The following is a 97,693-nucleotide window of genomic DNA, read 5'->3' as shown; positions in this document are numbered from 1 at the left end:
TTGAAGATGTCCATGACCACGGAGGCCTTGCGCTTCGCGGTCCATCGCTTGATGGGGTTGTCGTCAGTCATTCTGTCCTCCTGATGGCTGCACTATAGCCTGTGCAGCTCGGGAGGGGGTCACTTCACCCGAGCGGTAATCAGCCGCTGGATCCGTTACTACAACGAAGAGCGGCCACATCAGTCTCTAGGCTATGTGGCACCCCGAGCACACCCGGCATTAGCGGCGTAGGGTGTGCAGAAACCAGGGGGTCATTACACATCGGGCGAGCCGTTTCGACGTATTTCTGGACTCATCGCCAACGGAGTGCACAGGAGAACAGCCGCCATCTTCCAGCTGCTTAAGCATTGTTCGACGCGCGGTCTTCCATAAAAAGTTCGGAGTAGGCCATAAATACAACACCTTACCGATTAGGGCAGGTGTTTCACTCAGAATTTGCGGCTAAGGGGTCATTTCACAAATGTATAGTGAAAATTCCACGCGTTGCGAACCACTCTTAAAAAGATTATTAGCCGTTGTAATATGGGAACACTATATTTTCTGCATCACTCGATAATGGTTTTGAAAAAAGAAAGTCCACATGGGGAATTTCAACCTCCTTCTTACCCATGCAGCATACTTCAAAAATTTTATCACTTTTGCAAGGGCATTTATCTTTCTTAGAAACTTTGCTAAATCTTGCAATAGGGAATTTCATTTTTGTCCACCGTACATCCCAATCTTCAAATGCATTATCTAAGCAACTAGATAAACGTTCCAAAAGCATGAAGTCTAAGCTTGAGTCATCGTGCATAACTGAAGATTTTTGAACAGGCTTTGTTACGATCGAAACTTCAAGTACCTCCATATCGTGTGCTTCATGTACACACAACTGCCCACTATATACCTTGCCTTTCTTATGTTCACACCGAGATCTAGGCCTTACTTTATGACCACAGATACTGCAAGAATAATAGCCAACTTTAAACCCTGGACTAAAAAATAAACAATATGGATAGAGAGATTGCCATTTAGACACCTTGCTCTTAATAAAATCCAACCTTGAAGCGACGATATGATCTTTGTATGAATTTTCTCGAATATAGCTCTCTTTTATTTCACACTGCTCTAGCTCATACCACGCTTGCCTATAGTTTTTAAGCTTTATGTTATTGAACGCTCTAATAAATAGTATATTCAAATCCAGAGATTCTAGGTGTAGCCAACAGTTATTAGCCTTATCTTCATCACCGTTAGCAATAGCAGATTTTTTCTCCGCCTCAAGATACTCTATAACTTTTTTTAATTCTCTATTTTCAGTGTCGCCTATGGTTATTAGTTCAATCTTCATCACTCAAACTCTTCACTGCATCTATAGCTTTCTTTAAATTTTCTACCTTACCATTAAACTCTATAGCGGTGGTTTTTCCTTCTTTGTTTTCTACAAGAAATTTTAATGCAATTTTGTCATCATCTTTAGCTTTTAATTTTTCGTGGATATATGAAGAAATCACACCGCAAAATACTGGAACTACAATACTTTGGATTATGAATGTACCAAGCCAAAAATCTGCCCCGTGTAATCCTAGTTCTCTATATTCTTCATCAGAAGCATATACATCTGTGTTGATTCCATTTTCATTTAAGAAGTCCAATGTATCTAATGTGCCCGCGTAAAACACATCATCATGACCATGTGAAGGGAGAATTACAACACTTTTCTCCTTCAAGCCATAGGATATCTCAGGAGCTGCTTCCTTAACTAATTGATCAAATGTCAAACTAGATTCTTCTACACGAAATATCTCTTTTTTATCCAATGTACTCATATAAACCTCCTTTTTACTATGCTCAATCATCCGTAGACGGCTAACGCGCGCGCCGACTTGGAGCCGCGAAGCGGCGGAAAATCGGTCGCAGTGGAGCCGACTGTCAGCGTTAAAAACGGTCAAGCGAAAGCTCTGCACTGTCAAGAGCCGAAAGAGTTTTTCCAAAAGAGGGATTATATTTTCGAGCGCACTCCAGAGAAACCATCGGAACTTTGAACTTCTTTGTGTGCGTTTTTCCAAAGGTATCTGAGAGCTTTACCTTAACCATGACTTGCCCATTCTTCGCTTTAGGAAAGCACCCGCCCCAACTATCAGGCTGTTCAAAATAAATCACCCCATTTGTCGATTGCCCTATATCAAGATACGTTTCCGTTTTATTTAGACCCAATCCTGAACATTGAAATAGAAACGGATATATCTTTATGGAATCGCCAATTTTTGATTGAAAATTTTCCAAAGCTACAGCCTGGCCATTTAACCAAAACCATCCTACAGAATTCTTTAACCATAGCAGACTGAGCGGCTTAATATTCCAATGATAGCCGACTGACACGGACTCAATACTAGATGGAGAGGAGCCCACATTTGATACACTGAGATAAAGAGCTATACAGGTACGGTGGATCTCAAATTGCCCTTTCGACCTACCTGTTAGAAATGTGCATGCACAGGTCGGCCCGTCGATAACCCTTACGCTGAACTTTGGTTTTCGCCTCAGCGCTGTAAATATTCCGCTAACCCAACCCAAAAAGATAGTAGCTAAGAATATAGTTAGCGTCAGCACACCCTGATTGTTGTTCAGCCAGCCCGCAAAATCTGAATATGTGATCATAAGAATCTAACGCCTCAAACAGCGGCGCTCGTTTTATCGGCGTCCGCCTGCTTTGATTTGTTAGGGCGGGATTTAGCAATGTATTTCTTATACTTGAATGCATAGCTTGTACCACAGCCATAGAGGAATGCCCCGAACCCGAAAACAGCAGAAAGCCCAAGCCAAAACTCAGGAGCAGGATTATCTTTGGTAGGATTTAGATTGGAATAAAGCGCTACCGCTAAAATAGAACCAGTTACACTGCTGCCAAAAAAGTATATTGTTCTTGAAATTGAGGCCAAAATATCATCCGATAGTTCTTCGAGCCAACGTGACGTGGGTGAAACTTTAACAATCATTAAAACTATGCCAAATGTGATGATTGTGGCAAGAATTACATGCCCGACCTCAGAAAGAGAATTGTCGTGAATTTTTGAATCCAAAAATCTTACAAGCTTCTCTTCATTTGTGAGCGACCCAGAAACTAAAAAAGCTACCCAAAAGAAGACCATGATTTGCGACAAGTAAACTAAAGCTTCACTTAAGACAAACTGGATAGTTGTCTTTTTTTGTAGAAATACAACATCATCTACTTCTGTATCAATATGTATCTTCATTTTTTCCTAATGATCTTATTTTGCTAAGAAAGTAATCATAACATTTTTAATCGTATGCGTGCTGAAATTGTCGCTGCGCGAACCGGCCCACACACCTCATATCTTCTTCATATTTTTAAAAGTTCCACTCTATTCCCTTGCGTGCCAGTACGGGCATGCTCGAATTCCTGAGAAGGTATGCACGACATTCCATTCCGTTGATCTCATAAATTCTGGATCAACCGTATTTTTTGTTGACTCTGTGCAGACAAGTCTTGCCTTCTTCTGTTGCTTTCCAGGCACGGTGGCTGGACGCTTCTCAATATACTGTACGAATGAATAGTTATCGTATTCGGGAGGTTGCACATGAGCAAGAGCCCATTTCTGGAGGCAATCCGCCGAGATCTACGCTTGCGTGGCTACAGTATTCGAACAGAGAAAACCTATCTGCACTGGATCAAGCGGTTCATCCTGTATCACCAGCGTCGACACCCTACTGAGATGGGTGCAGCCGAGGTGCGCGCCTTCCTGACATCGCTCGCCAATAATCATGGTGTCTCGGTCAACACGCAGAAGATTGCGTTGAATGCTCTCGCATTTTTGTACCACAAGTTTCTTGGTGTCGAGCTGGGCCCCCTCGATTTTAAGCATGCTCGCCAACATCGCAGGCTTTCCACGGTACTGACGCGTGCCGAGGTCGCGGCGATCCTGTCATGTTTGTCGGGACGAAACTGGCTGGTCTTCTCTTTCCTTTATGGCAGTGGGCTACATATCGCGGAATGTCTACGGCTTCGTGTCAAGGACATCGATTTCGATACAAAAGCCTTGACCGTCGTCAGCGGCAAGGATCGCAGGACCTTGCTGAGCACGTCCCTGACGTCTGCACTGACCCAGCAGATGCAGATGGCCTTGTCCCTGCAACGCGAGGATGTCGCAAGGGCGTAGGCCCATCGCTCAGCCCATTGGGTCTGCTATAGCGTCGAAACGGGCCCTGAGTGGATATGCTGGTTGCCGATTACCCTTCAGCCAGGCTACCGCAGGAGAATGTCATACAGACACGCCCCTCCTGGCGACGGACGTCACCTTCTTTCTCGACATCAACATGACGTCGACTCGCGTGAACGAGGTGTCCTGAATGCCCTGCCTTTCCGGCTAAGTTTAGTTGTTGCTTTTCAGCTTATACCGACGGGATCGCGGATTCGAGCCCTGTCTTCACCTCTGTCGGCAGCGGTTGCCCTTTTCAAGCTAGGGGCACAAGGCGCCATTGCACCGAAATACGTCATCTTCACAAACGACGACACCCCGGCGGGCGTTGCCCGTCGGGGTGTCGTGGTGTTGGCGTTGTGCCTGGTAGCGTGTTACGCCACCAGCCTGCCCTGGCGGTCTATCGGTAGGATCTTTCCTATCGTATTGCCTTGGCTTTCATCTGCGGGTTGTCGCTTCACGCCGCGTAGCGAGACACGGCCAGCCCGTTGGGGTCGATGGCGGGTGCACGACCGTCGATCAGGTCAGACAACAGCTGAGCGCTGCCGCAACTCATGGTCCAGCCCAGGGTGCCGTGGCCGGTATTGAGCCACAGGTTGTCGTACTTGGTGGCACCGATGATCGGAGTGGAGTCCGGGGTCATGGGGCGCAGTCCCGTCCAGAATTCGGCCTTGGCCAGATCACCACCTTCCGGGAACACGTCGCGCACCACCATGGAGATCGTCGCACGACGCTTTTCCGCCAGGCTGAGGTCATAGGAGGCAAGCTCCGCGGTGCCGCCAACGCGAATACGGTTGTCGAAGCGCGAAATGGCTACCTTGAAGGTCTCATCCATCACCGTGGACTGGGGCGCACCGCCATCATCGAGCACTGGCAAGGTCAGGCTGTAGCCCTTGACCGGATAGATGGGCAGGCGGATGTCCAAGTCCCGCGCCAGGAACGGCGAGTAGCTACCCAACGCCATGACGTAGGCATCTGCGGTCAACTCTCCGGCACTGGTGTGCACTGCCTCGACCTTGCCAGACACGCGAGTCAGCCGCTCAATGGTGGTGTTGAACATAAACTCGACGCCGAGTTTCTCGCGGCAGTAGTCCGCCAGACGATTGGTGAACAGGTGACAATCACCGGTCTGGTCATCGGGCAGGTGAAGACCACCCACGAACTTGCCGGGCACCCGCGCCAGCGCCGGCTCGACGTCAGCGATGCGACTGGCATCCAGCAACTCATGACGCACACCGCACTGCTCGAGTACCTTCATGTCCTTGCCGACGGCCTCGACCTGCTTTTCACTGCGGAACAGCTGCAACAGCCCCTTCTGGCGGTCTTCATAACGAAGGCCAGTCTCATCACGCAGGGCATTGATGCAGGCACGGCTGTGTTCGGCGACGCGTACCATGCGTTCCTTGTTGATGGCGTAGCGCTCGGGGTTGCAGTTGCTGAGCATCTGCATCATGAAGCGACCCATGGTCGGGTCCATCTTGGGCTGGATCTTGAGCGGAGCGTGCTCCTGAAACATCCACTTCACGGCCTTCTGTGGAATGCCCGGCGCTGCCCAGGGAGAAGAGAAGCCGAAGGACACCTGGCCCGCATTGCCATAGCTGGTCTCCATGGCAACGGAAGGCTGGCGGTCCACGACCCGGACCTCATGACCCTGACGTGCCAGATAGTAGGCCGTTGTTACACCCACCACACCTGCGCCCAGAACCAATACCTTCATGTCGCCGCTCCTCTATTCTCATTGTTGGTGCCACGCCCGTCAGGGGCGCTGTCATGCCAGCCGTTGATGCAATGAGCCGCAGCTACGGGCTGCGGCTCGACATGACGCGAGTATAGAGGGGCAAAACCAGTGTTTTATTCTTTTTTCACCCTAATGTGCGAGACAGTAAAACGTTTTTTACCTAGCTAGCAGAAGCATCAATCGATTAACGACATAAAAAAAGCAATATCCACTACCCCTTCAAACAGCAGTGCCGCAGCGCTTGGGTCGCGACAGGGTGCGGCGCAACAGCAGGTAAGCGGCAAGGCCCGCCAGCAAGTTACCCAGCGCGGCTCCCATGCCGAGACCGCTGACCCCGCCTATCAGGGTCACCCCGAGCCACAGACAGGGTAGATAACACACAAACAGCCTGGCCGCGGACAGCAGCATCGCCCGCATCGGCCAGCCAAGCGCATTACCGGCGGACACTACCAGCATGCAGACTCCCAAGGCGGCGTAGCTGGGTGGCATGAAATGCATCAAGGTCGCCAGTGATTGGCTGACATCCTCCGTCCCGGCCAGCATGCCGGCCAACCATGGCGCGGCCAACGCCAGGACGATACCAAGGGCCAGTTGCCACCCCACGACTACCTTCAATGCCAGCCGCATCAGGCGGTGAACTTGAGACCAGTCCCCCGCCCCATAGCAGCGTCCGAGCCAAGGTGGCAGCGACATGGTCAGCGCCAGCACCACCATCAGCGACACGGTTTCCAGGCGGCTGGCCAGGCCCCAGGCCGCCACTGCCGCATCACCCAGCCCCGACACGGTCGAGATGGCGAGCATGGCCGCAAGCGGCGGCATAAGCTGGCTGATCATGGCGGGACAGGCAACACTGGCAAAGGCCTTGCCAGAGGTTCGCCACTCCTCGCCGAGGCCTTTTAACGCGAGCCACTCGCGCCCCTTCAGCTGCCAGGCCAAGACGCCAAGGCCGCTGCCGAAGGCCAGTACCGTTGCCCAGGCAGCGCCGGGCAGCCCCAGCCCCTGCCAGTCACCGATACCAAAGATCAGCACAGGGTCGAGGGCGAGGTTCACCAGGCTGGTCAGGACCATCATGCTGCCAGGCAGGCTGGTATTGCCGTGGGCACGAAACAGGCTATAGCCAAAGTACACCAGGGCGCCTAGCCAGGCCGCGATCAGCTGTGGCGCCCAGTAGGCACGAATCAGCGCTCGTGCATCGCTGTCCGCCCCCAGGGCACTGAAGATCGGGGTCTGCAGGACCCACAGCAGCAGTGCCAACGCCCCGATGGCGAGCGTACCCATCATCAGCGACAGGCTTCCCAGGCGCTGTGCTCTCACCGCCTCGCCCGCCCCCAGCGCGCGCGATATCAGGGCGGCAATGGCGATCCCCATGCCAACCTGGACACCAATCACCAGAAACGACAGGGGAAAGGTATAGGACTGCGCCGCCAGGGGAGCTGTCCCCAGGCGCGCCACAAATGCAGAGTCGACGAGTTGAAAGCCGAGCAGCGATAGCACCCCGATCGCCATCGGCCAGGTCTTGCGCCACAGGGTTGGCCCTAAGGCGCTGGAGTCGGAACTTAGGTGCACGGTATCTCCGATTGGTAGGTCTGGCCGCGTATGGTATAGCAACGCCGCAGCGCGCTCACCCTATCCCGCAACCACAGACCCCGGGCCTGGGCCCGGGGTCGTCGTACAGCCTGCGTGACGCCGCGTGTTACTGGCGAATGCCTTCGAACGTCACGTAAAGCTCAAGGCTGCGCATCGCTTCGGGGAACTTGCTCATGTCGATGTCGTAGTCGCCCAGCGCGAGCTCGGTCGAGCCCTCGAAACCTGCGCGGTAGCCACCCCAGGGATCTTCACCCTCGCCCAGCAAGGTCACCGGCATTTCGATGGTATTGGTCACGCCATGCAGGGTCAGGTCGCCGGTCAACACGCCTTCTCCATCGCCGGTGGACTCAAACCCGGTTGAGGTGAAGGTGGCCGTCGGATACTCGTCGGCGTTGAGGAAGTCGCCGCTCAGGATATGCTTGTCGCGTTCAGCGTGATTGGTCGTCAGGCTGGTCACGTCGACCTCGAGCTGCGCCGAGGCGCTGGCAGTGTCTTCACCATCGTAGCTGAAGGTGCCGTCAAACGACTCGAAGCTGCCGAGAATGTAGGAGTAGCCGAGGTGGCTGATCTTGAACTGGATAAAGGCGTGCTGCCCCTCCGAATCAATGGCGTAATCAGCGGCCTGAGCTTGCGCCAGGGGCAATAGAGAGCCAGCGGCCAGTGCGGCAATAGCGGTCTTCTTGAGCATGTCTTTCTCCTTGTGATGACGTCAGTCGTGCTTGAGTGACGTAACGCGTTCAACGACCTTTCGATTCGGCCGCATGTCGTCCTTGCTGAGACAGCCGAGGATCGAGCATACGCCGCAATGTGTCCTGACGGTCGACATAGTGGTGCTTGAAGGCCGCCAGTGCATGTCCCGCCGACAGAATGATCAGCACCACAGCGCTGTACCAGTGCACCACCCCAGCCCGTGACGCCTGCTCAGGCAAGTCACTGATCACCGCGGGAAGCGTGAACATGCCGAGCACCTCGATGCCCTTGCCATCCGCGGTAGAGATCAAGTACCCGCTGATCAGCACCGCCAACATCAGTACATAAAGCGCCAGATGCCCCCAGGAGGCCGCCCGACGTTCCAGCCGCGACCCGTGGGCGGCAGGCGTCGGCTGTGCCAGGCGCCAGGCTATCCTGCCCAGAATCACCAGCATGACCAGAACGCCGATGCCGCGGTGCCACCAAGGTGCCAGGTGATACCACTCACTGTAGTAGTCGAGTCCCGTCATCCACCAGCCCAGGGCGAACAGCCCGACGATGGCTACCGCACTGCTCCAGTGCAACACAATGGCGAGAAGCCCCCAGCCCCTTGGTGAATTGCGCCACATGACGGCGTCCTCTGATTCATCGATGAAATCGAGCTTAACTCATGTTGAGGCGCCAATCCGTGGAAAAATTCCGAATGATTGGTTCAATAAAACTGAGTCTGTCGTGGGGCTGAGCCCTCACGCTGCGTCGGCGTTATCGCTTGCGCAAAGATCGGACAGCTACACAGAAACGCTGCGAGCACCATCGGCTCTCCGCATGGCTGTCAGACCAGGCCCCAGCTCCGACGTTGGAGCCAGAGATGGTACGGACGGAGTGCCAGTAGGCGCGATGGGGTTCGTCTGGATAGAACGACGCTAGATAGAGTACGGCTGAACAAGGACGGCTGAACAAGGACGGCAGAGCCGTGAACACCGCTCAACGAATAGCATTGGAAAACACGGACGGTGACGCAGACAGGAAGGAAGCATCAGCGGTCCACGAGACGGAAGTGGATCTGCTCTTACGGGGGCCAGGCGACCCCCGCAAGAGCGAAAACGATCAGCGCAGCGCGTCCAGGCCGCGAGCCAGATCAGCCTTGATATCGTCAAGATGTTCGAGCCCGACCGCAATGCGAATCAGATTCTCGGAAATCCCGGCGATGGCTTTCTGCTCATCGGACAGCCGCCCATGCGTGGTGGTGGCCGGGTGAGTGATGGTGGTCTTGGCATCGCCAAGGTTGCCGGTGATCGATAGCATGCGGGTCGCATCGATCACTGACCAAGCCTGCTCGCGGCCCCCTTTCACCTCGACCCCAAGCACCGCGCCAAAGCCCTGCTGCTGCTCACGCGCGACCTCATGCTGGGGATGGCTTTCCAATCCACTGTAGTGCACGCGCTCCACTGCAGGGTGGGCTTCGAGCCACTGTGCCAGTGCCAGAGCAGAAGCTGCGTGGGCCTGCATGCGAAGACTCAAGGTCTCAAGGCCCTTGGTAAAGATCCAGGCGTTGAAGGGGCTAAGGCACGGCCCACAGGTCCTGACCACGCCAAAGACTTCCTCGAGCTCCTTGTCACGGCCCACCACAGCCCCACCAATCGCTCGCCCCTGACCGTCCAGATACTTGGTGGCAGAATGCACCACCAAGTCCGCACCTAGTGCGAGTGGACGCTGCAGCGCAGGGGTCAGGAAGCAGTTATCGATGGCCAGCAATGCATCGTGACGATGGGCCAGGTCTGCCAGTGCACGAATGTCCGCCACCTCGGAGAGAGGGTTTGACGGAGTCTCGGCAAACAGCAGGCGAGTCGCCGGCGTAATGGCCGCTTCCCAGGCAGACAGATCCGACAGCTCGACGTAGCGGGTCTTGATGCCGAACTTGCCCAGATACTTGTCGAACAGGCTGACCGTCGACCCGAACAAGGAGCGTGAGGCCACGATCTCATCGCCTGAGGACAGCAATGCCAGCGCCGTGGAAAGAATAGCTGCCATGCCAGAACTGGTCGCGACACAGCGCTCGCCGCCTTCCATCGCGGCCAGGCGGCGCTCGAAGGTGCGCACCGTAGGGTTGGTGAAGCGCGAGTAGATATTCCCCGGCTCCTCACCACCAAACTTGCGCGCCGCTTCGGCTGCACTGCCGTAGACAAAGCTCGAGGTGGTGAAAATCGGCTCACCATGCTCCTGCTCGTGGGTGCGATCGTGCCCTGAGCGAATCGCCAGGGTGTCGATGTTCCACGTATCCTGCGTCGAATCCTGCATCTTGCTCTCCCTGACTGACGGCCGACGACCCCGACACCGGGCCTGGTCAGGAATCGACCCGGCCCGCTGCGCTGGCTATCAGTCTATATCGTCCTGATTGTGCATGCCGACCAGTGCGTGATCTCCGGCACTTTGTTCCTGCTTGGCACCGTCATTACGCGACGCTTCCAACTCGGCCAGGTACGCCTCGTCGATGTCTCCGGTAATGTACTTGCCATCAAACACCGAGCAGTCGAACTCGTCCAGAGCAGGATTGACTTCACGGCAGGCTGCCTTGAGGTCCTCGAGATCCTGGTAGACGATGCGATCGGCACCGATCAGCTCGCCCACTTCGGCCTCGCTGCGCCCGTGGGCAATCAGCTCGTTGGCCGCCGGCATATCGATGCCGTACACGTTGGGATAACGCACGGGCGGTGCGGCAGAGGCAAAGTAGACCTTGTTGGCCCCGGCGTCGCGGGCCATCTGAATGATCTGCTTGCAGGTGGTCCCGCGCACGATGGAGTCATCGACCAGCAGTACGTTCTTGCCCTTGAACTCGACATCGATGGCATTGAGCTTCTGGCGCACGGACTTCTTGCGCTGGGTCTGCCCCGGCATGATGAAGGTACGACCGATATAGCGGTTCTTCATGAACCCTTCACGGTAGGTCACGCCCAGGTGCTGTGCCATCTCCAGCGCCGAGGTGCGGGAGGTGTCGGGAATCGGAATGACCACGTCGATATCGTGTTCTGGCCATTCGCTCTTGATGCGATCAGCCAGCTTACGGCCCATCTGCAGGCGCGTGCCATAGACGTAGGCACCGTCCAGCAGAGAGTCGGGGCGAGCCAGATACACATGCTCGAAGATACAAGGCGCCAGCACCGGACGGTCCGCACACAGCTGGGTGTGATAGTTGCCGTCCATGTCCACAAAGATGGCCTCGCCCGGCGCCAGGTCACGCTCAAGCTCAAAGCCACCCACGTCCAACGCAACAGACTCGGACGCAATCATGACTTCCTGGCCGTCACCCTGGTCACGGGTACCAAATACGACGGGGCGAATACCTTGAGGATCACGGAAGGCTACCAGGCCAACGCCGTTGATGACCGCCACCGCGGCATAACCACCGCGGCAACGCCGATGCACGCGACGCACCGCGTCAAAGATATCGCCAGGTTCCAGGTGCGGCCCCTGCTTGCCCAGCTCATGGGCGAACACGTTGAGCAGAACCTCGGAATCGGAGCTGGTGTTGATATGGCGCAGGTCCGACGAGAACAGCTCTTTCTTGAGCTGCTCGGAGTTGGTCAGATTACCGTTGTGAGCGAGCGCCAGCCCGTAAGGAGAGTTGACGTAGAACGGCTGGGACTCGGCCTCGCTGGAAGAACCGGCGGTGGGGTAACGGACATGGCCAATACCCAGATTGCCCTTGAGCCGCGCCATGTGGCGAGTGTGAAACACATCACGAACCAGACCATTGCTCTTGCGCAGCAGGAAACGGCCTTCGTTCCAGGTCATCATGCCCGCCGCGTCCTGACCGCGATGCTGTAGCACCGTCAGAGCGTCGTAGATTGCCTGGTTAACCGCCTGCTTGGCCATCAGGCCGACGATACCGCACATTCAACTTACCTCATTTGCCGTGAAACGCCGGCCGCAAGGCCAGCGCAAGAGTCGTCTGTCACTGCCGAAGTCAGAGCGCCGTACCGTTTGCTCTGCTCGCATCGTCGATGGCAGGTCCTTCTGCCTCACCGCCCGAAGACGGCGAAGATGGTACCGGGGATTGTCCTTGAGAGTGCCCTTGAGACTGGCCTTGAGACGGCGTCTGCATGTCTGGCTGCGGAAGCTCGCGCAGAGACTCGGGGAAGTCCGGCAAGCGCCCGTCAAAGTCACTCAGCTGCCCCAGCCCCCAGTCACGCAATTGCTCGAAATGGGGGCGCACGCTGGCATCTTGCCAGGCCTTCAATTGATCCAGCGGAGTAAATCCGATCAGCAGCGTCACCAGGGTCAGCACGGCTGTCGCCTTCACCCCGCCAAACACTGCGCCGGTGAGTCGGTTGAGAAACCCCGCCCCGACCCACTCCACCGCTGCCTGCACCATGCGGATCAGAATACCCCCGACCAGGATGGTAACGATGATGATCAACACGAAGGCGACGATCAGGCGGCCGTCCGGGCTCTCTATCCAATTGCCCAACAGATCGGCAACGGGCTCGGAAAACATCCGCGCCGCCAACAGGGCCACGATCCAGCTCGCCAAGCCAAGCGCTTCCCTGACCAAGCCTCGCACGAAGCCCGCGCCCACTGCCAAGGCCAGTGCCGCCACAAATACCCAGTCCACCCAGGTCGCAAGCATCAGCTATCCACCTTGACCAGCAGGCCCTGAAGGTTCTCACGAGACTTGAGCTCGCCCATGACCCCCTCGGCATCTTCCGAGGCCGCAAAAGGCCCCACGTAGACGGTTGTCAGCGAGTTGCTGCGGGCACGCGAGTAAGCAGGATAACCTTGATCGCGCAGCTTGTTCATCAGTCGATCAGCATTGGCGGACTCACCGAAACTGCCCACCTGAACGGCCCATTCACCGCCCTGCACCGCGGACGTGGCGGCGCGACCCTCTCGCTGATCCGCCTGGCGCGCCAAGGCAGCGATGGGGTCTTCAGCAGGTTCCTGACGCGGCGAGTCGGTGGAGGAAGACGAGGTGGAAGCAGAGGACGAAGCGCCCTGGCCTGCCCCATTCTGGCGATCGGTGTCGGCGTTGGTGCCGGCAGTCACCTGCTCTGCGGGCCCCGGGTCAACCTGTGACTGGGTGGACGCATTGGCGCTGTTCTGCTGCTCACCCGATGAGGCTGACTCGTTGGCCCCCAGCGTGCTGGGCGGCGTGGGGTCCGCCACATCACGGCGCTCTACGTCCACTGGAGGGTCAATGGTCAGCACCGGCTCGGGCCGCTGCTGCTCTGACTCCGGCTCATCGAACAACAGGGGAATAAAGATGACACCCAAGGCCACCACGATGATGATTCCGCTAACGCGCTCGCGCATTCCGTATTTCATGTCGCTCCCTCGCAGGCATTGCCGGTTCCGGTCTGTCGGTCGCTCTGACGCTCCCCCTGACATTCCCTCTGACGTTCCCACCTCGCCAGTATGGCAGCAACGGTGAAGAAGGAACCGGTGACCAGAATGTCATCCGCATCGCCGAAGCGCGATTCAAGCCAGTCCGCCCCTGCGTCAGGAGTGTCAGCCTGGTGCATCACGACGCCTCCCAGCTGTTCAATGCGCGCGGCCAGGTCCTGGCTGGGGCGACCTCGCGCCCCCTCGAGAGTCACCGGGACCCAACCATCGACCACCGGCGCCAGCTCAGCCAGGACGCCATCGGCGTCCTTGTCCTCCAGCATACCGATCAGGCACCACAGGCGCCCGCTTGGCTCGTCACCCTCTAAGGCGTGTCGACGGCTGTGGAGACGAGTGGCCAGGTAGGCGGCGGCATGAGGGTTGTGGCCGACATCCAGACACCAGCGACCCTGCCACTGCATGCGCCCCGGTAGCGATACCTGGGCAAACGCGGTGCGGCAGGCCGATGCCTCCAGACTGCCCCGTGCCAGCCACAGCGCCTGGAGCGCACTAGCGGCATTATCCCGCGGCAAGCCCGGGTCGGGCAGACCTCCCACGCGAACCGTCGCGCCGTCCAACGCAGTGCCCTGCCAGGACCAGCTGGCATCGCTGTCCTGCTGGGTGACTGAACCAGAGGGCGACTGGGGAGCCGACAGATACGAGGCGTGCTGGAACGCCTGGCCAAGGGCGAAGACTGTCGCACCAATGCGGGCAGCATGCCCCGCCACGCTGTCGGGTAGAGCGGTACTACCGAGCACAGCGGGCTTGCCGGAACGCATGATCCCAGCCTTCTCGCGGCCAATCACGGTGATATCGTTGCCGAGAAACGCGGCATGGTCCTGGGCCACGGTGGTGACCACGGCCACATCCGGGTCAACCACATTGACGGCATCCAGCCGCCCTCCCAGACCCACCTCAAGAACGGCCAGCTGAGGCTTGGCTTGGGCGATGGTCCACAGCGCCGCCAGGGTTCCCACTTCAAAATAGGTGAGGCTGACCGGCGTTGGCGACAGCCGGGCCTGCTCGACCCGAGCAAACCCCTCCATCAACACCGCATCGCTGGCCTCACGCCCGTCGAGGCGCAGGCGCTCGTTGTACCGCACCAGATGCGGCGAGGTGTACGCCGCCGTCGTCATCCCGTGGGCCCGCCCCAAGGCTTCCAGCATGGCCACAGTGGACCCCTTGCCGTTGGTGCCGGCCACGGTGATCACCGCCTCGGCGATGGGCTCCGCGGTCAGCCCAAGCCTGCCGGCGACCGCGGCAACGCGCTCGAGACCGAGGTCGATGCCCACAGGGTGGGCAGCTTCCAGCCGAGCCAGCCAAGCGTCCAGAGTGGTGGGAAGGGCGTGCTCGTCCATGAATCAGCGCGGAGCGTCCTGGGGACGGTCAGCGTGGCTGTCCTCCGACGCAGACCCGACATCCTCATCGTCCACTGCACGCAGGGCCTCTGACTGTGGCGCGTCGGCCATGGCCAGGTTGTGCTCGGCTGCCTCGGCGGCATCCACCAGGTCGGGCGCATCCTCGTCCGGCAAGCCTGCCGCCGGTTGATGGGTCAGCTTGCGCAGTACTCCACCAATACGGGCCCGCATGTCATGGCGATGGATAATCATGTCGACGGTGCCGTGCTCGAGCAGAAACTCGCTGCGCTGGAAGCCTTCAGGCAGCTTTTCGCGCACGGTCTGTTCGATAACGCGGGGCCCGGCAAAGCCGATCAGCGCGTTCGGCTCGGCCACGTTCAGGTCGCCCAGCATGGCCAGGGAGGCAGACACGCCACCGAAGACCGGATCGGTCAGCACCGAAATGTAAGGCACACCCGCCTGCTTCAGGCGCTCCAGAGCGGCAGAGGTCTTGGCCATCTGCATCAACGAGAACAGCGCTTCCTGCATGCGCGCACCGCCGGAGGCAGAAAAACATACCAGCGGCTGGCCCTGTTCCAGGGCAATGGTCGCGGCACGCACGAACTTTTCACCCACCACGGCGCCCATGGACCCGCCCATGAAGGTGAACTCGAAGGCCACCGCCACCACCGGGATGCCATCCAACGAACCGCGCATGGCGATCAGGGCGTCATTTTCGCCGGTATCCTTCTGGGCCGCCGCCAGGCGGTCCTTGTACTTCTTGGAGTCACGAAACTTGAGACGATCTACCGGCTCCAGGTCAGCGGCAATCTCTTCGCGACCTTCCTTGTCGAGGAACCAGTCCAGGCGCTTGCGTGCCGTCAGGCGCAGATGATGGTCACACTTCGGGCACACATTGTGATGCTTTTCGAGTTCGGGCAAGTACAGTACCGACTCGCACTTGGGGCACTTGCGCCACAAGCCATCCGGCACGCTCGCCCGACGATCCTTGCGCTGAATGCGGCCCACCGAGGGCACAATCTTGTCTAGCCAGCTCATGTCAGAAGTCTTCCGTTGCAACGGCCGCCGGCCATGGCCGACGACAGGGTCGAATCTCTACCCTGGATGCCTGTCAGGCGTCCAGGGCATGGCGTATCTCTGTCATCACCGCCTTAATCTCGGCGATGGCGTCATGAGGAGCGTCACAGTGTTCAGCAATGCGCGATACCAGGGCGCTGCCGACGATCACACCATCGGCGACCTTGGCCACCTCTGCTGCAGAGGCCCCATCCCGAATGCCGAAGCCGACGCACAGCGGCAGATCGGTCAGCTGCCGCAGGGGCGCCAGATGCGCTGCTACGTCGTCAGCATTGAGTCGCGCCGAACCAGTCACTCCCTTGAGCGACACATAGTAGAGATACCCATGCGCGTGGGCGCATATTGTAGCGGCACGCTCAGGTGAAGTGGTAGGGGCGACGAGAAAGATTGGCGACAAATCCTCAGCTTCCAGCAGCGGGCCAAGCTCGTCTGCCTCTTCCGGAGGCATGTCGACCACCAACACGCCATCGACACCGGCGGCACGTGCCTCCCGTGCGAAGCGCTCGATCCCGAGGCGCTCGATAGGATTGAGATACCCCATCAATACCACCGGCGTCTCCTGGTCACGCTGGCGGAAGGTAGCGACCATCTCCAGCAGGTCCACCAGGCGGGTACCATGCTTCAACGCCCGCTCACAGGCCTTCTGAATCACCGGACCATCGGCCATGGGGTCGCTGAATGGGACGCCGAGCTCAATGACATCGGCACCCGACTCCACCAGTGCGTGCATATAGTCCACGGTCACGCCAGGCACCGGGTCGCCCCCGGTAATATAGGGCACCAGCGCCTTGCGGCCCTGCTCGGCGAGAGAACGAAACCGCTGTTCGATTCGAGACATGGGATCCCCTTGTGCTTCCTTAAAGGTCGATACCGTCGATCTTGGCGACAGTGAGGATATCCTTGTCACCGCGTCCGGACAGGTTGACCACAATATTCTGGTCGGGTGACATGGTCGGCGCCAACACCTTGGCATGGGCCAGGGCGTGGGCCGACTCAAGCGCTGGCATGATGCCTTCCACATGGGTCAGTTCACGAAAGGCCTCGAGCACCGCGTCGTCATTGGCGGCTACATAGTTGACCCTGCCCACGTCCTTCCACAGTGCGTGCTCGGGACCGACACCGGGGTAATCCAGCCCTGCCGAAATCGAATGCGTGTCGCTGACCTGGCCTCCTTCATCGGACATCAGGTAGGTACGATTGCCGTGGAGTACGCCGCGAGGTGCGCCGGATGCCAGGGGCGCCGCATGACGGCCGCTCTCCAGGCCATCGCCACCCGCCTCGACGCCGTACATCTGCACGCCATCATCCTCGACGAAGGGATAAAACAGGCCCATCGCATTGGAGCCACCGCCTACACAGGCCACCAGGGCGTCGGGCAGACGGCCAAATTCGTCCAGCGACTGCTGCCTGGCTTCCCGTCCAACCACGGCGTTGAAGTCGCGCACCAGCTGCGGATAAGGGTGAGGGCCTGCCACGGTGCCGATGATGTAGAAGGTATCGTCGACGTTGGTGACCCAGTCTCTCAACGCTTCGTTCATGGCGTCCTTGAGCGTGCGCGTGCCCGACGTCACCGGGATCACGTTGGCCCCCAGCAGACGCATGCGATAGACGTTGAGCTTTTGCCGCTCCGTATCAGCCTCGCCCATATAGACATCACAGCGCAGCCCAAGCCGCGCCGCCACGGTAGCGGTCGCCACGCCATGCTGGCCTGCCCCGGTCTCCGCAATCACCCTTGGCTTGCCGCTTTTCTTGGCCAGCAGCGCCTGGCCGATGGTGTTATTCACCTTATGGGCGCCGGTATGGTTCAAGTCTTCGCGCTTCAACCAGATCTGTGCGCCACCCAGTTGCTGCGACCAGCGACGGGCGTGATACAGCGGCGACGGCCGCCCCACGTAATGGGCGAGGTCATGATCGAACTCAGCCTGAAAATCAGGGTCGTTCTTGAGGCTCTGATAGGTGCGGTCCAGCTCATCCAGGGCGAAGCTCAAGGTCTCGGATACGAAACGCCCGCCGTAGGCCCCGTAATGGCCCCTGGCATCTGGCCAGCGGGACAGCTCACTGAACTTGCTCATGTCGGACTCCTTCAGAGTTGTCTATTGGGCTCTGCGTCTTTGGCATGTAGCAACGCCCCCGCCCCTTCGGCGACGACTGTTGCCCCCAAGCAAGCGCCCGTCTTGAGCCCCTTCCTAGACGCTTGTCTGGTTCGCGACCCTGTCGCCCAATGCCACCGCATTGACGAAGGCACGCATCCGCCCAGCATCCTTGATCGCGGCAGCACTTTCGATGCCCCCCGACACATCCACCGCATGGGGCCTCACCTGGCGGATCGCCTGGCTGACGTTGTCGTCGGACAAACCGCCCGCGAGGATAACAGCTTTACCCAGCCCTGGTGGAATTCGGCTCCAGTCGAAAGTATCACCGGTACCACCCGGCACACCTGGGCGGTAAGCATCGAGCAGCAGCCCCCGGGCGCTGTCGTAGCAGCGTGCGGCGGCGTGAACATCCAGCCCGTCACGCATTCTCAGGGCCTTGATATAGGCACGATCATAGCGCTCGCACTCGGCGGCGGACTCATCACCGTGAAATTGCAGCAGGTCCAGCCATGGCAGGGCCCGACTCACCTCTTCCGGGGCGGCATCGACAAACAGCCCCACCCGCGCAATGAACGCCGGCACCCGAGCCGCCAAGCGCGCCAGCTGATCCACGTCGACGGCCCGCTTGCTGCCCGCCCACAGTACGAAACCGATGGCATCAGCACCCAACGCCACGGCGGCGTCGACGTCCTGTTCCCGGGTGAGGCCGCAGAACTTGACCCGAGTACGCTGCATTGGTGCTGTCATGACCTTTCCTCAGACGTCTTGGACGGTGCTCCATCCAGCTCCTCGGCGCGAACGGCTCGGCGTGTCTCGGCAATCGGGCGGCCACGTCGAAACTCGACCATCGGACAGTCCGGCAAGGGACGCTCACCGGTCCACTCACCCAGGAAGGCCAGTAGGTTGGGCCCCAGAGGCTCCGCCGGCAGCTGCCACTGCTCATCATACAGGGTGTCGACAAAGTGCAAGCCGCAGCCGGGGGCGGTGACGTCGCTCTTCTGGCGGTCGCGCAACGCCAACAGCCGCTGAATATAATCGGTGCCCTGCTCGCCACGTCCAACGGTGACCAGCGCGCCAACGATGTTACGGACCATGTGATGCAGGAACGCATTGGCCTGCAGGTCGACCACCACCAGCGGGCCATGCCGATGGACTTCTATGAAGTGCAAGTGCCGCCAGGGCGTCTTGGATTGGCAGCCTGCCGCGCGAAAGCTTGAGAAGTCATGCTCGCCCACCAGAGCCTGAGCGGCCACGTGCATGGCGTCCGCATCCAGAGGGTCGCGGCACCAGGTAGCATTGGCACGCTCCAGCACCGGCCGACTGGGCTGATTCAAGATCACGTACCGGTAGCGACGGGCCAGCGCCTTGAACCGGGAATGAAACTCATCCGGCACCTGACGAATCCAGCGGATGGCGATATCGCGAGGAAGGTTGGCGTTACCGCCAAACACCCAGGCCTTTTCCGAACGCTGCACAGGCGGATCGAAGTGGGCGATCTGCCGCGTGGCATGCACGCCAGAATCAGTGCGGCCGCTGCAGTGCAAGGTGATCGGTGCGCCCGCCACCTTGGCCAGCGCCGCCTCTACTGCGCCCTGAACAGAGGGCGCGTGCTTGAGCCGCTGCCAGCCACAGTAATGGGTTCCATCGTACTCAACGCTGAGCGCGAGCCGACCCTCCATGGGAGTACGTTCGTCAAGGTGATGAAAGAAGGACATACGACCTGCAAGCCGAAGAAAGCGGTGGCCACGCAGGAATCTGCGCGAGTGAGAGGTGCATTATCCCTTAACCGCTCGGTGACGACCAGCCTTGCCACAGGCAGGCGCTGCGACCAGCGCATCTTGCTCGAGGAGCGTCCGTCTGGTCGACCAACCAGGGCACTCCAGACCGTGACGATGCAGCCGAGAAACGACATCGGGGCACCCTGAGGTGCCCCGATACTTGTCACTACCTTGTTCACTGCCTTGACGCCAGTCTTAGCGTTCGCGCAGCACCTTGAGCATCCGCTTGAGCGGCTCGGCGGCCCCCCACAGCAGCTGGTCACCCACGCTGAAGGCGCTAAGATACTCGCCGCCCATGTTCAGCTTGCGCAGACGTCCCACCGGGATGTTCAACGTGCCGGTTGCCGCGGTCGGCGTCAGTCCGTCGATGGTGGCGTCCTTGTCATTGGGAATGACACTGACCCACTCGTTGTGGGCGGCAATGCGCTCTTCGATCTCATCCAGCGGCACATCCTGGCGCAGCTTGATGGTGAACGCCTGGCTGTGGGAGCGCATGGCACCGATACGGACGCACAGGCCATCGATCGGCACCGGCGCGTCCTGGCGACCGAGAATCTTGTTGGTCTCGACGAAGCCCTTCCACTCCTCGCGGCTCTGACCGTTGTCGAGCTTGGAGTCGATCCACGGCAACAGGCTACCGGCCAGCGGTGCACCAAAGTTGTCCGTCGGAATCTCGCCGGAGCGCATGGCCGCAGTGACCTTGCGATCGATATCCAGAATCGCGCTGGCGGGATCGGCCAGCTCGCTGGCCACGCTGTCACGCAATCCGCCCATCTGGTTGAGCAGTTCGCGCATGTGCTTGGCACCGGAGCCTGACGCCGCCTGATAGGTCATGGACGTCATCCATTCGATCATATCGGCTTCGAACAGACCGCCAAGGCCCATCAGCATCAAGCTGACGGTACAGTTACCGCCGACAAAGGTCTTCGCGCCAGCATCAAGCTGAGCGTCAATCACCTTGCGGTTGACCGGATCAAGCACGATGGTGGCATCATCGCTCATGCGCAGGGTGCTGGCAGCGTCAATCCAGTAGCCCTTCCAGCCACCGCCACGCAGGTCCTCATAGACCTTCTTGGTGTAGTCACCGCCCTGACAGGTGATGATCACGTCCAGCGCCTTCAACGCCTCGATATCGAAGGCGTCTTTCAGCGGAGGCACGTCCACACCTACGTCGGGGCCGGCCTGACCAACCTGGGAGGTGGTGAAGAACACCGGCTCGATGCCGTTGAAATCCCCATCTTCCACCATCCGCTGCATGAGCACGGAACCCACCATGCCACGCCAACCGACGAAACCGACTTTCAACATGTGAAGTCCTCTAGAAATCGAGTGAGACAATCATTATACAGAAACCGGCAGCACCTTTCAGATGCTGCCGGTAGGCTTTCCGCTTCACCTTCGCGAGACGCCGATGGCCCCTCGCTCAGCGTTGTGTTCCGCTCTCGCTCAGTCCAGTGCGGCGAGCACCGCGTCACCCATCTCGGCGGTGCTGACCTGGCGGGTGCCCGGATAGGCGATATCCGCCGTGCGAAGCCCCTGATCCAGCACCTTGCCCACCGCCGCCTCGATGCGCTCAGCCATGGCTGGCTCATTGAGAGAGTAGCGCAACATCATCGCCACCGACAGAATCGTGGCGAGCGGGTTGGCGATGCCCTTGCCGGCGATATCCGGGGCACTACCGTGACAAGGCTCGTACATGCCCTGACCAGATTCATTGAGAGACGCTGAAGGCAGCATGCCGATGGATCCCGTCAGCATGGCGGCGGCGTCCGACAGAATATCGCCGAACATGTTGCCGGTTACCACCACATCAAACTGCTTGGGCGCACGCACCAGCTGCATGGCCGCGTTGTCCACGTACATGTGGGACAGCTCGACATCGGGATACTCTGGTGCCAGACGCTCCATGACCTCACGCCACAGAATGGTGACTTCCAGCACGTTGGCCTTGTCCACGCTGCACAGTTTCTTGCCGCGCTTCTGAGCCATCTCGAACGCGACACGCCCGATGCGCTCGATCTCGCTTTCGCTGTACACATAGGTATTGAAACCGACCCGCTCACCGCCACGTTCTTCGACACCACGGGGCTGACCGAAGTAGATCCCGCCCGTCAGTTCACGCACGATCATGATGTCGAGCCCAGACACAACGTCAGGCTTGAGCGTTGAGGCTTCTGCCAGCTGCGGATACAGGATCGCGGGGCGCAGGTTGCCGAACAGGCCCAGCTCCTTGCGCAGGCCCAAGAGCCCCTTCTCCGGGCGCTTGCTGAGGTCCTCGATGGTATCCCACTGAGGGCCTCCCACCGCCCCCAGCAGAATGGCGTCGGCCTGTCGCGCCTTGGACAGCGTCTCGTCAGGCAGCGGCACCCCATGCACGTCATAGGCACCACCACCCACCAGCCCCTGCTCGACCTCGACGTCCAGCCCTTTCGCCTTCAGGGCGTCCAGCACGCGAGTGGCCTGGGCGGTAATTTCCGGTCCGATGCCATCACCGGGAAGGACAAGAATCTTGCGGGTCATAACCATGTATTCCTGAGACAGTGCAAACAGTCACCCGGCCTGCTCCAGGCCGGGCGGTAAATCGCCTAGGCCTTGGCGGGCTCGCGGAACAGCCACGGACGAGCGGCCCGATGGCGAGACTCAAAGGCCGCGATGGCGTCTTCATCCTGGAGGGTGATGCCAATGTCATCCAGCCCTTCAAGCAGACAGTGCTTACGGAACGCATCTACCTCGAACTCGAGAATCTCGCCACTGGGTGTCGTCACCCGCTGGTGCTCAAGATCCACATCGAGGCAGTACCCCTCGTTGGCGTGCACTTCAGCAAACAGACGATCCACCTGATCTTCACCCAACGTGATCAACAGGATGCCGTTCTTGAAGGCATTGTTGTAGAAGATATCGGCAAAGCTCGGCGCGATGACAACGCGGAAGCCGAAGTCCTCCAGCGCCCAGGGCGCATGCTCGCGCGAACTCCCGCAACCAAAGTTACGGCGCGCAAGCAACACCTTGGCCCCCTGGTAGCGCGGCTGATTGAGCACGAAGTCCGGATTCAAGGGACGCTGACTGACGTCCTGACCCGGCTGCCCTTCGTCCAGGTAGCGCAGTTCGTCAAACAGGTTGACGCCAAAGCCGGTGCGCTTGATCGACTTGAGAAACTGCTTGGGAATAATCAGGTCGGTGTCGACATTGGCGCGATCCATTGGCGCCACCAGACCTTCGAGGCGTTCGAACTTTTGCATGGCTCAGGCCTCCTGGCGAGCGGTAGTGGAATCAAAGCTGCGCACGTCGACAAAGTGTCCGGCGATCGCAGCGGCGGCGGCCATAGCCGGGCTCACCAGGTGGGTGCGACCGCCATACCCTTGGCGACCTTCGAAGTTACGGTTGGAGGTGGAGGCACAATGCTCTCCCGCACCCAGCTTGTCGGCATTCATCGCCAGGCACATGGAACAGCCGGGCTCGCGCCACTCAAAGCCCGCCTCGATAAATACCTTGTCGAGACCTTCCTGTTCGGCCTGACGCTTCACCAGACCGGAGCCGGGCACGACCATGGCCAGCTGAACGCTGTCCGCTACCTTGCGGCCACGGGCCACCTTGGCCGCTTCGCGCAAGTCCTCGATGCGCGAGTTGGTGCAGGAGCCGATGAACACCTTGTCGAGCCGGATATCGGTAATCTTCTGACGCGGCGCAAGGCCCATGTATTCCAGCGCACGGGTGATGCCGGTGCGTGCGGTGTCGTCTGCCGCCTGAGCAGGATCCGGCACCTCGCCACTGACTCCGGTCACCATTTCCGGGCTGGTACCCCAGCTGACCTGAGGCTCGATACTCTCGGCGGCGATGGTCACTACCTTGTCGAAGGCGGCATCGGCATCAGACACCAGCTGGCGCCAGTCAGCCACCGCTGCCTCCCACTGCTCGGCGGTAGGTGCGAAGGGACGTCCGGCGAGATAGTCGATGGTGGTATCGTCGACGGCAATCAGCCCAACCCGTGCTCCTGCCTCGATGGCCATGTTGCAGACCGTCATACGCCCTTCCATGGTCAGGCTCTGGATCGCACTACCCGCAAACTCGATCGCATACCCGGTACCGCCAGCGGTGCCGATCTCGCCGATGATGGCAAGCACCACGTCCTTGGCGGTGACGCCCTGACCCAAGGTGCCCTCGACACGCACCTGCATGTTCTTCATCTTCTGCGCCAGCAGACACTGGGTCGCCAGCACGTGCTCGACCTCAGAGGTGCCGATCCCGTGGGCGAGCGCGGCAAAGGCGCCATGGGTGGCAGTGTGAGAGTCACCACACACCACGGTCATGCCGGGCAGGGTTGCACCCTGCTCAGGGCCGACCACATGCACGATGCCTTGACGCGGATCATTGATGCGGAATTCCTCGATGCCAAACGCATCGCAGTTGTCATCCAGCGTCTGGACCTGGATCAACGACACCGGATCCTTGATCCCGGTATTGCCCTCGGCCCGTTCTTTTACGGTCGTTGGCACGTTGTGATCGGGGGTTGCCAGGTTGGCATCCAGGCGCCAGGGCTGGCGACCGGCGATCCTGAGCCCCTCGAACGCCTGGGGCGAGGTCACCTCGTGGAGCAGCTGCCGATCAATGTAGATCAGCGCCGTGCCGTCGTCGCGCTCTTTCACCAAGTGCTGCTGCCACAACTTGTCGTAAAGCGTCTGGCCTGCCATGCGGAATCTCCTGCCTCAAGTCCTGCCTCGAGCGTTTGCGTCAAGGTCTGTCTAAGCGTTGCGGAGGCTTGCCACGGACCGCCATGTCGGCTGTCTCAGTATCCGTGTGTCATGCCTCTCTGCGTGCTGCCACGGTGTAAGGGTATCGCTGATCTTTTCAGTGCCACTGCCCAGTGGCTTGTGCTGTGACCGGGTCGGGTCATCACAACCAGGTGCCCTGTCGGGTCATGCTGCCGGGTCATTCTACCGGGTCATTCTGCTGGGCTAGCCGGGCACGTCGCGCTGGCGATAGAACGAGTCTCGCGCCACTCGCCAATAAAATCAATTCATGTTATTTATTCAAACGATTCCTGTATGGAATACATCTTTTCTGGAGCCCGTCATGGATACGCAAAGTCTGCAGGCGTTCCTGGCGGTGGCGGACAGCGGCAGCTTCTCTCGCGCCGCGGAACAGCTGCATCTGACGCAGCCGGCTGTCAGCAAGCGCATCGCCACCCTGGAAACCCTGACCCGTGCGCGCCTGTTCGACCGTATCGGCAGGCGCGTCAGCCTGACCGAAGCGGGACGCCTGCTATTGCCCAGGGCGCGCCAGATCCTGGTCATGGTCGACGACAGTCGCCGGGCGCTTGGCAATCTTACCGGCGATGTCTCGGGCGCCCTGATTCTAGCGACCAGCCATCACATTGGCCTTCACCGCTTGCCGCCTATTCTGGAGGACTACGTCAGGCGTTTTCCCAAGGTGAGGCTGGACCTGCGCTTTCTGGACTCGGAACAGGCCTATCAGGGCGTGCTGGACGGCGACATCGAGGTCGCACTGGTCACGCTGTCTGCCGCGCCAGACAGCCAGCTGCATGCTCGCCAACTGTGGACGGACGAGCTGAGCTTTGTCGCGTCTCCTGAACATCCGCTGTCTCGAGAGCACCCGCTGGACCTGGCGTCCCTGGCACGCCACGACGCACTTCTGCCGGGCCCGCTGACCTTCACCCGGCAGCTGATCCTCGAGCGGCTGGCCGCCCATGGCCTGGTGCCTACCGTAGGACAGTCGACCAACTATCTGGAAACGCTGAAAATGATGGCTACCGCTGGGCTAGGCTGGACCCTCTTGCCGGACTCCATGGTCAGGCGCGAGATTGTCGATGGACGGCTCGTTAGACTGATGCCAGACGCCCAGCCTATCCATCGTCCCCTCGGCTACCTGACCCACCGGGACCGGACGCTCTCCAATGCGGCCCGCTCACTGCTGGAGCTGTTCGACACGCATGCAGAAACGCCTGCTGCCGCTGCCGATTGACACCTGATCGTCGTAAGGTGCCTCGCTTCATGACAGCGCACCTTGCCAACAGACCTAACTCGCCAGCAGACCGAACTCGTCACTCGACCCACTTCGCCACTCGACCCAACAGGACCACCAACGCCAAAGGGACTCAGGCATGCACACCTCATCCGCCGCGAACACGCCTCCGCTGCCCCCCTTGCGCCATCGCCTGGCGGCGCTACTGCTGCTTACCGGCTTGGCCATGCAGGTTGCGAGCATGCTGGCGCCATGGCTGCCGAGCGTGAGCGTCAGCCTCCCGTTCTGGCTCGCCAGCGCCCTGCTATGGCCGGATATCCCTCGGCGAAACCAGTGGCAGGCGGGTGTTCTGGCGCTACTCGGCGTCCTCTTTCTGGCCGTGGCAATGACGCTGTTCGATGCGCGCCCAGCGCTGATGACGTTGCTGGACGGTAACGCCTTCGTGGTGGCCATGTTGACCGGCGTCAGCTTCATCGCGCTGATCGGACGCCCGCCAACGCGCGAGCCCACAAGTCAGCCCGTCACGGGTCGCAGGGGGTTGATCGGGACCTGGCTAGGGGTCCATCTGCTCGGTGGCATCCTCAATCTGTCCACCGTCTTCATGGTCGGTGATCGCCTTGAGCGGCGCGGCCCTTTGTCGGAGCCTCAACTGCTTGGGCTCAACCGTGGATTGTCCAGTGCAGCGCTGTGGTCACCCTTCTTCGCCGCCATGGGTGTCGTGCTGTCCCTGGCGCCGTCACTCCAGTACACCACCCTGCTCAGCGTTGGCCTTCCGCTGGCCTTCGCTGGAGGGCTCTACAGCGTGATTGAACTGTCACGTCGCTTCGACGTGTCGACGGTGCCAGGCTTCTCACTATCCCCTGCTAGCCTGTTGATGCCGGCCGTCATCGCCGCCCTGGTCATGTTGTTCCACTTCGTCGTGACACCGTCACTGACGATCGTCAGCATCATCACCTTTCTTATGCCTCTACTGGCTATCGTGACGAATCTTGCACGGGGTCTGAGCGTGGCCCGCGAACGCATGGTCCGGCACTTCCACTACCGACTGCCGGGCATGCGCGGGGAGATCACCCTGTTTCTCTGTGCCGGTCTGTTGACCAAGGGACTGTCGGTGCTGGTGGATGCGGCAACGGCGGGCGACTGGACGCTCTTCCCGGAGTTTGGCGCGCTCGCCGCGGCCTCAAGCTACCTGGCCATCGTCATCAGCGCGATCGCTGGCCTGCACCCGATCATTGGCGTGTCGGTACTGGCCTCCATGCTGGAACTGGACGGCCCCCACCAGACCCTATTTGGCTTTGTCGCGCTTGCCTCCTGGGCCGTAGGCACCAGCGTCGGCCCACTGTCGGGCATCAACCTCTCGCTGCAGGGACGCTACGGGGTCAGCGGTTACTGCATGATGCGACACAACTTGCGTTACGCGCTGGTCATGTCACTGCTGGTGCTGGCCGCCATCGCCTGGCTCGGCCACGCTGTGGCGGCCTGAGCCCGGTCCAGGTCGCAAGGGCGCGCATTCACTCAGCGAAGGGGCCGACGCCCCTTCGCCTCAGCATCGTCACCCGACACCCGTACGCCTCAGGCAGCGCGCACGAAATAGCGATGCCCGCATTGGTGGCATGGTTCAATGCGCGTGACGCCGTGCAGCTCGACCGCCGCATCGCAGTGCACGCAGGACATCCGTCCCGGCGCGGCAAGTTCGCCCGCCGTATAGTCGGCACGGGACGCCTCCAGGTCGTCTTCAAGCCTCTCGCGCTCGATGACGCTGCGGTCGGCAATGGACAACAGCGAATCCACCACCTTTCTCGACAGAATCGTCAGGTCAATCCCCAACCAGCTGGCGACCCCCTCTCCCCCGGCGGCCAGGTAGCGGCGCATGTCTCTCAAGTCACGCTCGACCCAGGCTCGCAGCAGCGCCAGCTCATCCTTGGTGTATTCCTCAAGCTCTGCCTCGAACTCGACCGCGTCGTCCAGATCCTTCTGCAGGTTGTCCCAGGTCAGGTCCTCGGCGCCTTCCTTGAGGCGCGCAAGCATCCGCTCATAGCCGTCCCTCAGCCGATGCTCTCCTGGATTGGAATGCTGTTCACTCATGACCGTATCCTCCTTGAGATGAACGTTGCTGCCCGGGCTTACCAGGCGCAACACAAGCGGCCCACCATAGCCGGACCCCAGGCAGCTGGGGTATCCTTGCGTGCATCATTGCCGCGCCGGTGGTCGCCGCGCTAACTGTTGATTCTGCACAACCCTGCCACCGGACGATACCCACACCCTGCGCGCCGCCTTGGGCGCGCCTTGATTGCAAGGTACTCGAAGACCGCGATGGACGCCCAGTACAAGCCCCACGAAATCGAACGCGACGCTCAGACATTCTGGAACGACAATCAGTGCTTCAAGGCACTAGAGGACGCGAACCGGGAAAAGTTCTACTGCCTGTCGATGTTCCCCTACCCCAGCGGCAAGCTGCACATGGGGCATGTACGCAACTACACCATCGGCGACGTGGTAACACGCTTCCAGCGCATGCAAGGCAAGAATGTGATGCAGCCGATGGGCTGGGACGCCTTTGGCATGCCCGCCGAAAACGCCGCGATCAAGAACCAGGTCCCCCCCGCCAAGTGGACCTACGAGAACATCGACTATATGCGGGCACAGCTCAAGGCGCTGGGCTTCGCCTACGACTGGGACCGCGAGTTCGCCACCTGCGACAGCGACTACTATCGCTGGGAGCAGTGGTTCTTCACCAAGCTGGTCGAGAAGGGCCTGGTCTACAAGAAGATGTCCACCGTCAACTGGGATCCGGTCGATCAGACGGTCCTGGCCAACGAACAGGTCATCGATGGCTGCGGTTGGCGCTCCGGCGCGCCGGTCGAGCGCAAGGAAATCCCGCTGTGGTTCCTCAAGATCACCGACTACGCAGATGAATTGCTGGCAGACCTCGACAAGGTCGAGTGGCCTGAGCAGGTCAAGACCATGCAGCGCAACTGGATCGGCAAGTCCCGCGGCGTGGAGCTGGCCTTCGATGTGGCTGGCGACGACCCGCTGCGCGTCTACACCACCCGTCCTGACACGCTGATGGGAGTGACCTACGTGGCCGTGGCCGCCGGTCACCCGCTGGCCATCAAGGCAGCCAGCGACAAGCCCGAACTGGCCGCCTTTATCGAAGAGTGTGCCCAAGGGGGAACGTCCGAGGCCGAGCTTGCCACCATGGAAAAGCGTGGCATGGCCACAGGCTACGAGGCGATTCATCCGCTGACCGGCGATCGCGTGCCGGTATACGTGGCCAACTTTGTGCTGATGGAGTACGGCACCGGCGCCGTCATGGCCGTGCCTGGCCACGACCAGCGCGACTGGGAGTTCGCGACCAAGTACCAGCTGCCGATCCGCGCGGTGATTGCCGACGCTGACGGCAACGCCCCCGACCTGTCCGCAGGCGCCTGGGTCGAGCACGGCCCCCTGATCAACTCTGGTGAGTTCGATGGCCTCGACTTCCAGGCCGCCTTCGATGCCATCGCCGCTCGCCTCGAGCAGGAGGGTCGTGGCAACGTCAAGACCAACTACCGCCTGCGCGACTGGGGCGTCGCTCGTCAGCGCTACTGGGGCGCCCCGATTCCGGTCAAGTACGGCCCTGAAGGCCAGACCGTGCCGCTCACCGATGACGAACTGCCGGTCGCCCTGCCGCTGGAAGTCACCGTGGACGCGTCAGGCTCGCCGCTCAAGAAGATGCCCGCCTTCAGCGACCTGGGCGACGGCTGGACCCGGGAAACCGACACCTTCGACACCTTCATGGAGTCGTCCTGGTACTACGCCCGTTTCTGCTGTGCCGACAACACCGAGGCCATGCTGGATGAACGGGCCAATTACTGGCTGCCTGTCGATCTCTACATCGGCGGCATCGAACACGCCATCCTGCACCTGCTGTACGCGCGCTTCTTCCATAAGCTGATGCGCGACTTTGGCCTGGTCGACTCAGACGAGCCGTTCCAGCGCCTGCTGACCCAGGGCATGGTCATCGCAGAAACCTTCTATCGGCCCCAGTCCAACGGTGGCAAGGAATGGTTCAACCCGGCCGACGTCGAGGTCAAGCGTGACGACAAGGGCCGTCCGCTTAGCGCCACCCTGATCAGCGACGGCCAGCCGGTAGAGATGGGCGGCATCGAAAAGATGTCCAAATCGAAGAACAATGGTGTCGATCCCCAGGCCATGATCGATCGCTTTGGGGCCGACACGGTGCGCCTGTTCATGATGTTCGCCGCACCACCGGAGCAGTCGCTGGAGTGGTCCGACTCTGGCGTTGAGGGCGCACACCGCTTCCTCAAGCGCCTGTGGCGCCAGGTCTCCGAACACCTGGACGCCGGTGCGCCAGGCACGCTTGACCAGGCCACTCTTGAGACGCTCGATGACACCCAGCGGGAACTGCGTCGCAAGACCCACGAAACGATCAAGAAGGCCGGTGACGACATCGGTCGTCGCACCACCTTCAACACCGCCATCGCCGCGGTCATGGAGCTGAGCAACGCGCTCGCCAAGTTCAACGACACCTCCCCGGCCGGCCTGGCTGTAGAGCGGGAGGCCATCGAGGCCTGTGTGTTGCTGCTGGCGCCGATCACCCCCCATGCCTGCCACGCCCTGTGGCAGACACTGGGCCACGAAGGCGCCGTCATCGACGCCAGCTGGCCTGAAGTGGACGACAGCGCCCTCGCTCGCGACAGTATCGAGCTGGTGGTACAGGTCAACGGAAAGCTGCGAGCGCGCCTGGAAGTGCCCGCAGACGCCGACAAGGCCCAGGTTGAAGCCCTGGCGCTGGCCAACGACAACGTGCAGCGTCACGTGGATGGGAAGACGTTGCGCAAGGTCATCGTCGTGCCTGGCAAGCTGGTGAATATCGTTGCCAATTGAATGCACTGGCTCCGTCCTGCACGGGGCTCAACGCTAAATGCAGACCGCCGGGGCATCCGCCCCGGCTTCTCCGTATCGCGACAAGGAGTTCACATGCAACGACGCGACTTCCTCGGCCTGGCTCTGGCCTCAGGCGCAGGACTTTTGTTGGCCGGTTGCGGTTTTCACCTCAGGGGCGTCGGCGGCGAGGTGCTGGCACTCGACAGCCTGGCGCTGGAAGGTGCCGACACTGACTTTGCCAAGCAGTTGGCCTCGCGCCTTGAAAACCTCGGCACTCGCATCGACGCCGATGCCCCGCTGCGCCTCAACCTGGGTGGGGAAGATATCATCACCCGTCAGGTGGGTGTGCTGGATACCGGCTCACAGGACCAGGAGCTTGTCCTGCGAGTGCCATACTCCATCCAGCGAGCCAGCGACGGCGCCTACGTGGCGGACCGCCAGGCGGTGGAAGTGATCCAGGAATTCTCGATCACCGACGACAACCTGCTGTCCCAGGACGAACTGCGTAACGATGCTCTCGAGGATGCCCGCCGCGAGGCCGTGCGTCAGATGATTGATCGCCTGCGCGCCATCCAGGAAATCTGAGTCGTTCATGAAGGTTTTCGCCGACAAGCTGCCTGACGCCCTGGCAAAATCCATTCCGCCGGTGATCATCGTCGCCGGTGATGAACCTCTGCAGCATATGGAGGCCTGTGACCTGGTACGAGCCAAGGCCAAGGACAGCGGCGTCGAGGAACGCGACGTGCTCCACGTGGAAGCCAACTTCGCCTGGGGGCGGCTGATCGAATCTGCTGCCAGCATGTCGCTGTTTGCCTCGCGCAAGCTGATCGAGTTGCGTCTCGGCAGCGCCAAGCCCGGTCAGGAAGGTGGCAAGGCGCTGAAGGAGTACGCGGAGCAGGCCCAGGGCAGTGACAACATACTGTTGGTCAGCTGTGCCAAGCTCGATGCCAGAGAGCAGAAAAGCGCCTGGTTCAAGGCCCTCGACAAGCTGGGTCTGTTTGTACCGGTGTGGCCGGTCGATGCCTCCCGTCTAGGTTTCTGGCTCAGGGACCGCGCCCAGCGACACGGCCTGTCCATGTCGATGGACGCCGCCCGGCTGCTGGGCGAGCGCACCGAAGGTAACTTGCTGGCAGCAGACCAGGAGCTGCAGAAGCTCGCCCTGATCCTGCCCGCCGGCACGCAGGTATCGCCACGGGAGGTGGCTGGAGGGGTCGAAAGCAGCGCCCGCTACGACGTATTCACCCTGGTGGATGCCTGTCTCAAGGCAGAACGTGAACGCGTGCTGCGGATCCTGGCAGGCCTGGCGGCCGAGGGCACTGAACCTCCCATCATCCTGTGGGCCCTGACCCGGGAAATTCGCACGCTCCTCTCCCTGCATCAGCACCTCGATCAGGGCCAGAGCTTCGAACACGCCTGCAAGGCGCAGAAGCCCCCCATCTTTGACCGTCGACGACCCGCCTATCAGGAAGCGATTCGACGATTGCCGCTGAAACGTCTTCACAAGCTGCTGATGTTCGCTCAGCGCCTTGACCTGGCCATCAAGGGCGCCGCGGACCTGCCCCTGGAGCAAGGCATTCAGGACCTTACCCTGACGCTGGCCGGCGGACGTGGCCTGCTGGCCGAAATGCCCTGGGCCTACCGGGTAGCGCAGTAGTCGACTACGAGCGCCTCGACGCTGCCAGACGACTGTCAGATCGTCTGACCTGTCTGCTGGCAGATCTATTGACCGTTCTGTTGTCAGCGTCGTCGATGCTGGCATCGGGCCTGCCCGCTGCATCAGTGCTGGTGGTAGCGACTGTGATGGGTACTGACGTCGCCGCTGGGGGCTACAGGTTCAGGCCCAGAAGAGGTAGTGGCCCGCAGCGTGGCACAGAAGGCGTAGACTGAGGCAATTCCCGCTTCCCTCTTGCCCACTGAACAGCGGTCCGCCAGCGTATGAACTCTCCCGCCCCCTCCCTCAAGCGGGCCGTCATCATGCCCCTGACCATCGCCGCCACCCTGGTCCTGGCGATGGCGGCTCTGCTGCTGATCTGGCACCTCGGCGAAAATCGACAGCTGCTGGGGGCCAACCACAATGCCTTGATGGTCGACGTCGCCAGGGCCCAGGAAGAAGCGATCCGACTACGGGCGTTGCTCAACATTCGTGATAGTGACGACGTCAGCTACTTCGAGGAAATGCAAAAGGTAGTGGTCCTGGTTGGCCATCGGCTGCATCGACTCGGTGACTCCATGTCCATGGTCGCCGCCCCCCAGGATGACGACTTCTCCCTCCACGTCTCGAGCTTGAGCGATCAACTCAGTGAGGCCGATGGGCTACAGCAACGCCTGGCCCAGGCGCTGTCTCATCCGCCGGAGCCGCTGACACCAGATACCCTCAAGGCACACACCCTGACGCCGGAAACCCTGATGCTGGCCGAGCGCCTGGAGCTGGCGCTGGAAGATATCTACACCGAGCTGGACAAACGCCTGCACGAGAGTGGCGCCCACCTGATCGAAACCAATCGCGACCTGGCGCTGGCCGTCATTTTACTGGTCTGCATGGTGCTGGCGGTTAGCATGGGACTCCTCATCACCTGCCTGCGGCTGCGACGCTACAGCCACTCGCTGCGCCAGCTGGCCATGACCGACGAACTAACGCAGCTCAGCAATCGCCGCCAGTGGTTGGGTCAGGTGCACCGGCAGCTCGCCATGCGCCAACCACCGGATAGCCCCGTGGCGCTGCTGCTGCTTGACCTCGACCACTTCAAGCAGGTCAACGACACCTTCGGACACCCCACGGGGGACAATGTTCTGGCGGCCTTTGGCATCATGCTCAAACGCCTGGCTCGCCGCGGGGACCTGGCGGCGCGTCTTGGTGGCGAGGAATTTGGCCTGCTGCTCGCCAACAGCAATGCCCACAGCGCCGAGGTAGTGGCTGAACGCATTCGCTGCGAGACCGAACGATTTACCCTGCCCGAACCTGCCCACCGCATGCAGCTGACCGTCAGCGTCGGGATTGCGGTGTCTGGCCATCGCGACGACGACTTCGGCACCTTGTATCGACGTGCTGATCAAGCCCTGTACAGCGCCAAACAGGAAGGCAGAAACTGCGTTCGCCTGGGCTAGCGTGCCGCCGCTGTCAGCAACGACGACCGCTTTAGCTTGACGGGGGCATGACGGACTCCGCTTTGCCACGCTGAGCACAGACTGGCGTTGCCTGGGCGTGGAATTCATCCTTCCTAGCCACATGAAAAAACTGGTGCATCTTGGTTATACTCCCCCTGTCGCGCGATATCGACGCACAGGAGGTTCGTCGCTATCGGTCGCCATCACAGAACGCTCAACAAGACACCCAGCCCTACAAGGAAGCCGCTATGACCCTTACACTTCGCCGACTGCTGTGTACTGCCCTGATGGTCTGCCTGACCCTTGGCACCGCCAGCGCCAGTGCCGCCACTGCCGTCTCAATGGCCTCGACCAGCGACGTGCTGGCAAGCCAGCAGACACAAGATGCCCGCGAGCGCATCCACAGCGTGCTGGCCCGTGACGATGTCCGCCAGCAGCTGGAGCTGCAGGGTGTCGATCCTGCCGATGTCGAACAGCGTGTCGCCGCCCTGTCCGATCAGGAAGCCCAGCAAATGGCTGACCAGCTTGACCAGATGCCTGCCGGCGCCAGCGTTATCGGTGTGCTGTTTGCGGTTTTCGTGATCTTGCTGGTCACTGACATCCTCGGCCTGACAGACGTCTATCCGTTCACGCGGTAAGCCCATGTCTGTCTCGCACGTGATCATGTCGAGCGCCCGCCTGGCGGGCGCTCTTGCGTTGTTGGCTGTGCTCTCAGGCTGTGCCGCTGCACCCGACCTGGATACCAGCCGCACGCAATCACTGTCGGCCCAGCGACTGCTGGACGACGTTCCCTTTCACCCCCAGCGTGACTACCAGTGCGGACCGGCGACCCTGGCCATGTCGCTCAACCATACTGGCGTCGATGTCAGCGTCGACGATCTGATCCCGGATATCTACGTTCCGGCTCGCAAGGGCAGCTACCAGCCGGAAATGCTGGCCGCAACGCGGCGCCATGGGCGCATCCCCTTTGTGCTGGCACCGCGCCTGGAGTCTCTGCTTGAGGAAGTCGACGCCGGGCGTCCCGTGGTGGTGCTCCAGAACCTGTCACTACCCGCCTTTCCTCTGTGGCACTTCGCCATCGTCAATGGCTACGATCTGAATCAGCAGGTGCTGCGACTACGCACGGGCGTAACGCGCCAGGACAGTACCGAGTTTGGGCGTTTTGACGCCACCTGGCAGCGTTCCGATCGCTGGGCCTTCGTTGCCCTGCCGCCAGGCCAGCTGCCGGTTTCCCTCTCGGCCAGCGAGGCGATCCAGGCCACCTCCGATTTTGAACGTGTGCAGGGCGCTGGCAATGCGTTACCGGCCTGGGAGGCCGTCGTGGAGCGTTTCCCGGACGCGGCCATGGCGCGCTTTGGCCAAGCGAACGCCTATCACGCGCAAGGCCGGTTGGAAGATGCCGTCGATGCCTGGAGGGCTGCGACGCAATACGACCCGGAGCTCGCCCCCGCCTGGCTCAACCTGGGTCTCACCCTGGCCTCTCAAGATGAACCTCAGGAGGCGGTACAGGCGCTGCAGCGGGCGGCAGCATTGCCAGGACCCTGGCAGGCCAGCGCACAGGAGGCACTGATCGAGCTGGAGGGCACACCATGATGCGCTACGACATCGTCATCAAGCGCGTCTACCAGTCCCCGGCGGAAAACGACGGCGCGCGGGTATTGGTCGACCGGCTCTGGCCCCGAGGATGTCGACGGGAGTCACTGGCGCTGACCGACTGGTATCGAGAGGCCTCCCCCAGCCAGGCTCTGCGACGCCAGTACCATCAAGGCGAGATCAGCCGTGCGGTGTTCGAGATCCGCTATCGCGGCGAGCTACGGGACCACCCGCATAAACTGCTGCCGCTGATGCGACTGGCACGCCGCGGGCGCCTGACGCTGCTGACGGCCACCCGTGAACTCGACGCTTCCTATCTGGCGCAGCTGCGCGAGCGCCTGCTGGAAGCCCTGCAGCAGGAAGACCGGGATGACCTCGAGCCAGCGTCGCCGCCATGCATGGCCCACTTGCTTGGCGACAACGACTAGCCGGCACCCGCTCAGCCCATGCGGGGCGAACCCCGCCTGCAGGCGCATCCCGTAGACCCAAAAAAAGGTGCCTGTTGGCACCTTTTCTGGTCATGGCCGCTGGTGTCAGAAGACTCGGTTCAAACCATTCTGAGCCGCCACCCGGTAGGCCTCGGCCATCGTCGGGTAGTTGAACGTGGTGCTGACGAAGTACTTCAGCGTGTTCGCCTCGCCTTCCTGCTGCATGATGGCCTGGCCAATGTGCACGATCTCCGACGCCTGGTCACCAAAGCAATGAATGCCGTAGATCTCGAGCGTGTCCTGATCGAACAGGATCTTCAACATCCCCACCGTATCTCCGGTGATCTGCGCACGAGCGGTATCCTTGAAAAAGGCGTGTCCCACCTCGTAGGGCACCTTGGCTTCTGTCAGCTCTCGCTCGGAACGGCCAAAGGAGCTTATTTCAGGGATGGTATAGATACCGGTAGGCACCTCGGTCACATAGCGGAAATCCCGATCCAGCAGCTCGTCGCAGGCATTCAGCCCCTGGTCGTAAGCCGCGCTGGCCAGACTCGGCCAGCCCACCACGTCGCCCGCTGCATAGATGTGCGGTAGGGCCGTGCGGTAGTGTTCATCGACCTGCAACTGTCCACGACCATTCGCGGTGAGGCCAATGTTCTCAAGCCCCAGCTGGTCGGTATTCCCGGTGCGTCCGTTGGCCCACAGGAACGCGTCCGCGCGCAACCGCTTGCCTGACTTCAGGTGAACGGTGACCCCATGCTCGTCGCCCTCGACGCGCTCGTACTCTTCGTTATGACGAATCAACACACCATGCTTACGCAGATGGTAGGACAGCGCATCACTGATTTCGTCATCCAGAAATGACAGCAGGCTACCGCGGTTATTGATCAGGTCCACCTTGAGCCCAAGGCCGGAAAAGATCGACGCGTATTCACAGCCGATAACCCCAGCGCCAAAGATAATCAGCGTGCGCGGCGTATGCTGAAGGCTGAGTATGGTGTCCGAGCAGTAGATCCGCGGGTGTCGAAAATCGATATCCGCCGGACGGTAAGGACGTGACCCAGTGGCGATGATCACCTTGTCGGCGATCAGTTCTTCCTGGTTGTCTCCCTGCCCGCGCACCGTCAAGGTATGCTCGTCCTTGAAGCGGGCAATGCCGTGATACAGATCGATGCGGTTACGCGCGTAGAAGTTGGTACGCATCGCCACCTGCTGATCGATCGTCACCCGGGAACGTTCGCGGACCTTGGGAAAGGAAAACCAGCGGGGTTCACCGATGTCGCGAAACATCGTATTGGTGTTGAACGACATGATCTGGCGAACCTGATGACGCAGCGCCTTGGACGGGATGGTGCCCCAATGGGTGCAGTTACCGCCCACGCGCGCCTGCTTCTCGATCACTGCCACTCGCTTACCGTGCTTCGCGGCGTTGATCGCGGCGCTTTCGCCGGCGGGGCCTGTACCGATCACCACTACGTCGTAGTTGTGCACTGCCATCGTGTCATCCTTATCCTGGAAAAGTCCCTCGACCGTACAAGGGACAGCATCATCATGCAGACGGCGCCCACAGGGCGCCGTCACGGTCAGGCAAACCAGGGCATGCGTCACGCATACCGGTAGGCGCAGGTTGCTCGCTGCAACGCCTTATCGGCGGGTGGCGTCGTAGCCCAGATCAAGCCCGCGGTTCTCATCGGAGCGGCGACGTGCGCTGGCGGCGCGCTTCTTCGACTCCTCTTCACACACGTCGTCCTTACCGCCACAAATCTCGCAGCCATCCTTGAGACCAAGCTGGTTAAGCCCGCCGCAGGAGCCGGCGATCGGCTTGCGTCCAAGGATGACGCCGATGGCCATGGCGCCGATAATCAGCAACATGGCGCCAAATACGATCAGGTAGGTGGTCATACGAGTGTCCTCTTGATGGAACGACAGGCCTGCCGAAGTGAGTAGCACACAGCTGCGTGAACCTTGCACCGCATCGGTCTGGGATCAGCCGTCGCATGCTCGGCACACGGGCCTTGCCCCAGCAACACGACCGACCGCCCTGACGCCGTCGAGTCGCACGCCCTGTCGACCAAAGGATTATGCCAGATTTATCCTCTGGGCAGAAACCGTCACAGCGACTACTGCCCTTTGCTTTCTTTCAAGGCACTTTCACGGCGCCTCCAAGACACTTTCCCAGCGTCAGCGGGACCGATAAACGAAAACCTCGCCACGAGGGCGAGGTTTTCGACATGCCATGGCAGGCAAGGCATCAGCCGCCAAAGTCATCCAGCATGATATTCTCGGGCTCGACACCCAAGTCCAGCAGCATCTTGATGACAGAAGCGTTCATCATGGGCGGCCCACACATGTAGTACTCGCAATCCTCAGGCGCCGGATGGTCCTTGAGGTACATGTCGTAGAGCACGTTATGGATGAAGCCGGTCGGCCCCTCCCAGTTGTCCTCGGGCTGGGGATCTGACAATGCCAGATGCCAGTCGAAGTTGTCGTGCTCTTCAGCCAGCTTGTCGTATTCTTCGTTGTAGAACGTTTCACGCCAGGAGCGTGCACCGTACCAGAACGTCATCTTGCGCTTGGTATCAAGACGCTTGAGCTGGTCGAAGATGTGGCTGCGCATCGGTGCCATGCCGGCACCACCGCCGATGAAGACCATCTCGGCGTCAGTGTCCTTGGCGAAGAACTCACCGAACGGCCCCATCACCGTCACCTTGTCACCAGGCTTGAGACTGAACACGTAAGTGGACATCAGGCCGGGCGGGTGACTGGAATTGGGCGGCGGCGTGGCGATCCGGATATTGAACTTGAGAATGCCCTTCTCTTCCGGATAGTTGGCCATTGAGTAGGCGCGAATGACCTCCTCAGTGTTCTTGTGGGAGACGTTGAACAGGCCAAACTTCTCCCAGTCACCACGGTACTCTTCCTCGATATCGAAGTCGGAGAACTTGATATCGTAGGCAGGAGCCACCAGCTGCACATAGCCGCCAGCGCGGAAGGCAACTTCCTCGCCCTCAGGCAGCTTGAGGTTCAGCTCCTTGATGAAGGTGGCGACGTTGGGGTTCTCGATGACCTCGCATTCCCACTTCTTGACGCCGAAGACCTCTTCAGGGACCTGGATCTTCATGTCCTGCTTGACCGGCACCTGGCAGGACAGACGCCAGCCCACCTTCTTCTCACGCAGGGTGAAGTGACTTTCTTCCGTGGGCAGGATGGAACCGCCCCCTTCTTCGACGCGGCACTTGCACTGGGCACAGGAGCCACCGCCGCCGCAGGCGGAAGAAAGGAAGATGCCGTTGGCTGCCAAGGTGTTGAGCAGCTTGCCGCCGGCCTGGGTGGTCAGGGTGTTCTCGGGATCGTCGTTGATCTCGATGGTCACATCGCCCGAGCTCACGAGCTTGGAGCGGGCCGCCAGAATCACCGCCGTCAGACTGATGACGATGACGGTGAACATGACGACGCCGAGCACGATGACTGTTGTATCAACCATGTCGGTTTCCTATTGCTAGCGTTCGGAACCGAGAAGAGTGCTCTGGCACCCTTCCCGTCTCACTCAGAGCTGGATGCCGGAGAAGGACATGAAGCCCAGGGACATCAGACCCACGGTAATGAAGGTGATGCCCAGCCCCTGCAACGAGGCAGGCACGTCACTGTACTTCAGCTTCTCACGAATTCCAGCCAGCGCAGTAATGGCAAGTGCCCAGCCAACACCAGCGCCCAGGCCATAGACCACGGACTCGCCGAAGTTGTAGCTACGCTCGACCATGAACAGGGTGCCACCGAGGATGGCGCAGTTCACGGTGATCAGCGGCAGGAAGACGCCAAGCGCGTTGTAGAGCGAGGGCACGAACTTGTCCAGGAACATCTCGAGGATCTGCACCAGAGCGGCGATAACACCAATGTAGGACAGCAGCCCCAGGAAGGTCAGATCGATGTTCTCGGCACCGGCGATACCGGTCCAGGACAGGGCTCCCTCCGCCAGCAGGTACTTCAGGATCAGATTGTTGACCGGAACAGTGATGGTCAGAACCGCGACCACCGCGATGCCCAGGCCAATGGCAGAGGACACCTTCTTCGATACCGCCATGAAGGTACACATGCCCAGGAAGAACGCCAGGGCCATGTTCTCGACGAAGACCGAGGCAACGAAAAGGCTCAGATAGTGTTCCATCTTACACGGCCTCCTTCGGCTGGGTGTTTTCCTTCATCACGAACTCGTTGTCCTCGACCTGCTCCGGGTTGAGGCTACGCAGCACCCAGATGATCAGACCAATGATGAAGAAGGCAGACGGCGGCAGCAGCAACAGGCCGTTCGGTACGTACCAGCCACCGTTCTGCACGGTCTCGAGGATGGTCACGCCAAACAGGCTGCCGGAACCGAACAGCTCACGGAAGAAGCCGACCGTCATCAGGATGAAGCCGTAACCAAGACCGTTACCCACGCCATCCAGGAACGACAGCGCAGGCGTGTTGGTCATGGCAAAGCCTTCAGCGCGACCCATCACGATGCAGTTGGTGATGATCAGGCCAACAAAGACCGACAGCTGCTTGGACATCTCATAGGCAAACGCCTTGAGGATCTGGTCCACCACGATGACCAGCGACGCAATGATGGTCATCTGCACGATGATACGGATAGAGGACGGAATATGATTCCGAATCAGCGAGACGAACATGCTGGAGAATGCCGTCACGAAGATAACCGCCAGACTCATGACCAGAGACACGCTGAGACTGGAGGTCACCGCCAGCGCCGAGCAGATGCCAAGGATCTGCAGAGCGATGGGGTTGTTCTTGAAGATCGGCGTCAGGATGACGCCCTTGGTTGTCGGTGCGGACATCGTCAGACTCCTTCGCTGTCGTCAGAGGGGCTGGCGCTGGCAGTCGCCTGGCTGTCACCACCGTCGCGGAAGTGCTCCAGGTAGGGGCCAAAGCCTTCTTCGCCCAGCCAGAATTGCACCAGATGCGTCACCCCACGGCTGGTCAGGGAAGCACCGGACAGTGCGTCGACCTCAGTGGAATCGCTGGCGCCACCCTTCACCAGCTCGATGGCCGGATCCATGGAGTCGCTGGAGGCGTAGATTTCCTTGCCTTCCCACTGCGCTTTCCAGCGCGGGTTGTCGACCTCGCCACCCAGTCCGGGTGTCTCGGAGTGGGAATAGAAGGTGATGCCACCGATAGTATTGCCATCTCCCTGCACGGACAGGTAACCACGCATCAGGCCCCACAGGCCCTGACCGCGGATCGGCAGCACGATCTGCTCGGGGTTCTCCTCGTCACCGACCAGGTAGACGGTAGAGTACTTTTCCTGACGACCGATGCCTGCGACGTCACGCTCGCCGGACAGGGTGCGCGACTGTGCAGGATCCTTGGCCGCCTGGAAGCCATCGTAGGTCTCGGGGTCGACCGCGTCGGTATACTCACCGGTTTCCAGGTCGACGACCTTGGCGGTCACGGCCTGGGAGAACTCCTTGCCGACGTCCATCCCGGGCTCGTAAAGATCCGCCACGGCCAGGATGTTGGACTTGCGGTCCAGCTCCTGGTTGCGTTCCTGACGCGCCTTGAGCCCCACTGCCGCCGTCGACACGATGATCGAGCAAACGATACACAGGGAGAAGGCGACCGTAAGGATCTTCTTGATGGAATTGTTGCCTTGTGCCATCAGGTGGTCTCCTCAGCCACAACCGCCGTGCGCTTGACGCGACGCTTGATGTTGGCCTGAACAAAGAAGTGATCGATCAGCGGGGCAAACAGGTTGGCAAACAGAATCGCCAGCATGATGCCTTCCGGGAAGGCCGGGTTGACCACGCGAATCAGGACCGTCATCACACCGATCAGGGCACCGAACAGGAAGCGACCCGGGTTGGTCATGGACGCAGACACAGGGTCAGTGGCCATGAACACCATGCCGAAGGCAAAGCCGCCCACCACCAGATGCCAGTACCAGGGCATCGCAAACATGGCATTGGTGTCGGAGCCGATCAGGTTGAGAATCGAGCTCATCGCCACCATACCCAGGAACACCCCGAGCACGATGCGCCAGGAGGCAATTCGCATGCCCAGCAACACAACGGCACCGATCAGGATCGCCAGGGTCGAGGTCTCACCCACCGAACCAGGGATGAAGCCGAGGAAGGCGTCCCACCAGCTGTACTGATCCTGCAGGGCTGCCATGCCGCTCTGATAGGCCGTGGACAGTGCAGTGGCACCGGTATAGCCGTCTGCCGCGACCCAAACCGAGTCACCAGAGATCTGGGCCGGATAGGCGAAGTAGAGGAAGGCACGACCTGTCAGCGCCGGGTTGAGGAAGTTCTTGCCGGTACCGCCGAAGATTTCCTTGCCGATCACCACACCGAAGGTGATGCCCAGTGCGACCTGCCACAGGGGAATGGTGGCCGGAAGAATCAGGGCGTAGAGCACGGAGGTGACGAAGAAGCCTTCGTTGACCTCATGGCCGCGCTTGATCGCGAACAGCACTTCCCAGAAGCCACCGATGGCAAACGTCACCAGGTAGATGGGCAGGAAGTAGGTCGCACCCAGCACGAAGTTCGACCACAGGCTGCCTGCGTCATGACCACCCGCCAGGGTCAGCAGGATCATTTCACGCCAGCCACCCATGGAGTCGTAGCCCGCGGCGATCGCTTCGTTGGCCTGCCAGCCGGCGTTCCACATGCCGAAGAACATGGCCGGGAAGGTGCAGAACCACACGGTGATCATGATGCGCTTGAGGTCAATACCGTCGCGCACGTGAGCCGTGGTCTTGGTCACGCTGGGGGGAGAATAGAAAATCGTGTCTACCGCCTCGTAGAGCGGATAGAACTTCTCGTATTTGCCGCCCTTGTGGAAGTGCGGCTCGAGATTGTCGAGTGTCTGTCGAATACCCATCATCAGGCCTCTTTCTCGATCATGGTGAGGTTGTCACGCAGGATGGGACCGTACTCGTACTTGCCCGGGCACACGTAGGTGCACAGCGCCAGGTCTTCTTCATCCAGCTCCAGACACCCCAACTGCATGGCAGTCTCGATGTCACCGACGATCAGCGAACGCAGCAGCTGCGTGGGCATGATGTCCAGCGGCATGATCTTCTCGTAAGCACCTACCGGTACCATCGCGCGCTCGGAGCCGTTGGTAGAGGTAGTAGGTGCATAGTTGCTCAGCCCCTTGAGGCTGGAGAGGTAGATCCCGAGCACCGAGTGACGGTTGCCACCTGGGGACAGCCAGCCCATGAAGGCACGCTTGTTACCCTCTTCCAGCAGGCTCAGCTGGGTGTGGAAACGGCCCACGTAGCGCAGGCTGCCCTCGGCAGTGAAGCCAGAGAACACACCACCGCTGATCACTCGGGTGTCGTCCGGAGACTTCACTTCATGATCGAGCAGCTCATCGGTGCTGGCGCCCAGGCGCGTGCGTACCAGACGCGGACGCTCTGCACGCGGACCTGCGACGGCCACCACACGACTCATGTCCAGCTTGCCTTCTGCAAACAGCTTGCCGAACGCAATCACGTCCTGATAGCCGATGTGCCAGACGCGACGCTGCAGCGACACCGGGGACAGGAAATGGATATGGGTACCGACCAGACCAGCCGGGTGGGGACCCGCAAAGCTCTCGTGCTTGACGCCCTTGACCTTGGTGCCAGGAATCTGCGCGTCGGTTGCGGTGCACAGGAACACCTGGCCCTTGGTCAGGCGCGACAGTACCGTCAGGCCATCTTCGAAGGCTTGCGCCTGCTCGTTGATGACCACGGCCGGATCGGCAGCCAGCGGCTGGGTATCCACCGCGGTGACAAAGATATCGGTAGGCTCAGCATCCAGCGCCGGAGTCCGCGAGAACGGGCGAGTTCGCAACGCGGTCCACAGGCCGGATTCCACCAATTGGTCGACCACCGTCTGACGTTCCAACGACGCCAGCGCATCACGCCCATGGGCCGTGAAGGTTTCGGCTTCTTCGCTCTCGTCGACCTTGATCACCACCGACAGCAGCTTGCGTTTCTCACCGCGGTTGATCGCCACCACTTCACCGGCCGCCGGGGAAGTGAAGCGTACACCGTCGATCTTCTTGTCGGTAAACAGGAGTTGGCCCAGCTTGACCTTGTCCCCCTCCTTGACCTCCATAGTCGGCTTCATGCCGATATAGTCGGTGCCCAGGAGCGCCACGTGGCGCACCGGTCGCGCATCCTCGATACGCTGCTCCGGTGCTCCCGTGATGGGGAGATCCAGGCCTTTCTTGACTTCGATCATAGACTCGCCCAGTTGATGGATCGTAGATAATGGACGGAGGTTCGGTGGAAATGAGAGGAATTCTTGTTATTGACCACGCATCACCAGTCACGCCGAGGCGACATCGAACCACCCCGAAAAATCCCCAGCATTATAAAGACAAGCCAGTGAATTGACCACATGATCGAACGTAGCAGAAATGACTGTTTCGGCAGATCAGCCCCCCGACAGAAAGAAAAAACCCCTTGCCAAACAAGGTTGGCAAGGGGGTATTGAGATACCTCAAAACGAGCCGTTCCGCCCGCGCGACGCGGCTTAGGCGTGGCTGCGCGGCAGCTTGCAGAAGGACACGTTGGAAATCTGCTGCAGGATACGAATGACCTGGCAGCTATAGCCAAACTCGTTGTCGTACCACACATAGACCACCGCATGACGGCCCTGGGCGATGGTGGCCTTGGCATCGACGATGCCCGCATGGCGATTGCCGACGAAGTCTGTGGACACGACTTCTGGAGAGTCGACGTAGTCGATCTGCTTCTGGAAAGCAGAATCGATGGACATGCGACGCAAGTAGTCGTTGAGCGACGCGGCATCGGTCTCGCGCTTGAGCGACAGGTTGAGAATCGCCATCGACACATTCGGCGTCGGCACCCGGATGGCGTTGCCGGTCAGCTTGCCACCCAACTCGGGCAGCGCCTTGGCCACTGCCTTGGCGGCACCTGTCTCGGTCAGCACCATGTTCAACGGAGCACTGCGCCCGCGACGGTCACCCTTGTGATAGTTATCAATCAGGTTCTGGTCGTTGGTGTAGGAGTGAACGGTCTCCACGTGACCATGCTCGATGCCGTACTCGTCGTTCATCACCTTCAGCACCGGCACGATGGCATTGGTGGTGCATGACGCGGCCGAGATGATGCGATCATCGGCAGTGATATCGGAGTGGTTGATGCCGTAGACGATATTCTTCAGGTCACCCTTGCCCGGTGCGGTCAGCAGCGCCTTGGACACTCCCTTGCACTGCAGGTGCTGGCCGAGGCCAGCCTCATCGCGCCAGATGCCGGTGTTGTCCACGACGACCGCATTGTTGATACCGTAAGCGGTGTAGTCGACATCACTCGGTGAGTCAGCGTAAATCACCTGGATAACGTTGCCGTTGGCGGTCAGGGTGCGAGATTCAGCGCAGACACTGATGGTGCCATCGAACGGGCCATGGACGCTGTCGCGGCGCAGCAGGCTGGCACGCTTCTCCAGGTCCTTGGCGATATCGCCACGCCCACGCACCACGATGGCCTTGAGCCGCAGCAGGTTGCCGCCGCCGGCCTTCTCGATCAGCACGCGCGCCAGAATGCGACCAATGCGACCGAAGCCGTACAGCACCACATCCTTGGGTTCGCCGTTACCCGCATCCGGGTCGTGGCTGTCGACGATGTCGGCCAGCTGCTCGCGCATGAAGGCCAGGGCGTCACCACCACCCTGCTTCTTGAACGCCACCCCGAGCTTGCCCACGTCAACGTGCGCCGGCCCCAGGTTGAGCTGGGTCATCGCCTGAACCAGCGGGAAGGTGTCCTGAACCGACAGCTCAGTCCCTTCAATCTTCCGCACGAAGCGATGATCCTTGAGAATTCTGATCACGCTACGGTTGAACAGGGAGCGACCGAACATGGTCGTCACCACGTTGTTGCGACGATACAGGCTGCCAATCAGCGGGATCATCTGCTCGGCCACGGCCTGGTTGTCGTGCCACTCCTGGAAGACGATGTCGGGTTGCTGGCTCACGAGAGACCTCTAAGTCTGTTGGGAAACGCGAGTATTATCTGCGCCCCCATGTGGCGGGGCAATGCCTGTATGGTCGCACTCCATGTAGGCTCGTTACAGAAATCCCAGTTTGACTACACGACCAAGATGGGGCTGGTATGATGCCTGCTCGCCCACTGAACGCCAGCGAAACGACACCGTCTATGCCTACCTTTTCGCCGCTTGACCCGCCGTTGCCTCAAGGAGTTCGCGACACCCTGTTCCTGACGACGCCTCCAGGCAGCGCTGCCGCGCTTGCCCTGGCGCGACTGGCCTCTCGGGAGCCGCTACTGGTGGTCACTCAGGACACCGCTGAAGCGCTGAGACTCGAACAGGAGCTGGCCTTCTTCGCTGACGTGCCGGTACTGCCCTTTCCCGATTGGGAAACCTTGCCCTACGACAGCTTCTCGCCACACCAGGACATCGTCTCCTCGCGACTGCGAACCCTGAGGCAGCTTCAGGATGGCGTGCACGGCATCGTGCTGGTCCCCATCAATACGCTGATGCAGCGCCTGCCGCCGGTCGACTATATTGCTGGCCGCGTACTGACACTGGAAGTGGGCGCCACTCTGGAGCGAGAGGCGTTTCGAGAAACCTTGTCCCGTGCAGGCTATCGCGCGGTCGAGACCGTCTTCGAGCCTGGCGAGTATGCCCTACGCGGTGCCTTGATCGACCTCTTCCCCATGGGCGCGGAGCATCCCCTGCGCATCGATCTGTTCGACAATGAGATCGACACGCTGCGCAGCTTTGATCCAGACACCCAGCGCAGCCTCGACAAGGTAGAGCGCATCGAGCTTCTACCGGCTCACGAATATTCGCTGTCGCGCTCTGCCATTGCCTGTTTTCGCGAGGGCTTCGAGACGCTTTTCGACGTCGACCCGCGCCAGTGCCCGCTATACGTCGATGCCCTCAAGGGCATTCCGTCGGCGGGACTCGAGCAATACCTGCCGTTGTTCTTCGAGACAACGGCTTCCCTGTTCGACCACCTGCCGGACGGCACCCACGTAGTCATGATGGCTGGCTGCCGTGACGCTGCTCAGCACCACTGGCAGTCCATCAGCAGTCGCTATGAAAACCTCGGCGTGGACCCCACCCGTCCGCTGTTGCCACCCCATCGGGCCTTTATTCCCGAGGCAGAGCTGTTTGCGCTGATCAAGGCCCACCCACGGATCGAACTGACCGACGCCACCGATCACCCCCATGCCCATCGCTGCCAGGCGCAGGCCGCACCCGACGTCGCCATCAACGCGCGCGCCAAGGAGCCACTGGCCGCACTAAAGAACTTTCTCGAACAGCACTCGCAACAGCGCGTGCTGTTCGTGGCCGAGTCACGCGGTCGCCGAGAAGCCCTGGAAGACACTCTGGCGCCGGTCACCGGCGCGCTGCCGGCAAGCACCGGCTTCCTGGAATTCCTCGATGGCGACATGGCACTCGCCATCGCTGAAGGTCAGCTCGCCAACGGGCTGCTGCTCGAGCAACCGGCGCTGACCGTCATCACCGAGACCGAGCTGTTCGGTGACGTGGTGCGCCAGACCCGGCGTCAGGCCAAGGCGACGGATGACAATGAGCTCGCGGTCCGCCACCTGTCCGAACTCAAGGCAGGCGCGCCAGTGGTCCACCAGGCCCATGGCGTCGGCCGCTATCGTGGACTGGAAACCCTGGAGGCAGGCGGCCAGGCCGCCGAATTTGTCAGCCTCGAATACGCCGACGGCGCCAAGCTTTATGTGCCGGTCGACAGCCTGCATCTGATCTCCCGCTATGCTGGCGCCGACGATGAGCTGGCCCCCCTGCACCGCCTGGGCTCGGAGCAGTGGGACAAGGCCAAGCGCAAGGCCGCCGAGAAGATTCGCGATACCGCGGCAGAACTGCTCGACATCTATGCCCGAAGAGAGGCCCGCGAAGGCTTTGCCTGCGCGCCCCCGGATGACGAGTACGCCCGCTTCGTGGCCAACTTCCCGTTCGAGGAGACGCCGGACCAGCGGGTGACCATTCAGGCGGTGATTCAAGACATGACCGCACCACGCCCCATGGACCGTGTGGTCTGCGGCGACGTCGGCTTCGGCAAGACAGAGGTGGCCATGCGCGCCGCCTTCCTGGCCGTCCAGTCAGAACGGCAGGTGGTGGTGCTGGTGCCCACCACGCTGCTGGCCCGCCAGCACTACGAGAACTTCCGTGACCGCTTCGCCGATACTGCTGTCGATATCGAGCTACTGTCTCGCTTTACCAGCAGCGGCGGTCAGACCGAGACCTTCAAGCGTATCCGAGAGGGCAAGGTCGACATCGTCATCGGCACCCACAAGCTGCTGTCCCGTCAGCTCGATTTTCCTCAGCTCGGCCTGGTCATCATCGATGAGGAACACCGCTTCGGCGTCGCTCAGAAGGAGCGCCTGAAGAGCCTGCGCGCCGAGGTCGATGTATTGACCATGACCGCCACCCCCATCCCCCGCACCCTGAACATGGCCATGAGCGGCATTCGCGATCTGTCGATCATCGCGACTCCCCCTGCCCGACGACTATCGGTGAAGACGTTCGTCCAGCAGCGCGAGGAAGCCGTCATCAAGGAAGCGTTGCTGCGTGAAATCCTGCGCGGTGGCCAGGTCTACTACCTGCACAACGAAGTGAAGACCATCGAGACCGCTGCCGAGAAGGTCCGAGAACTGGTGCCGGAGGCTCGCGTCGCGGTGGCTCACGGCCAGCTGCCGGAACGTTCGTTGGAGCGCGTGATGTCCGACTTCTATCACAAGCGCTTCAACGTCCTGGTGTGCTCGACCATCATCGAAACCGGCATCGACGTACCCAGCGCCAACACCATCATCATCGAACGCGCCGACAAGTTCGGCCTGGCCCAACTCCACCAGCTGCGTGGCCGGGTTGGCCGCAGTCACCACCAGGCCTACGCCTACCTGCTGGCCCCTCCCCCGCGCTCGATGACACGGGACGCGGTAAAGCGCCTGGAAGCAATTGGCCAGGCCGAGGATCTGGGCGCTGGCTTCACCCTGGCCAGCCACGACATGGAAATCCGTGGCGCGGGCGAGTTGTTGGGTGACGAGCAGAGCGGTCAGATGGAAGCGGTTGGCTACAGCCTCTACATGGAAATGCTGGACCGCGCCGTCAAGGCCATACGCGAGGGCCGCACACCCAACATCGAGTCACCCCTTCAGGACGGCGTGGAAGTCAGCCTCAACTTGCCTGCGCTGATTCCCGACGACTACCTGCACGACGTGCAGCAACGCCTGGTCATGTACAAGCGCATTGCCAACGCCAGCAATGAGGCGGAACTCAAGGAACTGCGGGTCGAAATGATCGATCGCTTTGGCCTGCTGCCAGGGCCGGTCAAGACACTGCTGCGCCAGACCCACCTGCGACAACGCGCTGAACGACTGGGCATCACTCGCCTGGAAGCCGGCGCCGAGCGCGGCAGGATCCTGTTTGGCGGCCAGACCGCCGTGGACCCCCTGACCCTGGTCGAGCTCATCCAAAGCGACCCCCAGAGGTATCGACTCGAGGGTGCTGACACGCTTCGCTTCAGCGTCGACATGGCTGACGAAGAGGCACGCTTCGAAGCGATCGAAGCCCTGCTCGAACGGCTCAACCGAAAGGCTCAGGCCGCCTGACATTTGCTCTGTAAAGACTGGCGCAAAGACGCATTAGCGGGCAATCTATAGCTATCGACACACTGCCACCTGTGGCCGGGTGATCCCCGGCCCTCACACAACATCGAGACTGTTGCAATGACTTCGATTTCACTTCGCCGACCGTTAGCTCGCGCCGCCACCCTGTGTGGCCTGCTCGGCGTGCTGGCGACTCCTCTGGTGGCGGCGGACGAACTGCCCAGGGGACACTACCTGCTGCCCGAAGACGGGGACCTTATCGGCGAGGTCTACACCGTGGAAGCGGACGAAGACGACACCCTCATCGATATTGGTCACGACCATGGCATTGGCTTCAATGCAATCACTCGCGCCAATCCCGACGTCAGTATCTGGTATCCCGGAGAAGGCACCGAGGTCGTCATTCCCGCCCAGTTCATCCTGCCCGACGCACCGCGCACGGGCATCGTGGTGAACGTCGCCGAGATGCGCCTCTACTACTATCCTCCGGCCAAGGAGGGAGAACCGCGCACGGTCCAGACCTACCCGATCGCCGTCGGGCGCATGGACTGGAAAACGCCGCTGGGCTCTACCACCATCACCGAGATGGTCAAGAATCCTTCCTGGTACCCGCCCGCCTCCATTCGCCGCGAGCACGCTGAAGCCGGCAACCCGCTCCCCGGCGTGGTACCGCCAGGCCCGGAAAACCCCATGGGCACCCGCAAGATGCGCCTGGGTATTCCTGGCTACCTGATCCACGGCACCAACAAGCCTGAAGGCGTGGGCATGCGCGTCACCCACGGCTGCATTCGCATGCTGCCTGATGACGTCGAGAACCTGTTTGACCAGGTCTCCGTCGGTACGCGTGTACGCCTGGTCAACGAGCCTCTCAAGCTTGGCTGGTCTGATGAGCACCTGTATGTGCAGGCGTATCCCTATTTGGACGAGGAAGAAGGCGCGCCCATTGAGGACATGACTGCCGCCATCGAAGAAGTGGAATCCGCCGTCGAGGACAAGGATTACAGCGTCGACTTTGCACGCCTGAGAGCCGCCATGGAGAACCCCAGCGGACTGCCCGTAGCGATGCAGGCGACAGCACCGGAACGCCCGACTCCTCTGCCTGGCAGTCTTTACGACCACATCGAACTGGTCGCTGGAGAACCCCCGCTGCTTAGCCAGGCGAGCCAGGGAGAGTAAAACCTCCGCTCCCTGCATGTCCGTCCAAAGGCGCCCTTGTGGCGCCTTTTTTTCGCTCTCATCAGGCTCGGTCATCTGAGCAAAGTGACCGACAGAGTTGGGTGCCACGCGGCTGCTATTGCATCTGTCATGAGATCGAGCAGCCGCGGCGACTTGCGCACCTGAGACGCGGATAAGGCCTGGCGCGCAGGGACATCAGAGCCATTTTCGTCAGCGTTCACCTAGGCCAGCGGCGCTTTAGTGAGCGCGTTACACCTGCCCCTTTTAGCCTGCCAGTGGCCCATCGAGCAGCCCCCGTTAACGCCACCACATGGCGCCGAGCCTCGCCTACCAGCGCCTGCAGGTATGACGTTGATGCAGGAGGTCCTGCGCCAGCACGCAGCTCCCGAAACGGCCATTGCCACCGTCGATCAAGGTATTTGCCGCTGCTGCATGCCTTCACCATGCAGAGCCGTGACACTGACCCAAAAACGACTGAGGCCCAACCTTTCGGTTGGGCCTCAGCCTATCGCTTCACGACCTGGCGGACGGACAATGTCCGCACCGTTCAGGTCATCCCCCGAGGGGGCAAGGAAACGATTACTTGCGCATGGAGCGCTCGAACATGCGGTTCATCTCTTCACGGTTCTGCTGAGACAGCTGCAGAGCCGCTTGAGCGTCACGCTGTGCCTGGTTGGCAGTGTTCTGAGCCTGAGTGGCGATGCTGCGAGCTTCAGCAGCGTCGGCCTGAGCGGACTCAGCAGTCATGCGAACTTCTTCCAGAGCGCTGGAGGAAGCACAGCCAGCCAGAACGGCCAGAGAAGCGGCGGCGGCGGTCAGCTTCAGGGTAGTCTTCAGAGTCATGGTGTTCTCCTTGAGTCTTCCTTGGTACTGCGATAATGACGTCTACATGCCCCTTGGGGGAATGCATCCATCAGGCTTCCTGCAAAGGCAGGCCTTTCTTGCAGCGACTTGTGCTGCTAAGCACAGGAGTCAAACGCTGTTTTATAATACACAACGGCGCTTGTCCATAGTCTTGAACGTCCCTAGTCCACAGTCTTGAACGTCCCTAGCGCCCCTAAAGACTAGCGGATGACGACGCGAGTGCCAACACCAATCAGGCCAGAGAGTTCTCGAATTTCCTGATTGGTCACGGCGACACATCCGTTGGTCCAGTCAAAGTTGCGGTGAATATCCATATCTCCATCGCCGACACCGTGTATCCCGATATAGCCACCGAGAACCGTCTGCTGCGGAGGGCTGCGATGCCGCCGATAGTAGTCGAAATACTCGTCGTAGTCTTGCTGAGAGTAGAGCCCCGACTCAAGCGCCATTCTCGCATGGGTCGGGGTGGGATAGTCCAGCCCGATGAAGATGTCGAATTTGCTGTCGAAATTGAAGCGATCGACGTGGAATTCCCCACGCGGCGTCGTCTTGTCACCCATCACTCGCTGTGATTTTGCACCACCCCTACCCACCGATATCGGCGAGTAGCGGGCCAGTTCCACCCCACCACGATAGACCGTGAGACGTGACTCCTGATTGTCGATGAGCACCCACACCTCACTTGAGGAATCGGGCACGATGGCTCGCCTAAGCTGATCCTCGACCATATCGAAGCTGGCAAGGACTGCGGTGGGGAGTAGCAGCCAGGCACCAAGTATCATTTGGATAAAACGACGACGATGACCCCGCTGGAACATGACAAGACTCACTGTGTGTAAAAGAAATGATTGGTGACTGAGTGTAAACCACGCTCTGCGAGGCATCATCAACTATCTGGCAGACACTAGTGCGCCATGGCCAACCAGGACATCCCCTGCCTATTCATCTCAGGCCCGGCGTCTCCCTTTGGCGACACATCGCCTTTACCATTCCTCACTCGTCTGCCTTAGCGTCGCTATCTCTGCCTTTGCCATCGTTAGAAAATCTCTCAAATCCTGTCGGAGATCGCGCCGACCGCCGACAGCAATAACGCCAGGAGGCCCCACGGAAGTTCCCTGACTTGCTCCCCCATCACTCTCCAGCGCGTCCAGATATGAGATCAATCGACCTAACCAACTGTCACGATCATTGGCGAGCTCACGCAAACGACGAACTTCCGCTATGTCGGGATAACGATCGCCCACCAGCATCGTATGCCAGTCGTGCTCAACCAAGTGAGCATGCTCGCTGACATCACGCAGCAGCGCATCCAGCGCCAAACCAAATAGCGCCAGCGCGCCCTCCTCGCAGGCGCGCCGGTGGGCGTCTTGGTGCTCATCGTCCCGGACTGGTGTCGCAAGCAGCAACTCCACCTGGTACAGCAACTGGTTGGTACGCGCTCTGGGGGTCACTTGCGCTTGTCCTCGACCTGCCATGAGGAGCCGTCCCAGCTTGCCTTCCATCCGCTGGCCTTGCCGTTATCACCATCCGTCATCACGAACTGCTCCTTGAGCTTGCGTGAAAAACGGATCTGCGCGGGGCGGCCATCGGGGTCCTGCTCGGGCGCGCTAAGAAGGTAGTGATACTTCTCGGGCAACTCCTCGGCGTGAGGCTTCAGCTCCTTGACCAACGGCGGGCGCGTTTCGCGATTCTTGGGAAACTTGCTCGCCGCGAGGAACAGGCCACTCGCACCATCGCGCAGCACATAATGGTCCTCGACCTTCTGACACGCCAGCTCGGGCATCGGGATGGGATCCATCTTTGGCGGTGCGACTTCCCCGTTGCGCAGCAGCTTGCGAGTATTCTTGCAGCTGTCATTGGTGCAGCCGAAGTACTTGCCGAAGCGCCCCGACTTGAGCTGCATCTCGGAGCCACACTTGTCACACTCGATGACAGGACCATCATAGCCCTTGATCCGGAACTTGCCTTCCTCGATCTTGTAGCCTTCGCAGTCCGGGCTGTTACCGCAGATATGCAGCTTGCGGCCCTCGTCGATCAGGTAGCTGTCCATGGCGGTGGCACAGAGCGGACAGCGCTCCTTGGCGCGCAACGCGTCGGTTTCCGCCTCTTCACCCGCGTCGGCCGCTACGGCCTCTTCACCGGGAAGCAGGTCGATCGTGGTCTTGCAGCGCTCCTTCGGCGGCAGGTTATACCCACTGCAGCCAAGGAAGACGCCGGTGGACGCGGTACGGATCTGCATCTTGCGCCCACAGCTGGGACAGTCGATGTCCGTCGGCACGGGCTGGTTGGGACGCATGCCGTCCTCACTTTCCGCCTTCGCCAACTCCTCACGAAACTCCTGATAGAACGCATCCAGCAGCTCGCGCCAGCTGCGCTCGCCCTCGGCAATCTCGTCGAGACTATCCTCCATGCGCGCGGTGAAGGAGTAATCCATCAGGTCAGGGAAGGACTCCTTGAGACGCTCGGTGACAATGTCACCCAGCTTCTCGGCATAGAAGCGCCGATTCTCCAGCTTCACGTAGCCGCGATCCTGAATGGTCGAGATGATCGCCGCGTAGGTCGACGGACGACCGATGCCGCGTTTCTCGAGCTCCTTGACCAGACTCGCCTCGGTGTAGCGTGCCGGCGGCTTGGTAAAGTGCTGCTTCGGGTCGAGGGCGTCCAACGCCATCGGCGTACCCTCACCCAGGTCAGGCAAGGCCTGATCGTCTTCCTTGCGCCCCATGGGCGTCATGACGCGGGTATAGCCGTCAAACTTGAGCACACGACCCTTGGCCTTGAGCTCGTAACCGTCCACCGCCACGGTCAGCGTCGACGACAAGTACTCGGCAGGGGTCATCTGACAGGCCACAAACTGACGCCAGATCAGCTCATACAGACGCTCTGCATCGCGCTCCATGCCAGCAAGGTCGGTAGACCTGCGAGTCACCTCGGAGGGGCGAATCGCCTCGTGGGCCTCCTGGGCCCCTTCCTTGCTCGAGTAGCGATTCGGCGCCTCGGGCAGGTAACGATCACCATATTCGCTGCCGATGTACTCGCGCACGCTTTCCACCGCGTCTCTGGACAAGTTGGTCGAGTCCGTACGCATATAGGTGATGTAGCCCGCCTCGTAGAGCCGCTGAGCCAGCGTCATGGTCTTCTTCACCGAGAAGCCCAGGCGACCACTGGCAGCCTGCTGCAGGGTCGAGGTGATAAAAGGCGCGTTCGGCTTGGAACGGGTGGGCTTGTCTTCACGGGCCGAGATGGCAAGGGTTGCCTTGCGCAGCGCAGCGATCCGCTTTTCGGTCTCTGCCTCACTGGTGGGGCGAAACGCCTTGCCGTCCTGACGCACCAGCTCGAAGCGAATCGCCTCGCCCTCAGGCGTCACCAGATCAGCATGCACATCCCAGAACTCCTCCGGCACGAAGGCCCGGATCTCGCTCTCACGCTCGCTGATCAGTCGCATGGCGACGGATTGAACGCGCCCTGCCGACAGGCCTCGCGCCACCTTGGCCCACAGCAGCGGGGACAGCATGAAGCCCACCACCCGGTCGAGGAAGCGCCGTGCCTGCTGGGCTTCGACTCGCGGGATATTCAGGCTTCCCGGATCGGTAAACGCCTCCTGGATGGCATTCTTGGTGATCTCGTTGAACACCACTCGACGATAGCGTTGCTCATCCCCTCCGATGGTCTCGCGAAGGTGCCAGGCAATGGCTTCTCCTTCGCGATCAAGGTCGGTCGCGAGATAGACGGTATCGGCTTTCTCAGCCAGCTTCTTGAGCTCGGCAACGACCTTTTCCTTGCCTGGCAGCACCTCATAATTGGCCTGCCAGCCATTGTCAGGATCGATACCCATACGCCGGATGAGCTGCGTATGCGCCTTCTGGCGCTGATACACCGCCTTCTCCTCCGCCGACATCTTGCGTGTCGCGGCCGCCTGGCGAGCCCGCTCCTTAGGATCGGAGGCCGCCTTGCCAGAGCCGCTGGTCGGCAGGTCACGGATGTGGCCCACACTCGACTTCACGATGAAATCGTTGCCGAGATATTTATTGATCGTCTTGGCCTTGGCAGGCGACTCGACGATGACCAGAGACTTGCCCATAGTACTCCACGAAAGTCAGGGCGCCGCGCTCCTTGGCGTACGCCAGTATGTAACATACCCGCCGAAGCTTGACGGGGAAAAATGCGCTTACCCTAACCCAGTGCCGAACATCGCGCCAGTCACATCGACGGTTGCCCCTGGAACAGTGCTGGTCGTGTCACGGATCACGCGGCGCCTTCTGTACGGCGCCCGACTCGCATGGGCAAGAGACTAGCCTTAACCCCGTCGTCCGACAAGCAGCGGCCACATAACGACCTTGCCCCCGCTGGGCGGGGGCAAGGACATAGCGAGAATACGCCACAGGGCCGATCGAACGTGGCGATCAGCGCAGCGCCATAGTCACGAGCGCCGCGTCTGTCCCCGCGAGCGACTGGTCGAGCGCCGACGCGAAGCCGCAGGTGTCGCCTCTGCGCCCTCGGGCTTGGCCGCCCCCGCAGGCTCTGACGTCGTTGCAGCAGCTCCAGCGCTGTCGGACTTCGTGCTGTCCGCCTTCGTGCTGTCGGCCTTCGTGCCGGACGCCGAGGTAGTGGCGCCTGAAGCACTGGACGTCTTGGTGTCGCTGGACGCCTCGGAAGCGCTGGATGCCTTCGTCGTGCTCGGCTCCTTAGAAGCGCTGGACGCCTTGGTAGCGCTGGATGCCTTGGAACCGCTAGGCGTCTTGGAAGCGTCCGATGCCTTGGAACCGCTAGGCGTCTTGGAAGCGTCCGATGCCTTCGCCACGCTAGGCGTCTTGGAAGCGCTGGATGCCTTGGAAGCGCTGGATGCCTTGGGAGCGCTGGATGCCTTGGGAGCGCTAGTTGTCTTGGACGCGCTGGGCACCTTGCCACTGCCGCTGGTGTTCCCACCCGCACCGCCATCAGAGGATGACGACCGTGTTGACCTGCGACGGCTGGCCGGCCTCGCCTTGAGGAACAACGACTTGATTCGCTCAAAGCGAGCGGCCGCGTGCTCGCTCAAGTCACCGCTGGCCGCCAGAACGTGCTCCATATGCTCGATATGGCTGTCAATTTCCTTGGCATCAAGGCCCTCAAGCAACGCAGGCACTGCCTCAAGGGCGGCTTCACGATCCTGTTTCAGAATGAAGAACTGATCGCGCATCAAGTGCTTGAAGTCCTGCAGCTGAAGCTCGGGCTCCAGCTCGCTCCGGGAGGCTTGCAGCCGGCGGAAATTACGTCCATCGGTGGCCGGAGCACCGCCAAGGACGAAGATGATCGACCTCATGACCGCTTCATGGGCCCCACCACGGGCGACCTGAGCACGGATTTCGTCGCGACGACGCTGGATGAAACGACGGCGTTCGGGTTCGGCGCCCGGCAGCCTTCGATCCGCGTCCACGGCACCGCGCAAGCCGACCAGAGACTGCAACAGGGGCTGGCCATAGACATCCAGAAATGCCTTCTCGATGGACCGGTCGCGCAGTACTCGCCAGGCATCCAGACTACGGGAGATCAGGCTTGAACCGATGTCTTCGTACACCCGGAAAACGTTGTCGTCGCTGAGCGCACGGCGACGTTCGCGCACCATTTCTGCCAACACCGGCAGTGGCGCCATCAGCGGGTTGCGGTCCGACAGCAGGCGATAGCCCATGCGATTGGGATGCATCCGACGCATCCAATGGGCAGACTCCGGCGTGGAAAGCGCCCGAATCCACGGCTGCAGGAACTGACGGTACAGACCTAGATTGATCTCGGACACTCTGGCCACCGTCGCAAAGCGACGATCATCCTGAGGCTGTGGCTTGACGACCTCGTCCAGGTCGTCCAGGTCACGGGTAGAGAACTCAAGCAGGTAATCGCGCTCGATAAGCTCCGCATCAGGACGGTCACTTGCCTTGGATACCGTGGTCTCATACAGCCCTGGCGGCAAGACGTCGATGTAGTCCATATTGGCCGTGAACTCGGCGTGCTCCTTGCGCGACACGCTGCCCGAGACAAAGATGCCGAGGTGACCCGTCTTGTCGTGCACGCAGTAGACGATGGTCTGCTCGTTGGCAATGATGTCGTCGACACCGCCATACAGATCACGCACCCACCCCAACGCCTGGGGTGGCGGCGTAATGTCATCACCCTGGGAGCAGAACACGATCACCGGGGAGCGCACGTTGCGCAGATCAATGCGACGACCGTCTGACGTCACCAGCTGCGCCGTCGACAGCCGATTACCGACGAACAGATTATCGACGATGTACTGGATCTCCTCTCCCCCCAGTACCACGTGTCCGCCCCACCAGCGTTCGAACTGAAGATAGCGTTCGGCTTCGGTATCGACATGGGCATATAGGTGGTATTGCTTGTCCCACCAGGTGTTGGCCGGGTTGAGCCGCTCGAAATTCTGTACCAGCCAGGCACCATCGAACACCCCATCGCCCATGTCCGACAGCATGTGGGTCGCCCAGCTGCCTCCGGTCATGCCACCGGTATAGCGCATCGGCGCCTTGCCGCGCTCACCGGCCCAGTAGGACAGTGGAGACCCGGCAATCAGGATCGGCCCAAACACTTCCGGCTCCAGCGCGGCGGCCATCATGATCTGCCAGCCAGCCTGGCAGTTGCCGACCACCATCGGCTTCTCACTGTCAGGGTGAAGCTCGTTGACATGGCGCAGGAAGGTGACCTCGGCCTCGACCACGTCCTCGACCCGCTGCCCCGGAATCGGGTACGGCATAAAGGCGATGAAGTAGCACGGATGGCCAGCCCGCAGCGCCACACCGATCTCGCTGTCAGGCTTGAAGCCACCGATCCCCGGGCCATGCCCTGCACGGGGGTCGACCACCACGAAGGGACGTGCGAGCTCATCCGTTTCGACGCCTTCCGGGGGATGCACGCGCAGTAACTCGTAGTTGACGGGACGTGGCAGCTCTTCCCCGAGCATGACGATGTCGGTATCGAAACCGAGCACCGAGGGACGGGTCTTTTCGATATGTTCGAGGTACTCGTTGCCGCGCTGCCGCATCACATCCCAATAGAGGATGCTGCGCTCGACGCTATCGCGCCAGTAATCGGCGGCGGCGCGTCCGAAACCAAAGGGATCGAGCAACGGTGCAAAGGGTTCCGCCATCGCGAACAGCGGCGCGGCAGCGCCAGGCATCAACGCATTCATAGGGACTCCTGGGGTTGCGTGACGCGCAGGAGGCGATCCGTGCGCCTGCGCACTTGTTGCACTGCAATATAGCGCATTCCCCCTGTGACTGCGAAGCCCCCGCACCATGCCACGGCACATAAGGTAGGAGTCGGCGCATAAACACGTAAGCTAAAACGCACAATGCCCGGCATTACCGGGCATTGCTTTCATCTAACGCTGTGCATCGAACCGTTACTTGACCTCGATGCCATGGGCCTGCTGGTCGGCGTGATAGGACGACCGCACCAGAGGACCAGACGCCACGTGGGTGAAGCCCATGGCTCGGCCTTGCTCGGCAAACCAGTCAAAGGTCGCCGGCGGAACCCAACGGTCCACTGGCAGGTGATTGCGAGACGGCTGCATGTACTGACCCAGCGTCAGCATATCGACATTGTGGGCTCGCAGGTCCTTCATGACCTCGATCACCTGCTCGTCGGCTTCACCCACCCCGAGCATCAGCCCAGACTTGGTCATGACCTCCGGACGGCGCTCCTTGTAGCCCTTGAGCAGATCCAGAGACCACTGGTAGTCGGCACCAGGGCGCACCTTGCGATACAGGCTGGGCACCGTCTCCAGGTTGTGATTGAAGACGTTGGGCGGCGTGGTTTCGAGGATATCCAGCGCGACCTCCATGCGCCCCCTGAAGTCCGGCACCAGCACTTCGATCTCGATGCTCGGGCTGTCGCGGCGAATCTCGCGAATACAGTCGGCGAAATGCTGGGCACCGCCATCGCGCAGGTCGTCACGGTCAACCGAGGTCACTACCACGTACTTCAGTCGCATCTCGGCGATCGCTTCGGCGAGCTCTCGCGGCTCACGCTCATTCAAGGCATTGGGCCTGCCGTGGGCAACATCACAGAACGGACAACGACGGGTGCAGATGTCGCCCATGATCATGAAGGTGGCGGTGCCCCCGTGGAAGCACTCCCCCAGGTTGGGGCAAGACGCTTCTTCGCAGACCGTATGCAGGCCGTGGCGACGCAGCGTGTCCTTGATGCGGGTGACTTCCTTGGATACCGGCATGCGCACCCGAAGCCAGTCGGGCTTGCGCGGGATCTCCTCGGTGGGAATCACCTTCACCGGAATCCGGGCCACCTTCTCGGCACCACGCAGCTTGACACCTCTTTCGCTGCGAGCACTTTTCTTGGCCTTGGCGGCGGCGGCCGCCGCCTGGATGGCGGAGCTGTCAGTCATGTCTCTATCCTGTGGAAGATCGCCGTGACGACTCCAGGGCGATCAATCAAAATGTTGGCCGTGGAAAGCCTCTGGCTGACCAGAACGCTCAACCAGTTCACGTTGCCCCAGCCGAAGGGCCAAGGCATCCAATAGACGCTGCGCCTCAAGCCTGGCATCCACGTCAGTAGACGTCAGGTCGGCCAGCCGAGTCATCTCTAGCCCCGCATAGCCGCAGGGATTGATGAAGCTGAACGGCGCCAGATCCAGGTCCAGATTGACGGCAATGCCGTGAAAACTCGCGCCACGCCGAATCCTCAACCCCAGGGAGGCAATCTTGCGCTCCCCGACGTAGACACCTGGTGCATCTGGCCGGGCATGAGCCTCAATACCATGCTGTCCCAGGGCATCGACAACGCTGTCTTCCAACGCGCTTACCAGGTCCCTGACCCCCAGTCGCGCGCGCTTGACGTCGATCAGGGGATACAGCACCAACTGACCCGGTCCATGGTAGGTAATCTGACCACCACGGTCCGTCTCCACCAAGGGGATCTCGCTGGGCATCAGCAGATGCTCTGCCTTGCCGGCCTGCCCCTGAGTGAACACCGGGGGATGCTGGACCACCCAGATCTGGTCGGGCGTCGTGCCGTCCCGCTGATCGGTCAGCTCACGCATTGCTTGCCATACGGGCTGGTAGGGCACTAGCCCAAGATGATAGACCTCGATGGGCTCCATCACACCACCATGTGCACGCGACCGGTCGCCTTGAGCTCCTCGAACAGCGCCTTGAGCTGGGTTTCACCCGTGGCACGCAGGGTCAAGCGCACAGACTGGAAACGTCCGTTGCGGCTATCGATGACCTCGAGGCTGTTCCCGGTAAAACTCGGATCATGCTTGAGCACGATCTGACTCACCGTCGCGGCAAAGTCTTCAGACGCATCACCGACCACCTTGATCGGGTAGTCACAGGGAAACGTGATGGTCACATCTGTCGGATCAGGCCCAGCTTGTGAGCGAAGATCCCGGAAGGTTCGATCGTTCATCCGATGACCCTTTGAGTGGATACCCGACTATTCTACTCAACCTTGGCGACTCGACCAAGCCAGGCGACTCGACCAAGCCAGGCGACTCGGCTAAGCCAGGCGACTCGACCAAGCCGGGCGACTTAACTAAGCCGGGCGACTTAACTAAGCCGGGCGACTTAACTAAGCCGGGCGCATCGCACCCGGCTGACCACCCGTCGGCGGCGGACTCTGCCCGCTCACCGATCGGGTCACCTGCTCGATCGCGACAGCTTCAGTCGAACCAGCCACCCACCAGGTCACTGAAGAAACGCTGAACCTTGTCGATCATGCGCTTGAAGAAGCCACCCTCCTCGACCGCCTCCAGGGCCACCAGGTCGCGCTCGCCAACCACTTCGTCGCCCAGTCGCACTTCCATGGTGCCAACCCGCTGCCCAGCGGCAATCGGCGCCACCAGGCCGCTGTCGATGTCCAGGCGCGCAGTCAGCTCTCCATTGCGGTTACGCGGCACGGTCATGTAGACGCCATTGTCGACGCCCACCTTGAGCTCATTGGTGGCACCTTCCCAGACACGCGGGGTATTGAGCACCGCGCCACGATCATAGAGTTTCAGGGTCTCGTAATAGCGGAAACCGTAGCTCAACAGCTTTTGCGTTTCCTGTGCCCTCGCTTCATCGGAGTTGGTACCCATCACCACAGAAATCAGGCGCATGTCATCGCGCTTGCCCGACGACACCAGGCAGTAGCCGGCTTCTTCGGTCCAGCCCGTCTTCAGGCCATCGACACTCGGGTCGCGCCACAGCAGGCGGTTGCGGTTCGGCTGCTCGATACCGTTGTAGGTAAAGTGCTTCTGGCTATAGATCGCGTAGTGTTCCGGGTAGTCCAGAATGATGTGACGGGCCAGACGCATCAGGTCACGGGCAGACGAGTAATGGTTTTCGCCGGGCAGACCGGTGGCATTCTCGTAGTGGGTATTTTCCATACCCAACTGGGTGGCATGCTGGTTCATCAGGTCGGCGAATGGCTCCTCACCGCCGGCCAGATACTCGGCCATGGCAACGCTGGCGTCGTTGCCGGAGACAATGACGATCCCATGCAGCAGCTCTTCCACCGGCACCCGGGTGCCGACCTCGACGAACATCTTGGAACCGCCGGTGCGCCACGCCTTCTCGCTGATAGGCACCATGTCATCGCCCTGGATATTACCGCGGTCGAGTTCACGTTCGACCAGGTAGGCGGTCATCAGCTTGGTCAGGCTGGCCGGCGGCAGACGCTGATCAGAGTTGTGTTCAGCCAACACGCGACCACTGTTGGCGTCGATCAGAATCCAGGACTTTGCAGCGAGCTGCGGCGGAGCAGGAATCATGACCTGGGGCTCGGGCATGTCCGGCGTGGGAGCGTCAGGCTGCTGGGCACTGGTCAAGGGAGCCACCAGGGCCGCGCACACAAAAGCAACTGGCAAATAGCGGCGAGAAAGAGATGACTTGAAAATCATGGTGAACGTCTCGTTACAACAGTCGGGGAAAGCGGCGTTAAACGTCGCCGCACAATTTTAATCACACATCGATACCCGCGAACTTCACCGTGGCGCCGGTTTAACGGCGCCCACGGCTAGCGCCCATCGACGACAAAGGTCTGCTCAAAACCGGCCTGGCGCAAGCGTTCTCTGATCGGCTCCGCCTGGCCTCGACTGGCCAACGGTCCGACCTGCACCTTGTGCAGGCCAGCGTCACTGGCCACCCGCACATCCTGGTTCAAGCGCTGCTCCAGGTCTGACTTGAGGTCTCGAGCGCTGGTCGCGGAACCCAATGCCGCCACCTGAATGTAGACACCCTCGGCTGCACCCGCACTCGCCGGCGCTGGGGCCTCTTGTCGGGCACCACGCTGAGCTACCGCGGGAGCCTGTGCCGCAGAGCGGGACGGCGTCGCAGCTGGCGGTGCTGATGTTTGCTGAGCGGATGTTTGCCGAGCCTGGGCTTGCCGAGCCTGGGCTTGGGACGCAACAGCCCCGGACGACGCCTCAGCACCTCGCCCACCGTTGGCCTGCCACTGACCAGCATCGATGGCACTGACGCGGACTCGACCAGTGCCATTATCGAGGATGTCCAGGCGCGCTGCCGCCGCATAGGACAGGTCGATCTCGCGGTCATCATGAAACGGACCACGGTCATTGACCCGCACGATGACCGAGCGACCGTTATCCAGATTGGTCACGCGAGCAAAGGTCGGCAGCGGCAGTGACTTGTGGGCGGCGGTCATCTTGTACATGTCATAGATTTCGCCGTTTGAGGTGGCATAGCCATGGAACTTCTGGCCGTACCAGGAGGCTGTGCCTTCGCGCTGATACCCGCTCGGGTCGTCCATCACGTGATAGGTCTTGCCCCACACCTCATAGGTCGACCGGTTGCCTGCACGGGAGCGCGGCTCATTGCGCGGTACCGCGTCCGGCACCTGACTGACATCGGGTGGGCTTTGAGGATACGCATCACCACTCATGGCGTAGCGGCCACCACTGGAACTGGGCGCCTCACTCTGGGTGGCCGCCCCGTCCGCACTTGGCGCATTGCCGGGACCACCGCTGGCACACCCGCCCAGGGCGACCAACAGCGACATGGTGGGCAGCAAGCGCGATCGCAGGCTCATGTGGTCGCCTCCAGCTCCAGCGCATTCCACCACTGGCGCTTTCCCAGGTCACGCACCTGGGCGATGGCCTCGGCAAGCTCGGTCACCGCCATGGCGTACAGATGGCTGTGATTGTACCGGGTGATCACGTAAAAATTGGTATCGGCAAGGCGATAGCGCACGCTGCCATCTTCGCTGTCGAGTGCCAGCGGAATCACCTTGCGATCGCCCGCCAGTGGCTCCTGCGGGCGAATGCCCTGGGCTTCCAGTGCGGAGACCTGCACGTAAGGGCGCTGGGTACGATTGAAATTGATCGCAGCAGGTGTGGTCGCAGGACCCTGTGCTTCCCAGTACACCTCGCCGCCGGGCTGCCAACGGTGCTCGGCAAAGTAGTTGCCAACGCTCCCAATGGCATCGACGGGGTCGGTCCACAGGTTGCGATGCCCATCGCCGTCAAAGTCCACGGCGTAGGCTTGATAGCTGGTAGGAATAAACTGGGGATAGCCCATGGCACCGGCATAGGAGCCTTTCAGGCTGCCAGGGTCCACGCCCTGCTCGTAGGCGATATCGAGAAAGGCCTCCAGCTCGCCCTCGAAGAACTCTCCCCGACGCGGATGGTGGAAGGCCAGCGTCGACAAGGAGTCCAGCACTCGGTGGTCGCCAGTAATCCTGCCATAGCGGGTCTCGACGCCGATGATGGCAGCGATGACCTCCGGCGGAACTCCGTAGCGCTGCTCGGCCCGCTCAAAGGCATCAAGATGGGTCTCGATAAAGGCGGCACCCTCGTTGATGCGCTCCTCTCCGAGGAAGATATTGCGATAGCGCTCCCAGGTCATATGATGCTCGGCGGCACCACTCATGGCTTCGAGCACCGACGGCTGGAACTGCGCGCTGGCCATGGTCTGCTCAAGCCATTCCCGGGAGATCCCCTGCCGCTCCAGGCGTCCCATCATGTCGTTGACGTCGGGGGTCGCGAAGTCCTGCGCCGCCGCCGACAGCGACAGCGTCGCAAGCAGGCCGCCCAACACGCTGCCCAGCCAGCCACGGCGTGTCGCACCAACGCCTTCCCTTCCCTGGATCAGGGGTACTGTCATCAATCTTCTCCCTTGGGACACGCCGTGTCGCCTGCCAGCACTATCGCAAATGCGATGGCGAACAGGGTGGCGACGGCTGTCGCACGCCCATGTGCGCTCTCTGGCGGCGATCTGGCATGAACCCGTAAGCCTGTTCATCGACGCTATCGAGGCAGCAGTCGACGGTGTGCATTGACCGCCATGAGAATACCGAAACCGGCCATCAAGGTCACGCTGGACGTCCCTCCGTAACTGACCAGAGGAAGCGGCACGCCGACCACGGGAAGAATCCCGCTGACCATGCCGATGTTCACAAACACATAGATGAAGAACGTCAACATGATGCCACCGCCCAGCAAGCGGCCAAAGGTGTCTTGCGCCGCGCCAGCCAGCCACAGCCCCCGCGCAACAATCAGCAGGTAGAGCACCAGAAAGGCCAGCATGCCTACCAGGCCGAATTCCTCACCCAGCACCGCGACGATAAAGTCCGTATGTCGCTCAGGCAGAAACTCGAGCTGCGACTGGGTCCCCTCTAGCCAGCCCTTGCCCCAGATACCGCCGCTGCCAATGGCCGTGGTCGACTGGATGATGTTCCAACCAGCGCCGAGCGGATCGCTCTCGGGGTCCAGAAAGGTCAATACCCGCTGCCGCTGATAATTGTGCATGTTCATCCACAATAGCGGTAAGGCGGCCCCCGCCAGGGCCACCATGGCACCGATGAACTTCCACGAAAGGCCCGCCAGCAAGATGACAAACACCGCCGCCGAAGCCACCAGCAACGAGGTACCAAGATCGGGCTGACGGGCGATCAGCCCCACCGGCAAGGCGATCAGCAATGCGCAGCCCGCCAGCACCCTCCAGTTCGGGGGCAACTCGTGCCGACTGATCCAGGCAGCGATCATCATCGGCATGGCGATCTTCATCATTTCCGAGGGCTGGAAGCGCACCACGCCAGGAATCACCAGCCAGCGCTGCGCCCCCATACCGATGTCACCGAGAATCTCGACCGCCACCAGCATGACCACACCGGTCATGTAGGCGGGCAGCGCCCAGCGCATCAAGGTCGCCGGAGAAAACTGAGCGAGCACCAGCATCACGGTCCAGGCCACACCGAAGCGAATTGCCTGGGCGGTGACCACCCGCATGTTCTCGCCGCTGGCGCTATACAACACCGCCAGGCCGCTGACCATCAGCAGCAGCAGCATCGCCAGCAGCCACGGATCGATATGCAGCCGCTGCCACAGAGAAATGCGCCTGGCGATGCCGCTGGCGGGGGGGCGTACCGGATGACCACGCAATGAACGCACGAAATCGACGGCCATCAGTCGGCCTCCTCTGGGTCATCTTGCAGCGGATCGCTATCGTCGGATACCGGCTTGCCGGCGTTGTGATCCAGGATCCAGGCATCCGCCATGGCTCTGGCAAGACCGGCGGCGTGGGTCGAGCCACCGCCGGCGTTTTCGACGATCACCGCGATGGCAATCTGGGGGTCTTCCACCGGAGCGAAGGCCATGAACAAGGCATGGTCGCGCAGACGTTCGCGCAGCTCGGCGGCGTTGTACTTCTGGTTCTGGCCCAGCGAGAACACCTGGGCGGTGCCGGACTTGCCGGCCATGCGATACTGAAGCCCTGCCCCCGTGCGCCGGGCGGTGCCCTCGCGACCGGACAGCACCTTCTCCATGCCATTGAAGACCCGTGTCCAATAGGCATCGGGAGCATCGATATCCGCTGGAGTGTCCGGCAAGTCGACCGGCACATCTTCCGCGCCGATGCGCTTGGCCAGGCGCGGGCGTACCCAATGCCCGCGATTGGCCAGTACCGCGGTGGCCGACGCCAGCTGTAGCGGCGTGATCTGCAGGTATCCCTGCCCAATGCCTACCGACAGCGTCTCCCCGGGATACCAGGGCTGGTTGAAGCGCGCACGTTTCCAGTCGCGGGACGGCAGCAGGCCATCACCCTGGCCCGCCACATCGGCGGCAACGCGAGTACCGAAGCCGAACGCGCCCAGGTTGGCGTCGATCCGATCGATGCCGAGCTCGTGTGCCAGGGAATAGAAGTAGGTGTTGTTAGACACCGCCAAGGCACGTTCGAGATTGACCCGACCGTGGCCCCAGCGCAGCCAGTTGCGATAGCGGCGCTCATCATTGGGCAGCTGGTAATAGCCAGGATCGTAGATCACTTCATCTGGCGTGACGGCGCCCTCGATCAAACCGGCCATGGCCATGAACGGCTTGATCGTGGAGCCGGCGGGATAGCTGCCGCGAGTGGCCCGGTCGAACAGCGGCAGGTCGATATCGTTCTGCAGGCCACGATAGGAAGCGACATCGATACCGGTCACGAACTGATTGGTATCAAAGCCCGGCACCGACGCCATGGCCAGGATCTCGCCAGTCTGGGGGGCAATCGCGACGATGGCACCGCGGCGGTCATCCAGCAGGTCCACCGCAAGCTGCTGCATGTCCATGTCCAGGGTCAGGGTCAGGTCCTGCCCCGGTTCAGGATCGGTGTGCCCAAGCTCGCGCAACACCCTGCCGCGGGCGTTGGTCTCCACCTTGCGAAGTCCCGCTCGCCCATGCAGCTGGTCCTCGTAGAACCGTTCCACGCCGGTCTTGCCAATGAAATGGGTCCCGGCATAGTTGCCCGGGTCAAGAGACTCCAGCTCCTCGGCATTGATTCGCCCGACATAGCCCAGGGCGTGGGACATGATTTCGGCATCGGGATAGAAACGCAGCAACTGCGCCTGGACCTCTACCCCTGGCAAGCGGTGGCGGTTGACCGCCAGTCGCGCAATCTGCGCTTCCGTCAGATCACTCATCAGCAGCGCCGGCTGGTAGGGCCGCTGCCGCTGACGTGAGCGCACCTTGAACGCCTCGACCTCTTCTGCCGGCAGATCCAGCAGGTCGACCAACAGCTCGAGAGTGGCGTCGAGATCGTCCACCCGCTCGCGCACCAGGGTCAGGTTATAGGTGGGACGGTTTTCTGCCAGCAGCTGACCGTTGCGGTCGTAGATCAGGCCCCGCGTGGGCGGCAGGGGCTCGACCCTGACGCGATTTTTCTCGGAACGCGTGCTGTAGACCTCGTGCTGAACGATCTGCAGGTAGCAAAGGCGGCCAACCAGCAGGCCCGACAGCAGTACCACCACGACGCCAGCGAGGCTTGCTCGCATGCGGAAGATGCGTAGCGCTTGCTCGGGATTCTTGAGGGTGTCTCGACGCTTACGCATGCGAGGGGCAATCCTTGTCTGGCTCAGAAGCCGTCACCGATGGTAGGGATGCCCCACCATCAGCGTCCAGGCACGATAGAGTTGCTCGGCCAGTACCAGCCGAACCAGAGGGTGAGGCAGGGTCAAGGGGGACAATGACCAGCGCTGATGAGCCCGCGCCGACAGCGCGGGATCGAGACCATCAGGACCACCTACCAGCAACACGACGTCACGCCCACCGTGGCGCCATTGATCGGCGTGCTCTGCCAGGACTTCCGTCGTCCAGGGCTTGCCCAGCACTTCCAGCGCCACCAGGTGCTCGTCTCCACGCAGGCGCGCGTCGATACGTTCTGCTTCCTGGGTGATCGCGCGTGCCGTATCGGCATTCTTGCCACGATGCCCCGGGGCAATCTCTTCAATCTCGAGGCGAAAGTCCTTGGGGAGACGCTTGCGGTACTCCTCGACGCCATCAGTGACCCAGCCTGGCATGCGTGTACCGACCGCCAGCAGGCGGACCCTCATGCCTTGGCCTCTTCCTCTGGTGCCGGGCTGTCGCTGGGCAAGTCTGACCACAGGCGCTCTAGGTCATACAGTGCGCGGGTGTCAGGCATCATCACATGCACCACCACGCTACCGAGATCCACCAGCACCCAGTCAGCACCGTTGTCGCCTTCCACGCCAAGCGGCTGCACACCCTGCTCCTTGGCGTTGGTAATCACGCTGTTGGCCAGGGCCGCCACATGCCGTGTCGAGGTGCCGCTGGCCACCACCATCCAATCCGTCACGCTGGTCAATCGCGACACGTCGAGCACTTCGACGTCCTTCGCCTTGATATCGTCTAGCGACTCGATTACGAGCGCTTTCAATGCTTCAATCTGCATAGCCCCTCATCACTGGGTATTCATCGACCGTCTATTGTACCCGCTGACGCGCCTTATGGCAGTGCGATTCCAGCGCTTCCACGAATTTCTCACTCAGCGCCGGAAATCGCTGGATTCCGATACAGTCCCCGGGACTCGATACGCTGCACCACCGGCTCGGGCAGGAGGTAACGCACGCTCTCGCCCTGAGCCAGGCGCTCACGCACAAAGGTGGCGGATATGGCCATGCGTGATGGCAGCGACAGCCGCAGCAAACGGCCCTGGGCCTCTTCCATCAGTGCTTGGCAGTCATTGACCTCACGACCGGCTATCAGTTCCTCAAGAGCCGCCGGCAACGCGCCGATATGGTCTGGACGGTCGATCACGACCACATGGGCCAGGTCGAACAGCTGCTCGGGCCGATGCCACTGCGCGAGCTTCAAAAATGCATCATGTCCCAGCGCCATGACGATCCGCGCCTTTTCACCGTAGCGCTGTCGCAATGATGCCAGGGTCAGAGCGCTGTAGGACGGCCCTTCTCGCTCCAGCTCGCACGGGTCCGCCAGCAGACCCGGGGTGTCTCCGATCCCCAACCGCAGCAGCGCCAGGCGCTCCTGAGCCGACACCTGTGGACGGCCCCTCAAGGGCGGCTGCGCCGCCGGAATCATGTGCACGCCGTCCAGGCCGAGCACGTCCCTCAGCTCTACCGCCGTGCGTAGATGACCGTGATGCACCGGGTCGAAGGTCCCCCCCAGCATGCCGATGCGTGCGGGCCCATCGGTGATGGAAAACGACACCTGCTCACTCACTGGCGAATCTGACCATCACCCAGCACCACGTACTTGCGCGTAGTGAGGCCTTCGAGACCGACGGGGCCGCGGGCGTGCAAGCGGTCGGTGGAAATGCCGATCTCGGCACCCAACCCGTACTCGAATCCGTCGGCAAAGCGAGTGGACGCATTGACGATCACTGAGCTTGAGTCAACCTCGGCCAGGAAGCGCCGCGCCAGGGTATAGTTCTCGGTGACGATCGCTTCCGTGTGTCCGGAGCTGTACTGCTCGATATGCGCCATCGCAGCGTCGATGCCATCGACCACCTTGACCGCCAGGATCGGCGCCAGATATTCGGTCGCCCAGTCCTCATCGCTGGCAGGCAACCAGCTGTCCACCACTTCGCGGGCACGCTCGCAGCCGCGCACTTCCACCCCTTTTTCCGCGTAGACACCCGCGAGCCTCGGCAGCAGAACGTCGGCCACTGCCACGTCCACCAGCAGGGTCTCCATCGCGTTACACACACCGTAGCGATGGGTCTTGGCATTCACCGCAATGGCCTCGGCCTTGTCGAGATCCGCATGGGCATCCACGTAGACGTGGCAGATACCATCCAGGTGCTTGATCACCGGCACCCTGGCCTCCCGACTGATGCGCTCGATCAAGGACTTTCCACCGCGGGGTATGATCACATCAACGTAGTCAGGCATGCTGATCAGATGACCCACCGCAGCGCGGTCAGTGGTCGCCACACACTGCACCGCAGCGTCCGGCATGCCCGCTTCGCCGAGCCCCTTGGCGATGCACTGCGCCAACGCAAGGTTGGAGGCGCTGGCCTCGGAACCGCCACGAAGAATGCAGGCGTTGCCCGATTTGAGGCAGAGACTGGCCGCTTCCAGCGTGACGTTGGGACGCGATTCATAGATGATACCGATAACGCCAAGGGGGACGCGCATCTTGCCCACCTGGATACCACTTGGCCTGGCGGACAGATCACTGATCTCGCCGACCGGGTCAGGGAGAGCCGCGACCTGGTGCAGCCCTTCGATCATCGCATCGATACGCGCATCGTTCAGCGCCAGGCGGTCGAGCAGCGCGTCATCGAGCCCCTTGTCACGACCACGCGCCATATCATCACGATTGGCCGCCAGAATCTCTGGTCGCGCCTCATCCAGTGCCTTCGCCATGGCCTTCAGCGCATGATTCTTGGCGGCTGGAGTCACACGGCGCATGGCAGAGGCAGCCTGCCGGGCACGCTGGCCGACGGCATTCATGTAAGCACTGACATCGTCGATGGTGGCGGAGGTGGCGCTGGCAGAGTCGGACACGATGGGAAGTTCTCCTTGACGTGTTCTACCCCCGAACTGGACACCAGCTAGGGGGCAGGGGAAAGCGTGGGGCGGGTCAGGAACCACTGAAGAGGCCATAGTAAGACAGCATGCGGATCAAGTACAAAGTCGGACTGTTCAAGCTGAATATCTTTGCCGCTGCCGGGCTGCTGGCAGCCTGCGCGCTGCTGTCCGACCAACCTTGGGACGGCATCTTGCTGAGCCTGGCCGCCCTGTGGTTTGCCTTGACCGGCCTGGCCCTGGAGTTCAGCCATCGGCGGCATGCCTACCGCCCCTGGCTCGCGGTCGCCAGCCTTTTGCTGGCGGCCCTGGTCATGCTGCCAGGACATACCAACGCTGCCTGGCTATGGGCCTGGCCGTGCCTGCTCGCACTGCCTCAGCCGCGCTGGATGCAGCTGCTCAATGCTTCCCTCGCCGGCCTCAGCTGGTGGAGCCTGATCGACCGACTCAGTCCTCATCACTGGATCCTGGTAGGACTCCTGCTCAACTGCCTATGCCTATTCGCCATCAGCCGCTCACTGCCTGGTGGGCACTCGCTGCGGCTGGTGCGCAAGCGAGCCCGGCTGGCGCCAGGCCTGGCGCTGTGGTCGGCGGAGCAGCTCGAGCGCGATCTGGTCAAGGAAAATAGCCGTGCCGCCCGTGACGACGTCCACGCCGAGCTGCTGCTGATCCACGTCCAGGGACGGCAGCTATGGCGCATCGCTCAAGAGGTATGCAGCCAGATCAAGTCCTTCGAAAACGCTTACCAGCTGGACCAGAAAACTCTCGGCGTGCTGTTGACCAGCCGCGACGCAGACCAGGCAAGACAGCGCCGCCAGGAGCTGCTGGACGCTATCGACGCACCCACTCACTCACGCGCCGTGCCCCTTACGCGACTGGATAATCTGCCGCGAATCCTGGAGACCCTCGGCCAACAGCGTCCATCCCCTCAGGTGGTGGAGGAAGCGCATGACTGAACACCCGCAGTGGCGACGCTCCTGGCGCCTGCTCGCTGACCTGCTGGCTGCCCTGCTGCTCGCTGCCGTCGCGCTATGGCACTACCTGATTGGTCAGTACGAATACATCCTGCTGCCTGCCGTACTGTGCTGCCTGGTCGGCGTCATCGCCTACCTGGATGCCCGGCGCAACTCGCGACTTACTCATTACCTGCTGCTGATATGCGCCTGCCTGATGCTGTATGACCAGGCACTCATCCACTCAACCCTCGACCCGATCTGGACGAGCCTGCCGATTGCCTTGGTCTTGCTGCTGCTGCCACTGGGACCCGCCTTGGTGCTGTCGTGCCTGGCCCTTCCCCTCTGGCTATTCATCCACAGTCAGATGACCCCTGACGTGGCCCAGGTGATCAGCATGCTGACCTTTCTGGCCTGCTGCACCCTGGCTAGCTGGGAGCATCTACGCCAACGGGACCTCGCTCGCGCTACCGACCCGAGCGATGCCGACTGCGACGCCCTCAATCACGCCACCCTGCACGAGCGTCTGACCGGAGAGCTTGAACGCGCCCAGCACCTGGACCAGCGTCTCGCCGTGGTCATTCTGCATCTGCCTCAGCTTGAGGTAGCCAGCGAGCAGCACGGCTCACGTCTACAGCTGTCACAGCTCGATCAGCTCTGTCGTGCGGTCCACCTGCACTGCCGCGACCACGACATCCTGGGCAGGCACTGCGCCGACACCTTCTGGCTGATCCTCCCTAACACCACGGAAAGCGGCGCCTTGCTGGTCACCAAGCGACTCGAACAGGCCTTATCCGAGGTTCGCCTGGCGGACCTGGGACCGCTGACCCTTCGCTCGCAATTGTGTGCCCTCAAGCCGGAAGAGGACTGGCAGGTCTTCCTGGAGCGCTTGCAGCGACGCACCCAGACCATGACGGCGGACTGACCGGTCAGCCAATGCCCAGCGGCTCGCGACTGTGGCATCATGCCGCCTCGCCGCCAAGCAAAGGAGAGTAAGGGTGGGAAATGCCGGGGACTGGCTGATTCAATGGGCGCCTTCGCCTGGCCTGCTACTGCTATCCGTGTTCGCCATCGCGCTAGTGGAATCACTGGCCCTGGTGGGGGTGGTGGTGCCAGGCGTGGTTCTGATCACCGCAGCAGCGTCGCTTGCAGGCCATCAGGAAATCGCGGTGGGCTGGGTCATGGCGTGCGCGTTTGCCGGCGCGATCGTTGGCGATGGGGTCAGCTATACCATTGGCTACCGCTATCGGGAGCAGGTCACCACCATGTGGCCGCTGTCCCACCATCCGGAATGGCTGTCACGGGGCGCCCGCTTCTTCCAGCGCCACGGCCCACTATCGGTACTGCTGGGCAGGTTCGTCGGTCCCGTAAGGCCGATCGTGCCGCTGGTCGCGGGCATACTGCACATGCCACCCGCCACCTTCACCTGGGCCAACGTAGGCTCGGCCGCACTGTGGGCGCCAGCCTACATCCTGCCTGGCTATCTGCTGGGGCGTACCTGGCAACAGTGGCTTGCCCTGCCCCAGGACCTGCATCCCTGGCTCACCGCTCTGGGCATCACGGTTGTCGCGCTCGCCATCATCTTCTCCTTGGTCCGCCACCATGCGTCACCGCCAGGGTTCCTCTTTCGCAGCCTTTCCTGGCTGACCCTGCGCCTGCCGGGTGGCCAGCGCCTGTGGCGCTGGCTCGCCCCGACCCACGAGGACGAGCCACCACTGGCTACCTGGCTATTGCTGCTGGGCAGCCTCACCACGCTGTGCGCCTGGACCCTGGTGGTGCTCCAGGCGGACGGCCCACTGCCCATGGACGAACGCCTCAACGCACTGGTCAGCAGTCTCGACATCCCCCACCTAGCCACCCTGTCTACGAGCCTGGCCAAGGCAGGCGACACGCTCGGGGTCATCGTTCTGGCGCTGCCCTGGCTGGGCTGGCTACTGTGGCGTCGCCGCTGGGCGGCGCTGAGCCACATCGCCGCCGGGCTTGCGGGCATCGGCCTGCTCAACACCCTGGGCAAGAGCGTCATTGGCCGACTGCGCCCGGATGCACCGGACTATCTGGCGGACTCCCTGTCCTACCCCAGCGCCCACACCTCCACGGCCGTCGTGCTCTACGGCCTCGCCGCTGCCTTCATTGCCCAGCGACTCCCCCACCATCGGCGCTTCTGGCCCTACTGGGTGGCGATTGCCATCATCGTTCCCATGGCCCTGTCACGTATTGTGCTGGGGGTACACTGGTTAAGCGACCTGATCGGCGGCGCCCTGCTGGGTCTGGTGGTGTGCGCGATGGTGCAGCTGTCATGGCTGAGGCGCGAGAGGCCTGGCTTTGCGGGCTGCCCAGGCGCATACCTGGGGCTGGCGTCCCTTGTGCTGATCAGCGCCCGGATGCTGTGGCTGCCGCCCGTATAGCCAGGAACGTAAGGAGCGAGCTGCCTGAGAAACAGGGCGTCTGTGTCAGCGCCTGCCATTCCCGCTGGTCCATTGCCCTTGCCATTACCGCTTACTCAGCGCCGATGACGGCTACCCCAGCGCCAGCCAGAAGCCGACGCCGATCATCAAGGTCCCGGCAATACGATTGAGCAGCCTGACGCTACCGCCCCGAGCCAGCAGGTGGCGAAGGCTCTTGCCACCACTCGCGTAGAGCAGCAGGCAGCTGAACTCGAGGCTCAGAATAATCACCACAAGCCCCGCCAACTGCCCCATCAGCGGACGTGAAGGCTCAAGGAACGGCGGCAACAGCGCGACGAAGAAGGCCCAGCCCTTGGGGTTGGCCACCGCAGTGACAAAGCCCTGCATCGCCAGTTCCCGTCGCGCAGGAGGGGCCGCCGCATCGATCTCATCGGGGATCGCCATGCGCCCGCGGGAGCGCCACATCAGCACCCCCAGGTAAACCAGGTAAGCGCCACCCAGCCACTTGAACAGCGCAAACAGCGCCGGCAGCTTGAGCATCAGGGCAGCAACGCCAGCACCGGCCGAGAACGCAACCAGGCCGACGCCGACCAGCTCACCCAGCATCATCCAGAGCGCGCGCCTGACGCCTTGGGTCATGCCCAGCACCATCGCCAGCGTCATGCACATGCCAGGGGTAAGCGAGACCAGGAAAAACGTAGGGATAAAGACAGAAAGTACCGAAAGGCTGGGCATGGGTTTCCTTTCCCATAGGATTCAAAGAACAGGCGGACCTTCAATCGCCGGATGTTGGCTCGCCCCAGCGCGGCATCAAGCGATGATCGATGCCTAGCTGATTCAGGATTCGCGCCACGATAAAGTCCACCAGATCATCGATGCTCTGTGGCTGGTGATAGAACCCGGGAGCCGCTGGCAGCACGACGGCCCCCATGCGCGTCAGGCTCAGCATATGCTCGAGATGAATGGCGGACAGCGGCGTCTCGCGAGGGACCAGCACCAGCTTGCGGCGCTCCTTCAGCGCCACATCGGCGGCACGCTCGATGAGGTTGTTGCTGGCACCACAGGCCACCGCGGACAGCGTACCGGTGGAGCAGGGACAGATCACCATGGCACTACTGGCGCCAGATCCGGAGGCCACCGGCGACATCCAGTCCTCACGCCCGAAACAGCGAATCTGCCCCTTTTGCGCCGCAAAGCGCGAGGTCAACGCCTCCTCCAGCAACGCTGGACGTGGCGGCAGCGATTCCTCGGTCTCGGTGGCGATCACCAGGTGCGCCGCCTTGGAGATCATGACCCACACCTCATGCCCGGCGCTGACCAGCACATCGATCAACCGCAGCCCGTACTGGGCACCCGAGGCACCCGTGATGGCAACGGTGACGGGCGACTTGAAGTCCTCAGCCATGAGCGCGCTCCAACGCATCCAGCAACAGCTGATGAATGCCGCCAAACCCACCGTTCGACATCACAACGATACGATCATAAGGCCGCGCCTCGGCGACCAGTGCCGCGACCAGAGCCTCGATGTCAGTCGCCAGGTGGGCGGTGACCGGTGACGCCTCGACCACACTGTTGAGCGACCAGTCGAGCCCCGCGGGCTGATACCACCAGACCTGATCGGCCGAGGCTACGCTGGCGGCCAGGCGGTCGCGCAGGGTGCCCAGACGCATGGTGTTGGAGCGTGGCTCGACCACCGCCAGCAGCCGTCCGCGCTGGGTGGACGCCTGCAACCCCGACAGGGTGGCTTCTATCGCGGTAGGGTGATGGGCGAAGTCATCAATGACCTGAATATTGGCGATCTCTCCCCGTACTTCCTGGCGCCGCTTGGGGGTTTCGAAGCGAGACAGTGCCGCCGCTCCACGAGCAAGATCGACATCGAAGTAGCGGGCGGCGGCCAGCGCTGCCAGCGCATTGTGTGCGTTGTAGCTGCCGGTCAACCCCCAGTCGACCACCGCGTCTTCCTCGACACCCTGGGGGTCGCGATGAATGACCCGGAAACGGCTGGCGTCTTCGCGCTCCAGCTCGATTCGCCAAGGCGACGTCGTGGCCTGCCCCATGCGCTCCACCGGCGTCCAGCACCCTGCCGCCAGCACTCTCTCCAGTGCATCGTTGTCGTCGCTGACCAGCAGCAGGCCGCGACCGGGAACAGTACGCACAAGATGGTGAAACTGCCGCTCGATAGCCGCCAGATCAGGAAAGATGTCGGCGTGATCGAACTCCAGATTGTTGAGCACGGCGACCAATGGGCGGTAATGCACGAACTTAGAGCGTTTGTCGAAAAAGGCGGTGTCGTACTCATCGGCTTCCACCACAAAGGGGGCCGACGCCTCGCCCAACCTGGCGGACACGCCAAAGTTGCGCGGTACACCGCCGATCAGGAACCCAGGCTCGAGCCCTGCGCTGTCGAGCAACCAGGCCAGCAGACTGGCGGTGGTGGTCTTGCCGTGAGTCCCTGCCACGGCCACCACAGGACGTCCCGGCAGAACGTGTTCGGCGAGCCATTGCGCCCCTGACACGTAGGGCAAGCCCTGGTCCAGTACCGCCTCGACTTCAGGATTGCCCCGCGACAAAGCGTTGCCAATGACCACGAGGTCCGGTGTAGGCGTCAGGTGATCCCCGCTAAAGCCGTTCTGCAGCGCGATACCTGCTGCTTCCAACTGGGTGCTCATGGGCGGATAGACATTGGCATCCGAGCCGCTGACCTGATGGCCCAGCTCACGGGCCAGCAACGCCAGGCTACCCATGAAGGTGCCACAGATACCGATGATGTGAAGATGCATGTCGCCTCCATCGTTCCGCCTGACTCACCCCGACCCCCGCCCACAAGGCTCAGGGAGCGCCATGGCGACGTTAAGTTGGCGGCAGACTAGCACGCCGTGACCAAGGCCTCCAGAGCCACCCAGACAGCGGGGCGTGTTGCCTGTCACCCACCAATTTACTTTGTGTTGCCCTCGCCCACCCTTGGCAGCGCCTCACCGCCGATCTACAGTCGCCCTCGATCCGGCAACGCCCTGGCCAGTCACAGCGCCAGGGGGTACACGCCAGGGGTGACCCCTTGCGGGCCAGCCAGATGGACTGGCACCTAAGGCGCCTATTGCCACAGCAGCACGCACTCAGGGTGCAGGGGACCGGGTGATCGGATAAAATCGCCGACCATGCCGGCGACCCACGCCAAAGCGGCTGCTCCGCAGGCTGTGCGTGTCGCACTCGGAGACGGCGGCCAACCACGGCCCGACAAGGACGCTATACGGCCTCCGCCTGTCCCGGGATCATCCTTCTTTCCGACCCTAGCAACCCAGGAGCCCCACGCCTCATGGCCCAGCACAATGCTTTCTACGCCCAGTCCGGTGGCGTCACCGCGGTCATCAACGCCAGCGCCTGCGGCGTCATCGAGACCTGCCGCCGCCACAGCGACCGTATCGGAAAGGTCTATGCAGGCCATAATGGCATCATCGGCGCCCTGACCGAGGATCTGATCGACGTCAGCCAGGAGTCAGACGACACCATTGCTGCGCTGCGCCACACCCCGGGCGGCGCCTTCGGCTCCTGCCGTTACAAGCTCAAGGACATCGAGAGCCACCGGGCCCAGTACGAGCGTCTGATCGAGGTGTTCAAGGCCCACGACATCCGCTACTTCTTCTACAACGGCGGCGGCGACAGTGCCGATACCTGCCTCAAGGTGTCGCAGCTCTCTGAAAAAATGGGCTATCCACTGACCGCCATCCACGTTCCCAAGACCGTGGATAACGACCTGCCCATTACCGACAACAGCCCGGGCTTTGGCAGCGTCGCCAAGTACATCGCCACCTCCACCCTGGAAGCCTCCATGGACATCGCCTCCATGTGCGCCACCTCCACCAAGGTGTTCGTACTCGAGGTCATGGGACGCCACGCGGGCTGGATCGCCGGCGCAGGCGGCCTGGCGGGACAAGGGGAAGGCGAGCCGCCCCACCTCATCATCTTCCCCGAGATCCCCTTTGACCGTCGCCAGGTCATGGAGCGCGTCGAGTACGCCGTCAAGAACTACGGCTACTGCGTCATTGTCGTCTCCGAGGGGGCACGCTACGAAGACGGCACCTTCCTTGCCGACTCCGGCAACACGGATGCCTTTGGGCATCGCCAACTGGGCGGTGTGGCACCCACACTGGCCGGCATGGTCAAGCAGGACCTGGGCTACAAGTATCACTGGGCCGTGGCAGATTACCTGCAGCGTGCAGCACGCCACCTTGGCGCCAAGACGGACGTCGAGCAGGCCTACGCTGTCGGGGTCAAGGCGGTCGAACTGGCGCTGGACGGTCACAATGCCCAGATGCCTGCCATCAAGCGGGTCAGCGAGAACCCCTACCGCTGGGACATCGAGGCCGCCCCCCTGGCGGACGTAGCCAACCGCGAGAAATTCATGCCCCGCGACTATATTCGCGAGGACGGCTTTGGCATTAGTGAAGCGGGTCGCACCTACCTTGCTCCCCTGATCCAGGGCGAAGACTTCCCGCCTTTCGAGAATGGGCTGCCGAAAATGGCCAAGCTGAAGCTCGCCCGGGTCGCCAAGCGCCTGCCAGAGTTCAGTCTTTAAGCCACGCCCCAAGACAAACCCGAGGCTCTGCCTCGGGTTTTTTTGTGCTCCTGGCTAGGCTCAGCGCAACCACCACGACAGCACCAGCAGCACCAGCAGTACGCCGGCAATGCCTTGCCATAGGTTGGCGGGCTCCTGCCAGGCGCGGATGGACCTCGGCGCCTGTTCCTTGGGCTGCTGCCGGCTCGGCCTCACGCTATACAGGAACTCGGACAGCCGACGAAAGCGCAATGATCGCTGCGGATCCAGCGCGCGCTTCAATGCCTCGTCCAGCTCCTGACTGACATCCGGACGACGACTGCGCACGCTGCGGTAGCTCAGCTGCTCCAGGTCGGTATGACTGCGTAACTGGTGGGTCGGGATGTCGTAAGGCAGCTGCCCACTCAGCAGCCAGTACACCGTCGAGGCCAGCGCGTACTGATCGCTGCGCCGCCCCACCTCGTCATCGAGCGCATATTCCGGCGCACTGTGTTCGTTGAGCCCGACCTGTTGCACCAGGCGGCGTGAGCGCCGATGACCATCGACGTCACGCAGATGGCAGGCGCTGAAGTCGGCCAACACCACCTGGCCATGCTCATCGATCAGCACATTATCCGGATGGATCTGCTGATGAATCAGGTCCCGATTGTGCAGCGCCTGGATCGCCTTGCCGAGCTGCAGCGCGATGTCCAGCCGCTGCCCAAGGCTGGCACGAGGAAAGCGCGCCACCCACTGGGACAGGGTCATGCCTTCCACGTGCCGCATCAGGTAATAGAGATGACGACGCTGGCGGGACGGTTCCACCACACTGACCACGAAAGGCGAATGCACGCGCTCCACCACCCACTGCTGCAGCAAAAAGTGCTCCAGGTAGGCGTTTCGATTCGACAACTCAGGGCTCGGTGCCTTGAGCACACAGATGCGATCGGTCTGCAGGTCACGCACCCGGTACACGCGAGAGTGGGCTGTCCGTGACAGCACCTCCTCGATCAGCAGACCATCGATCTGATTGCCTGGAGCAAGCTCCGGGGGAATCGGCAGGTCGCCGTACAGACGGCTGGGAGCATCCGGTGACACGTCGGGCAGCTCATCGACCCTGACCAGCTGGAAACAGAACGGATCGCTGCCGTAGCCGCGCTCCCCCGCTCTGGCCCCGGCCGCGGCAGCCAGCCGCTCACAGGCGGCGTCCAGGTCACTGGCGTCTTCACGTATCAGGCGCACGTAGTCCGACGGCAGCAAGGTGCCCCGCACCCCCTGGGTGGTAAACAGAAAGATATCGCCCTGCTTGAGTGGCCACTCGGTATAGTCGATATCGATACCGACATCCATGCCCAGCGCCCTGGCCGGGTAGCGGTAGCCGCCAAGGTCAGTAACGTGGTCCCGCGACAGCTGCTCGAATTCGGCCCCTCGAAGACGAAAGACCAGGGTGTCACCAACATGGAAAAGGTGGGCACTACGCTCCTTGAACACCACGGCAGACAGGGACGACACGTAGCTGCCGCTGTCCATCTGTCGCGTCATGCCGTGACACCAGGCATTCAGGGATCGAATGACGCGCTGGGCCGACGCCTTGACGGTCCAGTGGCTGGGTGTGGCGTAGTAGTCATTGAGAAACCCGCGAACACTGAGGTCCCCGGCCTGTTTGGCCAGCGCATGCCCGGACGCTGAGTCGCTGATCAACGCGCATGCACCCTTGGGCTCCCCCTCTTCCGGCAGGCGCACCGACATCGAGCTACGCTGGCGATGCCGCTCCGGGGCAACAAAGGCCTGTCCATAACTCAGTGCAAGACGTGCAGTGGCCAAGATCACCTCCTGTGGCTCCAGCATGGGCGGTACGACTCCGGCGAACGAGGGACCACCACCATTCTGGGCGGTATGATACACATCATGTGGCGCTTATGTGTGACAACAGGCTTGTCGCCGACGGCCAGACCACTTGCGTCCATTATTGCACCGCGTCAAGATACCGCCCAACGATTGGTAATCCCGCCCAGGGGTTCGTATAATTCGACCGATTTTTTTTCCGCCAGTCAGGCGGACATCTGCCCAACGAAGGACACGAGCATGAACTTCGACAACATCCCCGCCGGCAAGGATCTCCCCAACGATCTCTACGTGGCGATCGAGATTCCCGCCAACCACGCGCCGGTGAAGTACGAAATTGATAAGGACATGGGCGCCCTGCTCGTCGATCGCTTCATGGCGACCCCGATGTTCTACCCGGCCAACTACGGCTTCATCCCCCACACCCTGGCCGATGATGGCGACCCCCTCGACGCTCTGGTCGTGACACCGTATCCGGTAGCACCGGGCAGCATCGTGCGTGCGCGTCCCGTCGGCATCCTCAACATGACCGACGAAGCGGGCGAAGACGCCAAGCTGGTCTGCGTGCCGCATCCCAAGCTGTCCAGCCTCTACGACGACGTGCAGGAAGTCACCGACCTGCCTGAGCTGCTGCGTCAGCAGATCGCTCACTTCTTCGAGAACTACAAGGACCTCGAGAAAGGCAAGTGGGTGAAGGTCGAGTCCTGGGAAGGCGTCGAGGCAGCGCGCAAGGCCATCGAAAAGTCCGCCGCCGCCTACGCCAAGGCCTGATTGTTACGTAGTCTGGTTTTTACGTAGAGAACCAAGCGCCTTGATGCAAGAAGCCGCCCCTGAGGCGGCTTCTTGCGTTATGGCGATAACACGACGGTCACGACGCGCCGTCGTCAGGCAGCTCGCCATCATCCTCCGGCGAAGCTGGAGCGGCATCTTCCGCTGACGCTTCATCTACCTCGTCATCTGCCGCCTCGTCATTCATTGCAGCAGCTTCACCGCTTGCCGCATCCGCCTCCTGGGTGGAAGCCGAGGCTGCTGGTGAACCTCCGCCCTCACTGGCCAATCCCTCTGTCAGACTGAGCAGCACGCCGTCCAGACGACTGAGATGGTGGGCCATGCTCAGCGGATAGTTGGCAAAGATGCCGAGGCCGCTACCGCGCAACACCATCGGGCTCCAGAACTGGCGTTGCATGCGCTCCAGCTCGGCCAAGGCCCGCGCATAATCATCGCTCAGCCCCGCGGCGGCGATGCTGTCGGCCTGGTCTCGCTCCAGCGCCACCAATAACTGATACAGCGCCCAAGTCTGGCCACGCGTTTCATGGAAGACATCGTCCACTCGATACCAGGGCACCTCGGCCTCCCGTGGCACTTCAATGCCAAGTTCAGTGAGCCGCTCCGTATCCGCCACGGCCGACGACAGGCGCTCCCGCAATGCCGCCAAGGCCTCCCTTACTGACTCAAGATAGCTAGCGGCACCTACCCCCTGTTCGCCGAACGACGCACCAGCGCCATCATCGAAGCGCGCCAGGTACTCCCGAGCCGCCTGACCCGCCAATGCCAGATGATCCTCCATGGACGGCGCCAGCCAATCATCCGCGTCCTGATAGAGGGCAGCGACCAGCTCGTCGACCGCAGCGCCCGACTGGGTATCGAAGTGTGACAGGCTCGACGCCATGATCCGCGCCTGGGTCAGCACACCGGTCTCCCAGGCCGCCATATTGTCCATCCACAGCCCAGGGGGCAGCAGGTCATTACGCACGTAGCCCCCAGGCTTGTCCTGCAGGGTATCGATCAAGGTCGCCAGAGTGGCCACACTGACGGTACCGCGGGCGGCCGGAGCGGCGGAAATACGCTGCTGCTGGGTAGCGGTCTCCACGTCGAACCTGGAAGGCGCTACGCTCCACCATATGCTGAGACCCACGGCGACCATGACCAATATGGCCAGGAGGATCACCAACGGTTTCCAGATCCAGCCATAGCGTGGTGTTTCCAGCTCCTGTCGGCGCTGCTCTGCCCGCTGTCGTCGACTGCTCATTTTGCTCTCCTTGTCGCCCCTCGAACACCGCTCGCGACTTCCCCGCTGGAGGAAAGTCATCGCCCCAGTGGTAGAATAGCCCCGACCCCAGACATGCATCAGACCATAGCGCGACAGTATCGGGAACCCTGCTGTGCTTCCACGGTCTGAAGCGGAGCTCGTCGCGCGTGGCCACGATAAGCCGCGGGGACCACGTATGTGCACCAGCATACATCGCAGGCCAGTTCGCGAGCACCGTCACTGGGCCGGGTGAATGAGCAGACCGCGCAGGCTGCCTCTCTCCCACAGTTGATCATTCGTCACGTGCGCCCGACACCCTCACCGTCAACAAGGATTCGACGTGTTCCTCGCCACACGCCTACTCATCGTGATCTGCTTGTCACTGGCTCCCTGGACCGCGCAAGCACAGTTCTTCTCTTCTTCTTCCGACGAGTTCCTGCCCGTCCACGAGGCATTCAGCGCCACTGCATGGCATGACGGCGAGCGGGTTTATGTCGGCATGGAAAACGCCGACGGCTACTATCTCTACCGCCATCGCTTTGCCCTTGCCCTGCAAGACGGCTCGGGCGAACTGGGCGAGCTGACACTCCCCCCCGGGGAAGCCAAGACCGATGAGTTTCTGGGTGACGTCAATGTCTTCTATGACAGCGTCGTCTTCAGCGCGCCGCTGAACGCTCCCCAACAGGGCCCGCTGCCGCTGTCCCTGACCTTCCAGGGCTGCGCCGATGCGGGGCTGTGCTACCCGCCCGAAACCCTCACCTTGAGCGCCCCGGAGTCCGAACCACCGCCGGCCTTTGCCGACGCCGTAAAGGCCACAGGCACTCCGTCAGCGGACACTCCGTCGGCCAGCGCCTCGGATCCCGACGTCAGCGCCGCAGACGACAACGCCTTTGCCAGTGCCCCGCTCAGCGAGGACGGCCACTTCCGTGCGTTGATGCAGGACGCCAGCCTGCCCCTGATGCTTGGCCTGTTCTTCCTCGCTGGGCTGGGCCTGACCTTCACCCCCTGCGTGTTGCCGATGATCCCGATTCTGTCGTCCATCATCGTTGGCCAGAACCCAGGGCGCGGCAGGGCCTTCGTGCTGTCGGCCAGCTATGTCGCAGGCATGGCCTTTACCTATGCACTGGTCGGCGTCCTGATGGGATTGTTCGGGGCCGGGCTCAACCTCCAGGCGAGACTGCAGTCCGCTCCGGTACTGATCGTCTTTGCCCTTTTGTTCACCCTGTTTGCGCTGGCCATGTTCGGCGTATTTGAGCTGCGTGTCGGCTCTCGCCTGGGCTCGCGCATCGACGCCTGGCAGAGCCGAGCCCAGCAAAGCGGGCCGCTCGGCCTGGCCGCCGCCGGCGCTCTCTCGGTGCTGGTCGTGTCTCCCTGCGTTTCAGCCCCCCTGGCCGGCGCCCTGGTCTTCATTTCCTCCACCGGCGATGCCCTGGTGGGCGGTGCGGCCCTGCTGGCCCTCGGCCTCGGCATGGGTGTTCCTCTGCTGCTGGTCGGTGGCTTTGGCACGTCCCTGCTGCCACGCTCTGGCCACTGGATGAACGGGGTCAAGACCGCCTTCGGCATTCTCTTGCTGGGGGTGGCCATCTGGCTGGTGGAACGCCTGTTGCCGGCTACCGCGTCGTTGCTGTTGTGGGCTTGCCTGGCGACCGGTACAGCACTGACGCTGGGGGCTCTGGACATGCGCTCACCCACGGGCTGGCCGCGGGTGCGACAGGGACTCGGAATCATTCTGCTGGTCTGGGGGATCACCCTGGTAGTCGGTGCTGCCGGCGGCGCAAGCGACCCGCTCAGGCCGCTGCAGGGTCTGACCTCCCCATCCAACGCAGGTAGTGCCGGAGGTACACAAGCGGTGGCCCACGCCGACCAGGTCGTGACCGGGCTCGATCAGCTTGAGGCGGGCCTTGCCCAGGACCAGGGGCCCGTATTCGTCAACGTGACGGCAGAGTGGTGCATTTCCTGCAAGATCATGGAGCGTGACGTCTTTCCCGATCCGCAGGTACAGGCAGCGCTCGACGGCTATCGCTGGATCGATGTGGACGTGACCGAGTCAAATGCCGACAGCCGAGCCCTACTGGACCAGCTGGGCCTGTTCGGCCCTCCCAGCCTGCTGTTCTTCCACAACGGAACAGAAATCCGGCAGGCCAGAATACAGGGCGAGCTTGACGCCGCCTCCCTCGCGCAGCACCTCGACGCGGTCACCGAACTGCTGACTGCGACACCCGCAGCGTCGGCATCAGCGACGCCGAAAGACCATGAACGAACACCGTTCGGCCTCGCTGGACAACCCGCGCAATTTTCGGCAAACTCCGCACTACTCTGAATTCTGACACGATAGAGGCGCCATTAAACGGTAACGTGCGGCGATCTCTAACAACTTGCGTCAGGTTTACAGCGCCTGACAGACACTTCACACGATCGAGACAACGTCATGGATATTCGTAAAGTCAAGAAGCTGATTGAACTGCTGGAAGAGTCCAACATCAGCGAAATCGAGATCCAGGAAGGCGAAGAGTCGGTCCGCATCAGCCGTCATCCCCAGGGTGGCAGCTGGCAGCCGGCCCCGGCGGCTCAGCCTTGGCCTGCCGCCGCTCCGGCACCGGCAGCTGCCCCTGCGCCAGCGCCTGCCGAGGCCCCGGCCGCCAGCGCCGACAGCGGCCCCAGCTATCAGGGCCAGGCGGTCGTCTCGCCGATGGTCGGTACCTTCTACCGCTCCCCCGCTCCTGGCGCCAAGCCGTTCATGGAAGTCGGCTCCAGCGTGCGCAAGGGCGACACCATCTGCATCGTCGAAGCGATGAAAATGATGAACCAGATCGAAGCCGACCGTGACGGCGTCGTCGAGGCCATCCTGGTCGAAGACGGTGAGCCGGTTGAATTCGACCAGCCCCTGGTTGTCATCTCCTGAGAAGGCCCTGGCCTTCCCTGACCATTCACTTTCGGCGGACACCACCATGTTGGACAAGGTTCTAATCGCCAACCGCGGCGAGATCGCTCTTCGCATCCTGCGCGCCTGCAAGGAGCTCGGGATCAAGACCGTCGCGGTGCATTCCAAGGCGGACCGCGAGCTGATGCACGTGCGTCTCGCCGATGAGGCGGTGTGCATTGGCCCGGCCTCCTCGGCCCAGTCTTACCTCAACATTCCTTCACTGATCAGCGCGGCCGAAGTCACCGACGCCAGCGCGATCCATCCCGGCTACGGCTTTCTGTCCGAGAACGCCGACTTCGCCGAACAGGTCGAACGCTCCGGCTTTACCTTCATCGGCCCGAAAGCCGAGACCATCCGCCTGATGGGCGACAAGGTCAGCGCCATCAACGCGATGAAGAAAGCCGGCGTGCCCACCGTACCGGGCTCTGATGGCCCGCTGAGCGACGACGAAGGCGAGCTTATCGCGACCGCTCGCCGCGTCGGCTACCCGGTGATCATCAAGGCCGCAGCTGGCGGCGGTGGCCGCGGCATGCGCGTCGTCCACACCGAAGCTCACCTGGTCTCCGCCGTGACCGTGACCCGCACCGAAGCGCACGCCGCCTTCGGTGATGGCACGGTCTACATGGAGAAGTTCCTGGAGAAGCCGCGTCACGTGGAAGTTCAGGTACTGGCAGACGGTCAGGGTAACGCCATCCACCTGTACGATCGCGACTGCTCGCTGCAGCGGCGCCATCAGAAGGTCCTGGAAGAAGCCCCCGCCCCGGGCCTCGACCCCGATGCACGGGCCAAGGTACTCGACGCCTGTCGCGAGGCCTGCATCGAGATCGGCTACCGCGGCGCTGGTACCTTCGAATTCCTGTACGAGGACGGCGAGTTCTTCTTTATCGAGATGAACACCCGCGTCCAGGTGGAGCACCCGGTCACCGAGATGGTCACCGGCGTGGACATCGTCCGCGAGCAGCTGCGTATTGCCTCCGGCCTGCCGCTGTCGATCCGTCAGGAAGACGTCGAGCTGAACGGCCACGCCTTCGAGTGCCGGATCAATGCCGAGGATGCACGCACCTTCATGCCATCTCCTGGCAAGGTCACCCTGTACCATCCCCCGGGTGGTCTCGGGGTGCGCATGGATTCGCACCTGTACACGGGCTACACCGTACCGCCGCACTATGACTCCCTGATCGGCAAGCTGATCACCTGGGGTGCCGACCGCGAGACATCGCTGACACGCATGCGCAACGCGCTTGACGAGCTGCTGGTGGAAGGTATCAAGACCAATACCGATCTGCACAAGGATCTGGTGCGCGACGGGTATTTCCAGCAGGGTGGGGTCAACATCCACTACCTGGAAAAGAAACTGGGCCTCTAAGCGAGCGCTGGCCTAGGCCGGCGCACTCCAGGCCTTCCATCGCTTGACGGGCAGCTAGCGCCGCACGTCAAGCGACAGCGGGGCGGCTTCGGCCGCCCCGCTGACGTTTACCTGACATCGAGGAACACCCCCATGCCCTGGCTCCAACTCAAGGCCGAGGTGCCTCCCCAGCACGCCGAGCTGCTCGAGGAGCTGCTGCTCGCAGAAGGTGCGACGGCCATCACCTTGCAGGACGGCGAAGACGACCCGGTGTTCGAGCCCGACAGGGGCACGACCCCGCTGTGGGATCACACCGTCCTGACCGGACTCTACGACGACCTGGACGGCCTCGCCGACATGCTGGAGCGGCTGGCCGGGGCCTGGGCGGAAACGATGCCCGATGAGCCTTGCCCGACGATCACTCACGAACTGATCGATGATCGTGACTGGGAAAGAGAATGGATGGACAGCTTCGAGCCTCTGCGCATGGGGCAGCGCCTGTGGATCGTCCCCAGCTGGCACCAGCCACCCGAGGATGACGCGGTGAACCTGCACCTCGACCCCGGACTGGCCTTCGGCACCGGCACCCACCCCACCACAGCGCTGTGCCTCGAATGGCTCGACGGGCTGGCCGTTGATGGCGCCCTGGACGACGTTGAACTGCTGGATGTGGGCTGCGGTTCAGGCATCCTCGCCATTGCCGCCCTGAAACTCGGTGCCGCCAGTGCCGTGGCCACCGACATCGACCCCCAGGCGCTGACCGCCAGCCGCGACAACGCCGAGCGTAACGCTATCGAGGCCTCACGCCTGACGCTGCGCTATCCGGAACAGATGGGGGGTGAGACCTTTCCGCTGGTACTGGCCAACATACTGGCTGGCCCTCTGGTTGAACTGGCCCCTACCATCGCAGGCCATGTCGCTCCCGGAGGCCGACTGGCGCTCTCCGGCATCCTTGAGGCCCAGGCCGATGAGGTCATCGACGCTTACCGCGATCAAGGGCTCTACATGGACGATCCTGAGCTGCGCGACGGCTGGGTACGCCTGACCGGTTATCGCCCAGAGACTCGCTGAACATTGATGACCCTGGTCACTCCCAGCGTTTGATCAGGAAAACGCCTCGTTGATGCCTTCACCAAGGCGCCTTCGAGGCGTATGATATGCAGCCCCGGAACGACGGCAACGCCCATGTCAGACCAACGTCCCAGTCACCAGCCACAGGTCAGCCAGCCTTCAGCTCGCCGGACCACGCCCCGTCAGGACACCTGGATAGGCCCGCACAAGCTGGCCAGCCCGGTGATTCTTGCGCCTATGGCGGGCGTGACCGACAGGCCCTTTCGTGCCTTGTGTCGACAGCTGGGAGCAGGCCTGGTCGTGGGCGAGATGGTCACCTCTGACCCCAACCTGTGGCATACCAGAAAGTCACGGCTGCGCATGGATCACCGCGGCGAACCCGGACCACGGGCGGTGCAGATCGCTGGAGGCGACGCCGAGATGCTCGCTACCGCCGCTCGGCTGAATGCCGAGCAGGGTGCCGAAATCATCGACATCAACATGGGATGCCCGGCCAAGAAAGTCTGCAACAAGGCTGCCGGCTCAGCCCTTCTTCGTGACGAAGCGCTGGTGGCCGAGATTCTCGACGCGGTGGTCGCTGCCGTGGACATACCGGTGACCCTGAAGATCCGCACCGGCTGGTGCGAGGACAGCAACAATGCGGTACGCATTGCGACGCTGGCCGAGAACGCGGGGATCCAGGCCTTGGCGGTGCATGGCCGCCATCGTCAGCAGCGCTACCAGGGCGACGCGGAATACGACACCATTGCCGAGGTCGCATCGAGGATTCGCATCCCGGTGTTCGCCAATGGCGATATCACCGACCCGCTAAAGGCACGCCGCGTGCTCGACTATACTGGTGCAGATGCCGTGATGGTTGGCCGCGGGGCCCAGGGCAACCCCTGGATTTTCCGCGAAATCGCTCACTATCTGGCGCATGACGAGCTACTGCCACCGGCGACCGATGATGAGCGCCGGGAGGTGTTGGGAGCGCACCTTAACGCCCTGCACGCCTTCTACGGCGAGCATATGGGCGTGAAAATCGCGCGCAAGCACCTGGGATGGTACCTGTCCAGCGATCAGCGTCTGGATGACGATAGTCGCCGCGCGCTGAAGGCCACCTTCAATGGCCTGACGTCGGTCCAGGGCCAGCAAGACTTTATCGACGAACTTTTTCGTCACGACCCAGCTACCGCCGCGGAGCGTGTGGCCAGGGCCGTGGCACACCATGGAACCCGTGCCGCATGACCAGCCAGCCACCCATCGACCAGTCGGCATCTGCCTCGCCACTCGACACCTCAGAGCGGTCCATCGACGGCCTCCCGCCGACAGCGGCTCAGGCCGCCGATGAGCGCCCTCTGCGCGAAGCCGTATTTGCCGCCATGGAACGCTATTTTGATCACCTGGATGGGGGAACCGTGACCGACCTGCATGCCATGGTGATGGCGGAGGTCGAGGCTCCCTTGTTGTCTTCGGTACTCAGCTATACCCGCGGCAATCAAACCCGGGCGGCTGAGATGCTGGGGCTCAACCGCGGCACGCTGCGCAAGAAGCTCAAGCAATACGACCTGATCTAGACCGATTCGAGGGAGCCTGACGGCTCCCTTTTCTCGCCCTATCGTTTTTCCTCGCAATAGAGACCTTCCCATGGCCCAGTCCTCTCCCCTCCCCGTTCGCCGCGCCCTGATCAGCGTGTCGGACAAGACCGGCATCGTCGATTTCGCCCGCGCCCTGTCCGATATGGGGGTCGAACTGCTCTCCACCGGCGGCACCTACCGCCTGCTGGCCGACAACGCCATTGCCGTGACGGAAGTCTCGGAGCACACCGGTTTCCCGGAGATCATGGACGGCCGGGTCAAGACGCTGCACCCCAAGATTCACGGTGGCATCCTGGGTCGGCGCGGACAGGACGATGCCGTCATGCAACAACATGACATCGCCCCTATCGACATGGTGGTCGTCAACCTCTACCCCTTCGCTGCCACGATCGCCCGCCCGGACTGTCGTCTCGAGGATGCCATCGAGAACATCGATATCGGTGGCCCCACCATGGTGCGTTCCTGCGCCAAGAACCATGCCCATACCAGCATCGTGGTCAACGCGGCGGACTATGGCCGAGTGATTGCTGAAATGCGCGACAACGCAGGGGCCGTCACCCAGCCCACGCGTTTCGACCTGGCCGTCAAGGCATTCGAGCACACCGCAGGCTACGACGGTGCCATTGCCGACTACCTGGGACGCCTGGTCGAAGGTAGCGATGACGGCTTCCCGCGCACCTACAACCTGCAGCTCACCAAGAAGCAGTCGATGCGCTACGGCGAGAACCCTCACCAGCAGGCGGCCTTCTACGTGGAAGACAACGCCAGCGAGCCGAGCGTCTCCACCGCGGTGACCCTGCAGGGCAAACCGCTGTCGTTCAACAACGTGGCTGACACGGACGCCGCACTCGAGTGCGTGAAGAGCTTTGCTGACACTGCATGTGTCATCGTCAAGCACGCCAACCCCTGTGGCGTGGCCGTAGGCGCCAGCGCGCGCGAAGCCTATGACAAGGCCTTCGCCACCGACCCGACCAGCGCCTTTGGCGGCATCATCGCCTTCAACGTGCCGCTGGATGCAGACACCGCCCGCGCGATCATCGATCGTCAGTTCGTTGAAGTCATCATCGCCCCAGGGGTGAGTGACGACGCCATCGCCATCGTCGCCGAGAAGAAGAACGTGCGACTGCTGGATATCAGCGCTCACTGGCCCGGCGAGCAGCTCGCTGCCCACGACCTCAAGCGCGTCACCGGTGGTCTGCTGGTCCAGGATCGTGACCTTGGCATGGTCGAGCGCGACGATTTGACCGTGGTGTCCGAGCGGGTGCCCAGCGAGCAGGAAATGCGTGACCTGGCCTTCGCCTGGAAGGTGGCCAAGTACGTCAAGTCCAACGCCATCGTCTACGCCAAGGATGGTCAGACCATCGGCGTGGGCGCAGGCCAGATGAGCCGCGTCTACTCCGCTCGTATCGCCGGCATCAAGGCGGCCGACGAAGGACTCTCGGTGCCCGGCTCGGTCATGGCCTCAGACGCCTTCTTCCCGTTCCGGGATGGCATCGATGCCGCCGCCAGTGCCGGCATTACCGCCGTCATTCAGCCTGGCGGCTCGATGCGCGACCAGGAAGTGATTGACGCCGCCAATGAGGCCGGCATCGCCATGGTATTTACCGGCATGCGTCACTTCCGCCACTGAAGGCAGCTACCCGCCACCTCAACGGGTGGCGTGCGCTACGCGGGCACCGGCGACGGTGCCTGCCTGCACTCAATAAAAGGGCCTCGACGCATGCGTCGAGGCCCTTTTATTGAGCGTCAGGGAAGCGGCCGCTATCGCTCACGGCCGCTCAGTTTGACGTCACTCACCGATGTCCATGCACAGGTACTTGGTTTCGAGGAACTCGGCCAGGCCCTGGTGACCGCCTTCGCGCCCCAGACCTGACGCCTTGACTCCGCCAAACGGGGCCGCAGCATTGGAAATCAAGCCAGTGTTGATGCCGACCATACCGTACTCAAGTGCATCGGCAACCCGCCATACGCGGCCCAGGTCCTTCGAGTAGAAGTAGGCGGCAAGCCCAAATTCGGTATCGTTGGCCAGGGCAACCGCGTCTTCCTCGTCATCGAAGGGAAACACCGCCGCCAATGGGCCGAAGGTTTCTTCTCGCGCCACCTTCATTTCGCTGCTGGCGCCACTGACCAGGGTCGGTGTGAAGTAGTTGCCGCCCAAGGGATGAGGATGACCGCCAATCCACAGCTCGGCGCCCTTGTCGACCGCATCCTGAACATGCTCATTGACCTTGCTGACGGCATTTTCGTCGATCAGCGGACCAATATTGACGCCGTCCTCGGTCCCGTCGCCAACCTGAAGCTCGCTGTTCATTGCCACCGCGAGCTTCTCGCTGAACGCGTTCACCACGCTCGACTGGACCAGGAAGCGGTTGGTGCAGACGCAGGTCTGACCGGCATTTCGGAATTTGGCCGCCATGGCACCACTGACCGCAGCGTCCAGATCCGCATCCTCGAACACGATGAACGGCGCGTTGCCGCCCAGTTCCAGCGACACCTTCTGGATATTCTGGGCCGCCTGGGCCATCAGCGTACGGCCAACTTCGGTCGACCCGGTAAAGGTGATCTTGCGCACAACCGGCGACTCGGTCAGCGCAGCGGCGATCTCGCTGGCCGAACCCGGCACCACATTGAACACGCCACGCGGCACTCCCGCACGCTCGGCCAGCAGCGCCAGCGCAGTGGCCGACAAGGGGGTCTGACTGGCCGGCTTGACCACGATGGTACAGCCCGCCGCCAAGGCAGCCCCGGCCTTGCGCGTAATCATGGCGGCCGGGAAGTTCCATGGGGTAATCGCGCCACAGACGCCTACCGGCTGCTTGGTGACCACGATGCGCTGGCTGGACTTCACCGCTGGAATCGTCTCGCCATAGACGCGGCGGCCTTCCTCGGCAAACCAGCGCAGGAAGCTGGCGGCGTAGACGATCTCACCAGCGGCTTCCTTGAGCGGCTTGCCCTGCTCAAGGGTCATGATGGTCGCAAGCTCGTCCTGATGCTCGAGCATCAGCTCGTACCATTTCATCAGGATGTCCGCACGTTCTTGTGCGGTCAGCGACCGCCAGGCCGGCAAGGCGGCCTCGGCCGCTCCGATAGCGGTCTCCGTCTCGGCCCGGCCAAGACGTGGCACTTGCGCGATGACCTCGCCATTGGCCGGATTGACGACCTCGATCTGATCCCCGCTGTCGGCTGCCACCCAACTGCCATCAATGTAGGCGAAGGGGCGATACAGCGGCATTTCCTGTAGGGCTTTCATTTAGCCTCCTGGCGATATGGCGAAAGGAACATCACTTTCATGCTAAGCGCTTCACCGGCGGATCGCCAACCCGTATCACACTGGCATCACGTCGACGTCGCATCCGCGGCGCGGGATGCTGACAGGGTGATCGAAACAGAGTCCGCAAACCGCAGCGCGTGGGGCTTGTCGATCTCGACCTGGGTGGTCAACACCTGCTCGTGACTCATGATCAGGTCGAGCACCTCACGGGTCATGCGCTCAAGCAATTGAAAGCGATTGCCTTCCACCAGGGCGATGACTTCCTTGGTGATCGTGCGGTAGTTCAAGGCCTGTTCAATGTGGTTAAACGCAACGGCCTTGTCCGCACGGTAGCGAATGACGGCGTTGATCACCACATCCTGGCGATTGAGGATCTCCTCCTCCTTGATACCGATGTAGGTGCGCAACCGCAGATTCTTGATGCGAATGGTGGCGAGATCGTGATCTAGATGCTGATCCCCCAGAACGTGCAGAGACATGGCCCCTCCCGTGTTCGAGGCAGGTTGACGACGGCGGCTGGTATCAGCGGCCACTGACCAGCGTCAGAAACTCCTGGCGTGTGCTGGCCTTTTCGCGGAAGGCACCCAGCATCACCGAGGATGTCATGCTGGAATTCTGCTTTTCCACACCACGCATCATCATGCACAGATGGCGGGCTTCCACCACCACTGCCACCCCTTTGGCACCGGTCACCTGCTGGACCGCATCTGCAATCTGACGTGTCAGGTTCTCCTGGATCTGCATGCGTCGGGCATACATGTCGACGATCCGGGCAAACTTGGAAAGCCCCAGCACCTTACCTTGAGGCAGGTAGGCGATGTGGCACTTGCCGATGAAGGGCAGCAAGTGGTGCTCGCACATCGAGTAGAGCTCGATATCCTTGACCAGCACCATCTCATCTGTCTCCGAGGAGAACACGGCCCCATTGACGATCTCTTCCAGCGACTGAGTGTAGCCACGATTGAGAAACTGCATCGCCTTGGCGGCTCGCTTGGGCGTGTCGACAAGCCCCTCCCGCTCCGGGTCCTCGCCCAGCTCCTCAATGATGTGTCGATAGTGATTGGCGAGTGCTTCAGTCATGATCCAGCCCTTCAGGGGAGACGCCCAGGCATGCCGGGAATGTCGCTCCCAGCTATACAAGACCTGTACGTTGAGTGTTTAAAATACAACTATTGCTGATTCGTGCCCATAAGTCTACCGCAGCCGGCGCTTCGTCGCAGTTCGCGATGGCCGCTCGCCAAACCTACCGTTCGATATCCACGATGCATGACGTCGGGGAGACGCCAAACGACAGCCCAGGCCTGCGCGACCCGCTAGCGTCGAGGTGCCCGGATGCTCGTCATTGCCGGCGCCGATAACGTGACACAGTGTCGCGTAACGGTCGTGGTGGCTGCCCCGCTGTCAGCGCTGTGCTATCGTCGAACCGCCATGTGGGGTGGCTGGGACAGGCCAACGTCCAGAGACCACTTCGCTCAGACTCATTCTTCGGAAAGATGCTTTCGTCAGCACGGTTCTTGATCCCATCGCGGCTCGTTAGCGAGCAAGGTTAGGTAGCGAGCGCGGTTCTGGATCAATCACGGTGCGCTTATGAGTACAGCGCCTGCCCTGTACGATCTTCTGCGAGAAACGCCTATGTCCTGCCGCCGCCTGATGTCCCGGCCTTCATCATTGTCTATTGCCCTTCTGTCATCTCTCGCCTGCGTCGGCATGGCGCTTGCCGCCACCGCCCAGGCCGACAGTCTGGCCCTGCCCGCCCAATCTCGCATCGACGTCACCACGATCGACGGCATCGCACTGGACGGCGCCCAGGACCAGCTTCACGACGTCATGCTGACCCCCGCAAGCGACGCCAGCGGCCGCACCGATCTGCCGCACTATTGTGTTCTGGTGGGGGATGCCAAGCGTGACGGGGATCGCCTGAGAATCACTACACAGGCGTTGACCTGCGTGGAGACCGAGGGGGGAGACAGCCACATCTATTCGGGAGAATTGGTGGCGGGCGCCTATGACACGGACGGCCAGTTCGGGCTCGATGCCTGTGATGACAACGGCTGTGAGCTTGAGGCGAACCACGTCTTCCAGCTGGAACTCACCCACGCCCTCGACATCGAGCAGATGCCCAACCCTTCAGCCGAGCTGAATGCCGAGCGACGCCGCACAGGCCCCCGTACTGAGGCCGACGGCGAAGCCGAAGGCAACAACGAGACCGGCGACTAGACCTCACCTCCGCCGCCGTCGTAAAGCGCGGGAGGCTGGCATCACTGCTCCCGCGCCTGCCGACCGAACAACGCCGTCAGCCTCCGGCCAACCAGCGCTCCTTGTCGGACAGCGCCAGGCGCTGCTGCTCCAGCTGGCGGATATGCTCATCCCAGTAGCCGTGATCCGCCACCCAGGGAAACGCTCGGGGAAAGGCCGGGTCTTCCCAACGCCCCACCAGCCAGGCGCTGTGACGCATCACGCGCAGCGTCCTCAGCGGTTCTATCAACGCCAGTTCGCCACGCTCAAACGGCAACACCTGTTCGTACCCTTCGATCACCTCGGACAGCTGCTGCGTCCTCTCCTCGGGAGCCTGGGCAGTAAACAACATCCACAGATCCTGTACCGCCGGCGCCATCAGCGCATCATCGAAGTCGACCAAGGCAAAGTGATCGTCTCGTCCCAGCATGTTGCCGACATGGCAGTCGCCATGGACGCGCAACGCAGCCCCTGCCGCATCATCGAAGCGCGCCAGGGTGGCTACCAGCGTCTTTGCTACCGAGGCATAGCTGTCGCGCTGACGCTGGCTCAACCAGTCGCTGCCAAGAATCGTCTCGCGGGCTTGCTCCGCCATAATCGATGGCACCAGCTGTGCGCGGTGCATAAAGCGTCCGCGGCGCCCCACCTCGTGGACCCTGCCAATCAATTCTCCGAGCGCGAACAGATGATCAGGATTCTCCAGCTCGGGTGCCTGACCCGGCAGGTGGGGGAACAGTGCCAGCCGCTGCCCGTCGACCTCGTGCAGGCTATTACCCGCATCATCGCACCAGGGCGCGGCGACGTTCACCTGAGCCGCCTCGAGCTCTGCCAGAAAGGCGTGCTCTTCCTGTATCGCCTGCGATGAGAGACGACCGGGGCGGTAGAATTTGGCCACCCAGCGTCCGCCCTCTTCATCTCTGACCAGGTAGACGCGATTCTCGTAGCTGTTCAGCGCGAAGGGCTCACCCGATAGCCAGAACCCCAGGGACTCGATCGCGTCTACGACGCGCTGGGGCGACAGTTCATGGAAGGGGGTCGAGGTACTCATGGAGACTCCAGCGCGCAGGTGGGAAACGACCGCGGCAGCTTAACAGAGCCAGGGTGGCGGCGTCCTGGCCATTACCCAGGCATCGACTCGCTCGGCACCGGCGTCTCGGCACGCACTGGCCAGGCGCGAGAGAGTGGCGCCCGTCGTCATCACGTCGTCGACCAGCACCACATGGCGAGGCATGGGACCCGCCACGTCGAACATGCCCTTCACCTGACGTCGTCTGGCACTCGCCGTCAGGGTGTGCTGAGGCGGGTCATTGCGCCGCCGCTGACCACGGGTCACCGGCAAGCCCAAGCGCCTACCAAGCTCGGAAGCCAACCATTCGCTCTGGTCGAAGCCCTGCTCACGCGCCCGTTGCCGATGTCTCGGCACGCCCATCAAGACATCCGGAACCGTCGTTTCGCGTGCCTCCAGGGCCCACAGAAACAGTGCGATCAACTGATGTGCGCTGGGCCGATGGGCCCCAGCCTTGAAGCGCTGGACCAACCGGCGAATCTCGTCACGGTAGATCAGTGGCGCTACTACCGTGTCCAGCGCGAGGGGGGCGGTCAAGCAGCGCCCACACAGGCGGGTCCCGTCTGGCCTTGCCTCCAGGGCTGGCGCCAAGGGTTCTGCACAACGCTCGCAGGGCGCCACGTTCCACGCCAGGCAGGCCTGACAGCGTCGGCACAACGGCATCCGGGGTCCGGCTCCTAGCTCAACGGCCAGATGCGGCGACAAGCACCAGGGGCAGCGCTGTGGCAACCACCTGGCCAGCACGTGGTCAACTTCAGCGAGCCTGCAGGTTGACAGGCGGGTCAAACGCCCTATCCTGTCCGTCAACTTACCTATTTTAAAAAAGTTGACCAAAGCGAGACACTCCATGTCGGCCACCGTGACTTTATAATGACCCCCTGGTTTCTGCACACCCTACGCCGCTAATGACGGGTGTGCTCGGGGTGCCACATAGCCTAGAGACTGATGTGGCCGCTCTTCGTTGTAGTGCCGGATCCAGCGGCTGATTACTGCTCGGGCCTGGCCCAGCGACTCGAACCTGTGCTGCCAGATGCATTCTTCCTTCAGGGACCGGAAGAAGCGCTCGACCAGGCCGTTTTGCTCCGGGGTGTAGGGCGTCGTGAATTCTTGTGTGAGCCCGTAGGCCTTCACTGTCGCCGTCTAGTGCCGACTGCTGAAAACGAGGCCGTTGTCAGAGCGCAGGGCCAGCGGTTGATGAATCCGGCCCAGTGCGCCGAATCGATGTACCAGAGCTTCTTCCAGCGCTGCTTCAGCCGTCTTGCTGCTGCCGTTGTCCGATAATCGCCAGCCAAGGATCTCTCGGGTGCAACAGTCGATGATCACCGCCAGGCTGGCCCGCCGATCCTTACCGCACCACACATGGGTGAGGTCGGTGGCCCAACGCTCATTAGGCCGAGAGGCGGCGGACGGCAGGCTCCGGGCACGCGGCCGGAAGCCTTGGGGCCGCTTGCGCACCTGCCAGCCTTTGAGCTGCAAGATGCGTTGGATCGGCTTGCGGTTCTCCCCCAGGACGCACGCCAGACGGCGATAGCCGTAGGTGGGGAACTGCTCCAGCGCAAGCTTCACTCTCTTGGTTAGCTCCGTATTGATCGTGCGTCGCCGCGGCCTCTGACGGTAATACAAC

General features: G+C 61.6%; 87 protein-coding genes. 26 read left to right on the top strand and 61 right to left on the bottom strand.

The window, feature by feature from the left end; translation table 11 throughout:
* Window positions 1-87: 87 nt before the first annotated feature.
* Complete coding sequence (locus KUV41_RS14310) at window positions 88-231, top strand: integrase core domain-containing protein (protein WP_206943612.1); 144 nt, start codon at window positions 88-90, stop codon at window positions 229-231.
* A 277-nt stretch (window positions 232-508) separates the two neighbouring features.
* On the opposite strand, the gene KUV41_RS14305 is transcribed toward KUV41_RS14310, so the two are convergent.
* The 4 genes from KUV41_RS14305 to KUV41_RS14290 all read right to left on the bottom strand — a co-directional run bounded on the left by KUV41_RS14305 (window position 509) and on the right by KUV41_RS14290 (window position 3,236).
* The gene (locus KUV41_RS14305) at window positions 509-1,330 is read right to left on the bottom strand and encodes a hypothetical protein (RefSeq protein ID WP_222486594.1); all 822 of its coding nucleotides are present in this window, start codon (window positions 1,328-1,330) and stop codon (window positions 509-511) included.
* The gene (locus tag KUV41_RS14300) at window positions 1,320-1,808 is read right to left on the bottom strand and encodes a hypothetical protein (RefSeq protein WP_206943196.1); all 489 of its coding nucleotides are present in this window, start codon (window positions 1,806-1,808) and stop codon (window positions 1,320-1,322) included. The genes KUV41_RS14305 and KUV41_RS14300 overlap by 11 nt, the downstream gene beginning before the upstream one ends.
* A 109-nt stretch (window positions 1,809-1,917) precedes the next feature.
* Complete coding sequence (locus KUV41_RS14295; protein WP_222486593.1) at window positions 1,918-2,640, bottom strand: hypothetical protein; 723 nt, start codon at window positions 2,638-2,640, stop codon at window positions 1,918-1,920.
* 14 nt (window positions 2,641-2,654) lie between these two features.
* A complete protein-coding gene (locus KUV41_RS14290) occupies window positions 2,655-3,236 on the bottom strand; it encodes a hypothetical protein (protein ID WP_222486592.1) in 582 nt (193 codons plus the stop codon).
* 345 nt (window positions 3,237-3,581) lie between these two features.
* On the opposite strand from KUV41_RS14290, the gene KUV41_RS14285 reads away from it, so the two are divergent.
* Window positions 3,582-4,160, top strand: a complete 579-nt coding sequence (locus KUV41_RS14285) for a phage integrase N-terminal SAM-like domain-containing protein (protein ID WP_206943202.1) — start codon at window positions 3,582-3,584, stop codon at window positions 4,158-4,160.
* 496 nt (window positions 4,161-4,656) lie between these two features.
* Here the strand turns inward: KUV41_RS14285 and KUV41_RS14280 are convergent, their stop codons facing one another.
* The 18 genes from KUV41_RS14280 to leuC all read right to left on the bottom strand — a co-directional run bounded on the left by KUV41_RS14280 (window position 4,657) and on the right by leuC (window position 24,587).
* Complete coding sequence (locus KUV41_RS14280) at window positions 4,657-5,916, bottom strand: D-amino acid dehydrogenase (RefSeq protein ID WP_222486077.1); 1,260 nt, start codon at window positions 5,914-5,916, stop codon at window positions 4,657-4,659.
* A gap of 240 nt (window positions 5,917-6,156) precedes the next feature.
* Window positions 6,157-7,443: an MATE family efflux transporter gene (locus KUV41_RS14275; protein ID WP_222486597.1), complete on the bottom strand. Its 1,287-nt coding sequence runs from the start codon at window positions 7,441-7,443 to the stop codon at window positions 6,157-6,159.
* Between the two features lie 187 nt (window positions 7,444-7,630).
* Complete coding sequence (locus KUV41_RS14270) at window positions 7,631-8,212, bottom strand: YceI family protein (RefSeq protein ID WP_222239159.1); 582 nt, start codon at window positions 8,210-8,212, stop codon at window positions 7,631-7,633.
* 49 nt (window positions 8,213-8,261) lie between these two features.
* A complete protein-coding gene (locus KUV41_RS14265; protein ID WP_222486078.1) occupies window positions 8,262-8,843 on the bottom strand; it encodes a cytochrome b in 582 nt (193 codons plus the stop codon).
* Window positions 8,844-9,321: 478 nt separating this feature from the next.
* Window positions 9,322-10,512, bottom strand: coding sequence for an O-succinylhomoserine sulfhydrylase (locus tag KUV41_RS14260; protein WP_206943211.1), 1,191 nt, complete (start codon window positions 10,510-10,512; stop codon window positions 9,322-9,324).
* Window positions 10,513-10,590: 78 nt separating this feature from the next.
* Window positions 10,591-12,108: an amidophosphoribosyltransferase gene (gene purF / locus KUV41_RS14255; RefSeq protein ID WP_206943213.1), complete on the bottom strand. Its 1,518-nt coding sequence runs from the start codon at window positions 12,106-12,108 to the stop codon at window positions 10,591-10,593.
* Window positions 12,109-12,178: 70 nt separating this feature from the next.
* Window positions 12,179-12,841: a CvpA family protein gene (locus KUV41_RS14250; protein WP_222486591.1), complete on the bottom strand. Its 663-nt coding sequence runs from the start codon at window positions 12,839-12,841 to the stop codon at window positions 12,179-12,181.
* Window positions 12,841-13,536, bottom strand: coding sequence for an SPOR domain-containing protein (locus KUV41_RS14245; protein ID WP_222239155.1), 696 nt, complete (start codon window positions 13,534-13,536; stop codon window positions 12,841-12,843). The genes KUV41_RS14250 and KUV41_RS14245 overlap by 1 nt, the downstream gene beginning before the upstream one ends.
* Complete coding sequence (locus KUV41_RS14240; RefSeq protein WP_222486590.1) at window positions 13,533-14,951, bottom strand: bifunctional folylpolyglutamate synthase/dihydrofolate synthase; 1,419 nt, start codon at window positions 14,949-14,951, stop codon at window positions 13,533-13,535. The genes KUV41_RS14245 and KUV41_RS14240 overlap by 4 nt, the downstream gene beginning before the upstream one ends.
* Window positions 14,952-14,954: 3 nt before the next feature.
* The gene (gene accD / locus KUV41_RS14235) at window positions 14,955-15,989 is read right to left on the bottom strand and encodes an acetyl-CoA carboxylase, carboxyltransferase subunit beta (RefSeq protein WP_222486589.1); all 1,035 of its coding nucleotides are present in this window, start codon (window positions 15,987-15,989) and stop codon (window positions 14,955-14,957) included.
* A 73-nt stretch (window positions 15,990-16,062) separates the two neighbouring features.
* Window positions 16,063-16,866 (bottom strand): tryptophan synthase subunit alpha, encoded by an 804-nt coding sequence (gene trpA / locus KUV41_RS14230; protein ID WP_206943223.1) that lies wholly within the window; start codon window positions 16,864-16,866, stop codon window positions 16,063-16,065.
* A 19-nt stretch (window positions 16,867-16,885) separates the two neighbouring features.
* Window positions 16,886-18,100, bottom strand: a complete 1,215-nt coding sequence (gene trpB, locus KUV41_RS14225; protein ID WP_222486588.1) for a tryptophan synthase subunit beta — start codon at window positions 18,098-18,100, stop codon at window positions 16,886-16,888.
* 114 nt (window positions 18,101-18,214) lie between these two features.
* The gene (locus KUV41_RS14220) at window positions 18,215-18,868 is read right to left on the bottom strand and encodes a phosphoribosylanthranilate isomerase (protein ID WP_206943227.1); all 654 of its coding nucleotides are present in this window, start codon (window positions 18,866-18,868) and stop codon (window positions 18,215-18,217) included.
* Window positions 18,865-19,836, bottom strand: a complete 972-nt coding sequence (gene truA / locus KUV41_RS14215; RefSeq protein WP_222239150.1) for a tRNA pseudouridine(38-40) synthase TruA — start codon at window positions 19,834-19,836, stop codon at window positions 18,865-18,867. The genes KUV41_RS14220 and truA overlap by 4 nt, the downstream gene beginning before the upstream one ends.
* A gap of 258 nt (window positions 19,837-20,094) precedes the next feature.
* Window positions 20,095-21,207, bottom strand: a complete 1,113-nt coding sequence (gene asd, locus KUV41_RS14210) for an aspartate-semialdehyde dehydrogenase (RefSeq protein ID WP_222238620.1) — start codon at window positions 21,205-21,207, stop codon at window positions 20,095-20,097.
* Window positions 21,208-21,345: 138 nt separating this feature from the next.
* Window positions 21,346-22,419, bottom strand: coding sequence for a 3-isopropylmalate dehydrogenase (gene leuB / locus KUV41_RS14205; RefSeq protein ID WP_206943232.1), 1,074 nt, complete (start codon window positions 22,417-22,419; stop codon window positions 21,346-21,348).
* 65 nt (window positions 22,420-22,484) lie between these two features.
* On the bottom strand, window positions 22,485-23,138 hold the full coding sequence (leuD, locus tag KUV41_RS14200) for a 3-isopropylmalate dehydratase small subunit (protein WP_206943234.1): 654 nt from the start codon (window positions 23,136-23,138) through the stop codon (window positions 22,485-22,487).
* Window positions 23,139-23,141: 3 nt separating this feature from the next.
* Window positions 23,142-24,587, bottom strand: coding sequence for a 3-isopropylmalate dehydratase large subunit (gene leuC, locus KUV41_RS14195; RefSeq protein WP_206943236.1), 1,446 nt, complete (start codon window positions 24,585-24,587; stop codon window positions 23,142-23,144).
* A gap of 382 nt (window positions 24,588-24,969) precedes the next feature.
* Between leuC and KUV41_RS14190 the strand changes: the two genes are divergently transcribed.
* On the top strand, window positions 24,970-25,878 hold the full coding sequence (locus KUV41_RS14190; RefSeq protein ID WP_206943238.1) for a LysR family transcriptional regulator: 909 nt from the start codon (window positions 24,970-24,972) through the stop codon (window positions 25,876-25,878).
* 139 nt (window positions 25,879-26,017) lie between these two features.
* Window positions 26,018-27,361 carry a hypothetical protein gene (locus tag KUV41_RS14185; RefSeq protein ID WP_222486587.1) on the top strand — a complete coding sequence of 448 codons (1,344 nt, stop codon included), beginning with the start codon at window positions 26,018-26,020 and terminating at the stop codon, window positions 27,359-27,361.
* An 89-nt stretch (window positions 27,362-27,450) separates the two neighbouring features.
* On the opposite strand, the gene KUV41_RS14180 is transcribed toward KUV41_RS14185, so the two are convergent.
* On the bottom strand, window positions 27,451-27,963 hold the full coding sequence (locus KUV41_RS14180) for a zinc ribbon-containing protein (protein ID WP_206943242.1): 513 nt from the start codon (window positions 27,961-27,963) through the stop codon (window positions 27,451-27,453).
* Between the two features lie 228 nt (window positions 27,964-28,191).
* Here KUV41_RS14180 and leuS point away from each other — a divergent pair, with 228 nt between their 5' ends.
* From leuS to KUV41_RS14145, 7 genes are all read left to right on the top strand, one after another.
* Window positions 28,192-30,768, top strand: coding sequence for a leucine--tRNA ligase (gene leuS, locus KUV41_RS14175; protein WP_222163429.1), 2,577 nt, complete (start codon window positions 28,192-28,194; stop codon window positions 30,766-30,768).
* Window positions 30,769-30,861: 93 nt separating this feature from the next.
* Complete coding sequence (gene lptE, locus KUV41_RS14170; RefSeq protein WP_222163430.1) at window positions 30,862-31,353, top strand: LPS assembly lipoprotein LptE; 492 nt, start codon at window positions 30,862-30,864, stop codon at window positions 31,351-31,353.
* Window positions 31,354-31,360: 7 nt separating this feature from the next.
* A complete protein-coding gene (holA, locus tag KUV41_RS14165) occupies window positions 31,361-32,422 on the top strand; it encodes a DNA polymerase III subunit delta (protein ID WP_222238624.1) in 1,062 nt (353 codons plus the stop codon).
* A gap of 281 nt (window positions 32,423-32,703) precedes the next feature.
* Window positions 32,704-33,873 (top strand): GGDEF domain-containing protein, encoded by a 1,170-nt coding sequence (locus KUV41_RS14160; RefSeq protein WP_222486086.1) that lies wholly within the window; start codon window positions 32,704-32,706, stop codon window positions 33,871-33,873.
* 248 nt (window positions 33,874-34,121) lie between these two features.
* Window positions 34,122-34,511 carry a PA2779 family protein gene (locus KUV41_RS14155; RefSeq protein WP_206943250.1) on the top strand — a complete coding sequence of 130 codons (390 nt, stop codon included), beginning with the start codon at window positions 34,122-34,124 and terminating at the stop codon, window positions 34,509-34,511.
* 4 nt (window positions 34,512-34,515) lie between these two features.
* A complete protein-coding gene (locus tag KUV41_RS14150) occupies window positions 34,516-35,466 on the top strand; it encodes a PA2778 family cysteine peptidase (protein WP_222163434.1) in 951 nt (316 codons plus the stop codon).
* Complete coding sequence (locus KUV41_RS14145) at window positions 35,463-35,894, top strand: DUF488 domain-containing protein (RefSeq protein ID WP_315900593.1); 432 nt, start codon at window positions 35,463-35,465, stop codon at window positions 35,892-35,894. The genes KUV41_RS14150 and KUV41_RS14145 overlap by 4 nt, the downstream gene beginning before the upstream one ends.
* A 105-nt stretch (window positions 35,895-35,999) precedes the next feature.
* Here KUV41_RS14145 and sthA read toward each other — a convergent pair whose 3' ends face one another.
* The 9 genes from sthA to KUV41_RS14100 form a co-directional block, all read right to left on the bottom strand.
* Window positions 36,000-37,391, bottom strand: coding sequence for a Si-specific NAD(P)(+) transhydrogenase (gene sthA / locus KUV41_RS14140; RefSeq protein WP_206943252.1), 1,392 nt, complete (start codon window positions 37,389-37,391; stop codon window positions 36,000-36,002).
* 147 nt (window positions 37,392-37,538) lie between these two features.
* Window positions 37,539-37,796: a (Na+)-NQR maturation NqrM gene (gene nqrM, locus KUV41_RS14135; protein WP_206943253.1), complete on the bottom strand. Its 258-nt coding sequence runs from the start codon at window positions 37,794-37,796 to the stop codon at window positions 37,539-37,541.
* Between the two features lie 349 nt (window positions 37,797-38,145).
* Entirely contained in the window at window positions 38,146-39,378 is a 1,233-nt protein-coding gene (gene nqrF / locus KUV41_RS14130) for an NADH:ubiquinone reductase (Na(+)-transporting) subunit F (protein ID WP_222163435.1), read from the bottom strand.
* A gap of 63 nt (window positions 39,379-39,441) precedes the next feature.
* Window positions 39,442-40,059, bottom strand: a complete 618-nt coding sequence (nqrE, locus tag KUV41_RS14125) for an NADH:ubiquinone reductase (Na(+)-transporting) subunit E (RefSeq protein ID WP_206943255.1) — start codon at window positions 40,057-40,059, stop codon at window positions 39,442-39,444.
* A gap of 1 nt (window position 40,060) precedes the next feature.
* On the bottom strand, window positions 40,061-40,729 hold the full coding sequence (locus KUV41_RS14120; RefSeq protein WP_206943256.1) for an NADH:ubiquinone reductase (Na(+)-transporting) subunit D: 669 nt from the start codon (window positions 40,727-40,729) through the stop codon (window positions 40,061-40,063).
* 2 nt (window positions 40,730-40,731) lie between these two features.
* Entirely contained in the window at window positions 40,732-41,550 is an 819-nt protein-coding gene (locus tag KUV41_RS14115) for a Na(+)-translocating NADH-quinone reductase subunit C (RefSeq protein ID WP_222238627.1), read from the bottom strand.
* Window positions 41,550-42,776 (bottom strand): NADH:ubiquinone reductase (Na(+)-transporting) subunit B, encoded by a 1,227-nt coding sequence (locus KUV41_RS14110; RefSeq protein ID WP_206943258.1) that lies wholly within the window; start codon window positions 42,774-42,776, stop codon window positions 41,550-41,552. The genes KUV41_RS14115 and KUV41_RS14110 overlap by 1 nt, the downstream gene beginning before the upstream one ends.
* Window positions 42,776-44,125 carry a Na(+)-translocating NADH-quinone reductase subunit A gene (locus KUV41_RS14105; RefSeq protein ID WP_222486090.1) on the bottom strand — a complete coding sequence of 450 codons (1,350 nt, stop codon included), beginning with the start codon at window positions 44,123-44,125 and terminating at the stop codon, window positions 42,776-42,778. The genes KUV41_RS14110 and KUV41_RS14105 overlap by 1 nt, the downstream gene beginning before the upstream one ends.
* 294 nt (window positions 44,126-44,419) lie before the next feature.
* On the bottom strand, window positions 44,420-45,880 hold the full coding sequence (locus tag KUV41_RS14100; RefSeq protein WP_206943261.1) for a glyceraldehyde-3-phosphate dehydrogenase: 1,461 nt from the start codon (window positions 45,878-45,880) through the stop codon (window positions 44,420-44,422).
* A 182-nt stretch (window positions 45,881-46,062) separates the two neighbouring features.
* On the opposite strand from KUV41_RS14100, the gene mfd reads away from it, so the two are divergent.
* Together mfd and KUV41_RS14090 are read left to right on the top strand one after the other, a co-directional pair.
* Window positions 46,063-49,512: a transcription-repair coupling factor gene (gene mfd, locus KUV41_RS14095; RefSeq protein ID WP_222486586.1), complete on the top strand. Its 3,450-nt coding sequence runs from the start codon at window positions 46,063-46,065 to the stop codon at window positions 49,510-49,512.
* A gap of 117 nt (window positions 49,513-49,629) precedes the next feature.
* Window positions 49,630-50,685: a L,D-transpeptidase family protein gene (locus tag KUV41_RS14090; RefSeq protein ID WP_222486585.1), complete on the top strand. Its 1,056-nt coding sequence runs from the start codon at window positions 49,630-49,632 to the stop codon at window positions 50,683-50,685.
* A gap of 579 nt (window positions 50,686-51,264) precedes the next feature.
* Here KUV41_RS14090 and KUV41_RS14085 read toward each other — a convergent pair.
* The 17 genes from KUV41_RS14085 to KUV41_RS14005 form a co-directional block, all read right to left on the bottom strand.
* Window positions 51,265-51,528, bottom strand: coding sequence for an Lpp/OprI family alanine-zipper lipoprotein (locus KUV41_RS14085; protein WP_045992670.1), 264 nt, complete (start codon window positions 51,526-51,528; stop codon window positions 51,265-51,267).
* A 221-nt stretch (window positions 51,529-51,749) separates the two neighbouring features.
* Complete coding sequence (locus KUV41_RS14080) at window positions 51,750-52,247, bottom strand: L,D-transpeptidase (RefSeq protein WP_315857896.1); 498 nt, start codon at window positions 52,245-52,247, stop codon at window positions 51,750-51,752.
* A gap of 285 nt (window positions 52,248-52,532) precedes the next feature.
* Entirely contained in the window at window positions 52,533-53,051 is a 519-nt protein-coding gene (locus KUV41_RS14075; protein WP_261396060.1) for a DUF6586 family protein, read from the bottom strand.
* Window positions 52,997-55,630, bottom strand: a complete 2,634-nt coding sequence (gene topA, locus KUV41_RS14070) for a type I DNA topoisomerase (protein WP_206943265.1) — start codon at window positions 55,628-55,630, stop codon at window positions 52,997-52,999. Before topA ends, KUV41_RS14075 begins: the two co-directional genes overlap by 55 nt.
* 339 nt (window positions 55,631-55,969) lie before the next feature.
* On the bottom strand, window positions 55,970-58,726 hold the full coding sequence (locus tag KUV41_RS14065) for a DUF3141 domain-containing protein (RefSeq protein WP_222486584.1): 2,757 nt from the start codon (window positions 58,724-58,726) through the stop codon (window positions 55,970-55,972).
* 213 nt (window positions 58,727-58,939) lie between these two features.
* Window positions 58,940-59,941, bottom strand: coding sequence for a lipoyl synthase (gene lipA, locus KUV41_RS14060; protein WP_206943267.1), 1,002 nt, complete (start codon window positions 59,939-59,941; stop codon window positions 58,940-58,942).
* Window positions 59,942-59,983: 42 nt separating this feature from the next.
* A complete protein-coding gene (gene lipB / locus KUV41_RS14055) occupies window positions 59,984-60,655 on the bottom strand; it encodes a lipoyl(octanoyl) transferase LipB (RefSeq protein WP_222486583.1) in 672 nt (223 codons plus the stop codon).
* Entirely contained in the window at window positions 60,655-60,963 is a 309-nt protein-coding gene (locus KUV41_RS14050) for a YbeD family protein (RefSeq protein WP_206943269.1), read from the bottom strand. Before KUV41_RS14050 ends, lipB begins: the two co-directional genes overlap by 1 nt.
* Window positions 60,964-61,216: 253 nt before the next feature.
* Window positions 61,217-62,437, bottom strand: a complete 1,221-nt coding sequence (locus tag KUV41_RS14045) for a D-alanyl-D-alanine carboxypeptidase family protein (RefSeq protein WP_206943271.1) — start codon at window positions 62,435-62,437, stop codon at window positions 61,217-61,219.
* 116 nt (window positions 62,438-62,553) lie between these two features.
* Window positions 62,554-63,585 carry a septal ring lytic transglycosylase RlpA family protein gene (locus KUV41_RS14040; RefSeq protein WP_222486582.1) on the bottom strand — a complete coding sequence of 344 codons (1,032 nt, stop codon included), beginning with the start codon at window positions 63,583-63,585 and terminating at the stop codon, window positions 62,554-62,556.
* Window positions 63,582-64,658 carry a lytic murein transglycosylase B gene (gene mltB, locus KUV41_RS14035; RefSeq protein ID WP_222163455.1) on the bottom strand — a complete coding sequence of 359 codons (1,077 nt, stop codon included), beginning with the start codon at window positions 64,656-64,658 and terminating at the stop codon, window positions 63,582-63,584. The genes KUV41_RS14040 and mltB overlap by 4 nt, the downstream gene beginning before the upstream one ends.
* A gap of 143 nt (window positions 64,659-64,801) precedes the next feature.
* A complete protein-coding gene (gene rodA, locus KUV41_RS14030; protein ID WP_206943277.1) occupies window positions 64,802-65,959 on the bottom strand; it encodes a rod shape-determining protein RodA in 1,158 nt (385 codons plus the stop codon).
* The gene (gene mrdA / locus KUV41_RS14025; protein WP_206943279.1) at window positions 65,959-67,860 is read right to left on the bottom strand and encodes a penicillin-binding protein 2; all 1,902 of its coding nucleotides are present in this window, start codon (window positions 67,858-67,860) and stop codon (window positions 65,959-65,961) included. The genes rodA and mrdA overlap by 1 nt, the downstream gene beginning before the upstream one ends.
* Window positions 67,861-67,893: 33 nt before the next feature.
* Window positions 67,894-68,361, bottom strand: coding sequence for a 23S rRNA (pseudouridine(1915)-N(3))-methyltransferase RlmH (gene rlmH / locus KUV41_RS14020; RefSeq protein ID WP_222163457.1), 468 nt, complete (start codon window positions 68,359-68,361; stop codon window positions 67,894-67,896).
* Window positions 68,358-68,720 (bottom strand): ribosome silencing factor, encoded by a 363-nt coding sequence (gene rsfS / locus KUV41_RS14015; protein ID WP_206943283.1) that lies wholly within the window; start codon window positions 68,718-68,720, stop codon window positions 68,358-68,360. Before rsfS ends, rlmH begins: the two co-directional genes overlap by 4 nt.
* Before the next feature lie 89 nt (window positions 68,721-68,809).
* Window positions 68,810-69,457 (bottom strand): nicotinate-nucleotide adenylyltransferase, encoded by a 648-nt coding sequence (nadD, locus tag KUV41_RS14010; protein ID WP_222486324.1) that lies wholly within the window; start codon window positions 69,455-69,457, stop codon window positions 68,810-68,812.
* Window positions 69,458-69,504: 47 nt separating this feature from the next.
* Window positions 69,505-70,743: a glutamate-5-semialdehyde dehydrogenase gene (locus KUV41_RS14005; protein WP_222486326.1), complete on the bottom strand. Its 1,239-nt coding sequence runs from the start codon at window positions 70,741-70,743 to the stop codon at window positions 69,505-69,507.
* A gap of 164 nt (window positions 70,744-70,907) precedes the next feature.
* On the opposite strand from KUV41_RS14005, the gene KUV41_RS14000 reads away from it, so the two are divergent.
* The 3 genes from KUV41_RS14000 to KUV41_RS13990 all read left to right on the top strand — a co-directional run bounded on the left by KUV41_RS14000 (window position 70,908) and on the right by KUV41_RS13990 (window position 74,176).
* Window positions 70,908-71,774 carry a hypothetical protein gene (locus KUV41_RS14000; RefSeq protein ID WP_222486580.1) on the top strand — a complete coding sequence of 289 codons (867 nt, stop codon included), beginning with the start codon at window positions 70,908-70,910 and terminating at the stop codon, window positions 71,772-71,774.
* A complete protein-coding gene (locus KUV41_RS13995) occupies window positions 71,767-72,696 on the top strand; it encodes a GGDEF domain-containing protein (protein WP_222163465.1) in 930 nt (309 codons plus the stop codon). Before KUV41_RS14000 ends, KUV41_RS13995 begins: the two co-directional genes overlap by 8 nt.
* Window positions 72,697-72,769: 73 nt before the next feature.
* Window positions 72,770-74,176: a bifunctional DedA family/phosphatase PAP2 family protein gene (locus KUV41_RS13990; RefSeq protein ID WP_222486579.1), complete on the top strand. Its 1,407-nt coding sequence runs from the start codon at window positions 72,770-72,772 to the stop codon at window positions 74,174-74,176.
* 111 nt (window positions 74,177-74,287) lie between these two features.
* On the opposite strand, the gene KUV41_RS13985 is transcribed toward KUV41_RS13990, so the two are convergent.
* Genes KUV41_RS13985 through mpl form a run of 3 tightly spaced genes read right to left on the bottom strand, consistent with a single transcriptional unit; the run spans window position 74,288 to window position 76,956 of the window.
* Complete coding sequence (locus KUV41_RS13985; protein ID WP_206943293.1) at window positions 74,288-74,911, bottom strand: LysE family translocator; 624 nt, start codon at window positions 74,909-74,911, stop codon at window positions 74,288-74,290.
* A 40-nt stretch (window positions 74,912-74,951) separates the two neighbouring features.
* Window positions 74,952-75,581 (bottom strand): flavin prenyltransferase UbiX, encoded by a 630-nt coding sequence (locus KUV41_RS13980; protein ID WP_222486106.1) that lies wholly within the window; start codon window positions 75,579-75,581, stop codon window positions 74,952-74,954.
* Entirely contained in the window at window positions 75,574-76,956 is a 1,383-nt protein-coding gene (mpl, locus tag KUV41_RS13975; protein ID WP_222486578.1) for a UDP-N-acetylmuramate:L-alanyl-gamma-D-glutamyl-meso-diaminopimelate ligase, read from the bottom strand. Before mpl ends, KUV41_RS13980 begins: the two co-directional genes overlap by 8 nt.
* Window positions 76,957-77,489: 533 nt before the next feature.
* Here mpl and KUV41_RS13970 point away from each other — a divergent pair.
* Entirely contained in the window at window positions 77,490-78,749 is a 1,260-nt protein-coding gene (locus tag KUV41_RS13970; protein ID WP_206943299.1) for a 6-phosphofructokinase, read from the top strand.
* Window positions 78,750-78,809: 60 nt separating this feature from the next.
* On the opposite strand, the gene KUV41_RS13965 is transcribed toward KUV41_RS13970, so the two are convergent.
* A complete protein-coding gene (locus KUV41_RS13965; protein ID WP_206943304.1) occupies window positions 78,810-80,531 on the bottom strand; it encodes a bifunctional protein-serine/threonine kinase/phosphatase in 1,722 nt (573 codons plus the stop codon).
* 261 nt (window positions 80,532-80,792) lie between these two features.
* On the opposite strand from KUV41_RS13965, the gene ppa reads away from it, so the two are divergent.
* Window positions 80,793-81,323 (top strand): inorganic diphosphatase, encoded by a 531-nt coding sequence (gene ppa / locus KUV41_RS13960; RefSeq protein ID WP_206943306.1) that lies wholly within the window; start codon window positions 80,793-80,795, stop codon window positions 81,321-81,323.
* Between the two features lie 97 nt (window positions 81,324-81,420).
* Here ppa and KUV41_RS13955 read toward each other — a convergent pair whose 3' ends face one another.
* Window positions 81,421-82,581 carry a DUF2333 family protein gene (locus KUV41_RS13955; RefSeq protein WP_222486577.1) on the bottom strand — a complete coding sequence of 387 codons (1,161 nt, stop codon included), beginning with the start codon at window positions 82,579-82,581 and terminating at the stop codon, window positions 81,421-81,423.
* Window positions 82,582-82,921: 340 nt separating this feature from the next.
* Here KUV41_RS13955 and dsbD point away from each other — a divergent pair, with 340 nt between their 5' ends.
* The 7 genes from dsbD (at window position 82,922) to purH (ending at window position 91,127) form a co-directional block, all read left to right on the top strand.
* Window positions 82,922-84,901: a protein-disulfide reductase DsbD gene (gene dsbD / locus KUV41_RS13950; RefSeq protein ID WP_222486576.1), complete on the top strand. Its 1,980-nt coding sequence runs from the start codon at window positions 82,922-82,924 to the stop codon at window positions 84,899-84,901.
* A gap of 108 nt (window positions 84,902-85,009) precedes the next feature.
* Complete coding sequence (accB, locus tag KUV41_RS13945) at window positions 85,010-85,483, top strand: acetyl-CoA carboxylase biotin carboxyl carrier protein (protein WP_206943310.1); 474 nt, start codon at window positions 85,010-85,012, stop codon at window positions 85,481-85,483.
* A gap of 46 nt (window positions 85,484-85,529) precedes the next feature.
* Window positions 85,530-86,870, top strand: a complete 1,341-nt coding sequence (gene accC / locus KUV41_RS13940; protein ID WP_222486575.1) for an acetyl-CoA carboxylase biotin carboxylase subunit — start codon at window positions 85,530-85,532, stop codon at window positions 86,868-86,870.
* A gap of 132 nt (window positions 86,871-87,002) precedes the next feature.
* Window positions 87,003-87,920: a 50S ribosomal protein L11 methyltransferase gene (gene prmA, locus KUV41_RS13935; RefSeq protein ID WP_206943312.1), complete on the top strand. Its 918-nt coding sequence runs from the start codon at window positions 87,003-87,005 to the stop codon at window positions 87,918-87,920.
* Between the two features lie 114 nt (window positions 87,921-88,034).
* Window positions 88,035-89,147 carry a tRNA dihydrouridine synthase DusB gene (gene dusB, locus KUV41_RS13930; RefSeq protein ID WP_222486574.1) on the top strand — a complete coding sequence of 371 codons (1,113 nt, stop codon included), beginning with the start codon at window positions 88,035-88,037 and terminating at the stop codon, window positions 89,145-89,147.
* The gene (fis, locus tag KUV41_RS13925; protein WP_206943314.1) at window positions 89,144-89,476 is read left to right on the top strand and encodes a DNA-binding transcriptional regulator Fis; all 333 of its coding nucleotides are present in this window, start codon (window positions 89,144-89,146) and stop codon (window positions 89,474-89,476) included. Before dusB ends, fis begins: the two co-directional genes overlap by 4 nt.
* Before the next feature lie 70 nt (window positions 89,477-89,546).
* On the top strand, window positions 89,547-91,127 hold the full coding sequence (purH, locus tag KUV41_RS13920; RefSeq protein ID WP_222486573.1) for a bifunctional phosphoribosylaminoimidazolecarboxamide formyltransferase/IMP cyclohydrolase: 1,581 nt from the start codon (window positions 89,547-89,549) through the stop codon (window positions 91,125-91,127).
* Between the two features lie 159 nt (window positions 91,128-91,286).
* Here purH and KUV41_RS13915 read toward each other — a convergent pair whose 3' ends face one another.
* The 3 genes from KUV41_RS13915 to folE form a co-directional block, all read right to left on the bottom strand.
* On the bottom strand, window positions 91,287-92,747 hold the full coding sequence (locus tag KUV41_RS13915; RefSeq protein ID WP_206943317.1) for an NAD-dependent succinate-semialdehyde dehydrogenase: 1,461 nt from the start codon (window positions 92,745-92,747) through the stop codon (window positions 91,287-91,289).
* A gap of 86 nt (window positions 92,748-92,833) precedes the next feature.
* On the bottom strand, window positions 92,834-93,247 hold the full coding sequence (gene folX / locus KUV41_RS13910) for a dihydroneopterin triphosphate 2'-epimerase (protein WP_222486118.1): 414 nt from the start codon (window positions 93,245-93,247) through the stop codon (window positions 92,834-92,836).
* A 43-nt stretch (window positions 93,248-93,290) separates the two neighbouring features.
* Window positions 93,291-93,848 (bottom strand): GTP cyclohydrolase I FolE, encoded by a 558-nt coding sequence (gene folE / locus KUV41_RS13905; RefSeq protein WP_222486572.1) that lies wholly within the window; start codon window positions 93,846-93,848, stop codon window positions 93,291-93,293.
* 588 nt (window positions 93,849-94,436) lie between these two features.
* Between folE and KUV41_RS13900 the strand changes: the two genes are divergently transcribed.
* A complete protein-coding gene (locus tag KUV41_RS13900) occupies window positions 94,437-94,985 on the top strand; it encodes a hypothetical protein (protein WP_206943324.1) in 549 nt (182 codons plus the stop codon).
* Window positions 94,986-95,061: 76 nt separating this feature from the next.
* Here the strand turns inward: KUV41_RS13900 and KUV41_RS13895 are convergent, their stop codons facing one another.
* The 4 genes from KUV41_RS13895 to KUV41_RS13880 form a co-directional block, all read right to left on the bottom strand.
* Window positions 95,062-96,051 carry a serine/threonine protein kinase gene (locus KUV41_RS13895; protein ID WP_222486571.1) on the bottom strand — a complete coding sequence of 330 codons (990 nt, stop codon included), beginning with the start codon at window positions 96,049-96,051 and terminating at the stop codon, window positions 95,062-95,064.
* A 39-nt stretch (window positions 96,052-96,090) separates the two neighbouring features.
* Window positions 96,091-96,732 (bottom strand): ComF family protein, encoded by a 642-nt coding sequence (locus tag KUV41_RS13890; protein ID WP_222486570.1) that lies wholly within the window; start codon window positions 96,730-96,732, stop codon window positions 96,091-96,093.
* A gap of 231 nt (window positions 96,733-96,963) precedes the next feature.
* Window positions 96,964-97,200, bottom strand: coding sequence for an integrase core domain-containing protein (locus KUV41_RS19725; RefSeq protein WP_222486569.1), 237 nt, complete (start codon window positions 97,198-97,200; stop codon window positions 96,964-96,966).
* Window positions 97,201-97,209: 9 nt separating this feature from the next.
* Window positions 97,210-97,693 (bottom strand): DDE-type integrase/transposase/recombinase (locus tag KUV41_RS13880; protein ID WP_222486568.1); only part of this gene is annotated, 484 nt, incomplete at its 5' end.

The sequence above is a fragment of the Halomonas sp. DP8Y7-1 genome, from assembly GCF_019801685.1.
Classification (GTDB): domain Bacteria; phylum Pseudomonadota; class Gammaproteobacteria; order Pseudomonadales; family Halomonadaceae; genus Halomonas; species Halomonas litopenaei_A.
Note: the sequence above shows the minus strand (reverse complement) of the source record. Positions and strands in the feature narration are given on the sequence as shown.

What these genes read in the sequence shown, in the direction of transcription:
- topA (WP_206943265.1), bottom strand. Translation starts at nt 55,630, where the DNA reads ATGGGCAAGTCTCTGGTCATCGTCGAGTCGCCTGCCAAGGCCAAGACG.
- KUV41_RS14220 (WP_206943227.1), bottom strand. Translation starts at nt 18,868, where the DNA reads ATGACAGCACCAATGCAGCGTACTCGGGTCAAGTTCTGCGGCCTCACC.
- KUV41_RS14250 (WP_222486591.1), bottom strand. Translation starts at nt 12,841, where the DNA reads ATGCTTGCGACCTGGGTGGACTGGGTATTTGTGGCGGCACTGGCCTTG.
- KUV41_RS14050 (WP_206943269.1), bottom strand. Translation starts at nt 60,963, where the DNA reads ATGAACGATCGAACCTTCCGGGATCTTCGCTCACAAGCTGGGCCTGAT.
- KUV41_RS14275 (WP_222486597.1), bottom strand. Translation starts at nt 7,443, where the DNA reads ATGGCGATCGGGGTGCTATCGCTGCTCGGCTTTCAACTCGTCGACTCT.
- KUV41_RS14110 (WP_206943258.1), bottom strand. Translation starts at nt 42,776, where the DNA reads ATGATGGGTATTCGACAGACACTCGACAATCTCGAGCCGCACTTCCAC.
- rodA (WP_206943277.1), bottom strand. Translation starts at nt 65,959, where the DNA reads ATGGCCGTCGATTTCGTGCGTTCATTGCGTGGTCATCCGGTACGCCCC.
- rsfS (WP_206943283.1), bottom strand. Translation starts at nt 68,720, where the DNA reads ATGCAGATTGAAGCATTGAAAGCGCTCGTAATCGAGTCGCTAGACGAT.
- KUV41_RS14295 (WP_222486593.1), bottom strand. Translation starts at nt 2,640, where the DNA reads ATGATCACATATTCAGATTTTGCGGGCTGGCTGAACAACAATCAGGGT.
- KUV41_RS14160 (WP_222486086.1), top strand. Translation starts at nt 32,704, where the DNA reads ATGAACTCTCCCGCCCCCTCCCTCAAGCGGGCCGTCATCATGCCCCTG.
- accC (WP_222486575.1), top strand. Translation starts at nt 85,530, where the DNA reads ATGTTGGACAAGGTTCTAATCGCCAACCGCGGCGAGATCGCTCTTCGC.
- dusB (WP_222486574.1), top strand. Translation starts at nt 88,035, where the DNA reads ATGTCAGACCAACGTCCCAGTCACCAGCCACAGGTCAGCCAGCCTTCA.
- KUV41_RS14300 (WP_206943196.1), bottom strand. Translation starts at nt 1,808, where the DNA reads ATGAGTACATTGGATAAAAAAGAGATATTTCGTGTAGAAGAATCTAGT.
- accB (WP_206943310.1), top strand. Translation starts at nt 85,010, where the DNA reads ATGGATATTCGTAAAGTCAAGAAGCTGATTGAACTGCTGGAAGAGTCC.
- rlmH (WP_222163457.1), bottom strand. Translation starts at nt 68,361, where the DNA reads ATGAGGGTCCGCCTGCTGGCGGTCGGTACACGCATGCCAGGCTGGGTC.
- KUV41_RS13890 (WP_222486570.1), bottom strand. Translation starts at nt 96,732, where the DNA reads ATGCCGTTGTGCCGACGCTGTCAGGCCTGCCTGGCGTGGAACGTGGCG.
- KUV41_RS13985 (WP_206943293.1), bottom strand. Translation starts at nt 74,911, where the DNA reads ATGCCCAGCCTTTCGGTACTTTCTGTCTTTATCCCTACGTTTTTCCTG.
- leuB (WP_206943232.1), bottom strand. Translation starts at nt 22,419, where the DNA reads ATGACCCGCAAGATTCTTGTCCTTCCCGGTGATGGCATCGGACCGGAA.
- nqrF (WP_222163435.1), bottom strand. Translation starts at nt 39,378, where the DNA reads ATGGTTGATACAACAGTCATCGTGCTCGGCGTCGTCATGTTCACCGTC.
- KUV41_RS14085 (WP_045992670.1), bottom strand. Translation starts at nt 51,528, where the DNA reads ATGACTCTGAAGACTACCCTGAAGCTGACCGCCGCCGCCGCTTCTCTG.
- nqrM (WP_206943253.1), bottom strand. Translation starts at nt 37,796, where the DNA reads ATGACCACCTACCTGATCGTATTTGGCGCCATGTTGCTGATTATCGGC.
- truA (WP_222239150.1), bottom strand. Translation starts at nt 19,836, where the DNA reads ATGTCCTTCTTTCATCACCTTGACGAACGTACTCCCATGGAGGGTCGG.
- KUV41_RS14145 (WP_315900593.1), top strand. Translation starts at nt 35,463, where the DNA reads ATGATGCGCTACGACATCGTCATCAAGCGCGTCTACCAGTCCCCGGCG.
- KUV41_RS14115 (WP_222238627.1), bottom strand. Translation starts at nt 41,550, where the DNA reads ATGGCACAAGGCAACAATTCCATCAAGAAGATCCTTACGGTCGCCTTC.
- prmA (WP_206943312.1), top strand. Translation starts at nt 87,003, where the DNA reads ATGCCCTGGCTCCAACTCAAGGCCGAGGTGCCTCCCCAGCACGCCGAG.
- KUV41_RS14000 (WP_222486580.1), top strand. Translation starts at nt 70,908, where the DNA reads ATGCGGATCAAGTACAAAGTCGGACTGTTCAAGCTGAATATCTTTGCC.
- KUV41_RS13980 (WP_222486106.1), bottom strand. Translation starts at nt 75,581, where the DNA reads ATGGCTGAGGACTTCAAGTCGCCCGTCACCGTTGCCATCACGGGTGCC.
- KUV41_RS13970 (WP_206943299.1), top strand. Translation starts at nt 77,490, where the DNA reads ATGGCCCAGCACAATGCTTTCTACGCCCAGTCCGGTGGCGTCACCGCG.
- lipB (WP_222486583.1), bottom strand. Translation starts at nt 60,655, where the DNA reads ATGGAGCCCATCGAGGTCTATCATCTTGGGCTAGTGCCCTACCAGCCC.
- lptE (WP_222163430.1), top strand. Translation starts at nt 30,862, where the DNA reads ATGCAACGACGCGACTTCCTCGGCCTGGCTCTGGCCTCAGGCGCAGGA.
- holA (WP_222238624.1), top strand. Translation starts at nt 31,361, where the DNA reads ATGAAGGTTTTCGCCGACAAGCTGCCTGACGCCCTGGCAAAATCCATT.
- asd (WP_222238620.1), bottom strand. Translation starts at nt 21,207, where the DNA reads ATGTTGAAAGTCGGTTTCGTCGGTTGGCGTGGCATGGTGGGTTCCGTG.
- KUV41_RS14105 (WP_222486090.1), bottom strand. Translation starts at nt 44,125, where the DNA reads ATGATCGAAGTCAAGAAAGGCCTGGATCTCCCCATCACGGGAGCACCG.
- leuC (WP_206943236.1), bottom strand. Translation starts at nt 24,587, where the DNA reads ATGGCAGGCCAGACGCTTTACGACAAGTTGTGGCAGCAGCACTTGGTG.
- folE (WP_222486572.1), bottom strand. Translation starts at nt 93,848, where the DNA reads ATGACTGAAGCACTCGCCAATCACTATCGACACATCATTGAGGAGCTG.
- leuD (WP_206943234.1), bottom strand. Translation starts at nt 23,138, where the DNA reads ATGCAAAAGTTCGAACGCCTCGAAGGTCTGGTGGCGCCAATGGATCGC.
- trpB (WP_222486588.1), bottom strand. Translation starts at nt 18,100, where the DNA reads ATGAGCAAGTTCAGTGAGCTGTCCCGCTGGCCAGATGCCAGGGGCCAT.
- mltB (WP_222163455.1), bottom strand. Translation starts at nt 64,658, where the DNA reads ATGACAGTACCCCTGATCCAGGGAAGGGAAGGCGTTGGTGCGACACGC.
- KUV41_RS14305 (WP_222486594.1), bottom strand. Translation starts at nt 1,330, where the DNA reads ATGAAGATTGAACTAATAACCATAGGCGACACTGAAAATAGAGAATTA.
- KUV41_RS14240 (WP_222486590.1), bottom strand. Translation starts at nt 14,951, where the DNA reads ATGGACGAGCACGCCCTTCCCACCACTCTGGACGCTTGGCTGGCTCGG.
- KUV41_RS14040 (WP_222486582.1), bottom strand. Translation starts at nt 63,585, where the DNA reads ATGAGCCTGCGATCGCGCTTGCTGCCCACCATGTCGCTGTTGGTCGCC.
- sthA (WP_206943252.1), bottom strand. Translation starts at nt 37,391, where the DNA reads ATGGCAGTGCACAACTACGACGTAGTGGTGATCGGTACAGGCCCCGCC.
- KUV41_RS14270 (WP_222239159.1), bottom strand. Translation starts at nt 8,212, where the DNA reads ATGCTCAAGAAGACCGCTATTGCCGCACTGGCCGCTGGCTCTCTATTG.
- KUV41_RS14120 (WP_206943256.1), bottom strand. Translation starts at nt 40,729, where the DNA reads ATGTCCGCACCGACAACCAAGGGCGTCATCCTGACGCCGATCTTCAAG.
- accD (WP_222486589.1), bottom strand. Translation starts at nt 15,989, where the DNA reads ATGAGCTGGCTAGACAAGATTGTGCCCTCGGTGGGCCGCATTCAGCGC.
- KUV41_RS14285 (WP_206943202.1), top strand. Translation starts at nt 3,582, where the DNA reads ATGAGCAAGAGCCCATTTCTGGAGGCAATCCGCCGAGATCTACGCTTG.
- KUV41_RS14180 (WP_206943242.1), bottom strand. Translation starts at nt 27,963, where the DNA reads ATGAGTGAACAGCATTCCAATCCAGGAGAGCATCGGCTGAGGGACGGC.
- lipA (WP_206943267.1), bottom strand. Translation starts at nt 59,941, where the DNA reads ATGACTGACAGCTCCGCCATCCAGGCGGCGGCCGCCGCCGCCAAGGCC.
- mfd (WP_222486586.1), top strand. Translation starts at nt 46,063, where the DNA reads ATGCCTACCTTTTCGCCGCTTGACCCGCCGTTGCCTCAAGGAGTTCGC.
- KUV41_RS14090 (WP_222486585.1), top strand. Translation starts at nt 49,630, where the DNA reads ATGACTTCGATTTCACTTCGCCGACCGTTAGCTCGCGCCGCCACCCTG.
- KUV41_RS14005 (WP_222486326.1), bottom strand. Translation starts at nt 70,743, where the DNA reads ATGAATGCCGTCGGCCAGCGTGCCCGGCAGGCTGCCTCTGCCATGCGC.
- nadD (WP_222486324.1), bottom strand. Translation starts at nt 69,457, where the DNA reads ATGCTGGGGGGGACCTTCGACCCGGTGCATCACGGTCATCTACGCACG.
- ppa (WP_206943306.1), top strand. Translation starts at nt 80,793, where the DNA reads ATGAACTTCGACAACATCCCCGCCGGCAAGGATCTCCCCAACGATCTC.
- nqrE (WP_206943255.1), bottom strand. Translation starts at nt 40,059, where the DNA reads ATGGAACACTATCTGAGCCTTTTCGTTGCCTCGGTCTTCGTCGAGAAC.
- KUV41_RS14260 (WP_206943211.1), bottom strand. Translation starts at nt 10,512, where the DNA reads ATGCAGGATTCGACGCAGGATACGTGGAACATCGACACCCTGGCGATT.
- KUV41_RS13895 (WP_222486571.1), bottom strand. Translation starts at nt 96,051, where the DNA reads ATGAGTACCTCGACCCCCTTCCATGAACTGTCGCCCCAGCGCGTCGTA.
- KUV41_RS14190 (WP_206943238.1), top strand. Translation starts at nt 24,970, where the DNA reads ATGGATACGCAAAGTCTGCAGGCGTTCCTGGCGGTGGCGGACAGCGGC.
- leuS (WP_222163429.1), top strand. Translation starts at nt 28,192, where the DNA reads ATGGACGCCCAGTACAAGCCCCACGAAATCGAACGCGACGCTCAGACA.
- KUV41_RS14075 (WP_261396060.1), bottom strand. Translation starts at nt 53,051, where the DNA reads ATGGAAGGCAAGCTGGGACGGCTCCTCATGGCAGGTCGAGGACAAGCG.
- KUV41_RS14280 (WP_222486077.1), bottom strand. Translation starts at nt 5,916, where the DNA reads ATGAAGGTATTGGTTCTGGGCGCAGGTGTGGTGGGTGTAACAACGGCC.
- KUV41_RS14185 (WP_222486587.1), top strand. Translation starts at nt 26,018, where the DNA reads ATGCACACCTCATCCGCCGCGAACACGCCTCCGCTGCCCCCCTTGCGC.
- KUV41_RS13915 (WP_206943317.1), bottom strand. Translation starts at nt 92,747, where the DNA reads ATGAAAGCCCTACAGGAAATGCCGCTGTATCGCCCCTTCGCCTACATT.
- fis (WP_206943314.1), top strand. Translation starts at nt 89,144, where the DNA reads ATGACCAGCCAGCCACCCATCGACCAGTCGGCATCTGCCTCGCCACTC.
- purH (WP_222486573.1), top strand. Translation starts at nt 89,547, where the DNA reads ATGGCCCAGTCCTCTCCCCTCCCCGTTCGCCGCGCCCTGATCAGCGTG.
- KUV41_RS14065 (WP_222486584.1), bottom strand. Translation starts at nt 58,726, where the DNA reads ATGAATGCGTTGATGCCTGGCGCTGCCGCGCCGCTGTTCGCGATGGCG.
- trpA (WP_206943223.1), bottom strand. Translation starts at nt 16,866, where the DNA reads ATGTCTCGAATCGAACAGCGGTTTCGTTCTCTCGCCGAGCAGGGCCGC.
- mpl (WP_222486578.1), bottom strand. Translation starts at nt 76,956, where the DNA reads ATGCATCTTCACATCATCGGTATCTGTGGCACCTTCATGGGTAGCCTG.
- KUV41_RS14155 (WP_206943250.1), top strand. Translation starts at nt 34,122, where the DNA reads ATGACCCTTACACTTCGCCGACTGCTGTGTACTGCCCTGATGGTCTGC.
- folX (WP_222486118.1), bottom strand. Translation starts at nt 93,247, where the DNA reads ATGTCTCTGCACGTTCTGGGGGATCAGCATCTAGATCACGATCTCGCC.
- KUV41_RS14245 (WP_222239155.1), bottom strand. Translation starts at nt 13,536, where the DNA reads ATGAAATACGGAATGCGCGAGCGCGTTAGCGGAATCATCATCGTGGTG.
- KUV41_RS13955 (WP_222486577.1), bottom strand. Translation starts at nt 82,581, where the DNA reads ATGAGCAGTCGACGACAGCGGGCAGAGCAGCGCCGACAGGAGCTGGAA.
- KUV41_RS14045 (WP_206943271.1), bottom strand. Translation starts at nt 62,437, where the DNA reads ATGATTTTCAAGTCATCTCTTTCTCGCCGCTATTTGCCAGTTGCTTTT.
- mrdA (WP_206943279.1), bottom strand. Translation starts at nt 67,860, where the DNA reads ATGCGTAAGCGTCGAGACACCCTCAAGAATCCCGAGCAAGCGCTACGC.
- KUV41_RS13995 (WP_222163465.1), top strand. Translation starts at nt 71,767, where the DNA reads ATGACTGAACACCCGCAGTGGCGACGCTCCTGGCGCCTGCTCGCTGAC.
- KUV41_RS14290 (WP_222486592.1), bottom strand. Translation starts at nt 3,236, where the DNA reads ATGAAGATACATATTGATACAGAAGTAGATGATGTTGTATTTCTACAA.
- purF (WP_206943213.1), bottom strand. Translation starts at nt 12,108, where the DNA reads ATGTGCGGTATCGTCGGCCTGATGGCCAAGCAGGCGGTTAACCAGGCA.
- KUV41_RS14150 (WP_222163434.1), top strand. Translation starts at nt 34,516, where the DNA reads ATGTCTGTCTCGCACGTGATCATGTCGAGCGCCCGCCTGGCGGGCGCT.
- KUV41_RS14265 (WP_222486078.1), bottom strand. Translation starts at nt 8,843, where the DNA reads ATGTGGCGCAATTCACCAAGGGGCTGGGGGCTTCTCGCCATTGTGTTG.